Source organism: bacterium (assembly GCA_021371935.1).
In the GTDB taxonomy this organism is placed as follows: Bacteria; Armatimonadota; UBA5829; order UBA5829; family UBA5829; genus UBA5829.
The window spans coordinates 57,672-173,014 of the sequence record JAJFVF010000002.1 but is presented as its reverse complement, the minus strand read 5'-3'; the positions used below and the strand labels follow the sequence as shown (position 1 = coordinate 173,014).

The window sequence follows — 115,343 nt, the reverse complement described above, 5'->3', positions numbered from 1 at the left end:
GTCCGCTTCGACTGCATTCCTGGCAGATGAATCCAACAGAGCGACCTGCAGGATGTAGTCATTGGTCAAGATATCCCTTGAAACGCCGAGCTGCTCCGGCACCATACCCACAGCTGCGATTCCGCCACCCTTGCCGTTGCCGCGATTGTGCATCTGCACGGACGGCTCATATATATGCCTACCGCCGACAGGTATGGAACAGGCAAACCCTGTAACTCCGCATCCGCCTTCTTCCTCGGTGTGCGGCGGTTCGGACGGGCTGTAGCCCTCCATCATCCACTGCCTGCTATTTTTTAACTTGTCCGCAAAGTCGTCCATTATTAAGTCCTTAGGTAACAGGTAACAGGCAACAGGCAATAATCTGAGGCCTGTTACCTATGGCCTGTTTACTCATAATCTTGATGCTTTAGTAAATCAGTCCTGCCGCGAAGTTCGCTTATATCGCTCATGCCGAACCGGCTTAGAATATCCACTATTTGAGTGCGCCATGCGTGAAGCATGTTGATAAGTCTCTGTGTGCCCCACTCGATGTCCATCTTTTTGACCATCTCGGTATCTGTTGTAGCGATACCACGCGCGCAGCCTCTGCCGGACTCGCACCTGCCGCACCTTATGCAGCCAAGCGCAACCATCTCGGGCGTGCCGATAACTACACCGTCCGCGCCGAGGGCAATCGCTTTTGTCACATCATATGCCGTCCGAATGCCGCCGCTTACGATGAGAGTGACCTTGTCCCGAATTCCCTCTTCAACCAAGAACCGCGAGACCTTAGGAATGGCGTATTCAATCGGCATAGCAATGTTCTTCTTGGCGATCTCGGGAGCTGCACCGGTCCCGCCGTAGCTGCCGTCCAGATGGACTATATTGGCTCCAGCGAAATATGACCCCACAGCAACCATATCTACGTCTACAGGAGTGGAAACTTTGGCCGATACCAGTGCATTAGGGTTGACGTGTCTGATCCAGTCGATATGCTTCTTGTGGTCCTCAATTGAGTAGACACTATGGAACGGGAACGGCGAGAATAGCGACGTTCCGGGCACGGCTCCACGCATAGCTGCAACGGCGGGCGTGTTCTTGTCACCCAGCAGATGGCCTCCCAGACCCGGTTTTGCACCCTGCGCATACTTGAACTCGACAATCCGCGCGCGCCTTATGGTCTCTTCGCGCACGCCGAACAGACCCGTCGCGACCTGGGTAATCATATGGTCTTTATATGGAACCAGACGCTCGATATAACCGCCCTCGCCGGTGCAGGAGAAGATGTTCCAAGCAGCAGCAGCGCGAGCCTTGCTCAAAATAGTCACAGGACTGACTGACCCGAATGACATTCCGCCGCCGTATATAGGCAGATCGATGGTGATCTTGGGTCTGCCATCCTCCCTGCGATTGAGTGGAATGGATGTATTGATCTCTTTCGGATCGGTCTGCTTGCCGCCTTCAGGAAATACGAAGTCGATCTTGTCGAACCCGCCGCCCGAGTTTCCTGTTATGTAATTGAGTTCACCATCCGGCACTTCGCCGGTCTCAGCCATATACCAGGTTGAAAGAATCAGGTCCGCCGTCCAACGAAAGTCGCCGAGAGACTCATATAAAGGAAGTGTCTCAATACGCAGTGCCTTCTGGGGACACACGTCGACGCAATAGGTCCCATTTTCTTTACAAATGCCGGCCGTGCACCTGCTGTCGAACGGCCTCTTGAAACCCGCGTAGCCTTCGGGCATCACATGCACCCCACGAGGGCATATCTCTGCGCACTTGCCGCATTTTATGCACAGCTCGTCAAATCTTCTGACCCTGTACTTGCCGAGCGAGTTGCGCCAGCGGTCCGGCGCGGGCTTTACTTCACGAACCGGCCCCGGCAGACCCGTATCGGGTGCCGGTTTAACTTTTCTGTGGGGGTCTATTGTAATCGACATTATTTTACCTCCACTCTCTTGCCGAAAACCGGCGCAAAGCAGTCGCGTTCCAAATCATCAAAGAACATCGCTCTACCGGCCTCACCGCGCAGCCGCCTGGCTTCACGGATCCCCATAGCGCCCATCATCTCCAACATTTGAGAGTGCCACGCGCCCATCAGGTTTACTATCCGGTGGACGGCGTAGTCGTGATCCACATCCGCCAGGCCGATAGGACACTTGATCCCCTGGGTGCAGTTCTTGCACACTCTGCATTCAAGCGCAATCATAAGGGGAACATCTACGCATATAGCGTCCGCGCCACAAAGCAGAGTCTTTATTACATGTTCGGCCAGCGATATCCCGCCGCTGGCGAAAAGGGTTACCTGATCACGGACTCCCGCAGCGATAAGCGCATGATGCAGATCGCGAACGGCGATGGATATGTGCTTGCCGTTACCTGCAGCACCCTCCCAGTCGGCGTAGGCATGCAGCCCGTCTGCCCCGGCCTTAACAAGTTCGACAGCCCTGCCGACAGACTCCAGTGGGAGTCTGACTATAGCGACCAAACTCGGGTTGGAAGACTTAGCTGCCTTGATCTTGTCCATTACACCCGGGCAGTCGTTCCACTGAGCCAGCCGGGAGATTGCAGGCTCGCTCTTGGCATCCTTGGATATATGGGGCATAGCAGCATCGTTTGCCGTCAGCATTGGATCATCTGTAATTACGAATGTTCCGAGTTCATTGGCGGCATCAAGAATAGCCTGCGAGACTTTAGCGCTGGGAGAATGCCACGGCATCATGTTAAATATAACCGGTAGAGGAATCTCGACCTGCGTCGGAAAATCCGTCTTCAGGGTGCCGTCGGCGTTGAACTCCAGCTTCATAGGCTTGCGGCCGACATCGACATGAGTGCTGATATACTCGCGGCCATGGATGCCGTCGCGTGTAGGCCGGACGATCTCGGACATGTCAGTCAATATCGAGTCGAATCCGGGTCCTCTGAACGGTCCGGGATAACCCGCGCCAGAGACTGGTATCTTGCCCGTCTCGGCCTGAAACCAGGTGCTGGATATGATATCCGCCGTCCAGACGTCATCACCCATCGCCAGATATTCGGGATTGACCTGCTGAGTGAGCAGACCCTTGGTGCAGCTCTGCACGCAGCATAGACATCCCTTGCACTCGTAGAGATACTCTACATAGTCCTCGGCGATATGCTGAAGGCGGTCGCGTTCATCGTTGTAAACGCTATAGGCGCACTCGCGTTTCACGCAATTGTGACAAGCTGAACAGTCTTCGCGCCAATCAATAATGCAGTATTTGCCGATAGGTTTGTGTCTGGGCGGCTCGGGATGTGTTTGTATATGGTATTTAGCCGGCATAACATCTAACTCCCGAGCGCGCTTGATTTAATGATATCTGAGATTAGTTCGACGTCGTCGCCCATCAGATTGATACCGCGCACACCGTCTGTTTCCTTGAGGCTCTTAACCGTGTCGACAGCCATCTGCTTGCCCGTATCTGACGTTTGGAGTTTATCTACAATAACATCAGGCAGCGTATATCTCTCGGCAAGTGAAACTGCCTGCGCGCTTGAACTCAGCGGCATAACAGATGCTATGACGGCTGTTTTTTCATGCAAACCACGCTCACGGATAACTTTCATCCAGGCGTTGAACTTATCGATATCAAATACAGGCTGAGTAATAACGAAATCCGCACCGACGCTTACCGCCTTTTGCAGCGCGATCACATTTAGCTCGACAGGTTCGGCAAAAGGATTGGTGTCAGTGCCCAGAATCAGTTCGACCGGAGCATCAATAACCTGGCCATCGGATAGGCTGCCATTTTTGCGCATGGCGTCTGCGATTTGCATGAGTTGAATCGGATCAAGATCAAATACGCCCTTGGCCGAGCCCGTCGAAGTAAGAGTCTGATGCCGACCTGCAGTGAAGAAAACATTGCTGATCCCCATCGAAGCCGCACCCAGGATCATCGACTGCAGGGCAATGCGGTTGTGATCTCTGGTCGTAAGCGTCATTATCGGCTCGATTCCATTATTTGCCAGATGCGCGCAAGCGGCAAGGCTCGAAAGCCGTATGCCATCCTCACACTCCGGTGCGTAAAGCGCACTTACCGAACCCTTGAGAGCGCAGGCGCATACATCAAGTTGCTTTGCGTCTGCGCCCTGCGGAGGATTACATTGAGCCGTCACTATAAACCGGCCATCCTTGACAGCCTGTGCAAAAAGTCCTTCACTCATTTATGCCATCACCTCTTGAGCGGCGCAGCTTTCCTGGCCGACAAATGACGCGATTTTGTCTATCGCCGTCTTGATAGCCTCTTGACTTCGCTCGCTCGGTACGATTATTTCAACAGCGTCCGGCTCGACACCGGCCTCTGCCAGATACTCACGCGCCAGCTCGACCCTGTGCATCGCCCGGATATTGCCCTCCATCAGTCTGCACTCACCGAGAGGACAGGTAAGCACGCAAACACCACTTGCCCCGCATTCAAATGCCTTGAGGAGGTAGCGCGGGTCGATCCTGCCACCGCACGGCACTGATTCGATTATGACATCATCGCGCATCCCCATGTCGGCAAGTTCGGCTGGAACCAAATTCCCCTCGAATAAATTTGAGCAATAATATATGCGAACACTCTTCATCTCATTCGCCTCCGATCTACAGACGCAAAAAGGGCGCCTTCACCACAGGACACGTACATGTCCCCCGGCGAAGACGCCCTCGTCGATTTTGCTCAACACCAAAGCCTGTGCGTATGCCTTCATCGGATACGCTGCAGATAACAAAAGTCCACCCATAGCAATCATCGCCTGGGTGGACTTCAAGTCGTCCGTTGTGCGTGAAACAGCACCGAATCACGCAGTCGACCGCCACTGGCCAACTTATTATGGTAATTATGCCCCATCAGCCTGGGATTGTCAATATCTATGGAGCTATTTGTTTCAGATTTTTTACAAAATCAATTCATGAACGCCGGGCGAGCACTCGTTTTCCTTCACTATTGCCGTTGTTCCATCAGGTACACTGAGCTTAAGATTAATCTTGCCGCCATCTCGTTTGAGATCAATTCCTATCTCACCATTAGGTGTAGGGACGATACCCTTCGCCCACTCCAAGTCACCCAGGAACGGCCGCACCTCAAATTTCTCGAAGCCCGGCTCTAATGGCCGCACGCCCAACACATATGACGGCAGCGCAAAAGCAGGCGCTGCGCTCCATGCATGGCAGTGGCTCCTGGCAGGCCATTCAAAGAAGTAGCCGGGGAATGTCTCCCAGCATGTGGTGGCACCGTCATCGACCATCATCCCCCACCACTTTCGTATCAGCTCTATTGCCGCTGCATCATCGCCCGATTTGTCCAATGCCTCCAGAGTAAACGCCATCATAAACGGGCTGCCTATCCTGACCCATCCATCCGGCACATCTATCAAATATGACTTGAACAGCGCGGCTTTGTCCTCAGGAACCACATCACACAGATAGGCCATGGTCTGAGTCTGCTGGCTTATCACGTCGCTGCGTGTGCCGTCCACATGTATGCAGTCGATGTATGCCTGTTTGTCTTCATCCCAGAGATGTTTGTTGATCGCAGCTTTCAGTTCGTCTGCCCACTTGATATAGAGCTGAGCGTCATCCGGCTTGCCGAGGATTTCGGCGACCTTGGCGCTGCGCCTGTATACCGCACAAAGAAGCATACTCAGGTGAGCCATAGCTCCCTGCCTGGGAGTATCCATCGGTGCCCAGTCGAGCAGATTCCATGCGTCTTCCATCTCATAGAGGCCATCTTTGTTGGTGAACATCTGCCGCATGTTGAAGTTTTGCTGTCGGATTACAGGATAGACCTCTTCAAGAAATGCTTTATCGGCTGTAAAGTGATAGTGTTCTGTGCAGCCCATTGCCCACAGCAGGCTCCACGCCGGCAGTATATCTTCCCAACCGCTGGGGACCTGACTCTCAACTATTGGTGAGCGCCACATGGACTCACCCGCAAGCAGCAGGCAGCGCCGGGCAAGTCTGTAATCACCAAACGCGGTGTAGGCAAAGAGGCTTTCGTTGCGTGCGTCGCCGACCCAGAAGGTCTGCTCATAAGTCGGACAATCGACAAATGTATCCTCGCTGCACAGGCGCACAGTCAGGCGCGAGATGTCCCAGATTTTGTTGAGCTTATAGTCGCTGCACTGGAACCGGCCGTGCTCTACATATGGATAAGTGTGTTCATAGAACTTAATAGTCTGGAATTGAACTGGGGTGTTGCAGCCTTTTGGGAAGCGCAGAGTCAGTGTCGCATATCTGGCGCCTCGCCGCACGACAGACCGCCACGTCTGCCAGCCGCTTCGCGCAATATATCTGAAAGTGTTGTTCAAGGAAAACGTCGGCTGATGTTTGCCGTTTGAGATATACTCGAACCCGTTGAAATCTACTATCAAGCCCTCGGGCGCATCCAAAGCTATCTCCAGAAAGCCGACAGTCATTCTGCCGAAATCCAATAATATCTCTGTATCACCGCTCTTTGACGGTGCTATTGTAGTCACATTGTCATTGTCGACAAGCATCGCATCGGGTTCGGTTATGCAGACTTGCGCGCCCGTGTCGGGTGCATCCGTTGTCAACGCAATTACATTCACTTCATAAAGCTCATCGAGTTTTACAGCGCGTAATTCCGGTATGCTTTGCAGATATTCGGCTTTCTTGGCCTGCCATACATGTAAAAAGCTTGGGTCATCAGTAGAGGACAATCGGCATGTAGCCGCAAATGGCGTGGGTGCATCATTGCCGAGAGGCGACTGGAGCTTAACGCCATCGCCTTCGATTATGAGTGTGAAGTTGGAATCGTGGGTGTAGGGCACGGATATGTCTGTAACAAGCAGGTGTTCACCTGCGGATATATTAACTCCGGCAGAGGCGACTTCTTTATCCAGATCGGCTCCATCAAGCCTGAATGCACGGTATTGCGAATAGAATGGCCTTATCTTGACATTAGTGCCTTTCGAGCAGTTGAGCACGGTCGCAACCAGTCCGGTCATAGATACCGGATTAGCCGTCTTGTCCTGCGGATACTGAATGAGTCTGATATTTATGCCACAGACCGAATCGGGAGGTTTAACTGTGCGGGCGCTGATTGTCCTGACTGGATATACCGGTGTATTCGTTAGAAATGGTATATTCCTTGGCAGCAGGTTTCCCCACGGCTCACAGCCGACTTCGCCTATTACGGCAGGTTGTTCCCACTTGAAGTCGTCAAAGCCGACTTCTTTCCACCCGAAAGGCTCATTCCGTGCGTCGAAGACTTCAGTCCACGCCTGCTGGCAGGCCATACGTGGAGTGCGCCTATCATACGATGGATGGCATAGCGTTTTCCAGGTAGAGTCTGTAGCTGCAGCTACGTGCTCATCAATGTTTACCTGAGCAACCAGTCCTCCGGGAGCATCCAGATACTGGAATGTGTCGACGCCGTAATGCTGCACCAGCACGGCTATTACGTTTTTGCCAGGTTTGATGTATCGAGTGATGTCGTAACTATCATATCGCCAGTTTTGAGTAAATGCGCGCACTGGGCCGAACCCCAGATATTCGCCGTTTATCCAGAGGTTGTATCGCGAATCAGCGCTTATATGAAGATTGATGCATCCGAACTTATCGGGCACATCAAACGTCTTGCGAGCGCACCAGTAAAAATTACGTGGTGAAGGCTCGTTCTTGTCCCATATCCATTTAGCCTGCCATTTCATCTCGGCAAAGCTCCTTTCGCCAAAAAGAATCTTGCACAGTATAGCATCACATCACGCATCCGCATAGACCCTTAAGTTAGGCAGACTGCCGACCGAAAATATGGTGTATCTTTTCCGAGGGGGAATTTACAATGGATTCCTATTGGATGAACGAACTTAATAACGATGATGATACGTTCCTGGGCATGGAAGACGATGATGAAAACGAATTCTACTGCCCGTATACAAACGGTCCAGAGTGCGCGCTGATGACAAAAGGCTGGCAGCCTCAGGAGATCTGCGAAAGCCTGGAATGTGAGCAGCTAAAGCTGATCCGTCGCAACAAACGCAACGAAGCAGCCTGACTAATTTGGTATTGATTATTTTATATTGAGTATTTGTACGAAATTTAGCCCGGCCTGATTGGCATTTCTCCCGTGTGTGAGGCCGGGCTTGAGGTCGCTATTCAGTTTTTCGATATTCAATTGTAGTCAGCGTTAGCCGAACTTTCGCTCACCTCCCCGGTAAAGCTCCCATTTAAGTTACAACACTCATTAAACCCGCCAATTACTACTGACAGTATCCGATTAACCTATAAATGCGGCCATGGAGTCACATCTTAGTCGACAGCGCTTATACTGGTCACCTTGTCCAACCAGATATCCTCGATATCGCCAACAAGGCACCCGCCATACATCGGGACGAACGACACCTCGTGCACATGCAGTGTCTTGGTGTGCAGATCGCCGTGACGATCGCGGAAAGTGACGCTTACATTTCTACCGAGATATTGCTTCGCTTCAGGGATCATCATTTTTTGGCCTCCAAGACCAGCAGCACGAAAAAGCCGAGCTGCCGTTATGAATTGCCGATGATCAAAAACCGCCGCACGCATGAAGCCCACGCTTCAGGGCTCCTGTCCACGCAAATTTCACGTGGGTCTACCGGACGACTTACAACCGCCGGCAGTGCCTGATCATCAGCAACTCCTACTTCGGCAGCTCGGCTGACATGCCGGACGGGCAATTGATCGGACAATTCCGACCCCGCACCGCATACCGGTTTAGTCCCGTTGGCTTTGCGTCCCCACCTTTCAATGGGTTTGCCATTTATCGGTAGTTGCTTACGTATAGGTTATGCCGCATAGGTGATATGCTTTGCGCTGTGAGGAATACCTGTTTAGCCCACATTATTCACTAAACAATTTACGGTCAGTCAATTGCACGATTGTATGTGGTTTACTGGTGTGAACAACTATAGTGGTATGCAAGCGACCAACCGTGATTAACTTAGAAACGTGAATAATGCTCTCGGAGCCCCGGAATATGCGCTTTATGCATAATCCGGGTTAGATAATTTAGTCGTGAGGGTGGGCGAAGCGTGTTGCCTTTTCGGCAATGCGCACTGCTTCGAGGGCATCATCGATTGTAACGCGCATATTGTGGGCAGGGTCATCAATTTTCAAGATCAGATCGGCCATAATCGAGCGGAGGTTTTCGGCATAGACATCCAGCTTTTCTTCATCCAATTCGACTACAGTATTGATCTCATAATCCACGTCATAGAAAAACTCGGACGAGTGCGCCTTCTGAGACTCAATCGGGTCGACCACGACCTGGTCCTCTCCCAGCAGGTCTCCGAGCCTATCCAGCCCGTCATTACCTGTCCAGCCCCAGATGTCGAGCTGCAATGGGATCCAGCCGATCATCTCGATCTCACCTAGATCGTATGCGAAGTGGAATGTGGTGGTCTCCAGTTCCCTTGGTCGGGAGAATGAGTGCCAGTATGTGCCCACGACTCCATTTTCATACTTGACGGCGGCAAACACCCTGTCTTCCATACCGGGTTTGCGTTCGACACCCAGTGAGAAAGTGTCTTTGGCCTTCGAGCCGATCATCCAGCTCGCAAGATCGAAGAAATGCACGCCATGTTCAAGCAGTATTCTGCCGCTGATATCGGGGCTCCAGAACCAATGTCCTTCAGGCACGGTGTCCTGCATGGCATAGTTTCGCAGGTCGACTCTTCTGAGCTTTCCGAAGACCTCACTTTCTGTAATCTCATGCAGCAGTTCAACAATTGGGTTGTATCGAAGCACGAAGTCGACAGTCGCTACACAGCCTGTCTCTTGGGCAGCCTGCTTGATTGCCTCGCCGTCTTCTTCAGAAAGAGCGAGGGGCTTTTCTATAAGCACATGCTTGCCTGACTTCATCGCCTGTATTGCAAGTTCCTTGTGAGTGTATGGTGGGGTTGCAATGGATACTATGTCGACATCAGGGTCGGCAAAGAGGTCATTGTATTTGGTATAGAACTTCGGTCCGGCCTTTGGAGCGCGAGATGAGTCGACATCGCAGAGTGCAGTCGCCTCTGCGTTATCCATCTTATCCCATGCCTTATGAATAAACTCGCCGAACCCGCCGTAGCCTATTATTCCAATCCCTTTTTTCTTTGACATCGTTCTACCTCTACATGTACCGCGCACTCATACAGTTTATACAATCATGATGCAATTGAAACCTGTGGGCTTCATCCGATCGCGCCGCCTCCCGGGTCGAGTGTTGCAAGGCGCATCTTGCGTGCTCCATAATAGATTGAAGTGTAATATGGATCGTCGATGGGAGTAATGCCTACACCAAAGCTGCCGCGTGAGTGGATAAAGCGCCTCATGTCGATCATCATACCGACATGAGAAACGTTCCCATTGGATTTAGCAAAAAAGACGAGGTCGCCTGCCCGAAGGCCATCTTGCTCGACTGGAACGGCACGTGGATCCTTCGCTTGATGGCATGCGTCGCGAAAAAGTGTGACACCATGAACCTTGTAGACAAGCTGCACAAAACCGGAACAGTCTATACCGAAGGGCGATGAACCTCCCCAAAGATATGGGATCCCAACAAAACGACGAGCGGTCTCGACAAGTTTGCGTGGGTCAGGAAGAGGTATTGTCTGAGCCAGGTCTTTATCGATCAGACGAGCTTTGTTTTTGCGTATATAGGCGTGCCGATTGTCCGGCAAAAGCAGTTCGACCCAACTCTCTGTCGAATCGACGACCTCCAGTTCGGCGCTGATTGTAGCCTTTGTGAGAATTTGGGCCCTGGCGGAAGGAGCACAACGCATATCCACGAGCAGTTCGCGTATTATAGCAACAGCCCCCACTGAAGCATAAGGCTCGGAACCCGAAGGTAATATCCGCACAGCACTCGCAGGAAGCCATGCCCGATATGTATCCCATGTTTGAACGTAGAGCCAGCCATGGGAGCCGTCTTCAATCGTGACATTCTGACCGATCAGGGCCTGGGTTACCTGCTCAGATTTTGAGTCGGGTTCCGCCCTGAGGGATACCACATTTTGAACTACTACCCCAATGCGGTCGGAGGGAGGTCTCATTTGCGGTTTGCATACCATTTGTCAGCGAACTCTTTATTGTCCTTGCCCTCTTTGATTGGACGCCACCAGGACTCATTCTTCATATACCAGCGGATAGTCTCGCGCATGCCGTTCTCGAAGTCGTGCGTGCGCGGCCAGCCCATTGCCAGCAGCTTGGCGGAATCGAGAGCATAGCGGCGGTCATGGCCGGGTCGGTCCTGCACATGCTTTATCAGGCTCTCATCCTTACCGGTGACCTCGAGTATGATCTTGATAATCTCTATATTCGGACGCTGATTGTTGCCGCCGATGTTGTATATCTCGCCGGGCTTGCCCTTGAGCATCACAGTTTCAATGCCTGAGCAGTGGTCGAGCACATGCAGCCAGTCGCGAATTTGCATGCCGTCGCCGTAGACAGGCAGAGGCTTGCCTTCCATCGCATTGGACACAAATAGTGGAACCAGCTTTTCAGGCTGCTGATATGGACCATAAGTGTTCGAGCCTCGTGTAACCATCACAGGCAGGTCGTAAGTGCGATAATACGACTTCGCCAACAGTTCTCCACCAGCTTTACCCGCCGAATATGGGCTATTGGGAGACACGGGGTCGGTCTCTTTTGAAAAGCCCTCTTCTATGTCGCCGTAGACTTCGTCCGTGGATATCTGTATAAACTTCTCCACGCCATACTTCTTTGCAGCCTCGCAGAGCGTGAATACACCCATCACGTTTGTGGTCATGGTGTTTTCTGCATCATTGATAGACCTGTCCACATGGCTTTCTGCAGCAAAGTTGAGCACTATATCCGCATCATCCACCAGCTTTGCAACGTCATCGGCATCTCTGATATCGCCCTTCACGAACTTGAACCTTGGGTCGTCCTTCACGTCTTCCAGGTTCTCCAAGTGACCGGCATATGTAAGGGCATCAAACACAGTAATGCTCAGGTCGTCATGCCTGCCGAGAATGTATCTGACGAAATTGCTTCCAATGAATCCGGCTCCGCCGGTGACGAGAAGGTTTTTCATAAATGCTATGTCCTCATGTATTGATTATCTCGATGCTCCAAAGCCAGATAGCACCCAAACGGTCGCGTGCCACAATCCAATGGCCAGCATAACAAGGCCAAGGGTGGCAATCAGCATCAGTAAGTAAGTAATCCCTTTTGCTATCACATAAATGAAATCAAAGGCTCTTTGTTTAATACTTCGTCGTTTGCAAGGCGCTTTGTCGTTCACTTCTCTGTTTTCTCAAGCCTGCATACTCTGTTGATTTCGGACAGTTCCTCAATTTCAACACAGTAAGTTGTTTGGAATTTGGCTCCCCAATAAATATGCCATATTATTTGCCTACGCTAAAGGCTCGGCGGTCATTTATCGGAAAGCAGTGCAGTCATCATACCATATATTATATATTCCGTATTTCCAACAGGTTGATGGGAAACTCGTCAGTTTGAGGACTTGCCCTGCTAGTCCGGCTCCTGGACTGTAAGTGGCTCGGGAGCTTGAGCACCAGCGTTGCCGTCTCCACCGCCCGGCCGCTTGAAGAACTTTTTCCTCAGACCGCTCCAGAGGTAATCGAGTTCGTTGACCTTAAGAATCCTGAGCATCACCAGATACAGGCCGCCGCCTAGAATCATTGCCGCCAATACAGTCAGGAATGAACCCATCCTGCTTTCAACTCTGTCTATTGGACGCTTGACAATAAAACTCGGGTATGCTGCTTCAAGGGCTCTTCTGTTCTGTTCGGGCGAAAGCTTCACATTGTTGGGACGGACGCTGCCGTTCTTGATAACCATGTTTAGATCATGCATCATATCCCGACGGCCGTCGGCAGTGTTTAGATCACGCTTTGCCTCAGATGACAGCCTGGAATACAAATACGCCGACATAGGTGTGCTGCCTTCTTTTAGTGTGCGGGCAAATGCTACCGGCTTGCGTATATCACCCTCCTGAAGCTGCCATGAACCAACAAGCCGAGACATGCCCACGCGCACTCCAAAGCAGACAACTCCCATAAGAGCAGCGGCAATAATAATACGTCCGACTGTCTTCAGAACGCTGCCGCCTTCGATACCGTGGAGCTTCTTGCGAAGAAACCACACCAGAGCAAAGAAATGCAGTGAGACGGCTATTGTGGTAGCCAAGGCAATGCCGCCTGTGCCCATATGGCGCATTAGAATGTAGTTGATCGGAATAAAGATAATTGTGGCAATCGTGCCGGTTACAACTGGTGTGATCGTGTCCTGCAGTGCAAAGAAGCCGCGCGCCACAATCGCTTGACCAGCCCAGGCAAATATCCCGAGTGAGTAGAATATCAAGGGGACAGCCGCTGTGTTGACGCTTTCAGGCCCGAATTTGCCGGACATATACACCGTCCGCACCAATGGGTCAGCCATGATTACCATAAACATCATCGACGGAATGCTCTCGACCATTATCGCGCGCAGTCCATAGGCTATGCCGCTGCGCATGTCATCATAGGCATGTTTTGCGGCATAAGTTGCAAGCAGTGGGAGTATCGCCGTGCCTGCGGCTTGAGCGAAGATTCCGAGTGGAACCTGCATCAGACGATTAGCATTGTACAATGCAGAAGGAGCAGATGCAGAGACAAAACTGGCAAACCATCGGTTGACTATGACATCGATCTGAGGAAGACCAAGTCCAAATACTACAGGCAGGGCAAGTTGCGCAACCTTGATAACACCTGGATGCCGCAGATTCAAGCTGGGATGAAATTCAAAGCCGAGTTTGCGCATCCAGTAATATGTATAAACAATGTTTCCTGCAAATGCGCCGATTAGTGTTCCAATAGCTACACCGGCAATGTTAAACCAGTGGCTAAGCACCAGCGCGCCGAAGATAATGCCTACGTTGTAGATTACCGGCCCTGCAGCAGTAGCGCGAAACTCCTGCCTGGACTGCAGCGAAGCCATCATCAATCCGCCAAGGAAAAAGAAGAGCTGGCATGGCAGGATTATACGTGTCAGGAGAGTTGTCAGCGGTATAAGCTCGGGATGATGCTTTACAAACCCTGGCACAGCCAGCACGCATACAAGCGGCTTAGCAAATATCCAGAAGAGTATAACTGCCCCACCCATGACAATGCCCATGAAACAGGCAATAATGCTATAGACTTCCCATGCCTCTTTTTGCTTGCCGTTGGTGAAGCGCTCGGTAAAGACCGGAATAAACGCCGCCGATAGAGCACCGCTCGAAAGGAAAAAATAGAGTAGATCGGGCAGGTTAAATGCGGAGGTATACGCGCTTGTCACTCCTGTCTGACCGAACTGGTGGGCTATGATCATATCCCGGATCAGACCGAGAAAACGACTCAGCAGCACCGCCACGAGCATAAGTCCGGCGGCTTTTTTGAAAGATTGGTGTGATGCCATAAATACTGGTATAAGAACCTGATTAAAAACCGACCTGCCTGATTGGCACGCCGTATGCAACAGATCCTAATGATTCTCCTTCGAAAGAGTGTGTGGTTACATACCTTGCCCGTCGATATTTCGGCGGGCCACTTTTTTATCCCCTGTAAATACGCATTGGTAACCGGGCTGGTTCCCCATTTAGCCTACTTGCTGATTATCATCCTGAGCGAAACAATCAACAGGAAGACTCCGAATAGTTTCTTGAGCACATTATCTGGAATACCGGTTGCAAACTTAGCACCGAGATATCCACCCAAAAAGAAACCAACTGCTAGAATGGCAGCCACTTTTACATCTACTTGGCCAGCTTTGTAGTAGGCATATGCAGCTAGAAACCCTATAGGCGGAATCATCATTGCCAGCGTAGTGCCCTGGGCCTTGTGCTGCGAAAACTTAAAAAAGTAAACCAATGCAGGGATGACCAAGGTTGCTCCACCGATGCCGATCAACCCGCTGGATATACCTGCCAAAAAACCAATAATGGAAAACCAAAGTGCGCTTACCAATGTATCATACCCCTCATATACCTATGACCGTGAAGACTACTATAGAATACTCCAAAAGTATGTTTATTGGTAGAGTCTTTACGCCACTTGAGTGAAATACTATCAAGTAAAAAGACTGCCTGAATGCAATATTATGTGTTTGGCTCATCAGCATGTTGGGTATTAATTAATTGTAGGCAATTTGAAAACATGTGAGGTGAGATGTGATGGCACGTGAAAAAACGCTCGTCAGAAGAGAGCCGACTGAAGTGGAAACATTTGAGCCATATAACACATTTAGGGATATGGAACGGATGTTCAGGAACTTCTTCGGTGTTCCTATGGTTCGACCACCGAGGCTGTGGCTCAAGGAGTTGGGTGAGTTCACACCGGAGGTCGATATGAAAGAAACGGATAAAGAACTCATACTTTCTGCAACAATCCCTGGAATGACCAAAGACGATATAGATATTGACGTCACCGGCGACTCGATCACAATCTCTGGCGAGAGAAAGACCGAGGAGGAAAAGCCCGGTGAAAGATATCATGTCCGCCAGCAAAGCTATGGCGCATTCCATGTTTGTTACTCGCTGCCGGCTGAAGTCAAACCGGGTGAGGTAAAAGCGAATTATAAGCATGGTGTCCTTGAGGTTGTGATGCCTAAGGCAGAAGAGGCGGCAAAGCATAAAGTCAAGGTCGAAGAAAGTGGATAATTATTTGTTTGTCATTTGATCGCATGGGGGAAACTAAAGCAGGTTGTTAATTGATGTCGGCAGCTGTCGATATCAATAAAACCTATCTTTCTTCTCCTTTCGAGTGCTTTAGATTTCCGCGGGAGCGATTAAGCTTCAAGCGGGCCCACCGGTCCATATGATCGGTGGGTATTTTTTCTGTTCAACCAGGTAGATTTGTCAGTGGATTACCGATATGCATTGTGATATTCTTAATGTATGGAAGCTTTGAAATCACGAATAATTCCAGTCAATGCGGCTATTCTGTTCGTGGGTATGGCGGATCTGATAACAACGCTCTTCTGGTTTGCGACCGGCCGAGCAACGGAAGTCAACCCAATAATGGCAATAGTGTTGCAGGCGGGAATTGTGTTTTTTGTCCTCGTAAAGATTGCCACACTTGGAGCATATGTCATCGTCATGGAGTGGTATCGGCGGCATCGCAATCCAGTGTTTGCAGGTGTGGTCGGCAGGCTCACTCTTTGTGCTTACATCAGCATTTACGCTGTCTCGTTTTACGCAGTCAACCACACGTACTTTATAAGGTAGGCCAAGCTAACCCAGATTATGTGCTTCCCGCATAATGCTGGCTAAGCAGCTTCCTTTTTATAACCTCGTTTTTCAATTGTCTCCACAAACAATTTTACAAGGTCGGGATCAAACTGTGTGCCCGCACAGGTTTTTAGCTCGTTGACTGCCTCATCAACTGTCAGTGCTTTTCTGTATGAACGATTGCTGGTCATGGCGTCAAATGCTTCCGTGATAGCGATAATGCGGGCAAGCAGAGGTATATTCTTGCCGGCGAGCTTTGCAGGATAGCCTTTGCCGTCATAGCGCTCATGGTGATGCTTTACAGCAGGCACTATCGAACTCATCTGCTGCATTCGCTTAAGTATACAAGAGCCCAGCTTCGGCTGGTTTTCGATCTGCTGCCATTCATCGGCTTCAAGCGGTTCTGATTTCTCCAGTATTTTCTCCGGCGTGGCAATTCGACCGATATCGTGCAGCAACGCAGCTATCTTGAGATTGTTTATTTCTTCAGCAGACATGCCGATTGATTCGGCAAGCGTCACAGACAAGCTCATCACAGATAGAGAATGCCCACGGCTGTGACTGTCCTTGGCATCTGCCATCGCAGCCAGTGCTTCGATTGCACTTATATCATCATCGTCCAAGAGCGGCTTCACATGACCGGGATTGGCTCGATATGAGCAGTGAAACTCTTCTCTATACACAAAACAGCGGTTCTTACCCTGCTGTTTGGCATAATACAGCGCAGCATCTGCATTAAGGACAAGCTGATGAGGGGTCTGGCCTTGAGATGGAAAACCTGCAATACCGGCGCTCACGGTCGTTCGCTTATTGTTGCCGAACGTACCCTTGCTGCGCCTAGATACTGTATGCCTGATTCTTTCGGCGACTTCAAGAGCTTCTTGGGCTTCGGTTTCCGGCAAGATTATTACGAACTCTTCGCCGCCGTAGCGGGCAAGTATATCAATGTTTCTAATGCAGCCTGCACAAATATCAGCGAACCACTTTAAGAGCTTATCACCTTCCTGGTGCCCCCAGGTATCGTTGAAAATTTTGAAATTATCGAGGTCGAGCATTATCAGGCACAGCGGTCTGCTATAGCGATTCGCTCTCTCGATCTCATTAGCCAGTCTTTCCTGGAAGTAGCGATGGTTGTATATATCGGTCAGACCGTCTATGTTGGCACGCTGCTCAGCTTTCAGTCTGTGATACACTTCCATATCAAAGAGATGCCCAATAATCCCTGCAATACTTATGCAGATAATTTGCCAGGAGAAAAAAGTGAGATAGTGACTCTGAAAGTTAATCTGCAGGTTGTTAAGTAGGATACGGTAGACTTCTGGATATCCCCAGTCAGCCGATTCAACTCCGTATGCCCAGACACCAAGAATGTAAGAAAGTGTGGCAAACGAAAAACCACATATATAAAATATCAAACGATATTTCAAGCTCAGTGCGTTTCGATTTTCAGTCATCCATTATCCTCACATACGCGGACTAATAGTATTATTGGGCACAAAAGAAGCTCACTATAGGTAATTCATCAATTACTGACGTGGATTTTATGATTCCGCACAAGCATACGATTTCCACGACGGTCAATCAGGAGGAGGCTTGTGTGAGTATGGCAGATGGCATAGTCCACCCTTCGCCCATGGCGTTTTGCTCGCATTGGCTGTCAAAGATGTTCATTTCTGAAATGCTCTTTCAATTACCCATTGAAAGTCGGACACAGAAACTGCAGACAACGCCATGATTTCTTTCTCATTGGGTCTGATATTTGTTTGACTATAATCAGACTCTTGATATATTTCCTTGTTGAAACCCCGGAATTCTCTCTGCCCAAGTCATTTCCACGCATGGAATTAGCGCTGTTATGGTCACTATTTGTCGGGCTATATTGTTGAACAAGTCGAATTAAGTAGGCGAGAAGAGAATAGTTTGCTGAAGCTGAGACAAAATACGCTATTTAGTAATTATGCTATTGACAAATGCGTGACTCAGACTTACAATACAGCAATACTGAGTATGCTTAATATGCCTCAAGACTGGGCAGTTGGGCAATCTCCCCTCCGAAATGATTCGGGTTGGGCAGCATTGGTAATTGTTGTCGACGTAGCGTGTATGAAGTTGCTAATGTAGTCACATATGTCGTCAAGTAGGCAACATCTGCAGTTGATGTGTGGGTAAGGACTAGCGCTTTCGAGTATTTGTGTAATGAATGCCGGTTGCGTCCATGTATTCGCGAACAGGCCATGACAATGCCTCATGATGGGCTTTTATAGCGGATAATGTAGACTTAACGGTTGCGTTAGTGTATAATTAGTTTACAGCCTTGGGCTTGCAGAGCAAGTTATCGACAAAATTAGTCTGAGTTGTCACCAAGGCACGGAAAGCACACATATATCTTACGTCAGATTTTGTCAGTAAGTGCGAAACGGTATATTCTTGTTTCACAACAATGCTGTGCGTGGTATTTACTCCGGGGGGCTGGTCATGAATGCATTGCCGGTACGGCCACAACAAGTGGCGGATGCCGATCAAAAGCTGAAGTATTTCGACGACCTCGATCGGTGGGGATTTGAAATTGCCTATAGCATTTTTGATGCATATCCCTACGACGATGTTGTCGACATCCTCAAGGATTCATATTCAGGATTCGTCACCGAAGCACATAAACGCGGTTATCCTGCATGCGTGCAAATACAATCCACCATCTGCGCTGGAGACAGAGTTGGAATAGATGAAGCCCAATATGACATCGAAAACAACCCCATAAAATGTAAAGATAGCGGCTTTTTTGCTTCATTTGCATCCGATGCTTGGAAGGAATATCTCAAAGAGCTGACGACGTTGTTTGTGAGGCAATATGGTTTTGACTATGTGGTTTTTGACAAGCCAATGTTCAAAGTCGATATTCCCGGTTCCAGCGATCGCTTTTACACTAAATATACTACAGATAATCCTGATGTAAAGTATCCGCTCTCCCGAGAGGAAAGCACTGAATATCTAATGGTTCAAAGTGCGAAAGCGCGAGTTGTCGAAGAGTTTTACACTGATTTGATTGCTCATGCGAAGTCAATAGGCGCAAAAAAAGCGGGAGTGATACCTCAATCCTTTATCCCTGCCGAAAATGATCCCGATGCTGCCCTCAACAACTGTTGCAATATTGGACGCATTACGAAAATTGACGGCCTCGATTTTTTAGTAACTGGAGATCAACCATCTGTTTCAAGCAAGTTCAGCTATATCGAGATACTTGCTCATGCGCTGGGAAAGGACGTAATTGCCCTTAGCGATCCAACAGACCATTGTTCCTCTTCGCGCAATCCAATTACTTTTGAGCAATACAAAGATAAGATAATCTCATCACTGGCTGCGGCACCATGCGGATTCACAGAACCGTGGTGTGGTCAAAGTAATGGCGAAGACGACACCCACAAGGGAGTGCTCGTAGAGGCGGCGAACGCTGCTCGAAGACTCGGACGCCCCCAATCGCCTGTGGCTTTTGTTTTTTCCTACTCAGGCACCAGGCATGTCGAGCCTTTGACGTATGAAAGTGTATTCTCGCATTATTTGGCTCTGGCAAAACAGTTAGCATTTGATGCCCACATTCCAATGCTCACATTCCACGCGGATACCCTTGATAAAGACCTTGAGGAACATCCCGAGGTTCAGGTGCTGATCTTTGAAGAGCATTTTCCAATGAGTGTTGAGCAGATGCTTGTTATTAGGAATTGGTGGCAAAGTTCTGAGAAGCGAGCTGCCATTACATTCGGTTCAGGGAAGGGTTTTAATGCGGATCCAACACTGCCCGGCCCTCAGCCATGCGCTCTCTCACAACCTGGGATACTCGAACTGATAGGACTCAGGCAAGAAGAGGGCATGACCATTACCTTTGAAGAACCGGCTGAACTGAGCGACATTTCACGCGTACGGCGTTCGGCTTTTCTGGGGGATGAGCCTGTTAAAGTGAAGCAGGTTGCAGATGTAAGACGCATTTTTGGTTCGCGTGCAAGCGTTTTGTACGAAGTGGATGTCGAGGATAACAAGGTTCCGGTTGTGGCAGAGTGGCGTGACCGCTCCACACTTGCGGTTTTTTGTGGGTTCGGTCTTTCGGCTGACACCGCTTCTATGGCTGAAAAAGCGATAAAATATGTGCTTCGTGAAGTGAGTGCATCCAATCTGCTCATGGATTTATGCAGCGAAGGAATTCTTTGGACGGTAAATGCTGCCGACTACCTTATAATAAGCAATGTATCGGATACTGAAGGTTACGCCGTAGGCAAACCCGGTCGAGCAAACCTGTGGGACGTTCGGGAAGAGCGCTTGCTTGCCGATGGTGAGGCCGATATAAAAATTGCGCCACATTCGTTCAAACTTTACAGAGTGGTCGGACGAAGGTCCAAATTTTACGACGTGCAGGGCGCCTTGTGCATGCGAAAGCTCATAGACGGATCAGGCAGAGCGGAGATCGAACTGCTTGCAGGACAAAAGACCATGTTCGTATTGCGGAGTTCACCGAAAGAGATTATTGTGGATGGCAAATCATGCACGGTCTCTCAGGAGGTGAAAAACGGCGTGTATTATGTCACGCTGATGCAGTGCCGTCCCGGAGAGCGCAACATAACCTTGAAATGGTAATAAACTAGTCATGCTCAAATGTTTTCGGCGAGTGGATTATCCACTCGCCGTTTTTGTGTATGGTAGTCGTATAGGGGTATACTCAAAACTATGGATGATGACGCATACGACGTTGTGGTAATCGGCGGCGGTCCGGCCGGCCTATCATGTGCTCTATATACGGCGCGTGCCAAGCTCCATACACTGGTGCTCGATCGTGCACCCGGCGCAGGCGCACTGGCATCGACCGCCAAGATCGAGAACTATCCGGGTGTAAAGGGACCTGTGCCCGGTTCGGAGTTGTTGGACACGATTAGGGACCAGGCTATGCACTTTGGTGCCAATTATTCCAAAAGTGCTGTAATGGCGGTCGATCTGATCTCCGAGACCAAAACATTCTATACTCCGGCGGGCACATATCATGGTCGCACGGCTGTTATCGCGACCGGTTCTCTGGGCAGGCATGAAAAAATCCTGGGCGAAGAAAATTTTATCGGTAGAGGTGTCAGCTATTGTGTCACCTGCGATGCTGCATTTTTCAAAGACAAAGTGGCTGCGGTGGTTGGTCACAACGACGTCGTGCTGGAAGAGGCATTGTTCCTTGCTCGATTTGCAAAAATCGTCCATCTTATTACGCCGATGAGCCGCCTCAAGGGCACTTCAGAACTGCTTGAAGAGATCATGTCCACGCCAAATGTCGTAACCCACGTTGGTCTTAGCGTCAAACAAATTGTTGGCGAGCAGACTGTAGCAGGCATCATCGTAAACGACAAGACAGGCATAGAATCAACACTGTCCCTTGAAGGAATATTTATGCTTTTATCGGGAAGTGCTCCTATAACTGATTTTCTTGGAGGCTCATTGAAGCTTCAATCGGAAGGATGCATAGAGGTCGATTGTAATTACGCCACCAGTCTGCCGGGTGTTTATGCAGTTGGCGATGTCACATGCCTGCATCCAAAACAAGCCATAATAGCAGCCGGTGAAGGGGTTGTTGCTGCGCTTGCGGTAGACAAATTTCTTTCAAGCAGAGAGAGGACCAGGGTGGATTACATATAGTTTGTTTGAACCTGTGGTGTGCCGGGTAGTTTTTGCTCAGGCAGGCAGGAATATTGACGTCATTTAACTAATACTTCGGTTGTACTCAATAACCAAACATCGCATATATAAGGAGATAATACAAACACAATGAAAAAAGCCGCCATTTGGGTAGCCGTTGCCGGTGTTGCACTGATTCTCACCGGCTGTGGCAAGAGCTGCAATGTTGCTGATGTCCCCGCAACGGTCGCCACCGTTAACGGCCAGGGTATACCTGCTTCAGCGTATTTGGATATGACCAGCCGGAGGGCGGGTCGGGATGTGCTGACCAGCCTGATTGAACAAGATATTGTTCTGAAATGGGCGAAGGACGAAGGTGTCGCTCCAAAGCAGGATCAGATCAACAAGCAGATCGAAATTCTTAAGCGCGATGGAGTGTATGATCGCCAGGCCAAGCTCCTTGGTGAAGATGCAATCAAGTCTGAACTCACTGCAATGCAGGCGCGGATAAATCTTGCAAAAAAAGTATCAAAGGTAACTGACAGCGAGTTAAAGTCGGCTTACGAGATGATGAAGCAGCGCTATGTTCATGGTCCGCGCAAATATGTGGCGCTGATAATTAACCCCGACAAGAAAATGGTTGAGGATGCCGCCAAAGCAATTAAGGGTGGCAAGAGTTTTGACGAAGCGTCTGCTGAGTATGGTGACAAGAGATTTTCTATGGGCGGCGGTCCTATTGAGATATGGATAGCCGAAGACCAGCAGGGAATGCCCAAAGAACTGACCGACGCTGCCAAGAATACCAAAATCGGCGAAGTAAGCAAGGTATTCTCATTTGGGCAGACCGGCATGCCTACAAACTATGCCATTATGAAGGTGACTCAGTCACAGCCCAAATCAGACCTGAAGCTAAAGGACGTAAAGTCTGAAGTGGAAGATGCTGCGGCGCTGCAGAAGTCTCAGATGGACCCCAAATTCACCCAAGAGCTTAATGATAAGAAGAAGGCAGCCAAGATCACGATCGATATTCCGTATCTTCAAGATGTGGCTGCCACAATAAACAACCCGCCTGAGACATCTCCTCTGGCGATGCCTTCTCCCACACCCAAAAAGGTGACGCCGAAAGCTCAGAAACCTGCAAAGAAATAATTGCCATTAACTATATAAGGTATCGGTTTGCTTGCTGCAGGCCGATACCCTATTTCCTCAGCGAATGTCTACCTGATTCACCTCTAGGAAGGAATCGATCGTATTGCCGATTAAGTACTCTGCGGAGTTGGTAAAACTCATGTTCACGATACCAATGCAGGAGGAAATTGCATGCATAAGATAGCAGTTCTCGGCGGTGACGGCACTGGGCCGGAAGTCGTCAGAGAAGGACTAAAAGTTCTCGAGGCCGCAAGCCATAAGCTTGGTTTCAAGTATGAAACAGTCGAATACGACTGGGGCGGCGACCGATATATACGCACGGGCGAAGTTCTGCCTGCCACTGCGGTAGATGAGATGAAGAAATTCGACGCCATCTATCTGGGCGCAATAGGCCATCCGGATGTCAAACCGGGCATACTCGAAAAGGGCATCCTGCTTGCTCTGCGGTTCGGCCTGGATCAGTATATCAACCTCCGCCCTGTCAAGCTCTATCCCGGTGTCGAGACACCCTTGAAGGATAAAGGTCCTGCGGATATAGACTATGTGGTCGTGCGCGAGAACACTGAGGGTTTGTATGCAGGCGCGGGAGGTGTTCTCAAGAAGGGCACAGCCGATGAAGTGGCGGTGCAGGAGTCGATCAACACTCGCAAGGGCGTCGAAAGATGCATCCGTTATGCGTTTGAATATGCTCGCAAGCGCAACAAGGACAAAAAACTGACCCTATGCGGCAAGACAAACGTCTTGACCTATGCCTTCGACCTTTGGGAGCGGGCATTCCACGAAGTGGGCAAGGAATACACCGACATCACCACAGACTATGCTCATGTGGATGCGACAACCATGTGGATGGTCAAGAACCCGGAGTGGTTCGACGTAATTGTCACGGACAATATGTTCGGTGACATCATCACCGACCTCGGCGCAATGACTCAGGGTGGCATGGGCATAGCAGCGGGCGGCAACATCAACCCCGAGGGTGTGTCTATGTTCGAGCCTATCGGCGGTTCTGCGCCCAAGTATACGGGCATGAACGTCATCAATCCACTTGCTGCAATCGGCGCAGTTCAGATGATGCTGGAAACTCTTGGAGAGCAGAAAGCTGCGGATTTGATAGACAAAGCAATCGCCTATGTCACAGGCAGCAAGCTCAAGAGCATGAGCGCGGGCAAGATGGGCTACTCAACCACAGAAGTGGGAGATTTAGTGGCGCAATTTGTCGCCGACGCCCAATAAATTTTAGTAATTGGTATTTTATATTTGATATTTGCCGGGCGAGTGTCCCGGCTTTTTTCATCTATGTAGTATAATTACGCTTGAATCAATCGTATAAGCACAGAGGCCGAATATGTCTTTTCCAATAAACAGAATGAGAAGACTGCGCGCATCCAATACTCTTCGCAGAATGGTGCGCGAGGTATCCGTCAGCGTAGATGATCTGATATATCCGCTCTTTGTTACGCATGGACTGGACGTGAAGCTGCAGATCCCTTCGATGCCGGGCGTATACCACTTCAGCGTGGATGCCGTGGTAGATGAAGCAAAATCCGTGCGCGACCTCGGCATTCCAGCAGTAATTCTGTTCGGACTGCCTGCCAATAAGGATGAGTTCGCATCAGAAGCATATGCGCAGGACGGGATCGTCCAGCGAGCTGTGTCGACTCTGAAACATGCGGTTCCTGAGCTTGTAATAATCACTGATGTCTGTTTGTGCGAGTACACCTCACATGGCCACTGTGGAATTGTGCATGATGGCGAGGTTCAAAACGACGAAACGCTGGAGCTGATAGCGCGGACGGCTGTCTCTCATGCCGAAGCAGGTGCGGATATGGTCGCTCCGTCGGATATGATGGACGGCAGGGTAATGGCAATCCGTGAATCTTTGGACGACCGTGGTTTTGCCAATACGCCGATTATGGCCTATTCTGCAAAGTTTGCATCAGCGTTCTACGGTCCGTTCAGGGACGCGGCAGGATGTGCGCCCCAGTTCGGAAACCGTGCAAGCTACCAGATGGACCCCCCGAACCGCCGCGAGGCAATCAGAGAAATCGCACTCGATGTCGAAGAGGGAGCGGATATTGTGATGGTCAAACCTGCGCTTCCTTACCTCGATGTCATAAGCGATGCGAGGGCAACGTTTGACGTGCCGGTGGCCGCCTACAATGTCTCGGGCGAATACTGCATGGTCAAAGCTGCCGCGCAGGCTGGATATATAGACGAGCGCCGCATCGTGCCCGAAATCCTTACGTCCATCAAACGCGCGGGAGCAGACCTCATCATCACATATTCAGCCAAAGACTACGCCTCCATGATTTAGTATTTGGTATTTTAATTTAGTATTGGGGCTATCTTTGGGTGCGATTCCATTCACGAAGCCATTTTGTATTGCTGTGGGGAACACAAGATGGGTAATAATCATTCTTAGTAATATAAGACTGTCCTAATGGAGCATAGCAAGTGCTGAGAATATCCAACCTGGTAAAATACTATAAAAAAACACTCGCAGTGGACGGCCTTTCGTTCGATGTGGCCGACGGCGAGATAGTCGGTCTGCTCGGTCCCAACGGTGCGGGCAAGACCACAATTTTGCGCTGCATTACCGGCATCGTCCAGCCGTCCGAGGGCACAATAGAGATCGACGGCCTCGACCTGGAACACAACGAGCAGGAGGTCAAACGGCGCGTCTCGTTTGTGCCGGAGGTTCCCACTCCATACGAAATGCTCACCGTGACCGAGCACCTCAGATTCATAGCAATGGCGTACCAGACGATGGACAACTTCGACATGCGAGCCGAGAGCCTTTTGCGGCGCTTCGATCTATATGAGAAGCGCAATGATTTGGTGTTGAGTCTATCCAAGGGAATGAAACAGAAGCTGGCGATTGCATGCGCGTTTATTCATGATGCCCGCGTCATTCTTCTGGACGAGCCGCTTATAGGGATCGACCCCAAGGGTGTGCATGAACTCAAGCAGATGATCGCCGATGCCAGAAGCGCAGGCAAATCTATACTCATCAGTACCCATATGCTCGATACGGCCGAGCGCCTTTGTGACAGGATCATAATAATCCGCGAGGGCAACATCCTTGCTGAGGGAGACCTCGAAACCCTGCATGAACGAGCCAGAATGGGCAATGACGCAACGCTCGAAGACGTGTTTCTGAGTTTAACCGAGGAGAAGCAATCCCTTGAGACCCCTGCTTTACCTTGAGCTGAGACAATTTGTCAACTCCTTAAAGAATTCGTTCCGCAGTCCTTTGAGGCTGATTCCTTTTCTGGTGATCGCTGCCTACGTTGTGTCGATGATGATTCAGGGAGTGTTTGTGCTCTCGAGCGGAGTCGGGCCAAAACAGCCGGACTTTGGCGCGCTTCAAGTAATCAATCCTGAGGTAGTTGAAGCTATAATTTTCATTGTCCTGAGCGTGGGGTGCATGATAGTAATCTACAATTCATTCAGCTCCGGCGCACTTATATTTTCGATTGCCCATATCGACTTTCTCTTTCCAACCCCTGTCAGCCGCAGACATGTTTTGCTGCTCCAACTCATCAAGGACTATATAAAGAACGTCTTCTATGTTACATTCCTATATTTCATAATTGGAGGACCAATATATCAAGCGCTTGGCGTTCGGATGATGCCCTGGGGCCTGATAAGCATCGCCGGGCTGACGATGCTGCTGCTTGCTCTGGTCAATATAGCGCATACCATCAATATAGTCTTTACTTTCGGTTTCGAGCGGCTCAGACAGGCAGGCCGAATCATAAAGACTATTCTTTTTGTCGGGCCAGTTTCTGCAATCGCGTATGGCTTGTTCCAGTATTTTGAAACCGGCAGCAGTTATGCAAGTGTTTTGTGGGCATCAAATTCACCAGTAATCAGCTTTCTGTTCGCGCCGGTACGCTGGTGCACTGCTCTGGTTTTGGCACCGCTTTCGGGTATGACCTCTAACGAGTGGAGGCTGTTCGCACAGCTTTGTGTGCTTGCGCTAGGCAGCTTCATACTATTGATGTCTCGAAAGGAAAACATATACGAGCCTTCTCTGGGAATCAGCACGAGCTTTGCGCGCAGGAAGCTGGCAATGCGCCAGGGAGACTTTGCAGGTGTCAGGATGGCTCTTCTTCGTGAGAAGGGCACAAAGCGTGTGTCAGGACTCGGCATACCGCCGTTCGGTGCAGGAGCGACTGCGCTGGTGTGGAAGAGCCTGCTGCTTCGCTACAGAGTCTCCAAAAGTCAACTTGGAATAATGCTTGTTGTGCCCGTAATCCTGGTCTATATAATTAGGCAGGTCACCTCTTCCGATCAGCTCAGGGATATTTTGCAATATTTGCCCATTGTGCTCCTCTATGTAGTATGGCTGCTTTCATTGATGGCACCGACCGAGGTCCGCTCCGAGCTAAAGCAGGCAAATATATTGAAGTCGATGCCCATTGCAGCTTGGAAGATAATGCTGGCGCAGGCAGTGAATTCTGTGATTTATCTGACCGCCGGTGTGTTTGTATTTTCTGCGGCGATGTGGGCAATCATTCCTCAAACGCGTAGCGAGACACTATTTGCATGCGCTTTGGGGGCTCCATTTCTGGGATTTGCTAATGTATCGCTTACGAGTATTGCAGGTCTTGCGTACCCCGATGCGCGCGATGTTGCCCAGAACTATATTAGCGGTCTGCTCTCATTCCTGCTGGTGTCAATAGCTATCCTGCCGACAGTAATTCTCGCTCTTGTTTGCATATATGTCTTCAAAACTTCCTACTATACTGCCGCAATTGTCACATCCATCAGCAATCTCGCTTTGGGAGCAGCTGGTGTCACGATCTCAGGACTGATCTTCCGCAGATTCGACCCTACATCCAACTGATTGCTCAAAAAAAGATAACCCCCGGTCCTGGGAGGGCCGGAGGCTGAGAAAAGAGGGTGGGAAGGTTTGCTATTTTATATACGATGCCTGTGCTCCGTTTGTTCCTTAATTTCGACAAAAAGTGTGAAGCAATATTATACAAAAAAATTACCCCGGTCCTGGGAGGACCGGGGTGAGAAAAGAGGGTGGGAAGGTTTGCTATTTTATATACGATATCAATGCTGCATTTGTTCCGTTGCAAAACAGTAATTTGTTGAATCGTCGTCCTAAATAATGGTTGACTTTTCCGGTTTGCTGTGATACTTTACACCCGTATTTGCGAAGCGGTAATGACGCAGTCGTGACGGAAAGCCGTGGTCACGCCCAAAGGAGAGAATATTGTGTCAGCCGAGCTTTGTAGTATAATATGCGCGCTTGAGTTCATGTTGTTCTTTGCCACCGCAGCGTGCTTGACTTCGTTCCTAACAGCCTCAACAATTTCTTCTTCCGAACCCTTGGTTTCCCACTCCATGTTCACAGCTGCTTATCGGAGAGTGCTCAATGAATAGAAAGCGTGTAGCAACTAATGCTTCGGACAAGTTGGTAGTGAATGCAAATGATGGTGTTTCATTTGAAGGTGAGATTGAAAGCCTGACGCCTATTTCCAATGCTAAAAATAGACGGTTTCACTCGGAAATAGAGAAGATGTTCGTCGAGCTTTCCGAACAGCAGAAATCACTGCGCTGCCTGCTAGAAAATCTGCCTGCAGGCGTCATTCTGGTTGATTCGGAGTTCAGAATTCTCGGCGGCAACAGGACATATTTTAGGTTTTACAGCGAAAAGGCCTTGCCTTTGGGTGAAAGACTCGATAAAGCGCTGCCGAATGCAGAAGAATCGGGCTTAATGAGACTGCTACGCCATGCCCGCGAAAATAGCAAATCTATACGAGTCCGAAATTTTCGATATGATGGATTTGCAAAAGGCCCCCGATACTGGAGTGGGAGCATAGTTCATCTGAAGATACCTTCCGAAAACGGTCCCATAAACGCTATGGCAGTACTCGCCCTGGATGTCAGCGAAGATGTCAATGCTCGCAACAGACTAAAGGAACTTGCCGAGTTGGCCGAAAAGAGAGCCGGCGAGATTGAGATGGAAAGGTCTCGACTTATTACGCTGCTTGAGGCAGTCCCTGTTCCTTTGCTCGTTTATGATGCTGATCTAAACGTAGAGCTTTATAACTCGGCGGCAAAACAATTGTACGAATATGATGCGTTCAGCCCGAAATGCACCTGCAGCTTATTTGATGGTAGTGGCAATCGTATAAAACCCAACAACTATCCATTAGTGCGTTCACTCAGGGGAGAAACTTGCAGTGATGAAATTATTCACTGGAGGAGTCCCGAAAGTGGCGTAAGCACTTTTCTGGTAAACAGCGTTCCTCTTCGTGATAGTGATGATAGCATTACCGGTGTTGTGGTTGCGGCTACGGATATAACCGAGCAGGAGTTGGCACGAAAGCGGCTTCAAGAAATTTATCAGAGGGAGCATTACATAGCCGACAAACTGCAGAGGAGTTTCGTGCCCTATGAACTGCCCGAAATAAGTGGTTTTGAAATTGCCCAGCACTATTTACCTGCCTTGGATGAAGAACTTGTGGGAGGAGACTTTTATGACGTCTTCACTTTGGGTGAAGGGCAGTATGGAGTCGTAATGGCGGATGTATCGGGAAAGGGACTCAAAGCGGCCGTGTACACAGCCATGACCAAATACATGCTCAGAGCCTATGCCCTCCGGGAGAGCAAGCCTGCTGGTGTCCTGATGAGACTCAACGCCGCTCTGGCATCCTGCACGCCTCCAGAGGTTTTTGTTACGCTGACATATGCAGTGGTTGATGAAAAGATACATAGGCTCACATATGCGAACGCCGGCCATGAACAACCGATCTTTTATAGCCATATTGCCGGGTTTGCGACAACACTTGATGTTACCGGGCCTGCACTCGGCCTGCTTGGCGAAGCGAATTATCTTGAACATGAGATCAGTCTTTCGGCTGGAGATATAGTGCTTTTTTATACAGATGGAGTAACCGATGCCGGACATGGCTGCGACAGGCTCGGGCATGAAGCCGTTTTGGCCATTATCGAAGATCATGCGAATGAATCGGTTCGGGATATATGCGATCATATACTTGAGCGTGCGGCTAAATTGTCAGGTGGCAAGCTAAGTGACGACGCTGCAATGCTGTTAATTAAGACAAAAGGCAAGGAAAAAATTTGATGGCAAGTGCAATACCGGATCTTAAAGTTGATGTAAGTAAAGAAAACCCGCCTGTCGTAAAGCTTACAGGTCAGGTTGGCTTTCACAACAGAGAACATATGTCCGAAGCGTTTGAACGGTGCTTGTCGGCGGGTCATCGACTTGTTAAGGCTGACCTGGGTGAGGTACACTACATAGATACCAGCGGCATCTCCGCGCTCATTCGGTGCGCGCACAAGGCTATGGACAATGGGGCTGCAATTGAACTAATAGGAGCTAGCGAACAAGTAAGCAGGGTTCTGACTATGTGTGGAGCTGCAGTCTACTTTAACTCAGTAATCAATGATATGCCTGTGTGCGGCTGTGCAGAATCCATTGATGGCGACAGTGGATTCTGGCACATCAGCGACTTCAGTATTCCGGCATCACCGCAGACCGCTGCCATTGCTCGAAGCCGCGTGGAGCATGTTGTCGAATCCATGCCGTTTAGTCGCAGTGAAGCACAGGATATACTCATCGCTGTAGGAGAGGCGATTGCCAATGCCATCAGACATGGTTGTCTGTGCAATTCCGAGCTTAGGATATCAATAAAGTGTATAGCCGGACCGCATAGGCTTTCGATAGATATCACAGACCCCGGAGCAGGTTTTCTTCCTGATGCAGTTCCTGAGCATAAACCGGACTCACTGCTCGAAGGCGGCATGGGTATCTATATGATGCGCCTGCTGGTCGACGAGGTGACATTCAAGTTTGACGGCACCACAACCGTAAGGCTTGTCAAAAATGTGAGCACACCGGCACTGGCACGTTCCTAGCTCACATAATACGGGTCAAGCAATTTACGGTCAGTAAATTGCTCGTTTGTATGTGGTTTTACTGGTGTGAAAAACTACAGTGGTATACAAGCGACCAACCGTGATTTACTTAGTGACAGCACGGACAATTGACAAGTTCAGCTCATCTCCTGTATCCTTAAGAAAATATGTATGCGCCTGCGAGAAGGCGCATCTTTTTGTCTATGAAGCTGATTGTCAACAAGTCAAAGCTGTCGGGATCGGTAGAAATCCCGGGGTCCAAATCGCACACAATACGCGCTGCAGTAATCGCGTCTCTCGCCGAAGGTGAATCGATAATTCGTAAATCCCTTGTGGCGTCGGATACACTTGCAGCAGCAAGTGCCTGCCGACTATTGGGAGCACAAATCAATAAGCCCGATGACTGGATCGTGAATGGTGTCGGCTCCAAGCCCAGAGTGCCGGAGAATGTGATAGATGTGGGCAACTCAGGCACAACGCTTTATATTGCTTTGGGTATGGCGTCCCTTGTTGACGGAGTGAGTGTGTTTACCGGCGATGACCAGATCAGGCGAAGGCCTGCAGGTCCGATTATAGATGCGCTGAATGCTCTCGGAGCGAAAGTCGAGTCGACTCGCAGCAACGGCATGGCACCAATAATCGTGCGCGGTCCGTTGAACGGTGGAAAAGTCGTGCTCGACGGCAGCAAGACCTCGCAATATCTCACCAGCCTGCTGATAAGTTGTCCATTAGCCCAGAGTGATACGACAATTCGCGTTCAAAACCTGATCGAGAAGCCCTACGTAGAGATGACACTGCGCTGGATAAGAGAGCAGGGGATAACGGTTGAAAATCACGATTTCAAAGAGTTTGTTATTCCCGGCAGACAGTGCTATAAGCCATTTGATCGTGCGGTGCCTGCCGATTGGAGTTCGGCTGCGTTTTTTATGTGTGCTGCAGCCATTACAGGCTCGGAGGTAACTCTATTTGGGCTGGATGAGAATGACACGCAGGGCGATAAGGCTATTGTCGACATGCTGCGCCGCATGGGAGTGAAAATTGAGTGGAGAGTGGAAAGTGGGGAGCGAAGAGCTTTAGTGATTTCCGGCAGCGAGCTTCATGGTGCAACGCTTGATTTATCTGATACCCCCGATGCTCTGCCTGCGCTGGCTGTTACTGCATGCTTCGCAGAGGGCGAGACCAGGCTGGTCAATGTCCCACAGGCGCGGCTTAAGGAGACAGACCGCATTGCGGTTATGTGCGAAGAGCTGACCAAAATGGGCGCGGATATTGAGGAACTGCCCGATGGCCTTGTGATACGCGGATCAAAACTAAAGCCTGTTGTAGTGCACGGCCATTACGATCATCGTGTTATAATGGCTCTGGCGGTTGCAGGGCTTTGCCTTGATGGTGAAACCGATATTTATACCGCAGAGGCTCTGAGTGTTACTTTTCCGAACTTTGTGGAACTGATGAACGGCATAGGCGCCGATATTCGCAAAGCGGATTGAAATAATACTTTCGCATCAGGCCGCGGCCGACAGGCTGCGCAAGTGCTGCGAAAAAGGAGGAAATTGAGTGTTAGGCAATACTATCGGTAGATTATTCAGGGTCACCGCCTGCGGTGAATCCTATGGTGACGCATTGGTGGCCATTATAGACGGCTGCCCGGCGGGTCTGGATATTTCGGACGAATACGTTCAGAAAGAACTCGACGCCAGGCGTCCGGGCACATCTCCGCTGGACTCACCCAGAAAGGAGACCGACCAGGTTCACATATTCGCGGGTATGCGTGACGGGTTTACCACCGGTGCTCCAATGGGCTTGATTATCTATAATGTCGACCGGCATGATATTCATGTGAAGCAGTATTTTGATGTAAAGGATCTTGTCCGACCCGGTCATGCCGAGTATACGCATATGATCAAATATGGCAAGTATGCCGACTGGTGCGGCGCGGGCAGAGCCAGCGGACGCGAGACATGTATGCGTGTAGCTGCTGGGGCTGTTGCCAAGAAGATTCTTGAACAGCAGGGTATAAAGGTTCTTGGCTACACTAAAGAATGTATGGGTGTCAAAGCTCGTCCTCTCACGTTTGAGGATATAGAGAATAACTATCGTTCAAACCACATCAACTGCCCGGATGAGAAAGCCGCAAAGCAGATGATCGACCGCGTCCTTGAAATTAAAGAGGAAGGCGATACTGCGGGCGGAGTAGTCGAGGTGATTGCACGTGGTGTGCCTGCCGGTCTTGGCGAGCCTGTCTTCGATAAGCTCAACGCCACAATAGCCCATGGTTTGATGAGTATAGGTGCAGTGAGGGGTGTCGAGTTCGGTGCAGGTTTTGCAGTGTCGAACATGAAAGGCTCCGAGTCTAACGACATCCCATATGTCGGTGACGACGGCAAGGTCCACTTCCGCACAAACAAGGCCGGAGGCATCGAGGGCGGCATTTCAAATGGCGAGGATATTGTCGTCCGTGTTGCAGTAAAGCCTACAGCCACGCTCTCTATCGATCAGGACACGGTAAACATGGCCAAGATGGAAAATACAAAACTGGAGGCCATCACACGCAGAGACCCGACGATTACAGCCAGGCTGGTTGCTGTCGCCGAGGCAATGGTGCGAATTATCCTGCTCGATCATCTGATGATGTGGCGCGGCTACGACGCTTTGCAGACATTCGAGCATCCATGGTCATAATGCAGGTATAGGCAGTAATAAAACAATGAGTCCGCCTCAAATGTGTGTTGAGGCGGACTCTTTTATAATGTCGCTTGAGGTAGCCCGCATTATTCACGAGGAGCGTGAATAATGCTCTCGGAGCCCTGATTATGCGAGAAGCGCATAATCAGGGCTGTATATCATCGACCGGCAAGTTTTGTCCCGAGCGCAGATAGTGCTTCGTTGATATCATCATGCAGAGATATGCCTGGCAGCGTATGAAGGCGGGTAAGAGTTACGATCCTGCGGACATTTTTATCGGTTATGACAAGCGCCAGCCTGCCGCCGGATGGGCACACACGCCGGTATGCGAAGACCAACGCCGATATGCCGGCGCTGTCTATATAACTCACGCCGTTCATGTCGATTACAAAACCGTTTGGGCTCGCCATCGCGGCACTTTCGACAGCACTCCTGAGCTTATCGACATTTGGCAGTTCAACCTCGCCGCTTACGCGAACGATGACCTGCGTATCCTCGACGATTTCGACGCTCATTGTTTGGGCACGGTCGGCATACATACTTCCATCCTACCAACGACATCAGCAAATGAAACGCTTAATCATAAAAATTGGGTGAGCAATATTACCCACCCAATTACTGTGCCGCACAACACCGGATGCTTCAGATGCTAGCCCGCATTATTCACGAGGAACGTGAATAATGCTCTCAGAGACCCGGATTATGCGATAAGCGCATAATCCGGGCTAAGTCTTTGCCTCAGCTTAATACTGCACAGTGTCCCAATCTCTTTTTTAGTTCCTGTTGTTCTTCTATAAACTCTTCCGGCAGATCGTATCCGAACTGATCGAAGAACTTTTGCATACCGCCGAGTTCTTCAACCCAAGCGTCACAATCAACCTCAAGGAGTCTGTCCATAACCTCACGGGAAATGTCCAGCCCATCAAGGTTCAGCGCATCCACAGTCGGAACGTACCCAATAGGTGTTTCCTTTGCATCAGCCTCTCCTTTGCAGCGTTTGATGATCCACTCGATTGCCCGCAGATTCTCGCCAAAGCCGGGCCAGAGAAATTCTCCGTTTTCATCTTTCTTATACCAGTTGACATGGAATATCTTGGGCGGGCACGAAATCTTTTGACCCATATCAAGCCAATGCCTGAAATACCTGGCCATGTTGTATCCGCAAAACGGCAGCATAGCCATCGGATCGCGACGAACAACGCCCACTGTCCCGGTTGCGGCGGCTGTCGTTTCGCTTGCCATTGTCGCGCCGACAAATGTCCCGTGCTGCCAGTTGAACGATTCATATACCAACGGAGCCAATTTGGCGCGCCTGCCGCCAAAGAGAATTGCAGAGAGCGGCACTCCCTGCGGATTTTCCCATTCCGGCGATATAACCGGACACTGCGATGCCGGAGCCGTAAATCGAGAGTTTGGATGCGCGCCCTTGCCGTCGCTTGCAGGCGTCCAAGGCTGACCTCGCCAATCGATACCCTCTTCAGGCGGGTCATCATCCATTCCTTCCCACCATACTGTGTCCTCAGGCGTAAGCAAAACGTTTGTAAATATTGAATTTCTTCTCGCAGTGAGCATAGCGTTCGGATTTGTCTTCATATTTGTTCCCGGTGCCACTCCGAAGAAGCCGGCTTCAGGGTTGACCGCCCATAGGCGTCCGTCTTGACCGACCCTGATCCATGCGATGTCGTCGCCCACCGTCCAAACTTTGTATCCGGGCATGCTCTCCGGCGGGATAAGCATAGCGAGATTTGTCTTGCCGCATGCGCTCGGGAATGCTGCAGCTATATAGTTGACTTCGCCATCCGGGTTTTCGATGCCCACGATAAGCATATGCTCAGCCATCCAGCCTTCATGCAGACCGAGATAGCTTGCGATCCGCAGCGATAGGCACTTTTTGCCGAGGAGTACGTTTCCGCCGTAGCCCGAACCATAACTCCATATGGTGTTGTCCTCCGGGAAGTGGAGTATATAACGTCGGTTTATATCAAGCTCACCCTTGGAGTGCAGGCATTTTGTGAACTCCTCATTTTCGCCCAGATCATCAATAGCGACCTGGCCCATGCGTGTCATGATTCGCATATTGAGCACAACGTAAATGCTGTCGGTCAACTCGATGCCGATCTTGCGAAACGGTGAACCGGCGGTTCCCATAATAAACGGGACGACATACATTGTGCGGCCTTTCATCGAGCCGTCAAACATCTCCCCGACCTTGGAGTAAGCCTCCTTCGGATCCATCCAGTTATTTGTCGGACCTGCATCTTCTTCTTTGCGCGAACAGATGAATGTAAGATGCTCCGTACGTGCGACATCATTCTCGGCTGTGCGATGCAGCACGCATCCAGGCAGCACTTTCTCGTTGAGCTTATAAAGTTCGCCTGTGGCGCATGCTTCCTGTGTTAAGCGTTGCTTTTCTTCTTCAGAGCCGTCGGTCCAGACGACTTTGTCCGGCTTGCATAAAGCAGCCATCTCTTCGACCCATTTCGCAGCCTCTTTGTTGCGGATCATGACTATTACCCTTCCCGCGGCAAATGCAAAAAAAACCGAATGACCACCCAATGCGGGTATCATTCGGCCTCTCTCTCCACAGATTTGGGCATAGAATCGAAGGTATGGTGATGTCCATACTTTCGCCATAAACCCATGGAGGTCAATGTCTGACCAGACTTAATTATTGTCCAGAGAGCCCGTAATCGCCGCGCCAGGCAACCCGTAGGTCGCCACTTTAGTGATTTTGGACTTTGTATGTATTGTATGCTTATCAAGCAGTAAAGTCAATAGTCAAGTTCATCAATAAAGAATTGGCACGGATTGTGCACATTATACATTTGAATGGCGACAACACGTAACAGGAGCAATATTGATGAATAAAAGAATAATTGGATTGTTTTTTGCCGCAGCACTTCTGTTCGCAATTTGCGGCTTGGCGTCGGCATCACAATATGCCCTCGCGGTAAGCTCATCAAAGCTGTATCAGGTGGAAGTAAGCGGCTCAAATATGACATATAGACAGATAAAAGACCTCGGAGAGAGCAGTTGGGCTCGCTCGATTTCAACTTACGGTGACAAAGTGCTGGTGACCGAAGTGACCAGCAGCGGTAGCAAACTGCGTGCGTTTAGGCTGTCCAGCGGTGGTATCACAGAGACGGCATCAATATCACTGAGCGGGATAACATATGCAAATTCGGTCGCGTCAACCTCAAGTGGAGGTATATATGTGACCGATGGGTCCAGCACAAGCTCGTCATATGCATACATGTCTTCTCTGTCCGATTCAGCGCATGTTAGCACAATCGGCACAGGTTATGCGCCTCTTGTGGATGTTGCAACCTCGGATAATAACGCGGTCATCATCAGCAAGCATAAGGATACGGTAACGGATGAGAGCCATATTTCTAAAGTTATTGACGGAGATCTCAAAAACACCAAGTCGCTGGAAAACGGGTCCTATCCAAGATATCCGGTAGCAGTTACGGCAAAGAGTGATTATGCGTATGTTGTCAGCGAAGTATATAACAGTACGAGCACTAACTGTGCCGCTTTGAGCGTATACAATATCTCTGGCAATACTGTTGATCCACCGACCCAACTGAATGCAGGATTCGTTCCAACAGACATCATCACCTACACTAACACTGCGGATTCCGTCGATTACCTGGCAATGATAGGACGGACGACTTCTGGAACGCTGCAGGCTTGGAAGGCGACAATCTCTGGCGGCACTATCGGGACTTGGACCACCAAGAATCTTGGCACAGACGGCGGACTCAACTTCCAGTGTGCTGCCTCAGCCGACGGCAGTCTGCTTTGGTATTCCAGCCCGACAGGACAATATGTTGGCGCCACTTCGTGGAGCGGTAGTGTAACTACGGATCTGGGCGACGGCATCACAGGACTCGTGGCATTCACGGGTGGAATGGACCCCGTCGTTCCCGAACCGTCGAGCCTGCTTGCTCTGGCGAGCTTTGGACTGGGCGCATTTGGGTTCTATAGAAAGAGAAAAAGCAGCTAAGGTAATATCTGCAGTTCTCGACGCAAATGCTCAAGAAACTGTTTTGCGAATGGCCGGCCTTCGTCAGCCATTCGCTTGCCTGCCGGTGTTTTGAACTTTACTTTATGCAAATTGCCAGTGTAGATGTCAATGGTCTGTTCATAGCTCTGTGCTCTGGCCCCGCCGACAGTGAACGCTTTAGCTATGCCCAGCGCTCCAATGACTTCAATGTAGTTGGCGTCATGGACTATGTCTTCTTCTGGAGACTGCGGCGAATGAAGGTGACGCTCCAACGCCGTTAGCCCGTTCTCAACATCAGCATCCGACCAGCCGAGACCTTGCAGAAAGGCAATTGTTTCGGCGCGAAATGAGCTGTCATCTCGAATCTTAGGCCACAACCCATGAAATGCCGCAAGAAAGCATAACCGGTCAGTATTTAGTGGACCGGATAACCCATCGCATAAGGCATTCAGCCGGGAGACTATTCGCTCAATATGGCTATAGTTATGTCCAACATCGCGCTCTACATAATGTGGGCAGACGAAATCCAGGTAGAGCTTTATTCTATCAAGAATGTCCATTTTCATCCTCCACGAGTCGCATTGCCATAAAACAGGTCGTAAACGGCAGGTGATCAAAGTCTCTTTTACTAACCTCTGCAAAGCCGAAGCGCTTATACCAATCTTTGAGGATGGTATGCTTGTCTATCATCCCCAATCCAAGCCTATCAATGTTTCTTGACCTGACTTTCTCAATGACAAACCTTACCAGCATTTCCCCAAATCCATGATGCCGGTACTCCGGCAAAACCGCCAGCTTTCCAAGGTAATATTTTTCTTTATACGTTTCTATAGAGACTGTCCCAACCTGACGCGAATCTACAAACAGTCCGTAAAGCTCCATTCCGGATTCGATCATCTCATCTAGGCGTTCTCTAGTCATAAACGATGGGTGGGTGGGGCAGTTTTCTTTTGTAATATCAAATTCTTGTTCAAGGGTGGCAAAGCTCTCACAAATTATCCGCACACTCTCATTAAGCTGGGCTTTGGTTACCCACTTGATCTCTACATTATCCATAGAATATTGGCCTCCTGCTTAATAGGACAGGCATCGGCAAAGGACGGGATGGCATTTTTTGTGTTTTGACCCGAACAGAATCCGCAAGCTCTTCCAGGCCGAGTATCTTTTGACCGCCGCCGCTGCGTTCTCTAACTGTAAGTATTCCTGACGCCTGCTCTTTTTCACCCAAAACCACCGTGTAAGGGACCCAATCCTGCTCACTGCGTCTTATCTTCTTACCGACTGTCTCACTGTGGTCGTCTATATCCACCCGTATGCACGCTGATGATAGGGTATCGCAAATCTTTTGTGACAGTTCCAGATAGTCATCCGAGACCGGGATAAGCCTGACCTGTGTCGGCGACAGCCACATCGGGAATGCGGGTTTGATTCCCGATTCCGAGTCGATAGCGATGTTTTCGAGGATCGCGCACAGTGTCCGCTCTATGCTGCCGAAGCTCGATGCATGAATAATCACAGGGCACGGGCGCTTTTGACCGTCCTCATCAATAAAGCCTATATCGAACCTCTTTCCATCCTTCACGTCCCACTGCACGGTACTCACCTGGACATTGGACTTATCCTGCGTAATACTCTGGAACTCGTTTTTGATTGCGTAATAATGGCTCATTTGAGGCATCAGCTTAAAAAAAGCGGGCACATTCATTTGCACTCCAAGACCGACTAGCCAGTCTTGATTTTCCTCAAAAAAGTCAATTGTCCCTTCCCATCCGAGGACCCATCGGCCCTGCGCTATGATATGGTTCATCAAATCTGCAAATCGCAGACAGAGGTTCTCAAATTCGGTTTTTGCTTGTTCTGCCGAAGCGCATGCGGCATGCATATCAGTCATCATAAAATTGCGTACGCGCTTGAGGCCGCTTACTTCACCCTCCTGCTCGTTGCGAAAGCATGTGGCCTCTTCGTAGACCTTTAGCGGCGTTTGTTTGTAAGTAAACCGCACGCCCTGCATGAATGGAAAAGCCAACGGATCTGATGCGTAGCGAAGATAGCCGATGCCTCTGCCGCCATCCACTCTATAGTCCCGTTCGTGAAACTCCCCCATCAGCTCACCGACTATGTTCGAATCGCCTCGAATAACAAGCGGGTTTTTCATCTCAAATGCCCCCCAGTCGCGAGCAAGATCGGCTGCATAGTCCAGGATCAATCGCTGCATCAGAAGCCCATTTGGGTACCATTTATAGTGACCTTTCTCTGATACATCGCAGTAGTCCACAAGCTCGTGGCGGCGCATATATTCGATATGTTTTGGAACGCCCTCGGTCTGGGTCTTGTGACCAAGCTCATTTGAAACGAACTGTCTCAGCAATCCATAAACAGGTTCGTGACGGCGAAGCGCCGGGCATTTAGCATAACTATCGGCAGTAACCTCATATTGATTACCTCTGAGGTCAGCAATAACAAACCGTGTGAATTCGCTGGGTTTACGTTTATTTTCCATTCATCCGTCCGCCTTTATCTGCATATTGGTTGACTAAAAAGGCCGCTTCCCTGAAAGAAGCGGCCTTTGAACTTCTGATTATAAGAAATGGGTTATGTATGCCGCTGCTCAGGGGGACGTGCAATACTATTAGTGTGCATGGTAGTGCACACAAAATTAGCGGTGTTATTAGTCAGCGCCATGTTCATTTCACGTCCTCCTTTCACTAGCATACTTAAGGTGAGTATATCAGCGAAAATGAGCAATGTCAAATTTTGCACACTGAAAATTTGACAATCCCCAGGCTAACTGTTAAAATCACGATGGTTGGCCATAATAGGAATATAATGATGCCATTTGATATGACAAAACCGTATACCGGCCTTAAGACAAGCGCAAAGGTTCGCAGACTGCGTGCTCGTCGTACGTACTTGCCGCGGCCGGAGGGGATGCGTCCACTTTAAGATATATCATGCCTTAGATATCGTCAGGCCGCGGGTTATAGTATCCGCGGCCTTTTTGTGTTGTTGACTCAGAGGTGGCGGACAGATACCATGTTGAGTGAGAATTAAGTATCCCTTCAGGTATCTTACCTGGAGGGCGAGAACACAATGGAGTGAGACCATGAACTATACAAGCGAGCAGGCTAATATACTTGTCCAGGCGCTGCCGTATATACAGCACTATGCCGGAAAGATAATAGTCATCAAATACGGCGGCAACGCCATGATCGACGATGATCTGAAGGTCGGCGTGTGCAAGGATGTCGTGCTTATGCATTATGTAGGTATGAAACCGATCCTTGTTCATGGAGGCGGACCTGAGATCAGCGCAGTTATGCAGAAGCTGGGCAAGGAACCCGAATTCGTCGGCGGCAGGCGGGTAACTGACGCCGAGACCATGGAGATAGTCGAAATGGTTCTTGCCGGCAAGACGAACAAGGGCATCGTCTCGATTATTAACAATCTTGGCGGGCGGTCAGTTGGCCTTTCAGGCAAGGATGCAAATCTAATTGTCGCCCAAAAGGCGGACAGTGACGTTGATCTGGGCTTTGTCGGTCAGGTAGCCAAGGTCAATCCGATGATCCTGAACGATCTGCTGGAGCATAACTATATACCTGTAATATCTTCTGTTGCGATCGGTCCGAACGGCGAGAGTTTTAATGTTAATGCCGATCATATCGCGGGTGAGATTGCCGCTGAGGTAGGTGCGACCAAGCTCATGATGATGACCGACGTGCCGGGTATATACTCAGACTTTAGCGATAAGTCAACCTTTATATCCGAACTAAAGGTGGCGGACGCGAAGCAGATGATAAAGACCAAACAGATAGACAAGGGCATGATCCCAAAGGTGGAGGCTTGTATGACGGCGCTTGCGGGCGCCGTCGAGCGTACGCACATCATAGACGGCACCATGCCTCACTCTCTGTTGATGGAGATATTTACGGATACAGGCATCGGGACGATGATTGTGCCTTGATTCAGTGGAAAGTTGAGAGTGGAGAGCTGAGAGTCCAGACCGGCTGCTAACAGTTAACGTTCTATCACTTAGTGAGACTAATAATCGAGTCATTCCGAGCAGATGCGAGGAATCTGCTTTATAAATGAAAGAGGGCACTTTATGCTAACGAAACAATCAGAGACAAACAGCGCCGATGTAATGGCGCTGTACGATCAATACGTAATGAAAACCTACGGCAAGCAGCCGGTAGTGCTCGTTAAGGGTGAGGGATGCTTTGCTTATGACATCGATGGCAAGGAGTATCTGGACCTTGTGGCAGGGATTGCAGTAAATGGGTTGGGGCACTGCCCGCCCAAAGTAGTCGAGGCTATCCGCGAGCAGGCCGGAACTCTTATGCACACCAGCAATCTCTATTACGTGCCCGGCCAGGCAAAACTAGCCAAGATTCTGTGTGAGATTTCGGGGATGAGTAAGGCTTTCTTCTGCAACTCGGGAGCTGAAGCCAATGAAGCAGCAATGAAACTAGCCAAGAAAGCGGCCAAGATATCAGGGCACCCTGAAAAGTGCGAGATAGTGACGGCATTAAAGTCATTTCATGGCCGGACCCTGGCGGCTATTACTGCCACCGGCCAGCCGAAGTATCAGAAGTCGTTTACTCCGCTGGTTCCGGGCTTCAAATATATACCTTATAATGATATCGAAGCTCTCAAGGACGCAGTGGACGAGAAGACCTGCGCCATTATGATGGAGCCTGTGCAGGGTGAGAGCGGGGTGCATCCGGCCAGTGCCGAGTTCTTGCAGGCAGCACGCGACCTGTGCGACAAGTTCGGCGCAACGCTCATCTTCGACGAGGTCCAGACAGGCTTGGGCAGAACGGGTAAGATGTTTGGGTTCCAGAACTTTGGGGTTGTCCCGGATGTTATGACCCTCGCCAAGACTATAGCGGCGGGTTTCCCGATGGGGGCATGTCTAGCGCGTGATAAATGGGCGGATGTCTTTGAGCCGGGCGACCATGCGGCTACATTCGGCGGCAACCCACTAGCATGCGCGGCGGCGATAGCGGCAGTTACTGAGATAAAAGATGGCGGCTGGGTCGAAAACGCGGCTAAGGTTGGGCAGTATTTCCGCGAGCAACTAGCTATACTGCCTGGAGTAAAAGAAGTCCGCGGACTGGGTCTGATGGTTGCAGCAGAGTTTGATAAGCCCATAGCCAAAGATTTGGTATCAAAGGCGCTGGAGGCCGGTCTAATAATCAACGCGACGAGTGAGAATACGCTGCGGTTCGTCCCGCCACTTATCCTGACTAACGAGTTAGTCGACCGTGCGATAAGTATTATTGCGAAGATACTGAGTGATAATTAGTGGTTATCGACTTTACCATACGGAAGTTTCGATTCGGTAGAACCGAAACAATTTATCAACTGACTGATGGATAGCGAGGTCTGGACTTTCCACTCTCCGCTTTCCACTTTCAGCTATTTTTCGAGGGAGATTATCAAATGTGGCAACGATTTACTGACCACGCTAAGAGGGTTATATTTTTCGCTCAAGAAGAAGCGGGCAAGATGGGTGACAACAATGTCTCCATCGAGCACATTCTGCTGGGTTTGACAAGAGACCGAGGATGCGGTGCAGCGCTGGTGTTGACCTCGCTGGGAGTCGACTTAAAGGAGCTGCGAGCCGAACTTGAGGCCAATATGGCCAGGGGCTCGGGCAATCTGGGCGGCGACATGCAGCTTACTCCGCGTGCCAAGCGGGCAATAGATTTCGCATATGAAGAGGGCAATGAGATGCAGGCCGACAGGCTCTGTTCGGAGCATCTGCTGCTTGGCGTTATCCGGCAGCCGGAGGGTCTGGCTGCACGAACACTGGCCAAGTTCGGTGTCAAGTTGGAACCGGCCAGGCAGGCGGTAATTGAGCAGCGCAGCGGCAAGCTGTTAGAAGGAGTGGCTTTCACCAGCGAGAAGAAACCGGAAGCAGCGGTCGAACTGCGGGGCAAGAGCCTGCTCAGCATCTCTCAGCTCAACCGCGCCGAGATAGACACTATCTTTAATATGACCAAGAAGCTGAAGGAGGGGATCATCCCGCCGTCCAGACAGCGCAGGATTTTTGAAGGCAAGACTCTTGCTATGATTTTTGAGAAACCCAGCCTGCGGACTCGGGTCTCTTTCGAGACCGGAATATTCCAGCTCGGGGGGCATGGCATATACCTTGGGCCCAACGATATCGGTCTGGGTAAGCGCGAGAGCATAGGCGATGTGGCGCAGACAATCGGGCGGATGTGCGACATCATCATGGCTCGTGTCTTTGAGCATGAAAAGGTGACCGGGCTTGCTGAGTATGCGGGGATCCCGGTGATAAATGCCTTGTCCGACCTCGAGCACCCATGCCAAGCTCTGGCCGATTTCTATACGATTCTCGAGCACAAAGGCAAGTTCGAAGGACTCAAACTGGCATTTATAGGCGACGGAAACAACGTAGCTCACTCGCTTATGCTGCTGGCCGCCAAGGTAGGCATGAACTTTGCCATCGGCTGCCCCAAGGGTTATGAGCCGGATGAGAATGTGACAGCCAAGGCGAAGGAGTTTGCTAAAGAGACCGGCGCCAAGATTGAGATATTCAACGATGCTGTTGAAGCCGTTAAGGATGCAGATGTGGTCTATACAGACGTATGGGCGAGTATGGGCCAGGAAGCCGAGGCTGCGGAGAGAGCAAAAACTTTCGCGCCTTTCCAGGTAAATGCCGGTTTGATGAAGCATGCAAAACCCGATGCGATCTTCGAGCACTGCCTGCCCGCTCACCGCAACTCTGAGGTCACTGACGAGGTGATCGACAGCAAGCAGAGTGTAGTTTTTGACGAGGCTGAAAACAGGCTGCATGCGCAGAAGGCCGTGATGGTGCTGTTAGCTGGCTAAGAGTGGAGTGTGGAGAGTTAAGAGTAGAGAACTGTGAGTAAGAGGTTAGCCATGTTTCGGTTCGAGAAGCTGGACATTTGGAAGAAAAGCATCGAGTTTGCTAATTTGATATATAAGTCAACAGAGACTTTTCCGATGAAAGAGCAGTTTGGTCTTACTTCACAAATGAGGCGTGCGGCAGTGTCGATAAGCGCCAATATTGCGGAGGGTAGTTCCAGAGTATCCAACAAAGACTTCTCGCGGTTTATCGAAATAGCTTACGGTTCTTTGTGTGAAACTCTTTCACACTTGCATATTGCAACAGCGCAAAGCTTGATTGATGTAAATTGCCTTGAACGAATCGTTTCAGAAGCTGATGAGCTTGCAAGAATGCTAAGCTCTTTTAGGAACAGCCTTGGAAAGTGGAAAACGGACCAAGTGGCGAGCGAGTAGCTCTCCACTCTCCACCCTCCACTCTCCACCAAAAATGGAGGAAAATCATGCCAAAAACAGTCGTCCTAGTCTACTCAGGTGGGCTGGATACATCAGTGTGCATCCCGATGATGCGCGAGGACTATGGGTTCGACCATATCGTTACCGTTACTGTCGATGTGGGTCTGCCCGCAGCGGAGATCAAACAGGCTGAAGAGAAGGCCAAGATGCTCGGCACCGAGCACTACACAATCGACGCCCGGCAGGAGTTTGTAGACGAGTATATTTTTCCTGCGATCAAAGCCAACGGCGATTATCAGGGCTACCCGATCAGCACATCTATTGCAAGGCCGCTAATAGGCCTCAAGGCAGTCGAGATTGCTCAGAAAGTCAAAGGTGATGCCTTCTGCCATGGCTGCACCGGCAAGGGCAATGACCAGTTCAGGATCGAGTTCGTAATGCGCGCTCTGATGCCTGATATGCCGATCATCGCTCCTATGCGCGAGCACACCATGACCCGCACCTGGGAGATCGAATATGCCGAAAAGAAGGGCATCCCGATCGGCCAGAGCAAAGACAAGATATGGTCCATAGATGAGAATTTGTGGGGACGGTCGATAGAGGGCGGTCATCTGGAGGAGCCGGATTACGCTCCGCCGGAAGAAATCTTCCACTGGACAAAGAACCCTGTGGATGCGCCTAACACGCCGACTGAGATCACCATCACGTTCGATAATGGCGTGCCGGTTGCTTTGAACGGCCAGAAGATGAACTCACTCGATCTGGTCCTTAAGGTGCACGAGCTTGCTGGGGCCAATGGTGTAGGCAGGGTCGATATAATGGAAGATAGGATCATCGGCCTCAAGGTCCGCGAGAACTATGAGTGCCCAGCGGCAAAAGTCCTGATTCCGGCTCATAAGGCTCTGGAAGATTTGGTCTGCACAGCCGAAGAGAGAGCTTTCAAGGTGTCGGTCGATCAGCAGTGGGGCAAGCTCGCCTATGAGGGTCTGTGGTATGACCCGTTCAAGGACGACCTGGAAGCGTTTATCAATAAGATTCAGCCCAGAGTCACCGGCGATGTCATCTTGCGCCTCTTTAAGGGAAGCTGTACGGTCATCGGACGCAGGAGCAAGTATGCTCTCTATAACGAAGACCTGGCGTCATTCGATTCCAAGACCTTTGACCAGAGCGAGGCAGTCGGGATCGTGAAGACCCACGGCATGCAGGCGAGAATGTATCGCACGGTGAAGGATAGTTAAGAGTATGAGAGTGGAGAGTTCGTAATGTGCTCCACTCTTCGTTGATGGTATAATGCGGCATATAATACCCTTGAGGTAAATCGCATGATTAGCAGCGACACAATCGAAACGGCGGCACGCAGACTTGCCGAGAGCTTTAATCCGGAGAAGATAATACTCTTCGGCTCGCAGGCGCGCGGCACTGCTGACGAGCACAGTGATATCGACTTTCTGGTGGTTTGTTCATTTTCAGGCAAAAGACGCAGTGTGATGGTTGAGATGGACAGAGCACTTCGTGGGCTTGGCATCGCCCGAGACATAATAGTGCTTACCCCTGAGGAGTACGAGCGAGATCGTCTGATAGCGGGAACCGTAGCGCGACCCGCGTCGATTGAAGGCAGGGTGTTATATGAGCGAACTTAATCCCGATATCATCGAGAAAGTCAGGCAGTGGGCAGATTATGCCGATGAGGATCTGCGGCTTGCCGTTCATGCTTTGCAGATAGAAAACGACTGTCCGTGTCGTCTGATCGCTTATCATGCTCAGCAGTGTGTCGAGAAATATCTTAAGGCATTCCTTGTAATGTGTGGGGTTGATTTTCCATATACACATAACATTGGGCGTCTAGTCGAATTATTGGCAGAGCAGGGTGGACCATCTGCAGAAATCGAGTCTGCAGATGAACTTACTCCATATGCGATAACGACTCGGTATCCTGGTGAGGACGAGGAAGTAGCAAAAGATGAGGCAATTAACGCTGTAGAAATTGCCAAACGGGTGCGTGAGGTAATTCGCAGAGATTTACCGGTGCCATAATAAATAGCTACGTACAAAAGGTGGGGGGCACATTGATCGGGTAAAGTATTCCCGGTCGGAAAGTTGGATTTAGAAATGTCAGTAGAAGAACCTTATCCATCTCTCGAAGAGCTGATGGGCCTCATTGGTGAGGCGGGGCGTCGGTTGGCCGACATCCAGGCAAGCGAAGGAGCTGCGGGAAATATATCAGTGTTTGTGGGCTGGGATGTCGATCCCGGCAAGTTTTTCACAAACGTTAAGGACTATGAGCTGCCCGGAACTTTGCCGGAACTTGCAGGAGGGTCACTAATCGCCACCGGCTCAGGCCGACGGCTGCGTGAAGTGGCTAATGACCCTACAGCAAACCTGGGATTGGTTAAGGTGGCAAAGGATGGCAAGAGTGCAAAGCTCTACACGTCCACTGACTGCCTGTTTGCCCGCCTGACGAGTGAGTTCAACTCGCATCTGGCGGTTCACACAGACCAGATCAGGGTTAAGAAGACGAACTTCCATGCGTTAATCCATGCTCAGCCGTTGCACTTAACATATCTGAGCCATATCTCACGCTATCAGGACGAGAGATATCTCAACCGACACATACTGCGCTGGGAGCCTGAAGGAATAGTGCAGCTTCCCGATGGAATAGGCTATATTCCGTTCAAGGTTCCCGGTTCGGATGAACTGAAGAAGGCGAATGTCGAGATGCTTCGCACACACAGCATCGTCATGTGGGCTAAGCATGGCGTTATGTCCCGATCGGATACTTCAGTCAAGCGTGCATGCGACCTGGTCGAGTATGTCGAAACGGGAGCGCACTATGAGTATATGAACCTGACAAACCACGGTCTTGCCGACGGTCTCTCCGATGAGGAGATACTGAGCGTGTGCAAGTCTCTGGGTATTGAGCAGAAGGTGTTCTGATAGATAATACGGGATGGCGGTTGGTAAACCGCCATCCAAAATATGGAGACTCTTGTATGGTTGGCAAAGAGAAAACGAAATACGGCAGTTTAGGTGCAAGCATCGTTATTATCGTTTTACTATTCCTATTTGTGTGGCCTGGGCCGTTTCGCTACATATACGTACTAAGGAGCCAACCAATCAAGATTGACAGGATATCCAATCGTGTATATGTACTCGGCAAATTAGGATGGAAGCAGATCGCCGTTAATAAAACAGAGGTGCTGAGCGCAAATAACTTGCGTAAGCTCAAGTTGTCTTGCGGAGAGATCAGCCCTGTAACTAACACCTGTTCCTGCATCCTCTTCAACGGTACTGACATAGTAGTTTCTGAGATCACAATCCATCTAGCTAAAACGGACAGAATATTTAAGCTCAAGCCTCAAACAGGTATTGATTCATTATGCTCTGGACATATGTCCGCGGTTGTTGACCAAGACTTTTCCGAGCAATGGTGGGGTAGCTTCAAGGACAAACCTAAAATTATAGGTGCACGTGGCTACCGCGCAGAATGAGGCAATAAAGAGATTGATCCAGTAGCGAATATTGCTTCATTCCTCAAATGCCAACAAAAACATGGGTTCCTAAGGAGCAGCAACCTTGACAAAAAAACTCTGGGGTGGAAGGTTTTCAAAATCAACTGACAAGGCCGTGGAGACATTCACGGAGTCTATCAGCTTCGACTCGCGGCTCATCGAGCACGACATCCGCGGCAGCATTGCGCACGCCAAAATGCTGGGCAAGTGCGGGATCATTCCCGATGATGACGCCAAAAGGATAGTGAGCGGCCTGCAGTTTATACTCGACGATGCCATATCGGGAAGGATCGAGTTCGACCCAAGCGCCGAAGACGTGCACATGAATGTCGAGAGGCTCCTCTTTGAGAAGATCGGCGATGTTGCGGGTAAGCTACACACTGCGCGCAGCCGCAACGACCAGGTCTGCGCAGACATTCGGCTATTCTTGAAGGACGAGATCAAGCATATAACCGGGTTGATCGTCGATTTGCAGAAAGTGGTTGTAGACCAGGCTGAAAAGAACTCGGAAGTGATAATGCCCGGTTACACTCATATGCAGCATGCGCAGCCGGTTATCCTCGGCCATTGCCTCATGGCATGGTTTTGGATGATCCAGCGGGATAAAGAGCGGATGCTTGACTGCCTGAAGCGGGTAGATGTGCTGCCATTGGGTTCGGGTGCACTTGCAGGGACCACTTTCCCGATAGACAGGCAGATAGTGGCCGATGCGCTCGGTTTTGCAGCAGTTTCGGATAACAGCATGGACTCAGTTGCGGACAGAGACTTCATATCCGAGTTTCTGGCCGATGCGTCCATACTGATGATGCACCTATCGCGATTTTCAGAAGAGATTATAATCTGGAACACGTCTGAGTTCGGATTTATCGAGCTGGACGACTCAGTCACCACCGGCTCGTCCATTATGCCTCAAAAGAAGAACCCGGATGTGGCCGAGTTGGTGCGCGGCAAGAGCGCACGGGTTATCGGAGACCTGATGAGCCTGCTCACACTTCAGAAAGGTTTGCCTCTGGCATATAACCGTGATTTGCAGGAAGACAAGGAACCTCTTTTTGACGCAGTTGATACCGTGCAGGGCTCGCTCATATGCTTTGCGCTGATGCTCAAAACTGCGAAATTTGATACTGAGAGGATGCATGCGGCTGCTGGCGAGGCTTATTCTACGGCTACCGACCTTGCCGACCACCTTGTGCGGCAGGGAGTGCCGTTCAGGAGCGCACATGCCCAGGTCGGCTCTCTGGTTGCATACTGTGTGGAAAACAACAAGGAGCTTTTTGATCTTACAATAGATGAGATCAGGCAGTTTGCGCCGGATGCGGCTGAGGATGTGGCGTCAGCTCTAACGGTGAAGGCTAGTGTGGCTGCCAGGAGCGCGACCGGCGGGACAGCGGCCTCAGAAGTAAAGCGGCAGATTGAGAAAGCCCGGTCCGTTCTTGAATAAGTGTGCTTGATAGGCCGAGGAGTGCTCGGCCTATCATTATCAGACGGTTAGCTTTTTACGGAACTGATATCAAAGATAAACGTCCTATTCTCATCAACGTGCATGGATAGAGTCTTTACATCAGTATCTTCAGGGATTGTGAATATGGAGCGAACTGATATCTCCTGCCCAGGCTTAACATCGGATGAAAAAGACCTGTCCTTGCTCTTTTGGAGCATGTCTACGCAACTCCCCACTTCTACACCATCAGTGTCGGTTATTATGGGATCAAATGTATCCCATCGCATAAACAGAGGAGAAGTCCCCACATTTTTGACGCTCAGATACACAATCAGGAAAACGTTGCCTTCCTCGGTCTCTTGTTCGCCCATTTTAGGGTCGTCATTGACCTCGATCTTGTCGAGTTTCACTTCAAGCCCACTCAATGGGTAGTAGACACCCATCTTCGCAGGAATCTTGTCGAGGACAGTAGCGTTGGTCTTATCTGCCGGATCGGCATATTCTGCAGGCAGTCCTTTCACATTGCCCCTGAGGTCATAACGAAGCACAAGATCATCGTCAGACTTGATAATCAACTTTGGCATTTCGCCTTTTGCAGGCACAGGCATCACACCATATACGTCTATTTTTTGTGCGGGCTTGAGGCTCATAGAACAAGACTGCTTGTCCTTTTCCATTCCAAGGGCTGTAAGCCCGTCGTGATTCTGGCTCTGCGGGTCGACCACTGTAAATGAGAAATTGTCCCATCTGACAAAGTATTCGTTCGGCTGCGGGTTGTGATAGGTCATATGGTATACGATCAGTTTCTCTTCCGCGGTCGGCACATATGTTTGATCGCCTACCTTTACCGGATCGATAGTATACTCCGCGCTTTTTAAAGTGATGTTAAAAGGGTTACTCTTACCCAGGGTATATGTCTTGCCGAACTCGGCATATTCACCTTTGAGTTGAGTTGTTCCTTGAACATAATGTGGGGTCTTGGCCGTAGTTTTTTTTGTTGCTGCTGTTACCGTAATTGTTGAAGCAAACACAAATGCAGCCGCCAGAGCCCCGTACCTAGTCAGTCTACTCAATTCTCTCTACTCCTCCTCGTGAAAATGGATAGGCTGACTTAATAATAGGGCTCCGCCGGCTTCAAGTCAATATATGAGATGTGCTACTTCGATGTGATATTCTCCAGAGGCTGAGGAACATGACCGTAGTAGTGTGCGGGTCCACCCGAGCGTTTTGCCCACCTAACTGCATTTTCGATGACCTTAAGCACCTCTTCCTGGTAGTAGACAGGGAAAGTCTCATGGCCGGGTCTGAAATAGAAGACTTTGCCTCGGCCTCTGTGCCAGCAGCACCCGCTGCGGAAGATCTCGCCGCCTTCAAACCAGCTCACCAATACCAGCTCGTCCGGCGCAGGGATATCGAATCTCTCGCCGTACATTTCTTCATGCGGTATCTCGAAATACTCGGGCAGGCCTGCTGCAATCGGGTGAGACGGGTCAATAATCCAGATCCTTTCTTTCTCACCAATCTCGCGCCACTTCAGGTTGCACGTTGTACCCATCAGTTTCTTGAATATCTTTGAGAAATGACTTGAGTGCAGCGCGATCAATCCCATTCCATCCAGGACATGTTGCTGGACTCTATCGACGATCTCATCTTTTACTTCGTTGTGCGCTGCATGCCCCCACCATATAAGCACATCGGTGTTTGCAAGCACTTCATCGGTTAGGCCGTGCTCAGGTTCATCCTGCGTAGCTGTGCGGACCTCAAACCCGGGCTGCTTCTTCAGATAGTCGGCTATGGCATTGTGCATGCCTTTGGGATATACCTTATTAGGCTCTCCACCATCGATCTGTTCATGTCGAAATTCATTCCAGACAGTAACGCGTGTAACATCATTCATGTCGATACCTCTTGCAGATTGTATATATATACCGGCATTTGTTTATAGATTACAATTCGGGAATCCTGCACAAATTTAAAAAAGAAGCACGAAAACAGATTTTGCATTTTCGTGCTTTGTAAACAATATTTATTAAGCCATAATGGACCAGGCTATTCTCTTATCCACTCTATTTCGGTCTGGACCCCTGCGTCATGGAGCAGGTTAAATACTGGACAGCGGTTTTCGACCTGTTCTTTGACCATATCCAGTCTCTCTTGGCTTTCGTTGGTCTTTATGTAGAACTTGCCTCTAAAACTGCAGAAGTGCCTGCAGACTCCGGGCATCCCCGCAAATCCTCTTAGGTCTATATCGCCTTCAGCTTCGAACCTTGCGGTCGAGAAACTGAAGTCCATTTGTTTTGCAACCAGTGAAAGGGTGATCCCCGCACATCCTATCAGTGCTGCAGTGACATATTCCATAGGAGATGCACCTTTGTTTGTGCCTCCCAAGTATGCAGGCTCATCCAAAATGGCGTCAAATTCTCCCATCTTCGCGGTTATGAGCATAGGTGCTGTCCATTCGCCGACAGCTCTAGTGGTCATTATTTTTGGTTTGTCTTCCATTTCTTACTCCTTAGATAAATACTATGTATCTATAGCAGAGCTTACCCACGTTTAGTGAAGAACAAACCGGTATTCTCACTCTATGCCAAATTTATAGCCAACTCCGCGCACCGTGACCACATAGCGTGGATTTGCTGGGTCCGTCTCGATCTTCTCGCGCAGCCTGCGCACATGAACATCGATAGTACCATGGTCGATATATTCGTCCTCACCCCAAACCTTTTCCAGTAGGGAATCCCTGTCAAAGACCCGTCCTTTGCCGGCGAGCAGGATTTCAAGCAGAGCGAACTCTTTGGGACGCAACTCGACGATATTATCGGCCACTCTAACCTCGTGTCTTGCGCGATCGAGGATGACACCACCTCCGCGCAGGATTTCGTCTTTTCGCCTGGTCTCGCCTGACGATCTCCTCAAGGCCGAGCGAACACGCGCCACAAGTTCGATGATGCTGAACGGTTTTGCGATATAATCGTCAGCGCCGACCTCCAGCCCGATCACCTTGTCCACTTCTCCGGACCTGGCGCTGACCATTATAATCGGGAAATCGTAGTCGCGCCGTACTGCTCGGCAGACCTCCTTGCCGTCAACAATGGGCAGCATAACATCCAGCAGCATCAGATTGGGTGGCTCACGCCGCACTGCATCGAGTGCCTGCACTCCATCCTCGCATATTTCGACACTGTAGCCTTCTGCTTCAAGATTGTGCTTCAGCAGCAGGGCAATATCCTCTTCATCTTCAACCACAATCACTCGCGCAGACATAACAATTACCTCAGCTTAGCCCGCATTATTAATGATGAACGTGAATAATGCTCTCGGAGACCCGTATTATGCGCTTCCAGCATAATATAGGTTAGCATATTGATCCAAATGTATATTAAGTCGCAATTGTTAGGTTTGTGTTGTGCCTGAGTTAGATGCATGCGAATTTACAAAGTTAAGGACCGGGAAATTGAGATGTCAGACTGCTGTAAGCATGGGGCTGTAATCTTGTCTCGTTAACCTGATACATAGGAGAAAGGGGAATGAAGTGAAAAAGTTTCTGGCAATAGTGTTGCTTCTGGGCTGTGCTATCTCTGTGACTGCCCAAACTGTGAATGATGTGCCGAACGGCCACTGGGCCTACGAGGCGGTCAACGATCTTGTTGAAAAGGGCTACATAGTCGCATACCCCAATGGTGACTTTTTGGGAGAGCGGACCATGACCCGCTATGAATTTGCGACTGTCATAGCCCGCATCATCGAAGGTATGAATGAGAAACTGGCAGCCGTCAAGTCTCAATCGGGCAAATCCGCCGCTGTTCCCACATCAACCACACTGCCACAGGCTCCTGCCGGCGAGGTAAGCGCTCAAGACCTGGCCACCATCACCAAACTGGTAGACGAGTTCAAGGTGGAGCTTACAGTTATTGGAACCAGGCTCGATACTGTTGAGGCCACCGTGGCTGAGTTGAAAGCGACGATCGCGACTCATGACGCCATGCTAAACGATGAAGAGGGCATTGTTCAGACCACAGCGTCCAACGTTGCCAAACTCAGCAAGATAAAGGTTAGCGGCTATGTTCAGAGCCGCTATCAGACACTTGATTACACCAAGGACACTACCGCAGAAAAGAGTTACTACGACACATTTCTTGTGCGCCGTGCAAGAGTAAAGGTCACCGCAACTCCGACCATCCGCAGCACTGCGGTTTTGCAGCTTGATATGGGTAAAAACTCGACCTCCGTCAAGGACGCCTATTTCAACTATGCTTTTGGTGACGGCTGCATAATAGCCCCGAGTTTCCAGGTCGGCCAGCAGAACTGGTGGTTTGGCTACGAAGTGCCGTATTCATCTTCAAAGCGCGAGACGCCCGAGCGAGCGCTTTTTGTGCGCAGGTTCTTCCCTGGTGAGAGAGACACCGGTGCAATCCTGACAAGCCCGGCCAGTTCGAAAATCCTATGGACAATCGGCGCATACAACGGGACAGGTATCGAAAACGGCTCCACATCGGCAGTCGACAACAACGACGCCAAAGATGTTCTTGCAAACGTGAAGTTCAGGCTCGGCGATCTCGATCTGGGTCTTTCGGGCTACCATGGCTATGGAATATGGTATAAGAACTCCGCAGGCACGGTGCTCTACGACCCATCCAAGAAGATCAGATACGGCGCTGATCTGCAATATTACATGAGCAATCTTACGTTCAAGGGCGAGTATATTCGAGGCAAGGGCTTCGATGACGTCAATCCCAATAACTACGATCAGGATCTGTGGCAGAGCGGCTATTATGCTCAGCTCGGCTACAATCTCGATACTGCAGATACGCTTGTCGCCCGCTATTCAACGATGTCCGAAGACCCCAAAGCTCCCACATATGGCAGGGTAAGTTCATGGGAGGTCGGTGCAATTCGCTGGCTGGATGAAAACAGCAGATTGAAGCTCTTCTACAAGTTCACCGACGAGGAGCACAACAGCATAGACAACAACGGTCTTTTGGCTGAATGGATTGTAACGTTCTAAAGGAGAAATTGCAAATGAAAAGGCTTATATGCGCATTGGTTGCGCTCACAACTATTGTAAGCTCTGCAGCGATGGCTGCATCGAAGAACAACCTGAAAATAGCAGGTTCGACCACCGTTCTTCCACTTGCCCAGATATGGGCCGAGGAATATATGGCCAAGCACCCGGGCAAATCCATATCAGTAAGCGGCGGCGGCAGCGGCACCGGAATCTCAATGCTGCTCAACGGCACTTGTGATATAGCAAACGCTTCTCGTGAAGCCAAGTCCAAGGAGATCGAAACTGCTCGATCGCGAAACTCGAAACTCGTCGCCACAAAGCTGGCAAAAGACGGTCTTGCGATCATTGCGCACCCGTCCAATAACGTAAAGAACCTGACGATTGCTCAGCTCGCAGCCATATATAGCGGCAAGGCCGAGTCATGGAAGTCGGTCGGTGGAGACAGCGGCAGTATAGTGGCTGTCGGACGCGACTCCAGTTCCGGCACCTACGGTTTCTTCCAGGAAGCTGTTTTGGGCGGCAGAGCATATCGCAAGGACATGCTCTCTATGCCTTCCAATGCTGCGGTTGCGCAGGCGGTCTCTCAGTCCAAGGACGCCATAGGTTATGTCGGTATGGCTTATGCCGATGAGTTCGCAAAGTCGGGCAAGGTCAAGATCATCTCCATATCGCGCAAGACCGGCGAGCGCGGCATGGTCCCGACCGATGCGGATGTCAAAAACGGCACATACCCGCTTTTCCGATACCTGTATGCCTACACGATGGGTTCACCCAGAGGACTTGCAAGCGAATTTCTCAAGTTCGGCCTCAGCGATGAAGGCCAGGCTCTGGTGAAGAAGGCTGGTTACGTTCCGGTTAAGTAATATGTTTCTTTCTTATCCCTCCAGGTATCTTACCTGGAGGGATAAGATATTTCCGTTTGGTAGCGATTGATTTAGCCCACATTTGGTATGAAATGCTTGAACTCCTCGCCCTGAAAAACCAACAGACCTTTAGCCCCTTCGGAACACTTGATGTAGTCTGCTTCAGTCACAGAAAACTCGACTTCGTGTCCATTGACATCAAAAGTTACAAAGTAGTTGGTCCCATCCATCAATGTTAATTCAGGAATATTACCGCGAGCCATTTCTCTTGAATATGCTTTACTTGCGGCTTTGTGATCTCCTCCCATCATTCCCAACCTCGCTATAGCCGATGTTGGTGTGCCGCCTACTAGCGAGACATCCCAGTCTTTCTTACGCCTGCGGATGACTCTCGAGGTAACACGGCAGATTCTTGACAGCTTGTTGCTGACCAGCCAATAGATTACATAAATTATAACGCCTGCTGCCGCTGTTCCGACCGTGATGGCGACACCGATCAAGATGTATCCAAACAAGAATGGACTATACAACATCAGACATATCGCTGCAGTAAGCGCAAGCAATATCCAAAATAGCGGCATCAGTGGAGATCCAGAGCGCATATTTTTCTCCATAACCATAGATTAACGACGTTATTGTATCACTAATAGTCATTGATGGTCAGTAAAATCCCTGCCCCTACCTTTTTTATCCCTCCAGGTATCTTACCTGGAGGGACAAAGGCTGTAATTGTCTGGGTTGATGGTATTTACCATTGACCAGTTAATGATAGGGCGTGATGTTGTGATCGTGCCCTATTAGTTTGTTTCTATCAGCCAAACGTAAGAAGCATGTCAGCCTCTTGTAAGAATAGCATTCTATAATCAAACCTGAGAGGACCGATATGAGTATATCACCAACGAGAGACTCGGTTTCAGGCATTGGTATAACCAAAGTGGGCGGCATCAGCCGGTGGAAAGATAGGCTCATTGCGCGTTTCATTATGTTCAACGGCTTTGTCGCAATAATCGCGATAATGCTGATATTCGTATTTCTTGCCAAGGATGCCGTGCCAATGTTCGAGCATGTCACCATCTGGAAATTCTTCTCGGGCAGGGCATGGCAGCCTGAGTTCAATGTATTCGGCATACTGCCTCTGCTGGCGGGTTCGCTGTTTGTCACACTCGGCTCGATTGTGGTTGCTGTGCCGGTGGGCATAGCCTGTGCAATATACCTTGCCGAGGTGGCTCCAAAGTGGATGCGCGAAATATTAAAACCGGTCATAGAGGTTCTGGCGGGGATACCCTCGGTAGTGATCGGTTTTATCGGCCTGACTATCGCGGCTCCGTTTATTCAAAAGATTTTCGATCTGCCCACCGGCCTGACCGCTCTGACAGGCTCAATTATGCTGGGTTTTATGGCGATGCCGACCATAATCTCGATATCCGAAGACGCCATAACAGCCGTGCCGAAGTCATACAGACTCGGCTCGCTCGCGTTGGGAGCATCCAGATGGGAAACCATACGTGGAGTCACGGTCCCTGCGGCAAAGAGCGGGATCATAGCTGCGTGTATGCTTGGAATCGGCAGGGCAATAGGTGAGACGATGACTGTGCTTATGGTGGCAGGCAATGCGTCCAATCTGCCTGCATCACTATTGCCTAAGGGTCTATGGCAGTTTTTCACTTCGCCCGTACGCACGATGACCGCCACAATCGCGATGGAGATGGGCGAGACTGTGCAGAGATCGACTCATTATCATGCGCTGTTTGCGATCGGTCTTGCCCTGTTTGCAATTACTTTTGCGATCAACCTCGCCGCCGACCTGGCGATAAAGAAAGGCAGGCACTAGGGTGACAAGCAAACATAGGGCTGAAAAGGCTGCTTTTGCTGTGCTGGCGCTGTCTGCGATAGTCGTGATAATACCTGTTGCGGCGATACTCTATTTTCTGATCGCAAACGGTGCAAAGGTAATTAGTTGGACATTTTTGACCCAGGCGCCGCGCTCCGGTATGACCGAAGGCGGGGTCTTTCCAGCCATCATAGGCACGCTCTATTTGTTGGTCGGCACTATTGCCTTTGCCGTTCCGGTAGGCATATTCGCCGCCATTTACCTCACTGAGTACGCTCCCAAGAACGCGTTCACCAGGCTCATCAGGCTTGCCATTGTCAATCTGGCCGGTGTGCCGTCGATCGTATACGGCCTCTTCGGTTACGGTTTGTTCGTGCTGTTTTTGCATTTCGGTGTATCGATTTTGGCCGGGTCGCTAACACTGGCGCTGCTGGTGCTGCCGGTAATCATCACTTCTGCGGAGGAGGCACTGCTGACTGTTCCCCAGTCATTCAGAGACGGCAGCCTGGCTCTTGGGGCGACCAAATGGCAGACGATATACCGGGTCGTGCTGCCGAACTCAGCCGCAGGCATAATAACCGGCGTCATATTGGGTGTCGGCAGAGCTGCGGGAGAGACCGCGCCGATTATGTTTACTGCCGCGGCATTTTACTTGCCCAAGCTGCCGCAGTCTGCGATGGACAAATGTATGGCGCTGCCGTATCACTTATATGTGCTGGTCTCTGAGGCATTCGGCGCTTCGGAGGGCATGAAGTGGGGCACTGCGCTGGTGCTGTTGATACTGGTGCTGGGCATGAACCTTATCGCGGCGATCATAAGAGGCCGGTTCAGGAGGTCCAGAACATGGTAGAGATGGGAGCAACTGCTGCATTGAAAAAAAAGCCAATCGATCCGGCTATCCCGCCGATCGAACGCGTCTGCAAAGACATTTGTGGAAGCATATCCGTATCGTCACTCAACCTGCACTATGGCGCTTTTCATGCGCTCAAAGGGATCGGTATAGAAATATCGAGCGCTGCAATCACAGCCCTGATCGGACCGTCAGGCTGTGGCAAATCGACCTTTCTGCGGTGCCTCAACAGAATGAACGATCTGGTCGCCGGTGTCAAAATAGAGGGGACGATATTGCTCGATGGCAAGAATATACATGACGCCGACGTTGATGTGGTAAGCCTTCGCAAGAGAGTGGGAATGGTTTTTCAACAGCCCAACCCCTTTCCGAAGTCGATCTTTGAGAACGTTGCATATGGTCCGAGGGTTCATGGCGTCAGGAGCAAGTCTCAGCTATCAGACATCGTGGAGGAGAGTCTCGTGAGGTCGGCGCTTTGGGACGAAGTAAAGGACGATCTGCACAAATCGGCCATGGCTTTATCTGGCGGCCAGCAGCAGAGATTGTGCATTGCGCGGGTACTGGCCGTCAAGCCCGAAGTATTGCTTATGGACGAACCATGCTCGGCGCTCGACCCGATATCGACTCTCAGGATAGAGGAGCTTATGCAGACGCTCAAGTCCGATTACACGATCGTAATAGTGACTCACAACATGCAGCAGGCTGCGCGTGTATCGGACTATACGGGTTTCTTCCTGATGGGTGAGATGATCGAGTTCGGCGAGTCTTCGGGTATATTTACGCGCCCTACCGATAAGCGCACTGAGGACTATGTGACCGGCAGATTCGGGTAGTCGCGAGATATGTAACTGTCGAGCTGCTGCAAACTATTTCGCCATTATCTTGTTGACTGGTTAATGATGAGCTGATTACGGGTAAAGGTGTATGGAGTGTAATCAGGAGGTACCCGTAATGACTAAGCAGCAGCGAACTATATTGACGATAGTCGTATCTCTAATTGTTGTGGCGGCAGCCGTAGCCGGCGGGATATTGGCCATACAAGGCTCAAAGACTTCCGGGGAGACCCACTTGGCAAAAGCGCCGTGCCCACCGGCGGCTTCGCCTTCAAAGACTCCTCCGGCAAGCCCAGCCCAGCCAGGATCGGGACCCATTCAACAGTCGGCTCCGGCTGTTGAGCCATCGACTCAACCAGGTGCACAGCCTGCAGCCGCAAAAGCCGATACTGCCCCGGCTCCCACTGTAAAGTTTATGGAACTGGGCGCTGAGTGGTGCGGTCCCTGCCAGAGTATGAAGCCGATCATCAAGGCTCTGGAAAAGGAGTATAAGTGCAAGGTTGAGTTTGTGGCCATAGATGTCGATCAGAACAAGGAGGCGGCTGACAAATACAACGTGACGTCGATTCCTGTGCAGTTGATCTTCCAGAATGACAAGCAGGTGTTCAGGCATGTCGGCACGATCTCCAAGGAAGACATAGTGGCTCAGTTCAACAAACTCGGCGTCACTCCAGCATCCAAATAGTCAGTATCGAATCTAAAATACTAAATCTAAAATACTAAATCAGTTGGGGCGGCATATCGCCGCCCCAACTTTTGTTATGTGGGTCGATACATCGGGGTAAAGAACCCTCCATGAGCGGCGAATGAAAGGCTTATCACCGTCCAGCCCGCCACAATCAGGTCGATCCCGACAAACAGTCCAAGCACCCACAAACTTGCCATAGGCCACATGCTCCAGACGATAATACCCAAGATCAGTGTCACGATGCCGTTAAAGAGCATCCATCCCCAGTTTGGCCTATGTCTGAGCTGCAGAGCATTGATAATTTTGACAATACCCGCCACGCTCCAGAAGATGGCAAGCACCAGCGTCAATATCACGGCTCCTGCCAGCGGATATGCCAGCAGAAACACTCCAGCTGCGATATATACCAGCGTTGTAATCAGCTTCAGTATGAAGCCGCCTTCACCCCTGGTCTTAAATGCGTGGATCGCATATGCCACTCCACCGACTATTAAAATGAGCCCCAGTGTGTATGCCACAGCCAGTGTGCTCACGAACGGCACGCCTATTGCCAGGATGCCCAGTGCAATCATCAGGATTCCCAGTGTCAGGAAATACCATCCATCTGCGCCGGACGTCCTGGATTCATGAGTCGTATCCATCGATGATCACTTCACTTTCAATATGGACTCCAATCATAATTTTTTTACCCATTCTGAGCACCAAGATTTTCGTGATTGGTTACTTGCATCAGCGTTTTAACGTCAGTTGCGATGGGAATCCTGCTCATACGCAAAACTATCTTGGAGGTGACCATATGCCGATCGATCCGGTATGCGGTATGGTAGTGGCTGAGGAACATGCTGCAGTCTGCTCTGATTATCGTGGAAAACACTATTGTTTTTGCAGTGAAGAATGCAAGGAAGAGTTCGACACAGACCCCGACATGTATACTGCGGAGTCTGAAATGGCTTATGAAGACGAGGAAACTTTCTGACGGGTTTGGAGACTGTGCCCCGGCAACGTGTGCCGGGGCAGTCCATCAAAGACCCATCACATAGCTTACGCCAAACGAAAACTCGAACTCACCGTCGCCGACAAATCCTGTATCCAGCACAAGACCAGGCACAAGTTCAGGATACATGCGGATACCGACGTCAAATATATATTTGCCCGCGACATCGTTTCTGCCGTATTCTCGATAGTTTATGAAGGGCGAGTCCCACATTCCCTCCGCTATCAAGCTGACACTCGGGGTCAGAGTCAACTCAAAGCCCAGCATTGCAGCCGTGGTCTGCGAGTCGAGCGTCACACCGGCATGCACATCCATAAATCTGCCAAGCTCTTCGCTTTTGAGCAGTTTTTTGCTGGCGAGTATAAAAAGTTTCCTGCCATTGTGCACGCCTTCCAGAGGACCGACCTCGTTCTCACTGTTGCCGATATCGCGGACCCCCACCGCGACTGTCGGAAACCAGTAATGAGAGTCCTCTTGCATAATCCTGTATTTGAAACCGAATGTGGCAAATGATTGGTTGCTCAATTGAGGTTCAACGCCTGGAGGCACCGTAAACAGGTCATTGTAATATGATCCATACACCTCCCAGCAGTCCGACACGCCCCATGTAACGACACCACGTATCTGCCTGTCCACATAGCGGCCGTCCTCCACATTTTCCGCATGTTTTGCCTCATTGAAGCCCATAGCCACCTGTCCGGCTTTGAGGGTGCGTGCGGTCGGTATCATATAAAGACCGGATAGGCCGGGCCATGAGGTTGTAATTATCTGATGCATGTATGGATTTGCCAGTGCCGGTGCTGCAAGAATAATTGTGGCAACAATGCACAATGACCCTCTCTTCACCAGACCAACCCCCCTTTAATTTAGTATTTGGGATTTGATATTTTATATTTGACTTAGGATTTGATTGGATGCGGTCAGGCCGGACCTTACGGCTCCTTCAATCGTGGCCGGCCAACCTGTATCGGTCCAGTCTCCCGCCAAATACAAGTTACTTATGTGCGTTTTGGCTGATGGCCGCAGTGCATCACAGCGCAAAGTCGCAAATGTCGCTCTATGCGCATTGTATATCACGGCTCGCCTCAAAGACTGCCTGCACTTCCTGCCTGCCGCCTTATCGACCGCATTCTGAGCAAGTTCTATCAGCTCACTGCCGCCGATATTCTCCAGTGAGTCTGCCCCACTTGCGACAGCTTGAATATAACCTCTCTCCAGCCCGAAGTCATGCGTCTTGTTGAACACCCACCCAAATGGTTCCCCTGCCATGCATGCCCGCTCGAATCCAAAATCAGCAACCTCATAAAATAGGTGCACACTCTTAATAGAACGCCAGTGCATTTCCTGGCCGGCATCATTGGCGTATCCAATCTCCGCAAGCGACCATGGCGGCACCGCGCAAACATAATAATCCGACCTGATTTGCGTTCCACCCGCCAGGATAACTGATTCGACTTTGCCGCCATGGATATTCAGCTTTTCCACTTTAGCGGATGTCCTGGCTTTGCAGCCTCTTCTCGACAAATATCGCACGGCAGGTCCATCGATTATATGCGAGAGCGGAGCGTTCGGCACACCCAGCCTGTAACCGCATTTGCTTTCCAGAAGCGACTTCTTAAGGACCATGCGCGAATATTGCGCCGATGCATCAGATGCCGGTTCGTTGAGTGCGGCGATCAGTATTGGATCGATCAGGCATGCAATAAGGCCGGCCGAACAGCCCAGAGCTTTGAGATACTCCTGCGCAACTTGTTCGGATCTGGGTTCAGTCCGCAAAACCCTCGCAAAAACCCGGCCAAGCTCGATCTTATTACGACCGGAAAGGCAGCTTGCTTTAAGAATCGACGGCACCAAATGGACGGGTGCGGGCAGAAACGACGACCTCACTTCCAAAACCCTGCCTTTGGCTCCAATAAAACTGATTTCGTCATGAAACTCAACCTGCCCGATCGAGCCGATCTTCGTCAGAAAACCGATGGCGGCATCGCAGCAGCCCAGCAATATATGCTGGCAGTTGTCGATGCTCATTCCAGTCTCTTTGTCGCGAAACGAATGTGCTCTTCCACCCAAGTGCTTTTTTGCTTCAAGCACCGTCACATTCAATCCGGCGTCTGCAAGCTCACATGCGCAGGAAAGTCCTGCGACTCCTCCTCCTATGACTGTAACTGAGGCAGCGATGGCTTTCCTCCGTTCAATCTGGACTTGATGAGCGCCTTTGCCGCGATTGAGAGCTTGCGGGATGTCGGAAGGCAGACCTGACCCGCGAACACATCGCCCGGTCTTTTATCGATCATATCGAGGATGCTAGAATATATTTCTATCATCGCGCAAAGCCCCGGCCTACCCGATCCATGCACCATCGGGACCAAGGGCAGCGCAGCGCTGTAAAAGTCATGTGCCCTGTGCGCTTCAAACCTCATGAGCCTTTGAAACCTGTCATCATGGACGCCATTTATCAGGTCCTGCATGCTGTAATTAAATGCCCACAGGTCCTCTTCCGGGATGTATATGCGCCCTTGCTCTGCATCCTCCTTTACGTCGCGCAGTATATTGGTGAGTTGAAAGGCAATGCCGCAGAATTCGGCATGCCGCCTTGCCTGAGGCGAGTCGAACCCGAATATATGAATGCACACCAACCCGACCACAGATGCCACTTTATAGCAATAGTCATATAACTCGTCAAATGTGCCATATCGATTGACGGACAGGTCCATGGTCGCGCCGTCTATGAGTTGGTGAAAATAGCTGGTGGGTATGTCGAATTTTTTCACTGCGTCCGCAAAAGCAGGCATGATCATGCTCCCACCGTAGTCGCCGTGCATGCTCATTTCGAGCGAGTGTCGCCATTTGCCCAGCAGTGTTTTTTTGTCCCTGCCGAAGTCCGGGTCGTCGGCGATGTCGTCGCAATAGCGCATAAATGCATACACCGCGCACATGGCGTCGCTTTTTTCACGCGGGAGCACCATGAACGAGTAATAAAAATTTCTCGCTCGCCTTTTTGCTACGCTTCTGCAATAGCGATATGACTGCCGAAGCTGCTCGTGCGAGACCGTTTCATCAAGACCCAACAGCAAACCTCCTTGCGCACCAGCCTGCCATCAACAATATCTTTCGCGACTTTGAGACTTTCGCCCGCTTTCTGAAGACATCATAGTTGATCCGTTCGATCGACCGCAGCACCGCCAATCCTCCCTGTGTAAATAGCTCCACATCTGCTGCTCCTGCGCCGGATATGAGGCGCGCGAGCGGTGCTCCGCGTTCAAAAAGTTCCCTTGTCCGGGCTATCTCAAACCGCATCATCCTCACGAAACTCGCGTTAACGATATTGTTTCTCAGTTCGCTCTCACTGTAGCCGAACCGCTCCATATCTTCTTTTGGGATATATATGCGGCCTTTTTTGTAGTCGATGGCTATATCCTGCCAAAAGTTGGCCAGCTGGAGTGCGGTGCAGGTGAAGTCGGCAAGTTCACGCTTCTTATCATCCGTATACCCGAGCAGGTGGAGAAACACCCGGCCAACCGGGTTCGCCGAGCGTTTGCAATAATCCATCACCTGCTCGAACGTCTCATACCGAGTGAGGGTCTGATCCTGCAAAAACGCGCTGATAAGGTCTTCAAACGGTTCCATGGGCAGACTAAACCGGGTGATCGTCTCATATAGAGCCGTAAAGACCGGGTGTCGAGGGCTGCCGTCAAAGCAGGCATGGAGTTCATCTCTCCACCACTCCAGCAGTCGCGCAGACAGTTCCGGGTCATCTATTTCATCCGCAAGGTCATCGCATACCCGGCAGTATGCGTAGACATTGAACACATGACGCCTTATCTCGCGCGGCAGAAAGATGGAGCCTACGCTGAAGTTTTCGTAATGGCTCTTTGCCAGCCTTTCGCATATATGCTCCGGTACATTTACGGCATATGTACTCTCGTTTCTCACCTCTCACCTCTCAACTTCTCCAAATCCTGACCTTATGACCTTGCGGCGGAAATTCTCAAATTGCCTCCGAGCACGTATGGATATTGCCCAGAATGTCCATTAGCTAACCTTGACCCAAAACTCATAACTTACAACACACAACGCTCTCTTCCTTTGTGCGTTTGCCGGTGCTGCAAGACTGGGAACAAAGTCTAATAGCGACTGCATTCGGGGCGGCTGATATGTATAGGTATTGTTGTCTTCCACTCTCCGCCCTCAGCTATATCTAGGCAATTTACGGTCAGAAAGAGTCACATTTCCTCCGGAAATCTGACTTAGTAAATTGCACGATTGTATGCGGTTTTACTGGTGTAAAAAACTATAGTGGTTATGCAAGCGACCAACCGTGATTTACTTAGGAGTTAGATATGACAGGCAGTCTTCTTGGTTCTCTGGATCTGCCCACAGACCTCAGGAGCTTGTCCAATGCTCAATTGGCGAAACTTGCGCAAGAGGTCCGGGCATCAATATTGGAAGTGGTAAGTTCAAATGGCGGCCATCTGGCTCCGTCGCTTGGTGTTGTAGAGTTGACCATCGGGCTGCTGAGCGTAATGGATGTGCCGCATGACAAGCTGATCTGGGATGTGGGGCATCAGTGCTATCCGTACAAGATACTCACGGACCGCCGCGACTCATTCCATACGCTCAGGCAGGCCGGAGGCATATGCGGTTTTCCAAAGCCCTCGGAGAGCGATTACGACTCATTTGGCACGGGTCATGCCAGCACATCCATATCAGCCGCTCTGGGGATAGCTCAGGGCAGGGACCTTGCGGGCGATAAATACCGTGTTGCGGCTGTGGTTGGCGATGGCGCTCTCGGCGGAGGAATGGTATGGGAAGCAATCAACAATGCCGGTGCGTCGGGGACGAATTTGCTTGTCATATTGAACGACAACAAGATGTCAATATGTCCGAGTATAGGCGCTCTGGCGGCTCACATAGCGCATTTGAGGACCATGCCGCTCTACAGGACAGTCGAGAGCGGCGCTCAGGAGATCATTCGCAGGATGCCTTTGGGCGGCGGGTTGATGAGAAAGACGACCCAACTGCTCAAACGCGGACTCACAAGCTGGGTCTCACCAACCAGCGGCACGATCTTCGAGGCTCTGGGTTTTGAATATCTCGGACCCATAGACGGCCACAACATATCCGAACTCAAGCACTTCATTTCTCAGGGGTTTGAGATGAAAGGTCCGGTGCTGTTGCATGTTGTCACAGTCAAGGGCAAAGGTTATTCTCATGCCGAGCACAATGCCAGGCATTTTCATGGCATAGGACCTTTCAACTCCGATAACGGCAAGGTTCCGGCAAAGTCCAAGAGGACGTTCACGGATGTCTTCGGGCGTGCACTGACACAGCTTGCCAGAAAGGATACGAAGATTGCCGCGATCACAGCCGCCATGCCCGACGGCACCGGGCTGAACCGGTTTGCAAAAAAATATCCGAACAGGTTTTTTAATGTGGGCATAGCCGAAAGCCATGCAGTAACATTTGCCGCCGGTCTTGCCAAGGCCGGGATGAAACCTGTGGTGGCGATATATTCGACTTTCCTCCAGCGCAGTTATGACCAGATCGTTCATGATGTCTGCCTGCAGAATCTGCCGGTGATTTTTACGCTGGACAGAGCGGGTATAGTGGGAGAGGACGGTCCGACCCATCATGGCGCATTCGACCTGTCATATTTGCGCCATGTGCCAAACCTGACCGTGATGGCTCCAAAAGACGCTCCGGAACTCGTTGGAATGCTGCATGCGGCGTTCAAAATGGATGGACCCGTGGCAATCCGATATCCGAGGGGATGCGCGGAAGGCCCGAAACGGCTTCGGATTGCCGCCATCGACAAAGGCAAGTCCGAGTTGATGCGGGATGGTGATGATGTCGCGATCATAGCCGTTGGACCCATTGCAAACGAGGCGATGGAGGCAGCAGAGCACCTCGATCTATTAGGGATCGGCGCGCGGGTAATAAATGCACGGTTCGTTAAACCTTTGGATGAGGCAGCGATTATTGCAGCGGCTTCGGAGTGTGGTGGAATGGTGATTGTTGAGGAGAATGCAACATGCGGTGGTTTTGGATCAGCCGTGCTCGAATGCCTTGCAAGCAGAGGCGTTCTTGACGTGCCAGTCGAGATAATTGGACTGCCTGATTCGTTTATCAGTCATGGCAGTGCGTCATGCATACGGGCAGAATACGGCCTGAACCAGCAGGGTATTTTGGATGCTGTAGACGCCGTGCTCACACGCACAGGCAGACTTCGCGAGACCATAGGAGACGATATTGTCATTCGCCAGAGCATATGAGAATATCCAGCGCAAGGCCGATCATATCGAGATTGCGCTGCACCAGGACGTTGAATTTCACGCCAAAACAGCGGGCTTCGAGCGATATTCATTCGTCCATGAAGCGCTGCCGGAGATAGACCGCAGCGATGTTGACACTTCGATTATGCTCTTCGGCAAGCGTTTGGCCATGCCGCTTATGATATCTCCTATGACCGGCGGGGCTCCCGAGACAGCCGAGTATAACCGGATATTTGCTGAGGCGGCTCAGAGGTACGGCCTGGCCATGGGGGTCGGAAGCCAGCGTGTCGGTTTGGAGAGGTCGGATATAGAGTGGACATTTCAGGTTCGCGATATCGCTCCGGATATTTTGCTCTTTGCAAACCTCGGCGCTGTCCAGCTCAACAATGGATGCGATGTGGATTCATGCAGCCGGGTAGTCGAAATGATCGACGCCGATGCGCTCATGCTCCATCTCAACCCCCTGCAGGAGTGCATTCAGGAGAACGGCAATGTCAACTTTCGCATTCTCTCGGCCCACATAGGCGAGGTCTGCGATTCGCTTGATGTGCCCGTAATCGTCAAAGAGGTCGGTCATGGCATATCGGCAAGGACTGCATCTCTGCTGGCCGACGTAGGGGTTGCGGGCATCGATGTTGCCGGTGCAGGGGGGACGTCATGGGCGAAGGTGGAAAGCAAACGGAACATAAGCTCTGCTTTATCCGCTCTTGGCGAGACCATGGGCGAATGGGGAATATCAACGGTCGACAGTCTGCTTGCCGTAAAGAGTGTGGTGCCGAACCTGCCTGTCATAGCCGGCGGCGGCGTGCGCAGTGGTGAAGACATTGCAAAGTCAATTGCTCTTGGCGCATCAGCAGCGGGGATTGCACTTCCGTTTCTAAAATGCGCAGCCATATCGCGCGATGTGCTCTTTGAGGAGATTGAGAGACTGGCCGAAGAGCTTGCAACAGTAATGTTCTGCACCGGATCGAGAACCATACCCGACCTGCATAGTGCCATGCTCATAAAGCAAATGTGAAACCCACACACTTCGCATGTGAATGCTTGAGGTTATGGACCTTATCAGCTCTTGTGTTTGACCATCCTGACTGTGCAGCCGTGGTTGAAGTAGAAGCTGACCTCGTCCATGAGTGCTTTGATGCAGTAGATGCCCCTGCCATGCTCCATAAACAGAGCATCCTCAAAACATGGAATCTCTTGATAATTAAACCCGGGACCATTGTCACTTACGGAGATACAAAATCGCTCTTCGCTGACCAGACAGCTTACCGTGAAAATAGCATTTTCAACATTCTTTGAGCCGTATTTGATGGCGTTTGTTATCGCCTCGCCAACCGCCAGCAGGATATCGTTTACTCCATCTTCACTGAAGCCTGCCGCCATCGCCATTCTACCGACCCTGTGCCTTGCTTCGCGGCAGTTGGATATCACAGAATCCAGCGTAAAAACGTCTATATCCCATGAACTCTCCGCTTGAGTACAGTTTTCCGGTGAACAATCGTGCGCGCAGTCTTTGCATAGGCAGAACATATCCCAGAGGTGGTGTCTATCGAGTATATCTCGGACTGCGGAGCTTGTCGCCGTCAGGTGCAGTTTGCGGTGACGATCCTTAAATTCGCCGACGCTCTTTGCCAGACCCTGAAGCGCCGAAGCATCCATTGCTTCAAGGTCCTCCAGATCGAGTGAAACGCACCTGTCGTTTTGATCAGCCACCTGTTCAAGAACTGCGAGCAGTCGCGATACATTTGATCGATCTGCTCTGCCGCTGAGTTTTACCGATGGCCACTGTCCATCAGCTTCGATTTTAACAGCCAAAGGAGCTGCGCAAATACTTTGGGACATAAAACCTGCTTACCACCAATTCAATACATCTGCTTGTACGGAAGAGGATACCATCGACAGCGCGTTCAGTCAAGGGGTTCGGGCAGGTGTTTTTACCAGTTTTTAGCTAAAATATTTTCCGATGAGCATAGATACATATTTCAGGACCGCGAATGTTCGCAGTAAAACTCTTCGTAGTCCGCAAGCATCTTGTCCAGAAGCGCAGGCGTATCGAGTTCATATGGGCAGCGTGACTTGCATTGTCCGCAATGCATGCAGTTACGGATTTTCTGCATTTCGCTATGCCACTGCTTCGACATAAACTGCTGATACGGCATCCGTCTGAGAAGCAGACCCATACGTGCAGCCATGGGAATCTGGATGCCCGCCGGACACGGCATGCAATACGCGCATGCCCGACAGAAGTCTCCAGCCAACTCTTTACGATCAGTCTCTATTGCCTTCCACACTTCATCGTCCATCACCGGCGGGTTGGAATCGAATTCCAGAACCTCTTCAAGCTCGTTCATACGTTGGAAACCCCATATAGGGACAAGGTTTTCATATTGTCTCAGGAAAGCAAATGCTGTTTTGGCATTAGTGAGCAATCCTCCTGAAAGAGGCTTCATAGCAATCAGCCCTACATTGGCTGCTTTGCATCGCTCAATTACCTCAAGGTCATTACCGTTCGATATATGGCACAGCGGGTATTGCAGTGTGTCGTATAACCCCGACTCGACAGCTGCCAGTGCCCGCTCTCTATGGTGGTTAGTGAACCCGATAAAGACGGTCATGCCCTTTTCGCGCGCTTCAATAAGCCCCGCATAAGACGACTCAGAGTCTTCCGGGTCCGGTAATTCAGTAGGATTGTGGAGCTGGAGCAGATCGACATGGTCGGTGCGCAAGTTTTTGAGGCTTACCTCAATATCCGCCAGCACACCTGTGCGAGTCGTCGAGGCGGTTTTGGTAGCTATGACAATCGAATCGCGTACATCGGAAAGGGCATAGCCGATCTTTTCTTCACTGTCTGTATACGCCCTCGCAGTGTCATAAAAAGTGATGCCTGCATCATATGCTCTTTTCAAGATACGCACGGCCTCTGAAATTTGCGTGCGCTGAAGGGGCAGCACTCCGAATCCAGTGCGCGTTACCACCATATTAGTGCGTCCCAAGATTGTTGTTTCCATCTACTACCGTCCTTTATAACAGGATATCAATATCATTATTGATGGCGCAACTCTGTTGGCAGCTTAGCGTAAAAGACAAGGAAGCCCACAGCATTCGGTTGATCCAACTGTGACCAACACTTTTGTTTTTGTACGCGCCAAAAAGGACGAAAGACTTGACGATTGCGAGGCGATTCCTCGTTTTCTGAACAGCGTGTAATAATGCTTTACGGTGGCTTTGGACTAATGCGAGGTGTGATGAACAAAATCGGTCATGATAGTCCTGCAAAGCAAAAGGACCCGGTTTACCCGAGCCCCTCGCCATTACAAATATTCACTTTTTCAATCTTTAATTGGGCTGACCAAAACGCCGCGCCCAATAAGGAATGAATAAGTAAAAGACTTACTTCTCGCGCCGCATGATCAGTTTACTACAGTGACAGTATACCCGCCTTGTGGCAAGAGGTCTATTACTCGTATGGCCTAATTTTAGTAATACTTTTGTATTAGTTATGCAGTCCTACTGCACTGATATGACTACCAGCCACGACTATAGGTGTTGTATCTATCATAGTTACCGTAACGGGAGCTATTACTGCCATATCCACCGTAGTTTGATCCATAGTTGCCGTATCCGGTGGTTGTCATGCCTCCGAATGTCATGCCGCCAAAATTGTTCATTCCTCCAAAGTTGCCATAGCCTCCGTAACCACCATATCCATTGCCGAATCCGCCATATTCGCGTCCCATGCCGCCCATGGCAGCGAGTATTTCGGAAGCGCTTGAATAGTTGAGCTGGATCTTATCTATGACAACATCCGGTGAAGATGTTGGAGACTCAACTTCGGGAATCGGCGTCGGAGAATAAGGGTTTGGCACATTTTCCGTCTCCGGCCTTTTGCTGATGATATAGATGTTCTGGTCTATTCTGTAGACGAGCCCCATGGACTTGACAAGCGTTTTTAGTGCAGCATCGAAAGAGACATCTTGGAATGATATCACGGGTACTGTTCCTGTAACGTTTGGGTCCAGCGCAAAGTCCTTTCCAGCGTTTTTGAATAATGCATTGAGTGCTGACCTTACATCGACATCCCTCAGTTCCAGGCTTATAGTTTCCGATGATTTTACATTGCTTAAACTCTCCGCCGCTTGTAAACACACGGCCCCGGAAAAAGTTAGAGCGACGACAATAAGCGCAATTTGACGACTAGCAACCATTATTTATTGCCTCCCAAAAAACTCGTATATGCTGCCTTACATAATATTAGACTCCGAAAACCGTAATAAATTACATGTAGATATGAAAAAATTGCTTCATGTTCCACTTATACACAATCTCACTTTACCCTTGTCGAAAGTACCCTAATCTGATGAATAAGGGACATGCTTTCGGTAAAGGAATAAATGCCAAGCGCGTCTAAGTGGGTTTGCAAAGAAAGCGGTTCTGTCTGAACAGATCAGGCAGACAAAACAGGAGTGATTGTATGGCTGATATGCTGGTGAACCTTCTCAATTTGCCCGAAGATACGGGCGTTGCGCAACTTAAACAGGATGGCATTTTGATTCGTCGGGTCAAGCCTTTCGAATTATCTATATTACGTCGGTTCATAATAGAGAATTTCAGCGAACGTTGGGCAGATGAGGCAAGTGTCTCTCTAAAGCATGATCCTGCCACATGTTTTATTGCTACGCATGAGGGACAGATAATTGGATTTGCCGCATATGAGTGCACCACGCGAGACTATTTCGGACCGACTGGAGTAAACGAGAAAGCTCGCGGCAAAGGAGTGGGTAAGGCTCTGCTTTTGGCCTGCATGCATGCCATGCGTGAGATGGGTTATGTGTATGCTATAATTGGCGGAGCCGGACCGACCGGATTCTATTCAAAAGCTTGTGGCGCTGTTCCGATTGCGGAAAACGGGCCGAGTTTTTATGCTGATGTTTTGAAATAGTATATGACCCACACTTGATTGTCCCGAGTCTGTACAAGCGGCACTTCTGCCATTGTAGCGACCACAGGATCGACTATTCCGGATTATGCGCTTACCGCATAATCCGGGTCTCTGAGAGCATTATTCACGTTCCTCGTGAATAATGCGGACTAATTACACAAGAGCCTCTTGTACAGCAATCCTCCACGAGCCCAAAGTAGATTGCAGAGATACAGCTGTGGCTGAAATAGAGTGGATTTCTCACCGACTCCACCGTTCATTTTAGGATTTGATTTGAATCATCAACCCTTGGCAGCACTCGTGGTTTGCTTGTCAGTTTTTTCCTGTGGCTTATTTTCTTTTTGTGTGGAAGAAACTGTTGCTTTCGCGGTGGAACTGGGATAATCATTTACATGGAAGCCAGGACCTTTGAACACTATTCCAACCGGGAAAAGGAGTCTTGCGATTTCTCCATTGCACTTGGGGCATTGTGTAAGAGGCTTATCTTTCATTTTTTGAACTATCTCAAACTGGTGCCCGCACTTTTTGCACCTATATACGTAAGTAGGCATTTATACTTCACCTCTAAATCTATCAAGCTCAATTATACTCGCTTTTTCTCTGTTCTACAATCCAGTATGAGTTCTTGAATCCAGCCCGATCCTCGAAGGAAAATACCACGATTGCGTATAACAGGTTGATGTCTGTGCAATTTACGCAGAGTAAATTGCACATCTCGGTCAGGACTTCATGTATTCAGGACAATAAGTTCAAGGCCATATTTTATATAGACCGCCTCAGATACAATTTGGCTGGAGTGTGATGTGAAGACAATAGCTGTTTTTGTTGTTTTGTTTGTGTTGTCGCCTTGCTATGCGGACCAAGCAAAACAATCGAGTGCCACTCCTGCTCCAAAGAGCACAAGCCAGCCAAAGTCTGCTGCAAAATCCACCAAATCTTCTCTGCGGACCGAAGCTGAGTTAAGTGGGTTTTCGTCTGATGTCTCTGATCAGTTTTACAGTCGTATAAACGTGACCAACGTAGCAGCCCCCAGAAAGTGGTGGATAAAGGCCGGCTATGGGTTCAATCAGTCGCGAACGTACAGTCAAACCAAAATATACAAGACCAATGTCTTCACCTACAATCTCGACACGGAATACCGGCACGATGGAAAGAATGGCTACAAGTTCATTTCAGGTCTGTTGAATATCAAGTATCCCAGTTCATACAAAAACCTCCCGCATGATGTGTCGGGCTACTATATGTTTTCGGTCGGTCGCGGAAAAACACTCTCTCCAGGCATAGAATGTGAGGTGGCTCTTGCACAGGTTACAGTGCATAAGCAGACAGTAGACCGCCATATCGGCATAGTCTATGCGCTCAGATCAAAGACTCCACTAAACCCGTCAACCACTATCGACAGTGATATGCACTTTATCGATCCATTAACAAGTCGAAGTCTCATGGATTCTCGAATAAACATGACATACAAACTCACAAAAACATTAAGCATGAGGCTCACCTACACTGTAAACAACATCGTGGGCACTGCCCTCTACAGATCAGATTGGGACAAGTCTGTTCGTGCCGCGCTTGTCTTTAGTAGGGTGAAATAGAAAAGCCCTATGTGTTCTCATTAGGCGGTAAAATTCTAAAGATGGGTAGTGGGTCAGTTTGAACGTTACAACTAGTAGTGAACAATATTTAACTGAAATATCATGGTTTCAACAGTTAACATAAGCTGAGCAAACGTCTTATAATTATGCAATATTGTCTGAAATAAAACCCAACTGTGCTTTATATCGTCTGGTAAGTAAAAGGCGGGAAGGGAATAACAAATGCGGAAACGCATTCCGCGCAAAGCCCGAATTATAACAGCCAGCATTCTAAAGGCACTTATTGTTGTTCTTGCTCCAGGTCTGGTATGCACATACTACCAGACACAGGTTATGCAGGACTCACTTAAAAATCATTGGCCATGGCTCTATGACTTCGCTACATATTGGAGCAGTGGATTTATGATTGTAGCAGTCTCGATTTCAGCAACATTTGTAGCATGGGGAAATATCGCCGCCTCAATTAGAGACTATGGAAAACTACACAATGATGTATTAGCCACTTTCATAGCCGCAATAGACAATGTTGTGGGAATGAAAGCAAATAGATTTGCTAAGCTTGCAGATGAGTTGTGCACAGATGCGCAACATAGGACTGCTGGGAATATATTTAAAACTATCACAGAACCCGAACTACAGATTAATGCACTACTTCAAGCAACATATGAGATATTTAGAAACCTGTGGCCAGGCGTTAATTTCGAGGTGTCTCTTATTCGTGTGATAGAGAATAACCATTTGGAAAGTCCTTTTGTTAAGTTCCTACCGGAAGACAGAGACCCTAATATAACCGTTGAAGAGCTTGAATCTGATCGTTATTCAGCCGCATCAACTGCATTGCGTGAAAAAATTGTCATCGTATCGGATTTTCAAAAAGAATTAAAGAAAAAGAAAGATCGACACTATACCGCCAGTGCAGATCACCTTGATGACGAAGGGTCTATGCTGGCGTTTCGTGTTGACCATCGGCGATTAGGGAAAGGGATATATATTCTTAGTGTTTGCGCCGATAAAAAACATTGTATAACTGAAGAACATAAGACGACATATCAATGGATAATGCGCGAGGTCGAAAAACGTATTGCGCTTGAGTATAGTTTATTATTGCTCAAAAAACATGCATGACATTAGAGGTGTAAATAATGGGAGCTAGAAAGAAAAAAGCACAGTCTAATGAATCCATAGTGCCTGTATCAACTGAACCTTATCCAATAAAGACGGGCAAAGAGTTAATAAAAGAGATTAAGAGCATACGCCGTATGGCTGATAATTTTGCTCTAGTTGAGCGTCGGAGAGAAGAGGGTTCTCTCCGCACATAGAGTGTACACGTAAAACTTTTTGTGGTATAATAAAATACTATGCATAACCGCTCAAGCAAAAAACAAGGACCGAGTGATCTTAATGAGATTGCATTCCGTATAACTGGCGAAGCTGTAGGCGACCTAGAACCACAGAATGCCAGACAGAAGAATCCCGCTGCCGTAGAATTAGGGCGTGCTGGTGGCTTAGTTGGTGGGAAAATGCGCGCAGCCAAACTAAGTGCTGAACAGCGATCTGAGATAGCAAGAAATGCTGCTCGCAAACGGTGGAATAAATAATATCTTAGTGGAGAAAATGTATATTGGCACGCAAATCCAGCGCTACAAAATCCTGTAAGCAAGAAGCCTGCTCGTTAATAAATGCTGATAAGATTAATCCTCAGCCCGAGAAAACACTTACTCGTTATCATTTAATGATATTGCAGGCAGGAAAAGACGATATCAGCAGTGGATTATTCGACCAAGTGCAAAACCTTTTGGACAGGACGATAGATACTACTCCAAACGAAACAATTATAGATGTTTGGTTAGATTCTCCTGGTGGTATTGCTGATGCTGTATATAAACTAGTGCTGGAATTGAGAAACCGTTGTGTTAAATTGAGAACGGTTATTTCAGATTATGCCAAGAGTGCAGCAACCCTGCTAGCATTAGGAACGGATGAAATATTTATGGCTCCTGCTGCTGAATTGGGCCCACTAGATGTTCAAGTTGGCCACCCTGATAGAGAAGGTGTTCGCATATCCGGGCTAGATGTTCGAGACTCGCTGGCATCGCTTGGGCGCACTGCAATCGACTTGGTTGTGCAGGGCGGAGCGACAATAATTTCATATACAGGTTTACCTAGACACGAGGTGCTTCATGAAACACTTCAGTTTATGGCGCAGTTTTTGCAACCCGTAATGTCTAAGCTAGACCCTCATCTGCTTCATCAAGCAGAGAGTCAAATAAAAATTGCTGAGCATTATGCACTTCGCATGTTGAGAGCGCGTAATATAACCGAAGATAAGTATATAAACGAAGACAGAGCGCGGGCACTGCTTAGGCATCTAGTTCATGACTATCCAGCACATGGATTCGTAATTGGACGTGATGAAGCATTGGAACTAGGGTTACCGATACAAAATGCCGAATGCTATGATAGGTGGCAAGAAGTAAGAGCATTGTATATGATGTTTCGGCAGAAAAACCAAACTATAATTGACGTTTGTCGCGATACAGATTTAGATAAGAATATAACGGAGGAAGAAACTGACAATGGATCAGACACGGCGGAAGAAGCAAACACAGACAATAAAGGATGAAGCAAAAACATCTAACAATACCCGCTTGTATGATGATCTTTTAACTGACATCACTGATTTAATGCGTGGTGCCGTCAGGAGTCCTCTTGGAACCTACCCTGAGCGTGACTCCCAGGTAAAAGCTGTTTGGAGATCAGCAGAATAATTACTACTTCATTTCTTTTCTCAAATATTTTCTATTAAACTGACTAGAATGCTTGACTAAGCTTAAGCGGTCAAGTATAATGTCAGTATGAACAAGCTCAACACACAACAAAGAATCCAAGTAGTAGCCGCATTGGTAGAAGGTAACTCAATACGTTCTACCGTCCGCATGACTGGCGTAGCCAAGAATACAGTTGTCAAACTCCTGGTTGATCTTGGCGAAGTCTGTGGTCAATATCAAGATGAAGTTATGCGAAATCTCCCTTGTAAGCGTCTTCAGTGTGATGAGGTATGGGCATTCTGTTATTCCAAGCAAAAGAATGTTCCTGACGAACACAAAGGCGAGTTTGGCTATGGTGATGTATGGACTTGGACGGCAATAGACGCTGATACCAAACTCATTCCTACTTGGCTTGTTGGTCTTCGTGATGCTGAGTGTGCTAGTGCGTTCATTGAAGACCTTGCGGGAAGGCTTGCTAACCGCGTTCAATTGACCACGGACGGCTTGAAACTCTATCTGGACGCTATAGAGAATAGCTTTGGCGGGGATGTTGACTATGCTATGCTCGTAAAGATGTATGGCAATGAGCGGCCTGGTGAAGCTCGATATAGCCCTGCAGAATGCACCGGGACAAAGAAACTTACCATCCAAGGAATGCCTTACAAGAAAGATGTTTCCACATCGTTTGTTGAGCGTCAGAATCTTACAATGCGGATGTCTATGCGGAGGTTTACCCGCTTAACTAATGGATTCTCTAAGAAAGTCGAGAACCTTGAAGCTGCCGTTGCGTTGCATTTCATGCACTACAACTTCTGTCGAGTGCATCAAACGTTGAAGAAAACTCCCGCAATGGCGGCGGGACTTGCTAAATATCCTTGGACTATTCAGGATATAGTTAGCTTGCTCGAAAATAAAGAGAAATCAAACTGACCCACTACCTAAAGATGACACATTCCCACAAATGCGGTATAATTTACCACGACATAAATAGCGTCATTGATCTGGGATTTCAATATGGAGAGGTGCCAGAGCGGTTTAATGGAACGGTCTTGAAAACCGTCGTGCCTCCGGGTACCGTGGGTTCGAATCCCACCCTCTCCGCCAAAAAGAGCCTGCTTCGGTTATATGAAGCAGGCTTTATCTATTTATGGCTTAACGCAATAGCCAGCTTACTAAGTCCATCCGCCAGCCTTGGACCTGGCCGCACCAATAGATCGTTGTCGATTACAAATACACGCCCATGCTTTGCCGCTGAGGTCTGCTTCCACGCAGGGTCTGTGAGGAAGTAATGTACGTCCTGCTTTTGGCCCGTGATTATTACATCAGGGTTGCGTGAGATGGCAAGCTCTTTTGAAAACGTTACAAACCCAGGGCGCCCGTCATGCGATATGTTCTTTGCATGTGCAAGTCCTATCATCTCATCTACGAAGGTCTTTGGTCCGGCTGCCCAAAGTGGGTTTGCCTGGATTACTACCAGCACATTTTCCGGTTTCTGCTTCGCTCGGCTGGATTTGACTTGCGCAATCTTGCGTTTCATTTTTGCAACAACCGACTCGGCTGTTTTCGGACGACCGGTAATCTTGCCTATCGTGCGGATATCTCGCATTACTTGGTTAAGTGTTTTGGGGTCAACTGCAAAAACCTTGAGGCCGAGCTTTTCAAGCCGTGTGATCACACCGGCATTGATATATGAGTGCGCTATCACCAGATCTGGCTTTAGGGCCAGCACAGTCTCGGCGCTGATGTTCATATCACCAACTATTTTCTTTTTTGCGGCTTTGGGAGGATAATTGCAGTACTTAGTTACTCCGACCACTCGTTTCTCAAGCCCCAATGCATAGAGAATCTCGGTATTGCTGGGCGCGATTGATACAATGCGCATGGGCTTTGCTTTAATGGTAACGACCTTGCCCCTGGCATCTTTCACCTTCATCGGGTAATTGGCATTTGCGGCTGTCGATAGAGCAAGTATGCAGACTAAGGTTACAATGACCAAGCGTAATTTCAATGCTGATATCCCCTTACTTTGGTGTGGCTAGTTTAGTCAGGTCGGATACTTCCCTCTTCGTCAGAAATCTGTATTGGCCTTCGCGCAAGCCCTTCAGGTCGAGTGAACCGAGCCGGACACGTGCCAGCTTGGTTACTTTGTGGCCGACTGCCGCCAGCATACGTCTGACCTGCCGTTTTCTGCCCTCGTGAATAGTGATCTCCACAGTGCTGGTATTTGTTTTTTGTGAGTGCGAGATGAGCACAGCCTTTGCAGGAGCAGTCCTGCCGTCTTCAAGATCAATGCCAGTCCTCAATTGCCTGAGTTCATCGGGTGTCACTTTGCCCCTGACCTCGGCAACATATACTTTATCGACCTCATGCGACGGATGCGTCATAAGGTGAGCGAAATCGCCGTCGTTTGTGAGGATCATCAGTCCGGATGTATCGACATCGAGCCTGCCGACGGGATACAGATATGCATCTATTGCGCTGACAAGTTCGACCACAGTGTTTTTTGCGAACTTATCAAACCGCGTGCTTGTGTAACCGACCGGCTTATTAAGCAGGATATAGAGCTTTTCTTGACTGGGATCAATAAGATTGCCGTCGAGGCTTATCTTGTCTTTATCAGGATCGGCTTTTGCTCCAAGTCGGTCAATGACTCTGCCGTTTACCGAGACTCTACCTGTAACGATCAAAGTCTCGCAGTGACGCCGTGACCCTACGCCTGCGGCGGCGAGTATTTTTTGCAATCGCTGTTCCATATTTTCCACCCACCACCAAACACGCCAGGATCAATCCACTCGTTCCGGCAAAGCCCCAGAACCTGCGCGCCAAGCTGATTTGAATATCGCCAACTGTCTGAAGATCGATGCTTCCCGCAGTATGACCATTGACATATGCGACCATTTTTCCGAGTCTGTCGCCCTGGCTGACTGGAGCCTCTATAGGCTTCAGAGTCATCTTAGTCGTAACCGCTGCCCCTGTTTTGGGAATGATTACTCTGAAATCACTTTTCGTGTGAAGTGCGACAGTCTTCTGCGTGCCGCCATTGACAGGTGCATGTCCACAAACACTGTTTGAACTGGTGACGCTCACAGGCATATAATTTGCAAATGCGTAGTCCATCATCGCGGCTGTGTCGTGTCCTGCGTTGTTGCTCTTCAAAACTGCCGATACAATACGCCAGCCGTCTCTGGTGGCGCTGCCTACATAGCAGTACCCTGCCTGCTTGATATAGCCGGACTTAATTCCGTCCGCGCCATAGTAGTCTTTCATAAACCTGCTTCGACAGAAAACCACCATGTCCTTTTTGTTGATTGTCCGCGATGACAGAACATATTTGCGAGTATTGACGACTTCATTGAAAATCGGGTATTTCATAGCGTATCTTGCCATCAGGCAAAGGTCGTAGGCAGACGAGTAATGCCCTTTGGCGTACAGCCCGTTTGGTGTCACGAAGTGAGTGTCCCTGCAGCCGATCTCACGGGCCTTTTTGTTCATCATCACAGCAAACTTGGACGTGCTGCCTGCAATATGCTCGGCTGCCGCAACCGCCGCATCGTTGGCCGAGCGGATCATCATGCCGTAAAGCAAATCTCGGACAGTGATCTTCTCGCCGGGCTTCAGATGGATTGAGGTGAATTGAGTTTCACTGGCCTTTTTACTGGCGGTCACGATATCGTCCATCTGGCAGTTTTCAATCAGCAGGATCGCCGTCATCATCTTTGTGGTGCTTGCATTCGGTCTGCGCAGATGCGCATTCTTTGAGTAGAGCACGACCCCGGTCTGCGGGTCCATAAGCACTGCGCAGGCAGCATTCACTGCCGGCTTTGCCGACAGAGATGACTTTATCGGCGGAACATTTGCGTTGTGCTGAGACCGGCCGTCATCGAGATGCAGTGTAATTGTCCTGTTTTCCGCGTTCAAGACAGAGGAGCAGACAGATAATACTATTATGAATAAAACCGCCCACACACGGCGGATGGGAACTGTATGCAACATAAATCACCAATAGACGGTTATGCGTTGTTGTCATCACCTGCATCAGAAGTGTCCTGGTTGAAGAGGTCTCTCTGAGCCTCCAGGGACTTCACTTCTTCGACTGCAAGCATATCTATATCCGGCAGTTCGGATATGTCATTTAGCCCGAAATATTCCAAAAACTCAGGCGTGGTCGCATATAATATCGGCCTGCCGGGAGTCTGTTTGCGTCCTGCTTCCTTGACCAGGCCACGCTCCGTCAATGTTTTTATTACCCCATCGACCGCAACTCCACGCACCGCTTCGATCTCGGGCATAGTGCACGGCTGCCGGTACGCCACAACCGCAAGGGTCTCAAGCGCAGCTTTGGAGAGCTTTCGCTTGGCGGGCTGAAGGATCAGTGCGCAGTAGTCGGCATACTCGGGTTTGGTGCAGAGCTGATAGCCGCCAGCGACTCTCATAAGTTGGAGCCCGCGATCCTCAAGGTCCGATTCGAGCAACCTGACAGCTTCTTCGACCTTGGACTCTTCCAATTCGAGCGCGCCGGCCAACTGCTTTGCGCCCAGAGGCTCATTGGCGACAAAGAGCATGCACTCAATTACACCCTTGAGCCTGCCGTTTTTGTGAAGTGGGATGTCTTCTGCTTCGGTCGATTCGCATTGGCTGGAGTCACCGTCGATAAGAGCGGCGGCTGAGTCGATATCTGCTTGAGTCTGCTCAGGCTCTTCACGTTTTTTGGACGGCCTTCGCGAAAATAGCGCAGCCAGGCCGCGCCCCTTCTTCGGCTGCTCGTTATCTTGGACCAACGCGACACCAGTTACGGCATCGGACAGCTCGGCGACAGTCACCTCTGCTGCCGGCTGAGCCGATACGACTTCTCCGATCTCGGATTCAAGCTCTTCAAGTGTTGTGTCTCTATCGTCCATTTGACTCCATCGCAGTGATCTCAATAGGCAAAAAAGCAGATTTCTGCTTTACTTTTACAATATGTGATTTCAATAGCTCCAGCAGCGCAAGAAATGTGATTACCACTTCAATACGGTTTATCGAGTCGTCAAACAGCTCTTCAAACTTGAGCTGACCTGCGGCCTCGATCAGTTTGCGCTGAATCTCGCGCATGCGCATACGTACAGTGATTTTGCGCTTTTGGATGCTTGTGACCTCTTCCTCACCGACATCAGCAAGTATGCGCTGCAAGACCGAAAGCAGATCAACAGCCGTGATGTTCTCCAGATCGAATGTGGGTTTGAGATCAAACGGAAGCTCGGTAGCTCCTCTCACAAACACCCTTGCACGCTGCTCTTCGCGCTCCTTAAAAATTTCAGCAGCACTCTTAAACCGTTCATATTCAATCAGCCGCTCGACAAGTTCAAGCCTCGGGTCAATCTGTTCCTCTTCAAGCTCGGAGGCATCTTTCGGATCCTCCGGCAGCAGCATCCTGGACTTGATCTCAAGCAGAGTGGCCGCCATTACGAGCCATTCGCCCGCCAGTTCAAGATCGAGCGACTCCATTAGGGATAAATACGCCAGATATTGCTCGCATACCTTTGCAATTGGAATGTCGTAGATGTCGATCTGGTTCTCGCGGATCAGGTGCAGCAGCAGATCGAGGGGTCCCTCGAACGCCGGGAGAGTTATGTTATAGTGGTTTTCCTGGGTTTGTGCAATATTCACCACAAGTCTCCCTCACCTGAAAGTCATCACTAATAGGATATCGCATTCTTGAGTTTAGCTCAAGTGGCATCACCCAATAAAATGTGTGAGACGAAGCATGTTGCATCAGACAAAAGCTTGAAGCCGCATAAAAATATGACACTGGGCTTACTGTCAGTTATTGACACTAATACCGAGTTGACATATAATGACAGCGAAGTTCATCATTCCGCCTTGAGAGTGCACGATGCCCCGGCTCAAAGATGACGTTAAATGGTCAGGATTTTCTATTGTTGAACTACTGCTTGTATGCGCAGTGTTGGCAATTCTTGCACAGGTTCTATTCCCCCTCTTTTCACAGGCCAAAAAAATTGCCTTCCGTACGCAATGCGCAAGCAATCTGAGGCAGTTTGCGGGAGCATTCATGGCTTATTCTCAGGACTGGAGCGGTTACTGGCCATGCCCGGGCGGCAAATACGGCAACATCTCTTACTGGGCACAAACAGGCAATGGCGGCCTGCAGAGATATCTGCCGCAGCGTGGAGTCAAATCGGTATGGTGCTGCCCGATGGTGGACGACTGGAACGGCAGTTTTTCTCCACGCAGTTACTCCATGAACTCATATCTGCGCACCCCTGCGGATGTGGAATACAACGACGGCGTCAATGACTGCACCAAAATTGTAAAGGGAGTGGATACATGCAAAATCATGCGTCCCACCAGGACCGTTCTACTCTATGAAGGCAGATACTTAGCCAACGATGCGAACATCAATCTGGACTACATATATCGCTGCGCCAACTGGTATTACGTGAGCGGTTATGCGGAAAAAACCCCTTGGTCCACAAAGTCCGACCGCCCCTGGCATGGCCGCTATAACAACTATTTATACTGCGACGGCCATGTGATTGCGCGCAGACCCGGCCTCTGGACCATACGCAAATACTCCACATATTCCGAGATGTATGAGTGGTATGTAGACAAAGGCGCATACGAATCTTATTTCACAAAAAATATAGAAAAACAGGTTCCGCGTGACTGACGGCTTGTCTTTCACAACTGCTCGTTTTATACTTGATTTGACATGAACACTTCAGGGCTCGTTGATTCTCACATCCATCTGACTGATTTCGACCCCGGCACCGACATCGCCGCACTTGTGGGTAAAGCCGCCGCGCACGGTGTCAGCCATATGGTCTGTAATGCCACGTCGGAGTCTGACTGGTCAGCCGTGCTCAAGGCAGCCAGCGATTGCCCGGGTGTAATCCCCTGTTTCGGGCTGCACCCATGGTTTGTGATGCGCAGGTCCGGCCAGTGGCTTATCAAACTGGAGGAACTGATTAAGAATAACGAGTGCGGCGTTGGCGAGATGGGGCTTGACCGGTGCGCCGACCTGCTGGATAAAGATGCTCAGGAAGAGGCTTTTCGAGCGCAGCTTGACCTTGCATATAGATACTGCCGACCTGCAATGGTCCACTGTGTCAGGAGTTGGGGATGGATGATGGACGTTCTTCGGAGCACGCATCATCTGCCTAAAATGGTGGTGCATGCCTTTGGCGGATCGGTCGATATGATCAAAGCTCTGGCGGATATGGGAGCCTACTTCTCATTCTCGGCAACCGTGTTGAATGACAACTTCAAACGCGCTCGCGCTGCACTGCTATCTGTGCCGCCGGACCGTCTGCTTGTGGAGACTGACGCGCCCAATATGATCCCGCCGGAACCATTCCGCCTTGAAAGGATTACAGGCACAAGCGGCGAGATGAACCACCCGGCGAATCTCGCTGCCATAACGGACGGGATAGCCAGTCTGCTCGGTGAGAGCCCCGATGCGCTCAGAGAAATGTTGTGGAACAATGCCTGTGATTTTTTTGGTGACTTACTAGATAATGACACAGCCGAATGAACGCTTTACAAGAATAGAACTAATGCTTGGAGCCGATGCCTGCACCCGGCTTAGAGACTCGTCCGTGACCGTGGTAGGGCTGGGGGCTGTCGGTGGTTATGCCGTAGAGGGTCTCGCCCGTGCCGGAGTGGGCAGGCTCAGGCTCGTGGATTTCGACAAAATTGCCATAAGCAATGTCAATCGCCAACTGCTTGCCCTCACATCCACGCTGGGACGCAGCAAGTGTGAGGTCGCGCGTGAACGTGTGCTGGATATTAACCCGGAATGCCAAGTTGAAGCTGTCTGCGATTTTCTGGACGGCAACACGGTGCTTAACCTGATAGGCGAATCACCAGACCTCGTGATCGACGCAATAGACGCGCTGAACCCGAAAGTCGAGCTGATATCGACATTGCGAAGTCGTGAAATTCCGCTTATCTCGTGTCTTGGGGCAGCGCTGAGGTCAGATCCAACCATGATACGCACGGATACCCTCGAAAATGTGCATCACTGTCCACTTGGACGCACTGTCCGGCAGCGTTTAAGGAGGCGGGGAGTGCCGATTGACTTTCCATGTGTCTTTTCTGATGAGCCACTGCCCAAACCTCTGCCTATAGCGCCGCCCATACGGGTGATAAATGACGACCGCATCATAGAACGCGGCAGAGCCAGAAACACACTCGGCAGCATGCCGACCATTACCGGCATTTTCGGCCTGGCCGCTGCCAATCTGGCTATACAAATGCTTGTCGCCAAATCGGAATAAGACTATCCGCCCGGACCAATTACTTCCACTCTGGTCCCGATAGGAGCCATGGCATACAGCTCACGAGCGTTATACTCAGTCAAACGGTTACAGCCCGATGACGCCGGTCCGCCTAGATACTCGTACATGTCCGGGCTGGTCGCGTGTATAAAGTGCCCGCCGAGATATCGCATCGCATGCGGCATCGGCACATCGAAGAGCCTTGACCAGTAGTTTGGTATTTTCGCCAGCACTCTAAAGACCCCGGCATGATCATGAGGAATGTTCAAGTGTCTGCTTGGCGGCAGCCACAGGTAATTCCGAGATGAACTGGATATATATGCGTGAGTGATCCTCTGATTTTTCTGCACATATAATCGCTGATTTGTCCGGTCATGCAGATCGAGGTAGATCCCATCGGCAAATCTATAAGCCATGACAGCCGGTCGAAAAGCATATTTGCGTTCATCCGCTGCAGTAATCTCACCTGAGCCGTCATACCCTTCCACTCTGATAATCATCCCTATAGAATCGATCCAGGGTAATCTCCAGTCTACTCTGCTTTCGTTTGCCGGAACATTGTCCGCGATAACTATATCGAAATCTCCTCGATAAGTTTCTCCCAGTGGAGTTCGAGTTCCATAGGCAATGACACTTATACTTTCGAGTCCGTTTGCATGCCAGCTTATCGAGTATGTTCTGCCTTCGATCATTGCTTGGCGGTTCGGGCCGGTTAATACCACCTTTTGTCCAAATCCCGGAGCCGCTGATGCAATGATCCAAAATAAAATAATCACTGCTCTCATCGCCGCACCTCCGATGACAGCCATATGATATTTACCCACAAGAAGACATGATCTGCGAAGCGGGCTAATATGTTAGCCGGGTGAGGTTTTGCCGCTTTGCGAGAGGATCTGGTTCCACAGCTTCCGTCCGAATTGGAGCATGGAGCCGTTTGGAAAGCGTTTTGCCATCTCGTTCAGACAGACCTGTGCATTCTTTTTGTCATTGAACGATGACCAGTAACAGACTGCCGCTCTATAAAGCGCCGCTTCAGCATCGGGACCGGTCGGATATTTCTTGAACAGGTGGTTGTAGATTTGTATAGCCCGCGTATGGTCACCTGATTGGTCGAGAGTGCCTGCCAGATGCAGTAGATGGACAGGCTTATATATATCCGCACCGCCACGAAGATCAGTAAGATAATATCCGACAAGCGCAGGGTCTTTGTCTATCAAAGCCACTCCTGCACCGGTCATAGCAGCGTCGATTGCCGACTGCTGGCCGTTTCGTAGAGCGACCTTAATCAGCGCGCGAATCATTTCCGGGTTACAGTTGTCCTCTTTGGACATCGTCTCCAGAGCATGCAGCGGAAGCATAGAGAGGTCTTTCATTTCCGAATGGATGGCTTTTGCATCGGATAACTCGGATGAGTCTCTTTTTATGCGCATAATTAAGCACAAAATTGCTCCCGCCGCTCCTCCGCCGACATGAGCAAAATTCGCTACTCCACCTTCGACTCCCATACTCCCGAACAGCAGCCCTTCACCCACGTCCATCAAAATATACAGACCTATGATCCAGATGGCCTGGACTTCCCATACACCATGCCATATCCAGCCAAACCAATAGAAGACGCAGACTGTGCTCCATGAAAACAAATACCAATACGCGCCGACCACTCCCATAATGCATCCCGACGCGCCAATTCCAAGCCCGGTATGGCCTATAAACGCCGTATCCAGCATGGCCTGCAATATATCGCCGAATAGTCCTGTAGCGAAGTATAACAAGATATATTTTGGAATCCCGAGTCTATCCTCGACCGGAGGGCCGAACACCCACAAGAACAACATATTGCCGATCAGGTGAAAAGGATCGGCATGTAGAAAGCAGGCGCAGATGAAATTTACTGCCGGAGATGCGCCAAATGCAAAGGCATAACTTGTTACCACTTCTTCCCTAATCTCGATCAAGCTGTTGGTGGTAAAAATATAAACCAAAATGTTTATTGCAATGATGCAGATTGTGGCTACAGGAAATCTTTTGGGTGGGTTTTTGACACGATAAGGCAGCAGCATGTCCCTTCCTCCAGGAAACACCCTCTTTTTGGGGCGTTTTTGCCGCATATTGCCCGGCTGCTTGCTGATTGTAACACAAAGAGAACCGGCCAATCAATTTTATCGCTTCAGAAAAAAATTATATCAGCCTGCTAAAAATGCGAGGTTTGGCACGATTCTTGCCGATATAAAAGATGAGAAAATCATCTTTTCTCCTTCCTTAAAGTGTTGTGGCTTATATCCGCTTTGAGAGCTCCAAGCTCTACAAACGGCCCGTTGGCGATATTGCCGGCGGGATTTCTTTTTGTACGGGCATAGAGGGATTCTTCCGAAACGCATATAATCATTCTATATGCCTGTAAAAACAATCGGCCTTCTAACAAGCGGGGGAGACGCTCCGGGAATGAACGCCTGCATCGCCACCATTGCAGCGCGTGCTGAGAAGCTCGGACTGGAGGTGCGCGGGATATTCCGCGGGCTTCAGGGGCTTGTTAATGCCGATACGATTCCCATAGGCGTCGAACTCGAGGGTCTTGCCAGGCGCGGCGGGAGTTTTTTGGGCACATCACGAAACGGCAGACTCGAATCCAAGCTCATTGATATGGGTATCGAGGAGGCTATGAAGCACTGTGGTGTCGATGGTCTGATCGTCCTGGGCGGGGGCGGCACCCTTGAAGCGCTGGGCAAACTTGCAATAGGCGGCGCACCTATAATCGGAGTGCCCTGCACGATTGACAACGACATTTTCGGCACCGACTATGCCCTGGGTTTCGACTCAGCGGTCAATAAGGCGCTCAGGGCAGCCGACGAGATAATGGACACTGCCGAGAGCCTTTCCGAACGCGTTTTTATGATAGAGACCCTTGGCGGCAGAGCCGGTCATATGGCTCTCGAGACCGCATACTCTGCCGGAGCCGATGCAGTGTTTGTACACGAAGTGGAGCCCGGCATCGATGCGGCAATCAATAAAATAAAAACCAAGATGGACGCCGGAGGCACTCATGGGCTTGTCGTCCTGTGTGAAAACCTCGGCCTTGAAAGCATCGCAAGACAGCTTGAAGAAGGAACCGGCAGGCGCATAAGGATCACCGTCCTCGGCCACACACTGCGCGGCGGAAACCCCACATATTTCGACCGCAACCTTGCCCGCCAGTTTGGTGAGACGGCCTTCGATCTGCTCGTCTCCGGCGAAACAGAAAAGATGGTAGCCTGCGTCGGCAAAGATATTGTTTCAGTCCCTCTGGAGCATATAGCAGGCAAAAAGAGAGACCTCGATATGCATAAATACGATTTCGTCAATCAGCGTTGATCTGTCTCCAGTCGGCCGCATTTCTTCCCGATATAACTATAGATCAGATACTATAGTAACAAGAGGATCGGAAGATGCATGTTGAATGGACAGTTGAGATGTCCGTTGGGATCACTGAGATAGATGACCAGCATAAAGAACTGATAAGAAGATCAAACGACATTCTCAACGCGGTAATCGCCGGGAAAAGCATTGAAGAAGCTGAGCGGACCATTGCCTTTGCGCAAAACTATCTGGCCTGCCATTTTCAGACGGAAGAGAAATATATGATGCGCTACGGCTATCCTCAATATGTCAGCCATAAAGCCCGGCATACACTCTATTTGATGGAGTTTTCCGGCATCAAACACAGTTTCCAGAGCGGTGATCCCGACTCAACCCTGGCTCATGTAAGTGACAAACTAATCGAACCGCTCATCGATCACATCAAACAGGAAGATAAAGCCCTCGGTAATTATATCTATGCCACAAAGCAGAAAATAGCCGCCTGAAGGCTAGAGCCGCCCCAACATATCCGCCGCCGCCAGAATCGCTGCTTTCATGCTTACGGGATTTGCGATACCTTTCCATGCGATATCCAGAGCCGTGCCATGATCGACTGAAGTCCGCAGCACCGGCAGACCCAAAGTAGCGGTAACAGTGCCGTAGAAGTCGCGTGTCTTAGCCGCGATGTGCCCCTGATCGTGATAGAGCGAGATAACGCAGTCGAACTTGCCTTCGAGCGCCATATTAAAGACCGAATCTGCGCCTATAGGTTCGCTGACCCGAATTCCTTCCTCAAGCGCAAGTTGGACAGCCGGGATCAGGTATTTCTCCTCTTCGTCGCCAAACTGTCCTCCGTCGCTTGCATGCGGGTTCAGAGCGGCAAGCCCGATAGTCGGGTTTTTGAACCCGAATCCAGTCATGGCCTCATGAACACGCCTGATGAATTTGTGGACTCTCTCGGTTGTGACATAGTCTATCGCCTGCCTGAGGGACAAATGACGTGAGAGAAAGAATATGCGCATGTTTTCCGTGATGAAAAGTGTGAGCGGATTCGGTGAGTCCAAATAAGCTGCCAGCATCTCAGTATGCCCGATATATTCGACCCCGGCAAGTCTAAGAGACTCTTTATTTATCGGGGTAGTTGCAATTGCATCTATCTCGCCAGCCAGACCAAGCTCACATGCCCGCTTGACGAATGCATTTGCCGCAAGTCCCGCTTCGGCACTGAGTCTGCCCGGCTCGATGTCCTGCATACCGGGTGTCTCTACATGCACCACTTCTATGGTGCCAAGCTCACCTGTCGCATCAGTCGGTGAGTCTATAGTTATGATAGGGGCGCTCTTGCCTACTGCCTGTGCGCAGCGTCTCAAAATGCCGGCATGCCCGATCACGACAGGCACACACTGTTGGTATATCTCCTCATTTTCCAGCGCACCAAGCACAATCTCCGGTCCGATGCCCGCCGGATCACCGAGAGTTATTCCTATGATGGGTTTTCTATCCAAGCCTGCCCTCCTGTAACGATTGCCATATTATACAACGTTATCAGGGCTGTGCAAACATAGAGATCAGGGCGAACACATGTATAAATGTTTTGTGATGGTGTTCAAACAAACCATCGTTGTTCATACTTTCGTTACTCGTGCGTTTGCCCTGACATAGAGGGGGGTCCGTTGCGCACGGACCCCGGTTTGTGGTGTCACTTGCCGCGGCGGAGGAGCCTTGAAGATGCGGCAAAGCCTAGCATAGAGAACAAAGCTATCATAGAAGATGGTTCGGGGACGGCCTGCAGTTCACAGATAAGAGTATGGCTGTTCCACGTCGAATCATAATAACTGCAGCCGACAGCAATCTGGCCTTCAGAGCGGCTGCGAACGAATGTCAGGTAGGGATAATATGTATTATCGGCGCTGAATTCAGCGATGGTGCTTACAGTGCCGTCTTCGAGTATATTTACTGCGGGAGTGGAAGAGTTGTCGGTAATCAGCAAATTGCCGCCCGAATCGAATGCAAAACCATATGCTCCATCGATTTGAGCAACCGCTTCGGCGTCGGCCTCACCAAGCACACCAGCGCCGACTGCAGATGCAACCTGACTGCTTGTCCACTTAAGCACCTCTGTAGGCAGTGAAGAATAATCACTGGCGACATGACCGGGCGCATAATATAGATTGCCCTCGCCGTCAAATGCCAGCGGGCCGGAGTAGCCGTCAGCAGTCGCGATTGTGTCCAGACTGCCGTCTGTCCCCAGTTTATAGATACTGTTGCCTGCAACAACGAACGCATCATTGCCGGCAAAGTCCATATCATAGTTGCCGGAGAGTGTGGTGAGAGTGGTGGCAGACCCACCTGAAAGCGACATAGACATTATCCTGCTGCTCTCTGTACTCGAATCGCTGAAATAGAGTGTGCCGTTGTTCACTCTCACAAATGATCCGTATACGGCCGTCTCGTATGAATAGAATGTCTGTCCTGCCGTGCCGTCCCGCTTCACTTCACGGATCGAACAACCGTCATTAATCACATAATTGCCGTTGGGCAGAATATCGAATCCACCCAAAAACGCTGAAGCAGGCATATCAATTGTAATGTCCGTCACCGAGTAACCGGCGGCAGTCAGCACGCTTGCATTTACGCTCGATGATACAAACATGGCCAGCATGACCAAAATAAGAGTCTTTACAACCCTCTTCATTCTTTTTCTCCTTGTGCTTAATTTGTTTGTGACTGATATAATTCGATGTCAGATTGCGGATCGACTACCCGTATGAGCGTATCACCCTCCTCCCTGTCGCATATACCGGAGACAACCACATAATCATAATCCTCCGGCAGGCTGTAACTTTCGTCTGTCCACACAACGCGCGCATTGGCCGCCCCATCCGAGATTATGCAGTATCCCTGATCGCTGTCCGTCACCTTTCCCCAAGTTCGTATGAGCATCCCATAGGCCATGTCGGACTCCAGAGACTTAAGTGTCATCCCGAGCGGCTTTGGCTGTGAATCCATATCTATGAGAGATGTGCACGAAAACATCGGATCAGGGAGTATGTAATGACCGTCGCTTATAGACACATGCCCTGTAATTGTGAGCTTATCTCCCACTTCCACATATTTTCCGTCGACTGCAGCGGAGGTGTCATAGTCCACTCTAATCGCAGCCGTTCTATCTGGAGACTCTATATAGAACTTGTCTGAGAAGACTGCTGTCACGACCGCTTCAGTAATCAGAGCATAGTCCCCTGAGTCAATATGCTTTGCCTCACCAATGGTAATAGCCGGACGCACTGCCGAGACCGCGTCAATCTCAGCGGATATTTCGCCCAGGCCGGATGCGCTGTCACCGGCAACTGCATCGGTAAGACGCACATATTTGAACTCACTCAGCCCTGCCGGAATCTCATTGCCATTGGTATCCAGCGTGGGCACACCCGGAGACGACTCGACCACTGCGTCTGCAATGTCGAATGCATCACCGCCGCCGGAGACATAGTCAAAACGCAGTGTGTTATAACATTCCGGCACACTCGGACGTTCCGGCACGCTGTAGAGTTCTTCAGCCGTTCGGGTAACGGTGCAAAACGGATCATAAGATGCGCTGGAAGTCGGCAGATGAATCGAAGGCGTATACTCGGCATAACCGCTCAATACCGTTTCGGAAGCACCTGTATCCATCCCGCCGACCAGTTCCGACGGCAGGATATTCGGCCTTATCAAATACCAGTTGACGAGGTCATTGCTGATCTCGACGAATGCAACTTCCTGCCACCTGTAGCCCGGATCATATTCTGGAGCAATTGCGGTAATAAAATAGCAGTTGCTGAAGACAACGAAGTCCAGGCCATACGGGTTCTTAGGATTGTCCTGAACAGGCTCGCTGAAACCGAGTATTATCCAGCCGAGGTCATTGGTTGTGTCTCGGTCACCCAGGGTCGTCACATAACCCACACTTGCGCTGTGTTTTGGCGACCAAGGCTCATCAGCGCCATCGGGCGAGCCTATACATCTTAGAGGGTTGTTATAAAGTGGGTTATTCACAAACTGCCCTGGGCCGGGGCTATACCACAGCGGGTCATTTACTGCTATATCAGCGAACCACGTGTCGCGTGCATAGACCACACTGGGTACACAGAGTGCGCAGATACACATCATTGCCAATATCTTCAGTTTCACCATAATCATGTCCTCACTTATTGTCGAACAGTCTGTTATCTTCCGGGCCGAACCACCCAAGAGCAAACGCTTTGTTATTGCAGCGATAGATGTTTTTACCGGGTGCGGTCCATCTCATTCTCTGCAAACTGATATGCCCATCGCACCAGCCCACATTAGCCATGCCATTGTGTCGAAAATGAATGCTTGGGCTGGTTGTGGCAATACCCGGGCCGTCCGGGCTGACTTTGTATGGTGGTTCGGCGAATGAATATTCGATCACTGATTTTGTGGGACTTGCGGCCATTGCAGTGTCGGCAAACATAATGGTCATGGAAGGATGTGCAATGTCGCTGGTTGCGGATGCGATCTGATCGGCTTCTGGTCCCCAGTTGCGATAATAGGTCCCGCCGACGTAGAACTGATTATAGCCGAACCCTCCGCCGCCTAATTCAAAACCGTTTGCCGTGTTCACAAGTGTTGGGCATTCCTTTAGGCCGCCGGAACGCCCCATATATTTCCACAGGGGTCCCTTTGTGGGGTCGAATGAGGAATTTGCGTTTGTGCTTGTGCGCGTGCCGTGCCATCGGCAAAGATTGCTGCCTGCAATATCACTTGCGGCTGGCACATAGTGCCCATTGTTGTCATCAGCATATGAGATGACAGCCTGGACAAGCTGTTTGAGTTGAAGTGCACAACGAGTTCTTCGCCCCGACTCTTTGGTCGTTGCAAACACGGGGAATAACATAGCCGCCAATATTGCGATAACTGCAATAACCACCAGCAGCTCAACTAGAGTGAATCCATATATACCAAAACGGCCCCTCGGCCTGTTTCGGAAGTTTTCCTGGCCGGGAGCCTGATATGCGCTTTGTGCGCTGCTTGCCGCCGACATCTTTGCCTCCGAAGATGTTCGCCAAATAGCGTGCAGGCAGGTCTTCTGACTTCCGGATCTTTCTACCCCGGCTCCTTCCCAGCGCCAACAGCGCCAGTGGATAAAGCCGGATCGTTCCCGGTCACAGCGGCGGGCCCGTGACGGCATTTCACCGTCTTCCCTTTTCAGCCCCAATGGGGCAACCTTGCTCGCTAAGACTGATATAGATTTGTGTAATGGGAGTATATCATCGCCTGTCGGCTTTGTCAACAAAACCTGCAAATGGCTTACGAGGCAATCGCAATAGGATCAACCCAAATTCTCCTTGCTTCAAACTACCTAATTTTGTGTTGACAGTTGTAACTATGCCTGCTAGACTGCAGAGTGAGGTGAGGAAAGTGGCAAAATCCGCTCTGTTGATAAAGACTATCGAATTAATAAAGCAACAGCCCGGCATCACAATCAACGGGCTTGCGCGTCAACTGGGGCGGTCTGAAAGGACAATCTATAGATGGCTTAGCGAGCTTGCCGTCGAGCTTGCCACACCGGTCTACTGCAGTGATGGCGGCTATTATCTGAACGATTTATGCGGTGATGATACGCTGGATCTTGATGCGGAAGAAATTTTGGCATTAAAACTGAGTCTCAAGTCCTCACCATTCGGGCAAACATCACCTATCGGCAAGTATGCGCAGTCTGCCTGGAAGAAGATACGTAACGCTGTTTCATATGATGGATTGGTAGCCGCGCGAGATATGGCGGAAGCTCATAGTGTTCATGTGAATGCACCGCCATGTGACGTCAGTTCGGACATCCTGGACAAGATCGAGAACGGATTAAACAAACATCATCGTCTGCATGTAATATACTCTTCTCAAAAAAGCAATGCCGACAAAGAATATGTGATCGATCCATACGCAATTGTTTTCAGAAGACACAGTTGGTATGTCATCGCGGCGAGCCGGGAGCATGGCAAGGTCAGACAGTTCAAACTTGCACGTTTTCTCAGGGTAGTAGAAACTAATGAGTGTTTTGAAGTGCCACAAGAATTTGATGTGGACGATTATTTCCGCCTGAGTTGGGAAGCCTGGGCGGGTGGTGAGCCTACTGTCGTCAAGGTCAGATTCTCTCCAAGGGTTGCGAGGATTATAATGGAGTCCAGGCGGCATCCTACCCAGGTCGTCAAGCCTCGGCCTGACGGTTCCGTGATCTTTGAAGTATGCGTTGCGGGAATAGAAGAGATCGCAATCTGGATAATGGGTTACGGCAGAGATGCACAAGTTCTTGAGCCGCACTCATTGAGGAAATACATATACGAGCATGCCAAGGCGATGTGTGCGCTTTATTCAGATGCCGAAAAAAAAGTAGAACAATTTGTTGGCGGACTGACATAGAATGGCAGTTTGATGGGATATAATGCAGAGATACACTATAGTCGGTGAGGTGTGTAATGCAGTATCTTTCAGACGACCTCGTGCAGTATCTGCGTTCCCATAGGCTGGGAAAAAGACAGAAAGCATCGATCCGGGAGCTTGCCGCTCAATGCCGGCAAAGACACATCAGCATTGCTGAATATGCGGGTCAATATGTCAAACGATCCCTTAAAATCTCGGAATCTATCAGTAGTTCAACAAGGACTTCTTAGTTGAATTTACACAGGGCTCGAAGGAGTTACCCTCCGAGCCCTGCATTACTTCTCTGCCCTCCTTGTGATTTATGCGTTACGGTGAATACGGCACCGTCGGCGTTGTAGCCGGATCGGGCTGTCCAAGCGTCCTGTTCGGTATCAGGTATCCATTATCTGTAAATACGTTGAAGTCAACAAACGCATAGTTCGCGTTAATCTGTGACATGACATCCACCAGATCCTGGCAGCTGGTAAGGCCGACACTGGCTGGTGACGCTCCTCCCAGAACCAAGTAAGCATCATTGAGCACATTTCCTACCTTTCTGCCCTTATAAATCCCGCTGGCTATAGTAAATTTTTCCAAATCATAGCCAGGGGTTCTGGGCATCAGTCTGCGGTCGTTGTAGGCAATGTTCATCATCAGCGCAATAGTCTCACCGGCAAGTGAGCCGGCCGGAGTCGAGCTGTAAGGGCTGTCGTAGTTGTGATCCAGCTTACCGCATGCGCCTGTCTGCGGCAGGAACAGACAAAGGCGCGTCAGCGAGCCGGTCAAGCCTGTATAAGTGATGGTCTTACCTTTGCCGGCAACCATGGTGTTGTTGAGAGTTGTGCCGTAATAGCTGAACGTAGCAAAGGCTTGAGAGAATTTATTGTAGATCATTCCACCCGGGATGATTGTATTGTTCGGGTCGCAGAAGTCGTGCCAACCCTGCTGAGTGAATGTCACAGGCAGATAGCAGCGCCTGTTTGTGACCTCCTCTACAACACAAAAATCAACTCGCACATCGCATCCGGGTGGAAGTGTAACCTGTACTGATCCACCCGATGCCAGGATAAACGAGCTTCCGCCACTGCACTCCTCATCGCAATATGTAGTAACCTGCCATGCTTGAGTTGTCGGGTTCGGAAGGACCGGCGGCGTGATTGTATATAAACCTGACCTTAACCCTTCCGGCTCAACACTGATTTCCGGAACCTGGTAGAGGTAATATCCACTCGGCAGCGGATCAGCATTGACTGACGGTGTCGGGTATACATATCCGTCTTTCTCAAGGTCAACAAACGGGCTTGGAACGTACTCGGAAGTGTCAGGACAGAACAGACCCCACAATCTCGAGGGTTGATTGTTCCAGAAGTAATTGCAACCATATACCTGATTGCCTGTAACAGGCGGCGGTATGGTTATATCCAGCTCATGAGGATCGCTGAAATTGATATTCGGGCATGGCCACACGCTTGTGGCGACTGTTCCGAAATATTCTCCCGGCCACGGGTCAAGGTCACCATCAGCAGGTGAAGTATCGCACTCAGGCGGGTCAGCTGCCGGATTGTCCATCTTGATAACAAGGTCGTTCTCCCACTGGAAAGGACCGAATGAGTACGATCCATCGGGGTTCGTGACAGTCGGGTTCACAAATCCTGGTGCCAGGCTCGTAACAAGCGTTATGCCATCGGCTTTGTATAGAGCAACGCTCACGCCGCCGATTCCTTCCTGATCTGGCTGGAACGGGCTGATGCACGCAGAAGGAGGAACAGGCTGCGTGCCGCAATCCGGTGTGGGTTCCCATTCAGGTGGGTTCTGTTGGCCTTCTGGTCCGATATATTCAGGGTCGGTCCAGGGCCATGGGGCCTGATCCAGCAGTTTATAGCCGGTTATAATAACAGGCTGCCAGTTTCCAAATACCACATCATCATTCGTGCCTGGCGAAAGGTCCACCGTAATAGGATTTGTGTCCCCGTCAGGTGCAGTCTTTACCCATCCATCCTGAATGGTCTCCCTAATGTAGTACTGGGTTGTACCATCACAGTCTACTGGAACGGTAATATAGTCTGTGCATCCATCGACAAGCGTGGTTGCCATTTCCACAACATTACCCAAAGGTCTCTCGATAGTATACGACCAACCCGCCAGCCTTGGTTCGCCTGGGTCCTCTATGCCGTTTCCATTGAGGTCATGGAACTTGCATATCCTGAACCGTGCTGATGGAGACACAAGGAATGCAACCCGTGCTTCATCTTCAATCTTACGGGTGAGAGGTGAGCACCAGTCGGAATAGAACCTCAGGCGTCCGTAATAGCACCCGCATGGCTGTCCATCAGGGTTCCATTCATACGAATCCGCAATTGGCGATGCGGCGCACGTATAGTTTTGTGTCACTATCACCGCTTCAGATGGATCGAGGATTTCAAATGTGTAAGGTGAACTGCAGGTTGTCAGGTAGTTTATGGTCCAGTCGAATGTAATGGACTCCGCGCCATTGTTAAGTACCATAGACGGCGGTGCCGGGGTGCGATACAGGCATATTCCCTGTTGTGCCTGCGCAGTCGAGCAGAAAACCAAGAAAACGAGACATAGTGTAATTTTGTTTAAGTATCGCAACTTGATCTCTCCCTTCCGTAGAGTGTGTCGCTGAATTGGCGGTGTGCGCCGCCATATTGTAAATGCGGCAACCGGCCAATCAATCCTGTCTTGGGAGCATATACCCAATGGCAGATAGGCTGTAAACAAACAGTCGCCAATATAATTATATATAGCCCTGGTTGTCGCTATAACATCTTATTTAATGCGAATTATAAGGTGGGTCGCTTTGTTTTCAGGAGGGCAAGGACGTAGCAAGCGTGCATATAGCGAAGAAAGTGTGAAGTTGAATTTATTTCTGGAGAAGCCTCCAGGCAGTTTGCCTGGAGGCTGATCATTTCCTATTTCCTGTTATCGATTACCTGTTTCATTGCACTTATGTGACCCGGTGTGGTCCCACAGCAGCCACCAATCACGTTTGCACCGGCCTTTATCAAATCAGCTACATGCCCGGCCATATCCTCGGGTGTAGCCTTGAAGATTGTCTGGCCATTCTCATAGACAGGTTTTCCGGCATTTGCCTGTATCATAATTGGGGTATGAGGCAGCGCTTCGCGAATCTGCCCGGTAATCTCGATCATATTCTCAATGCCGTTGCCGCAATTCGCACCGACTATATCCGCCCCGGCCTCGACTGCCGTCTTTGCCGCGTCTGCGGGGGTTGCGCCCATCATAGTCCTGAAACCGCGAGCGCCAGGCTCAAATGTGAATGTGCAGATCACAGGCAAGCCGGTATTTTCCTTTGCGGCTCTGATGGCCTGAGAGGCTTCGATTACGGACATCATCGTCTCAATGCAAATTGCATCCGCTCCGCCTTTCGCAAGTGCAATGACCTGTTCTTTGAATGCGTTGTAGAGGTCCTCATTGGAAGCATCGCCGCCTTCGTCGTATGGAATCCGCCCCGTGGGACCGACGGACGCCGCGACATATCCACTTTCGCCCATAGCATCTTTTGCTATCTTTGCTGCAGCAGTGTTAATCTCAGCGACTCTATCTTCCAAGCCGTATTCTTTCTGTTTATAGCTTGTGCCGCCGAAGGAGTTGGTTTCAATGATGTCGCTTCCTGCTGCAATATACGATTCGGCTATGTCCTTCACCACGTCAGGATGCGTAATACACCAAAGTTCAGGTGATTCACCTGGCAGCAGTCCCTTGGCCTGCAAAAATGTGCCCATTGCGCCGTCTGAGACCAATATTTCCCCTGCGGCGAGTCTGTCAAGCATTGCTTTCATGTTGTCCCTCCAAAATAGGTAGAGGCATTATAATATACCCAGTTCCTCAACCGCATCCAGCCATAACCTTGCTATCAAAGCATGCCCGTTTAGTGTTGGATGGACGCCGTCTGCTGCCCAAAACTGAGGTTCGCGGCGGCATGCGGCCTGGGCAAAGAGTCCATCAAGCGGTATCAGGGCCGCTTCAAATTCCCTGGCGAGCTTGCGAACCACATGTATCTTCGGGTCCAGGTCCTCTCGCCATGCAAGCCGGTCATCAGGGTAAGGAAGCACGAACGGCTCCATCATAATAATGAATGCATCCGTGTTTTCGCGCGTGCGAGTCAAAATGTCACGATAGTCCTGCTCATACGCTTCGGCGGAGGTCGGGTCATTGCTGTCATAACGGCGCCAGGTATCATTGATGCCGATCAATATTGAAACCAAATCGGGCTTGATATCTATGCAGTCCGTCTGCCAGCGGGAGCGAAGGTCCCTGACTCTATTACCGCTGATTCCTCGGTTTACAAACTCGACCCTATCTTCAGGATATTTGGATGCATACGTCGCTGCGATCATCATCGGGTAGCCCAAACCAAGGCCATTCGGTTCCTGCAGCCTTGTGCAGTCCGTCACGCTGTCACCTTGAAAGAGTACGACCATGTCATTCATAGCAAAATCCTTCCAATAACAATTTAATGCCGGGCGCTTAAATTGCTAAACGCCCGGCATTATAAAATTAACGGCCTTTGTCGACCTACCTGCCGCCAAAGCCGGACATCTTGATGCCCTCGACAAAATATCTCTGGTTGAATATAAACAACAGGATCACGGGTATGACCGCCATCATCGACACGGCCATCATCTGGGTGTAGTTCGTGAAATTTACGCCGACGAAATAGTTCAAGCCGATTGGGATGGTACGGAGTTGTTCTGATATCGTGACAACCAACGGCCACATGAAACCGCCCCATGACCCCATAAATGTAAAGGTAGTAATAGTGGCGATAGCGGGCTTTGATAGCGGGATAACAACATTGCGAAGAATGCCGATATATCCGCAGCCGTCTATCTTAGCCGCATCTTCAAGTTCACCGGGCAGGCTCATGAAGAACTGCCTGAGCATAAATGTTCCGCCTGCGCTGAACATACCCGGAATAATCAATGCTGAGTAGGTATTGATAAGCCCGAGATGTTTGAATATAACAAAGACCGGGATCATAGTCACCGATCCGGGGATCATCATAGTCGCCAGATATGCAAGGAAGAGTCTGTCTCTGCCCGGGAAGCGAAGCCGTGCAAATGAGAAAGCAGCCATAATACTGGTTGAGACCTGTCCAAGCGTCACACAAACTGCGACATATATACTGTTGAGATAAAGTCTGGGCAAATTGACGGCATTCCAGGCATCCGGATAATTTCCCCACCAGGCTCTAACCAGCTTTCCGTCTACCATAGTGTCATGCCAGAAGAAATGTTCCGGGATCCACTTGATTCCGCCGGTCGTGGAGAAAACTTCACCCGGCTGCTTGATCGAAGTGCTCAACATCCACAAGAACGGGATGACCATAGAAATTGCACCCAAAGTCAGTATGACGTAGAGAAATATTTTCGTTCCCAACCCCAGCTTATTCATAACTCACCAACTGTCCACCTAATTTCCAGGTAATCAAAGTCAACATCAACACCACAATAAATATAAACCAGGATATAGCCGAAGCATATCCCATATTGAAGTTTTCAAAAGCGGTTTTGTAAAGATAGTACTCAAGTGTTGTCGTGCTGCCGACAGGTCCGCCGCCGGTCATAATCTTGGCCTGCATAAATCCACTCTGCATTCCCGCGATAACACCCATTATCATAATATAAAATGTGGTCGGGCTTATCATAGGCCATGTCACCGACCAGAATTTCTTCCAGCCGCTTGCGCCGTCAATTTCTGCTGCTTCATACATAGATCTAGGGACACCCTGCAGTGCCGCCAAATATAGAATTGCATTAAAGCCGCCGATGCTTCCCCAAAAGCCCATAAACATAAGTGAGGGTTTGGCCCAGCTGACCATTCCAAGCCAGTTGGGAGGATCACCCATGAAGTTACTCATTGTTACAAAGAAACTTCTGCCATATGCGGCAATTATAATATAAACTGCTGCGCTTGATAGTATGACAAGGATGCGGTAAAGCCACTCAGGCCAGTAGAATTTTAGCTTCTCGCATATCCACGACAGAAAAGAAAGCACTGAAGCAATAATACCGATTATAATTAAGCCGAAGACAGCCGCGCAGAATATGGTAAAGAGCATGGCGAGCGGTTTGCTCGCATAAATAACTGCGCCGGCGGATCTTATACACTGGTTCAACAGTCCCACTTCTGAGTTGAAGATATACTTCCACAGGATCAGCAGCGCCACACCTGCGGATACGGATGGCAGGAAATATACAGTCCTGAAGAACACCACTCCCTTGATCTTCTGGTTCAGCATCAAGGCGAGGATTAGGCTGCCGGCCATACCAAGCGGGATTCCCATCATCAAGAAAACGGTGTTATAGAGATATTGCCAGAAAAACGGATCATTTGGAACCAGATGACCGCCGTCATGTCGGAACCACAAGAGACTCCTGAAGTTGTCCAGCCCAATCCATATAGGCTTGGAGAAGATGTTCCAATAGGTGAATGCCATAAACAGCGACACAACAACCGGGATCGCAGTGAAGATTGCAAAGCCCAGAAAGTTCGGCAACAAGAAACCATATGCTGCCATGGTTTCGCGAAAAGCATTACTTGATAAGTCTCTCTTGGAGCTTTTCTTTTGTATATTAGTCTTTGACACTGCAGAGCCTCTCATTTCAGGAAATTGGGGTTTGCCAGGTTGCGGCGAATCACTTCGTTTATTTTCCTAGCTATATTGTTACAGGCGTCATCCGGTGACTGTCCCTCAAGCCACATCTTGTCCAGTTCAATATTGGTAATAGCAGCCTGGTCTGCGCCGGAAATATATGGTGACCACTCGATATCGCGGCCGAATTTAAGCTCGTCAATAAACAGTTGGTTCTTGGTTTCGTTGGGGTATTCCGGGTTATATAGATAGTCTTTTATTACTTCAGGTGAGTTGCGGGACGGAAGGCCGTCGGCAAAATCAGATATCAACTTCTGATTTTCCCTGCTCAAAATGTTGCAGAGAAACTTGATTGCGGTCTCTTTATTTTTGCATGCTTTCGGAATCGCATAGCACTTGCTGAGAAATGGCGCAGCTGTATACTTTCCTCGAGGATAAGGCGCCACGTCCCACTCCAAACCTTTTTGTACACGGAATTGAGGCACCATATATCTGCCGGTGATAACCATTGCGGCTTTGCTCTGAGCAAAAAGCAGAAATGCGCCGCCATAGCCACCCATCGAGGCCATACTACTCGTTTCCTCGCCGGTTGGAAGCACATGGTATTTCATCCTCAGATCATACCAATAACGAATGCCTTCCTTACATTCTTTCGAGTCCATCAAGCATTTCTTGCCGTCAGGGCTAAAGAAGCTGCCTCCATATTTCCAGATAAAGATGCATGGTATGTTGTCTACATACAAACCCTTTTGAACCGGCATTTTTCTGCCGTTTACAACTTTGTACACGGTAAGTTTTTTTGCCGCATCAATATAGTCGTCCCAGGTCCAGCCCTCTTTAGGATATGGCACTCCTGCTTGCCTGAAGAGTTTCTTATTATAAAACATATACATGTTTCCGCCGTTTTCAGGTATTCCAACGACCTTGCCTTTGTAGTAGACATAGGATTTCAACTGAGGCCAGAGTTCATCAACGGGAATCTTATACTTTTTGACATATGGTGTAAGATCAAGCAAAAGTCCGGTTTTTGCGAATTTATTGAGCTGATCGAGGGAATAGATGGTCATTATATCAGGGGGAACATTTCCGGCAAGTTGAGTAAGCAGTCTTTGAGATGCAGCATCCGGGTCGTTTATGACATGAATGCCAGGGTTATTTTTCTCAAATAATGCAATGGTAGTCGGTCTTATCGGATGCGGATCTACCACCCAGCGTATATTTTTTACTTTACTTGAAGACGGCTTTGCAGTGGCTGATAGATAAATACCAAAAGCAACGAGGAGAGCCAAACCGATAAACGGCAGCAATCCCTTAAGAAACGTCAGTAATGCCTTATTGATTCTCATACTCACCCTTATCCATTACCTCGGCAAAGAGGTGCTGTCCAGTCGAATGCTAATGCTATATTGCGCCAGTTGGTTGATAAATGCAATAGCATCGATGTAATGATAACACATGACTTTGTAGATATCCAGCAATATGAGATCAGATAAATGCCGAGAGAGGGTGCAACTGCCCATAGTATTGCCACCGATATGCATGCTTGCGAGCACTATTACTTCCCAACAAGAGAATATGGAGAATAGGGAGCAAGAAATAGTTTGCAATCGCCGTATAATCTGCCATAATCTTTGTTAGTATGCATACAATAAGTCGCTACTGCCAATTAATACTAACGCTTTCCTTCCTTGCTGCCATCCTCTGCGGCTGCGGTGGTGGAGGAGGCTCAGCAAGTTCGTCAGCCACAACTGAAGACCTCATCTATACTGAACAGGAAGCCGAGCAGCACGGCACATGGACTGTTCTGGTATATCTCGATGCGGACAACGATCTGGAAAGTGCCGGGATAAACAACTTCAACCAGATGGAAATGGTCGGTTCGACAAAGAATGTGCGTGTAATAGTCCAAATGGACCGGGCGCCGGGCTACGACTCCACAAACGATGACTGGACCGATACCCGTCGTTATCTGATTACCAGAGATACAAATACCTCAAAGATGGCATCGGTGCGGCTTGACGACTCTTTGGGCGAACTCGATATGGCAGACTGGCATACGCTCAAAGATTTTGTGGATTGGGGCACGAGCAAGTTTCCAGCCGATCACTATTGCCTCATCATATGGGACCATGGCTCCGGCTGGACAATCCGTCTTAATAGTGCGATTTCTCAATACAAGTATGTTGTTTCGGACGAAACAAACTCCAGCGGGATGAACGTGACCGATATTCCGCTTGCTCTGGCCGATGCGGATATCGACGTAATAGCATTTGATGCATGTCTGATGCAGCAGCTCGAAGTAGCGTATGAACTCAGAAGCTCGGCGGCATATATGGTCGGCTCACCCGCGCCCGAGCCTTCTCCGGGATATAATTACTCGGCAGTAGTGAGCAGGATGGGAGCTTCAACATCGCCGTTTGGCCTCTGCAATATTATTGTGGAAGAGTATGCCAAGGCTTATCCTTCTCCCAATCAGGGAATAATCCAGTCGGCGCTGGATCTGAGCCGAATTTCATCTGTGGCTGAAGCTGCAAGCAGCTTTGCGGATATATTAAGGTCACAGCAGCCGTCATATGCATACCTGCTTGCCGCTGCTCGTGATAACGCGCTGAACTATTCTTTGTGCAACGGCGGCAGCGACCGTGACAGTCTGGACCTGCTGGATTATGCCAACAGATGTGCCATGATTGTCGGTACATCTGCTGATGATGCATATGATGAGTTGAAACAGGCAGTTAGCGATGCGGTGGTTGCGGAAGCTCATAATTCGGACACTCCAAATGCGCACGGCCTTGCAATATATATGCCTGCCGCTCCGAGATATGATGTCAGATATAATATGCTGGACTTGGCTCAATCGACTTCATGGGATGAATGGATCCGTGCTCAGAGCCAATAGAATGCAACTCCTATGCAGGAAGAATGCCTGCAGCCATATAATGCACAACTGAGCGCTGAATGGTCTGAAGCTCTCAGCTATTCTGAAGGAGGGAACGACAATGCCCGAATGGACTCTCGTTGCAATAGCAATTTGCCAGATTATCACTACTGCATTGGTGCTGCTGACTGCAGCAGCGCTGGTTGTAGGCATTATCTTGATAAGAAACGCCATTAACCGTAAGGTCGACGAAGCCATGGCCAAGGTGCAGCCTATCATCAACCAGGCAAAGGCTGTTTCCGAACAGGTCAGGGAAACGGTCGATGAGGTCAGCGCGAAAGTCGATTCCATCATGGCCAGTGTCCAAAGCACGACAGGTGAGGTCACTTCAAAGATTGACTCGATAGTGGCCAGAGTGGACGATACTGTAGGCAGCGTTACCGGCCAGGTCAACTCCACGGTCGGCTCGATCATGAACAAAGCGGAGTCCACAGTCGATCAGGTGAGCGGCAGCGTCACCGGCGTCACAAAAAAAGTGGAGGATGCCGTCAGCCCTCAGATTGCGAATGCAGCAAATATCGTCGGGACCGCGGCCAGGTGTTATGAGATATTTCGTGATATTACAAAAAGCCGCCGAACAAAACAATCAGAGCCGAATGGAAAGGAAAAAGACAATTTAGATGGATAACACGGATTTAATAGAGTCAATCCCTGAAAACACACCGCGTTATAACGGCACACTGGCTTTATGGTATTCAGGGCATTATCAGTTGGACCCGCGAGACTGGAACAATGTGCGTGAGTTTAATGGCGAGCATCATCCACTGTATGGTTACTATAAAAGCGATGATGCCCAAGTGCTCACAAGACATCTGCATGATATCCGCAGAGCAGGGATCGACGCCATTGTATACGACGTATTTCCCGTGACGCAGTGGACCCCCAAGGACTATGCAAAAGACCGTGCGCTTGCGATGCTGCTGGAAATGCTCGCCCATCAGGAAAATGAGTCGCGCCAACTGCAGCTTTTCATATACCTGGAACACTATGTCTCCGACCCGACTCTGGATGAACTGGAGTTTGCTCTGGACTATATGCGCGAGCATATGTGCGAGAATTCATATTACTATCGATATCACGGCAAGCCGCTAGTGGTCTGTTATTTGAACGGCGATGCTCCTGGGATGGCAGAGATCGAGAAGAACCGAAAGTATACTGATTACTTCGAGTTAAGGCGCATCCGCCCGTTCTATACAGATGACTGGAGCTATATACAGCCTTTCCCACAGACTGCGCGCAAAGACTTTATGTGCGCATCACCGGGCTATGACTCCTACCTCGAGGACGCCTATCTTTCAAAGTATGTTCGCAAAGAGGCGGGCAGAACCCTGGAAGATATCCGCCAGCATTCTGCCCGTGAGGAGAGAGAGGATGGCCAGTATTATCTGAAACAGCTCGATCATGCCAAGCAGACTAACTCTGATATCGTCATGGTCTCGACTTGGAACGATTGGCAGTTCGCAAATCAGATTGAGCCTGCCGAGGAGTATGGTTATCTATATGTAGACCTCACTGCAAGAGCTATGGGACGGTGGCAGGAGACCGCAGAGTATAGAAAGTAATGGTCATTAGTTCATATATTCCAATCTTTTCAAGCATCCCCACTCAAAGCAGCGGGGATGCTTTTGTACTAACCTAATATGGAAGACATTCACTATATCATGCATACCGGTTTCTCAGACCACTCCTCATAGCGCCGCCTGATCTGCCGCACGTGATAGGCAATGTTGGCCGACGCGCATCCCAGCTTCTCACCCGCTTCGCGCCATGTCAGCCCTGCGAGCAAGCAATCGAGCACTTCGCGCTGGGTCGGCTTCAGATCTCCAACAAACTCAGCAACGCAAGCAGATGACATCGCCGTATCACTTTCCGAGGCTAAGGATTCCAGCGGCGCGTCATCAAGCTGAGAACATCTGCGCACCTTGGCGCGCTTCACCGCGTCCAACAGCTTCCATCTTGCGCGGGCGATCAGATACTGCTCAGGAGTTCCAATCCTAAGGTCGATCTCAGGAAGGGCTTCCAACAGACCCAGCCATGCCTCCTGCAGCAGATCATCAGGGTCTTCTGAACAGATGCGACCATAATATGCAGCCATTTTTGCTATTCTAGGGCGCAGGGCTTCAACCAGCTTTCTTTTTGCTGACTGGTCACCCTCGCGTGCCCGTGATATACAGGCGTTCATCTTGGGGTGTCTCCTCCAAACTTAAAACAAGAACAGGGAAATTACAGGTACAACGTTAGTGCCGTCGCCCGGCAGCGTTTGGAAGAGACTCTAGGAGGGGATTTATTTCTTCGGACGATGCCCGAAGAAATACCTTCTTAGAACTTCCACTTGCTGCCGAAACGAGGCCGTAAATTCGTACTGCCGACGACAATCGGGCAGTGCGACATGTTATACATATAGTGAGTAAACATGCGCATCATTGGTTGTGCCTCCTTTCGGTAGATTAAATAGTTCATAGTTAGTTATCCTCAAATGGCGGTAGATTGCCTACCACCACTATCATTATCGCACATTATAGCAGGTTTGCTAAAGATGCAGCGGAAATTTTTTGTAATTTTTTATATCCGCCGTGGTCGTAAGGCTATGGCGGACTCAATCCGCATTATTCACGAGGAGCGTAAATAATGCTCTCAGTCCCCCGGATTATGCGTGAAGCGCATAATCCGGGTTAAGAGCAATTTTCCGGGTAGCCACTACCGGCGCCCTGCTCCAGGGGCGGGTGATAGGCTGTTAATCAATTCACCCACCTCCTTCTCGAGGCATAGTCTGGATCACGCCTCTGATTGCAATTTAGAATCAGACATCGCCTGTGGTAAACAAAAGGTTAACTATCTGAAAATGACGCTGCATAGAGGGCTGTTCAGCCGGCCTTGAGCCGATATGTGATCTTGACAGTGACGGCTTTGCGTCGATATAATTATGAAGTTGAATTGGAGCCCAGATGGCAACGCAAGCACGCACGCAGTCCAGCTCTTTGTCCACGGCACGGTCTCTGGATATGGATGTCCAGTTCGCTAAAGGCGTGGGGCCCCGCTTGGCCGGCATATTAGGGAAGCTGGACATTTTTACTGTACGGGACCTGATCTATCACTTCCCGCGGCGTCATGAAGACCGAACGCACTTTGCGCGGGTTGCAAGTTTGCGCCATGGCGAGTCAGCGACAATACGCGGCACTGTTCTTGCTGCGGATAATGTAAGGACACGCGGGTCATTGGTGCTCACGAAGGTTGCAGTCGATGACGGCACGGGTGTGATCGCGCTCACATGGTTTAACCAAAAGTATCGCAAGGACCAGTTTCTAAAGCTCAAGGGCAGACAGATCGTCGCTTACGGCACTGTGGCGGACGGCCGATGGGGCTTTGAGATAGCAACCCCCGAGTGGGAACCATACAGCGAGGGTGCTGACCCTCTTTCGAGCGGACGGGTTGTGCCGGTATATCCGCTGACGGAGGGGTTGTTTCAGAGCCAGGTCCGCAAGGCGATCAAGAGTGCTGTGGATATATATGCGCCGCTGGTGCCGGAGGTTCTGCCGGAGGATGTGCGGGACCGTCTGGACCTGATGGATATAAGTGAGGCGCTGTGCAATATCCATTTCCCGGAGAGCATGGCGGCTCTGGATGCTGCCAGAAAAAGGCTGGTTTTTGAAGAGCTGTTTTTGCTTCAACTCGCGCTTGCAATCAGGAAGCGTGGAATGGAGATGCCCGGGCATGGCATTCGATTCAAGATGCCCGAAAACTTTAAGCAGGAACTGAAATTAATTCTGCCGTTCGAGCTTACAAAAGCTCAAAAGCGTGTTATAAAAGAGATATCTGCGGATATGGCCAAGCCGGCTTGTATGAACCGGCTTCTTCAGGGCGATGTTGGTTCCGGCAAGACCGCAGTTGCTCTGGCGGCAATGCTGATGGCCGTGCGAAATGGCTATCAGGCTGTGCTTATGGCTCCGACTGAGATTCTGGCCGAGCAGCACTATCTGGGCATCACCCGTATGCTCGAGAACCTGGGTGTGCTGGAGATATCAGTCGATCTGCTCAAGGGGAGCCTGAAAAGCAGACAGCGCCGGCAGGTAATTGAGCGGATCGCATCCGGCCAGACAAAGATTGCGATAGGCACTCATGCCCTCATTCAAGAGGGCGTTGAGTTTCATAAATTGGGACTGGTGATCGTGGACGAACAGCACCGGTTCGGGGTCCTGCAGCGCGCGGCGCTGATGGAGAAGGGCCTAAGCCCGGACATTCTGGTGATGACCGCGACCCCCATCCCTCGCACATTGACATTGACTATATACGGCGACCTGGACGTCTCGATAATAGACGAACTGCCGCCCGGCCGTAAGGCAATCCGCACTCACTGGAAACAGGTCGGTGAGCGCAAAAAGGTATACCAAGCGCTTCGGACCCTGATCGACCAAGGCAGGCAGGCATATGTGGTCTGCCCGCTCATCGAAGAGAGCGACAAGCTCCAGGCACGTGCAGCAAGTGAGCTTGCCGAATTTTTGCAGACAGAGATGTTCCCAGACTACAGGATCGGGCTGCTGCATGGCCAGATGAAGACCGATGAGAAAGACGCGGTTATGAAGGCTTTTCGGGCGGGTGATATCCAGATACTTGTCTCTACGACTGTAATTGAGGTCGGGGTAGACGTGCCGAATGCGACGTGCATGGTAATTGAAGACGCCGACAGATTCGGCCTTGCCCAACTTCATCAGCTCAGGGGACGAGTCGGACGCGGTGATGAGCAGAGTTTTTGTGTACTGATCTGTGAGGGCAATTCACCTGACTCGATCAAGCGTATGCAGGTGATGTCATCCACAAGCGACGGTTTTACCATAGCCGAGGAAGACCTCAAGCTGCGTGGTCCGGGCGAGTTCTACGGCACCCGGCAGTCCGGCATGGCCGGCCTTAAGATAGCCGACATCTTTCGCGATATACCGATTTTAGAGCTTGCCAGAAAAGAAGCGTTCGACCTTATTGACAAAGACCCGGATTTGGGGCATCCTGCTTTCAAGGCTCTGCGAAGAGACCTGGTTAAGAAGTATGACGAACTGCAGTTGGCAGTGGTTAGTTAGCCGAGAGTGGAAAGCTGAAAGCTCAGATAGTGCACGTGTTTGCCCTGAGTTCCATCGAAGAATGCGAAAATCGCCGGTGCTTTATTGGAGGAGTTCAATGAAAAAGAGCTTATTGGTATTACTGCTATTAGCAATTATCTTTGTCGTTGGGTGCAATTCGTCTAAAACGACAGCCGTCAGAAGTTTTCGCGCGGACCAGGAGTCCACATGGAGAGCTACCCTGCGAGCAGTAAAAGATTTTACCGGCCATGAGCCGCAGTCTATTGATGTACAGTCCCGGACAATTGTAGTTAGGGGTGAGCACGTCGAATCAAAATGGCAGGGCAGTAATATAGAAAAGAACACCATGCGTTGGAGCGCTGTGATCAGCGTTAACCCTAAAGACTTGAATGTCTATGTGGGAGACAGCATGGCTAAGCAAAAAGGATTGACCTGGGTCGTTATAAAGACGAACGAGAAAACTGGATTTACTACTTCGTCTGAGAACACGACACCCAAAGACGGGCGCGATGCTTCCACAAGTTTTGGGGTCACAAACGATAGCAGTCTGGTTGATAAGTTTGCGCGGGCCATCCAGAGAGAACTGGACAACGCCGACTTCAAACCCGATGACTTGGCAAAAAAACTGAAAGCTCAAGACTCTGAGCATGCCAAGGGTAAGACGGAAAAGACAGCTTACTAGACGTCACCTGCGACACTATGGGAGGATTGGGTTATGATACGAAGAATAGCCTTGATCTTACTAGCGCTTCTGGTTTCATCAGTAGTGATTTACGGAACGTTCGTAAAAAACGATCTTTGGAATGCATTCCATCATTGCCGTATTTGCGCTTATTGGTGCGCTGTATGTGAAGAGCAAGTTTATGAAGTTGGTGTATTTTGCATGGGCACTTCTATGCTTAACTCAGGCGCTGGAATTGTTGACTAAGGTTGCCTGGCCGGCAGAGATAATCGGCCACGTTGCTGGTATATTGGGCATTGTTATGATAGTCATGCTTTTTCGCAAAAAATGTAGATTGTCAGATTTATAGCAAAGCCCGAAATCAAATAGAAAATAATCAATAATAACTATAAAATGAAAGCAGTTTATCCTGGAAGTTTCGACCCGGTGACCAGCGGTCATCTGGACATAATAGAGCGTGCGGCGAGTATTTTTGATGAACTCGTGGTGGCTGTTGCCGTCAACCCGAAAAAAATTCCACTCTTCGATGTGCCTGAAAGAATGCAATTTTTACGCGAAGCATGTGGACACTTAGCCAATGTTAATGTAGACTATTTCCATGGACTTACGGTAGACTATGTAGTAAGCCAGGGCGCAAGGGCTGTCATAAAGGGACTCAGGGCCATATCGGACTTCGAGGCCGAGTTCCAGCAGGCGCTAATGAACAAGAGCCTGAATGATCAGGTTGAAACACTTTTTATGATGACAAGCCCTGAGCACCTGTTTTTAAGTTCCAGTTTGGTCAAGGAAGTTGTGGAACTCGGTGCCCCGATACAGGGGATGGTGCCGAAAGTCATTGAAGCGAGAGTACTTGAAAGACTGCATCAGAGAGGGCAGGAGGCTTAGAAGATGATAGATCAAGAACAGATGGTTGTGCGCAGACCTTTTCTGAACGGGGGAGGCAATCAGGGAGACATATTAAGATTACTTGATGACCTGGAAGATCTGGCTGAAAGCAGCACATCTTTCTTCGGCAAGGCATGGGGGTTGGATCTGGAAGAGTTTCATATGCTGATCAACAAGATCAGAGCATCGCTGCCCGATGAAGTGCGCAGAGCCAGCCGGGTCGCCAATGACAGCGACAAGATCGTGCTTGCAGCCAAAGAAGAAGCCGAAATGATTAAAGAGCAGGCCATAGAAGAGTCAAACCGGGTTATGGAGGAGGCACGACAGATGGCTTCCAAGCTGGTCGACACCAGCGAGATAAACCGTATGGCCAAAGCCCAGGCTCAGGAAATTATGGCCAGTGCCGAGAATGCAGCAAGGGAGATCAGGCGTGGGTCCGACGAATATGCGCGTGATGTTCTTTCGGCCATTGAGAATCATTTGGCCAAAGTTATGGGTACAATTCAGAAAGGCCGCGAGAAGCTGGATGTGCGCATCAGCGCCGTGCAGACTTCGGAACCGATCATTCCCGTCGGACGCGGAATCAGAAGATAAGTCGAAATGTCTTACGTCTGAACGTCATAATGTCAGTGCGCCACATATCGAGAAAATAGAATTCTGTGGCGTTGTGACCTTATGACGTTTGGCGCTGTACAGTGGAGTTGAAAACAATGCCAAATGTAATGGAAACAGTCTATGCCAGAGCAAAGACTGCCAAGAAAAGAATTGTGCTGCCGGAAGCTGAAGATGTCAGGACAGTCACTGCCGCTCAAAAGATAGTGGAGCAGGGCTTGGCCGAGGTTATCCTGGTCAATCCTGAGGACAAGATCGTATCCGCAGTCGAAAAGTCGGGGGCTAATATTTCTGGATGCAAAGTGATCGATCCGGTCAAGTCACCCAAGTTCGACGAATACGCAAAGCAGTTCTATGAAATGCGCAAGCACAAGGGTATGACCGAAGATAAAGCTCGCACAATGATCGCCGACCCATTGCACTTCGGTTGCATGATGGTCGCCGATAACCAGGCCGACGGACAGGTCTCCGGCGCCACTCACTCGACAGCCGACACAGTCAGACCCGCTCTGCAGATTCTGCGCACCGCACCGGACTGCAAGCTGGTGTCGAGTTTCTTTGTCATGATCGTGCCGGACTGCGAATATGGTGAGGATGGAACTTTTATTTTCTCTGACTGTGGGCTTGTGATTAACCCAGCGGCAGATGAGCTTGCAGAGATTGCGCTGCAGAGCGCGAAGACGATGAAGAACCTGCTTGGCTATGAGCCTCGGGTGGCTATGCTCTCATTCTCCACCAAAGGAAGTGCATCCGACCCACTGGTAGACAAAGTAGTCGAAGCGACGAAGATTGCAAAAGAGAGAATGCCTGACCTCATGCTGGACGGCGAGCTTCAGGCAGACTCTGCTCTGGTCGACTGGATCGGCCAAAAGAAGGCTCCGGGCAGTCCTGTGGCGGGTAAGGCGAACGTGCTTATCTTCCCTGACCTCAACACCGGCAATATCTGCTATAAGATGACCGAGAGACTTGCCAAGGCCGAGGCTTACGGACCCGTTCTGCAGGGTCTCAGAAAGCCTGTAAATGATCTTTCCCGCGGATGCAACGCGGAGGATATAGTAAATGTAGCTGCCATAACAGCAGTGCAAGCCATACAGTAATTCAGAATTTTTAGAACTGGTGTATTGATGAAAATCTTAATATTAAACAGTGGGTCAAGCTCACTAAAATATCAGTTGATCGATTCAGAGAGTGAAGAGGTTCTGGCAAAGGGCTTAGCCGAGCGCATTGGAGCGGCAGGCGGCGGAGGCAGAGTCAAACACGAGTGCGTCGCCAATGGCAAGGCTGAAGTGGATGTGGATATGGCCGATCATGCCGATGCGATAGACCATGTATTCAGCCTGCTCAAGGACCCCAAAGTCGGTGCGGTAAAGAGCATGGACGAGATATCCGCAGTCGGCCACAGAGTGCTCCATGGCGGCGAGCGGTTCGTTCAGCCGACATTGGTGAATGAAGAAGTCGTGCTGGAGATCGAGAAGCTCAGTGACCTCGGTCCTCTGCACAATCCGGCCAACGCCAAAGGCATTCGAGCATGTATGAAGCTGATGCCCGGTGTGCCTCAGGTGGCGGTCTTTGATACGGCTTTTCATGCCACCATGCCCGATTACGCTTATACATATGCCTTGCCATATAAGTATTATCAGGATTACGGGATCAGGCGCTATGGTTTCCACGGCACCTCCCACAGATATGTCACCGGCCAGGCTCTGAAGATGCTCAAGTCGATGAACATCGACCCGGATAAATCGCGTATAATTACTTGTCACTTGGGTAATGGATCGAGTATGGCTGCCGTAGTGGGCGGAAAAGTAATGGATACCTCGATGGGTGTGACACCGGCAGAGGGACTTATGATGGGCACACGATGCGGGGATATCGATCCGGCAATACTGACATATTTGGGCAAGAAACTAAGCGCCACACCTGAAGACCTGGATGATCTGATAAACAAGAAGAGCGGCCTGCTGGGTGTATCCGGCGTATCCGGCGATATGCGCGATGTAGAGAATGCAGCGGATGAAGGCAACAAACGCGCTAAGCTGGCGCTTGATATCTTCTGCTACCGGATCCGCAAATATATCGGCGCTTACATTGCGGCTATGGGCGGACTTGACGCAATTGTCTTTACAGGCGGGATCGGAGAAAACAGCAAGACCATTCGCGCCAGAGTTTGCGACGGCATGGATTTCTTTGGTATCGAGATGGATTCCGACAAGAACGACAAGCTCAAGGGCCCGGCGGACATCAGCAAAGACGGCTCCAACGTGAGAATCCTGCTGATCCCGACCAATGAAGAGCGGGTCATCGCGCGTGAGACCGTGCAGGTTGTTGAAGGCGCTTAGCAAGTCATAGAATACAGGTGCTGACCAATGAAACTCGATCTAAGTGAAATAGCATCGCACCTTGGCAAGCGAATCAAGTATAATATAGATGAGCCGCCTATTGATGACCCGGAGAGCGGGATCAAATGCATCAAGCCGATAAGCGGTGAAGTAACTTTTAGTAATACCGGCAAGCATATAGTGACACGGGGACACTTTGAGACAATCATTGAGCTTGAGTGCACCAGGTGTCTTAAAACGTATACAATCGATCTGAGGCTGCCGATAGAAGAAGAATTGCAAATACCGGGACACACGATCGAGGTGCTGGAAGAGCAGGAGCTTCCCGAGGACGAGAAAGAGCCGCTGTTTGTGGACTATGTTCTCGACCTGACAGAGCTGCTGCGCCAGAATATAGCGGTCGCTGTTCCGATCAAGAATTTGTGCTCAGATGAGTGCAAGGGTCTTTGTCCGCACTGCGGCAAGGACCTCAATCAGGGGCCATGCGGATGCCCGGCGGAGAGTGATGAATCTCCGTTTGGTGCGCTCGCAGAGTTGCTCGAAGAAGACGAGTAATAATTCGTCGTGAATTTCAAGGGTGTAAGTGGACTCTTAGCTCTCCACTTTCCACTCTTCGCTATTGATTAAGGAGAACTAAATGCCTTTACCGAAAAGAAGACATTCAAATCAAAGGACGCGTCTGCGCAGAACGCATTACAAGCTCAACGTGCCGACCGTTTCGGAATGCCCGCGCTGCCATGCTCCATCGCAGCCGCACCATGCCTGCCCGTCGTGTGGCTATTACAACGGCCGGCTGGTGATAGAAATCAAGGAAAAGCAGAAAGCCGAATAAGTTGCAAACTGGCGGCGTTGAAGGGATTCACGCATGATAATTGCCGTCGATGCGATGGGTGGCGATTTTGCTCCCGCTGAGATAGTCAAGGGAGCGGCGCAGGGCAGCAAACTGCACGACGTGGATGTAGTTCTTGTCGGTGATGAGGGGGCAATACGTCATCATCTGCCGGCTGAGTTTGCCGCGTCTGATAGAGTTACGATAAGACACACCTCGGAAGTGATCACGATGGACGACCATGTGGATGCCGTCCGCACGAAGCGTGACGCGTCCATGGTTGTTGCCGCGTCTATGGTCAAAAAAGGTGAGGCCGATGCCATGGTCAGTGTCGGCAATACAGCTGCGGCCATGGCGGTCGCAACACTCAGGCTGGGCAGGATCAAGGGTATTGATCGCCCGGCCATTGCGTGCGTCTGGCCGGGGAAAAATGGCCCGACAATAATGCTTGACGCAGGTGCGGTCGCAGACTGCAGCGCCGATAACTTGAAGCAATTTGCTGTGATGGGCAGTGTATATGCGGAGAAAGTTTTCTCAATTCCGAATCCGCGTGTTGCGCTGCTCTCCATTGGTGAAGAGAAGAGCAAGGGTAACGAGGTCGTCAGAGCCGCATATGAAGAACTGGCAGCAAGTTCACTAAACTTTGTCGGCAATGTCGAAGGCAGACACCTGCTGAGCAACGATGCAGACGTCATCGTCGCGGATGGTTTCGCGGGCAATGTGGCACTCAAAGTGGCCGAAGGCCTGATCGAGCATGTGATGGGGGTCATCAAAGATGACCTTAATGTGCATCCACTCGCCAAGATTCCAATATTATTGCTTGCGCCGATGTTCAAGCGTCTGCAGAAGAAGCTGGAC

110 protein-coding genes, 1 tRNA gene, 1 pseudogene and 2 riboswitches (2 of these 114 cut by a window edge) are annotated in these 115,343 nt (G+C 50.0%); of the genes and pseudogenes, 60 read left to right on the top strand and 52 right to left on the bottom strand.

All coding sequences use genetic code 11. The annotated features are described in order from the left end of the window. The 6 genes from LLG46_00870 to LLG46_00845 all read right to left on the bottom strand — a co-directional run. On the bottom strand, nucleotides 1-318 hold the 5' portion of the coding sequence (locus tag LLG46_00870; GenBank protein ID MCE5321847.1) for a glutamate synthase. Its footprint begins 2,310 nt before the window's first position; only the first 318 of its 2,628 coding nucleotides appear in the window; the start codon lies at nucleotides 316-318; its stop codon lies beyond the left edge, outside the window. Between the two features lie 68 nt (nucleotides 319-386). Continuing rightward, nucleotides 387-1,919, bottom strand: a complete 1,533-nt coding sequence (locus tag LLG46_00865; GenBank protein MCE5321846.1) for an alpha-hydroxy-acid oxidizing protein — start codon at nucleotides 1,917-1,919, stop codon at nucleotides 387-389. After that, entirely contained in the window at nucleotides 1,919-3,283 is a 1,365-nt protein-coding gene (locus LLG46_00860) for a hypothetical protein (protein MCE5321845.1), read from the bottom strand. Before LLG46_00860 ends, LLG46_00865 begins: the two co-directional genes overlap by 1 nt. Nucleotides 3,284-3,288: 5 nt before the next feature. Next, complete coding sequence (locus LLG46_00855) at nucleotides 3,289-4,164, bottom strand: methylenetetrahydrofolate reductase (GenBank protein ID MCE5321844.1); 876 nt, start codon at nucleotides 4,162-4,164, stop codon at nucleotides 3,289-3,291. Continuing rightward, nucleotides 4,165-4,569, bottom strand: a complete 405-nt coding sequence (locus LLG46_00850) for a hydrogenase iron-sulfur subunit (protein MCE5321843.1) — start codon at nucleotides 4,567-4,569, stop codon at nucleotides 4,165-4,167. It lies immediately after the preceding gene. 309 nt (nucleotides 4,570-4,878) lie between these two features. Next, nucleotides 4,879-7,656 carry a glycoside hydrolase family 78 protein gene (locus tag LLG46_00845; GenBank protein MCE5321842.1) on the bottom strand — a complete coding sequence of 926 codons (2,778 nt, stop codon included), beginning with the start codon at nucleotides 7,654-7,656 and terminating at the stop codon, nucleotides 4,879-4,881. A 131-nt stretch (nucleotides 7,657-7,787) separates the two neighbouring features. On the opposite strand from LLG46_00845, the gene LLG46_00840 reads away from it, so the two are divergent. After that, complete coding sequence (locus LLG46_00840; protein MCE5321841.1) at nucleotides 7,788-8,000, top strand: hypothetical protein; 213 nt, start codon at nucleotides 7,788-7,790, stop codon at nucleotides 7,998-8,000. A 254-nt stretch (nucleotides 8,001-8,254) separates the two neighbouring features. On the opposite strand, the gene LLG46_00835 is transcribed toward LLG46_00840, so the two are convergent. The 7 genes from LLG46_00835 to LLG46_00805 all read right to left on the bottom strand — a co-directional run bounded on the left by LLG46_00835 (nucleotide 8,255) and on the right by LLG46_00805 (nucleotide 14,937). Next, a complete protein-coding gene (locus LLG46_00835) occupies nucleotides 8,255-8,449 on the bottom strand; it encodes a hypothetical protein (protein ID MCE5321840.1) in 195 nt (64 codons plus the stop codon). A 44-nt stretch (nucleotides 8,450-8,493) separates the two neighbouring features. Continuing rightward, on the bottom strand, nucleotides 8,494-8,673 hold the full coding sequence (locus LLG46_00830) for a hypothetical protein (protein ID MCE5321839.1): 180 nt from the start codon (nucleotides 8,671-8,673) through the stop codon (nucleotides 8,494-8,496). Further along, nucleotides 8,629-8,752, bottom strand: a riboswitch (cyclic di-GMP riboswitch). It overlaps the preceding gene by 45 nt. Nucleotides 8,753-8,992: 240 nt before the next feature. Then, a complete protein-coding gene (locus tag LLG46_00825; GenBank protein ID MCE5321838.1) occupies nucleotides 8,993-10,087 on the bottom strand; it encodes a Gfo/Idh/MocA family oxidoreductase in 1,095 nt (364 codons plus the stop codon). Between the two features lie 71 nt (nucleotides 10,088-10,158). Further along, nucleotides 10,159-11,019 carry a C40 family peptidase gene (locus LLG46_00820; GenBank protein MCE5321837.1) on the bottom strand — a complete coding sequence of 287 codons (861 nt, stop codon included), beginning with the start codon at nucleotides 11,017-11,019 and terminating at the stop codon, nucleotides 10,159-10,161. Further along, nucleotides 11,016-12,023 carry a dTDP-glucose 4,6-dehydratase gene (gene rfbB, locus LLG46_00815; protein ID MCE5321836.1) on the bottom strand — a complete coding sequence of 336 codons (1,008 nt, stop codon included), beginning with the start codon at nucleotides 12,021-12,023 and terminating at the stop codon, nucleotides 11,016-11,018. Before rfbB ends, LLG46_00820 begins: the two co-directional genes overlap by 4 nt. 440 nt (nucleotides 12,024-12,463) lie before the next feature. Then, nucleotides 12,464-14,389 carry a murein biosynthesis integral membrane protein MurJ gene (murJ, locus tag LLG46_00810; protein MCE5321835.1) on the bottom strand — a complete coding sequence of 642 codons (1,926 nt, stop codon included), beginning with the start codon at nucleotides 14,387-14,389 and terminating at the stop codon, nucleotides 12,464-12,466. A gap of 185 nt (nucleotides 14,390-14,574) precedes the next feature. Next, nucleotides 14,575-14,937 carry a sulfite exporter TauE/SafE family protein gene (locus LLG46_00805; GenBank protein MCE5321834.1) on the bottom strand — a complete coding sequence of 121 codons (363 nt, stop codon included), beginning with the start codon at nucleotides 14,935-14,937 and terminating at the stop codon, nucleotides 14,575-14,577. A gap of 206 nt (nucleotides 14,938-15,143) precedes the next feature. Between LLG46_00805 and LLG46_00800 the strand changes: the two genes are divergently transcribed. Next, nucleotides 15,144-15,629: an Hsp20/alpha crystallin family protein gene (locus LLG46_00800; GenBank protein MCE5321833.1), complete on the top strand. Its 486-nt coding sequence runs from the start codon at nucleotides 15,144-15,146 to the stop codon at nucleotides 15,627-15,629. Between the two features lie 246 nt (nucleotides 15,630-15,875). After that, the gene (locus LLG46_00795; GenBank protein MCE5321832.1) at nucleotides 15,876-16,196 is read left to right on the top strand and encodes a DUF5658 family protein; all 321 of its coding nucleotides are present in this window, start codon (nucleotides 15,876-15,878) and stop codon (nucleotides 16,194-16,196) included. A 41-nt stretch (nucleotides 16,197-16,237) separates the two neighbouring features. On the opposite strand, the gene LLG46_00790 is transcribed toward LLG46_00795, so the two are convergent. Then, complete coding sequence (locus LLG46_00790) at nucleotides 16,238-17,653, bottom strand: diguanylate cyclase (GenBank protein ID MCE5321831.1); 1,416 nt, start codon at nucleotides 17,651-17,653, stop codon at nucleotides 16,238-16,240. A gap of 1,021 nt (nucleotides 17,654-18,674) precedes the next feature. Here LLG46_00790 and LLG46_00785 point away from each other — a divergent pair. The 7 genes from LLG46_00785 to LLG46_00755 all read left to right on the top strand — a co-directional run bounded on the left by LLG46_00785 (nucleotide 18,675) and on the right by LLG46_00755 (nucleotide 27,840). Next, nucleotides 18,675-20,822, top strand: a complete 2,148-nt coding sequence (locus LLG46_00785) for a hypothetical protein (GenBank protein MCE5321830.1) — start codon at nucleotides 18,675-18,677, stop codon at nucleotides 20,820-20,822. Nucleotides 20,823-20,912: 90 nt separating this feature from the next. Then, nucleotides 20,913-21,860, top strand: a complete 948-nt coding sequence (locus LLG46_00780) for an FAD-dependent oxidoreductase (GenBank protein ID MCE5321829.1) — start codon at nucleotides 20,913-20,915, stop codon at nucleotides 21,858-21,860. Between the two features lie 129 nt (nucleotides 21,861-21,989). Further along, entirely contained in the window at nucleotides 21,990-22,988 is a 999-nt protein-coding gene (locus tag LLG46_00775) for a peptidyl-prolyl cis-trans isomerase (protein ID MCE5321828.1), read from the top strand. Between the two features lie 171 nt (nucleotides 22,989-23,159). Continuing rightward, nucleotides 23,160-24,221: a 3-isopropylmalate dehydrogenase gene (locus LLG46_00770; GenBank protein ID MCE5321827.1), complete on the top strand. Its 1,062-nt coding sequence runs from the start codon at nucleotides 23,160-23,162 to the stop codon at nucleotides 24,219-24,221. 112 nt (nucleotides 24,222-24,333) lie between these two features. Beyond that, complete coding sequence (gene hemB / locus LLG46_00765; GenBank protein MCE5321826.1) at nucleotides 24,334-25,302, top strand: porphobilinogen synthase; 969 nt, start codon at nucleotides 24,334-24,336, stop codon at nucleotides 25,300-25,302. Nucleotides 25,303-25,442: 140 nt separating this feature from the next. Further along, the gene (locus tag LLG46_00760) at nucleotides 25,443-26,195 is read left to right on the top strand and encodes an ABC transporter ATP-binding protein (protein MCE5321825.1); all 753 of its coding nucleotides are present in this window, start codon (nucleotides 25,443-25,445) and stop codon (nucleotides 26,193-26,195) included. Further along, nucleotides 26,173-27,840, top strand: a complete 1,668-nt coding sequence (locus tag LLG46_00755; protein MCE5321824.1) for a putative ABC exporter domain-containing protein — start codon at nucleotides 26,173-26,175, stop codon at nucleotides 27,838-27,840. Before LLG46_00760 ends, LLG46_00755 begins: the two co-directional genes overlap by 23 nt. A gap of 304 nt (nucleotides 27,841-28,144) precedes the next feature. Here the strand turns inward: LLG46_00755 and LLG46_00750 are convergent, their stop codons facing one another. Then, complete coding sequence (locus tag LLG46_00750; protein MCE5321823.1) at nucleotides 28,145-28,351, bottom strand: hypothetical protein; 207 nt, start codon at nucleotides 28,349-28,351, stop codon at nucleotides 28,145-28,147. Between the two features lie 29 nt (nucleotides 28,352-28,380). Between LLG46_00750 and LLG46_00745 the strand changes: the two genes are divergently transcribed. The 4 genes from LLG46_00745 to aroC all read left to right on the top strand — a co-directional run bounded on the left by LLG46_00745 (nucleotide 28,381) and on the right by aroC (nucleotide 33,572). Then, entirely contained in the window at nucleotides 28,381-30,096 is a 1,716-nt protein-coding gene (locus LLG46_00745) for a SpoIIE family protein phosphatase (protein MCE5321822.1), read from the top strand. Next, nucleotides 30,096-30,890 (top strand): ATP-binding protein, encoded by a 795-nt coding sequence (locus LLG46_00740; protein ID MCE5321821.1) that lies wholly within the window; start codon nucleotides 30,096-30,098, stop codon nucleotides 30,888-30,890. The genes LLG46_00745 and LLG46_00740 overlap by 1 nt, the downstream gene beginning before the upstream one ends. 203 nt (nucleotides 30,891-31,093) lie before the next feature. Next, nucleotides 31,094-32,380, top strand: coding sequence for a 3-phosphoshikimate 1-carboxyvinyltransferase (aroA, locus tag LLG46_00735; GenBank protein MCE5321820.1), 1,287 nt, complete (start codon nucleotides 31,094-31,096; stop codon nucleotides 32,378-32,380). 67 nt (nucleotides 32,381-32,447) lie between these two features. Beyond that, on the top strand, nucleotides 32,448-33,572 hold the full coding sequence (aroC, locus tag LLG46_00730; GenBank protein ID MCE5321819.1) for a chorismate synthase: 1,125 nt from the start codon (nucleotides 32,448-32,450) through the stop codon (nucleotides 33,570-33,572). 161 nt (nucleotides 33,573-33,733) lie between these two features. On the opposite strand, the gene LLG46_00725 is transcribed toward aroC, so the two are convergent. Beyond that, nucleotides 33,734-34,114, bottom strand: a complete 381-nt coding sequence (locus LLG46_00725) for an STAS domain-containing protein (GenBank protein ID MCE5321818.1) — start codon at nucleotides 34,112-34,114, stop codon at nucleotides 33,734-33,736. A gap of 199 nt (nucleotides 34,115-34,313) precedes the next feature. After that, nucleotides 34,314-36,080, bottom strand: coding sequence for a phosphoenolpyruvate carboxykinase (GTP) (locus LLG46_00720; protein MCE5321817.1), 1,767 nt, complete (start codon nucleotides 36,078-36,080; stop codon nucleotides 34,314-34,316). Between the two features lie 355 nt (nucleotides 36,081-36,435). Here LLG46_00720 and LLG46_00715 point away from each other — a divergent pair, with 355 nt between their 5' ends. Next, complete coding sequence (locus LLG46_00715) at nucleotides 36,436-37,584, top strand: PEP-CTERM sorting domain-containing protein (GenBank protein MCE5321816.1); 1,149 nt, start codon at nucleotides 36,436-36,438, stop codon at nucleotides 37,582-37,584. On the opposite strand, the gene LLG46_00710 is transcribed toward LLG46_00715, so the two are convergent. Genes LLG46_00710 through LLG46_00700 form a run of 3 tightly spaced genes read right to left on the bottom strand, consistent with a single transcriptional unit; the run spans nucleotide 37,581 to nucleotide 40,084 of the window. Continuing rightward, nucleotides 37,581-38,144 (bottom strand): hypothetical protein, encoded by a 564-nt coding sequence (locus LLG46_00710; protein ID MCE5321815.1) that lies wholly within the window; start codon nucleotides 38,142-38,144, stop codon nucleotides 37,581-37,583. The genes LLG46_00715 and LLG46_00710 overlap by 4 nt on opposite strands. Continuing rightward, nucleotides 38,131-38,640 (bottom strand): GNAT family N-acetyltransferase, encoded by a 510-nt coding sequence (locus tag LLG46_00705; GenBank protein ID MCE5321814.1) that lies wholly within the window; start codon nucleotides 38,638-38,640, stop codon nucleotides 38,131-38,133. Before LLG46_00705 ends, LLG46_00710 begins: the two co-directional genes overlap by 14 nt. Next, nucleotides 38,633-40,084, bottom strand: coding sequence for a hypothetical protein (locus LLG46_00700; protein MCE5321813.1), 1,452 nt, complete (start codon nucleotides 40,082-40,084; stop codon nucleotides 38,633-38,635). The genes LLG46_00705 and LLG46_00700 overlap by 8 nt, the downstream gene beginning before the upstream one ends. A gap of 603 nt (nucleotides 40,085-40,687) precedes the next feature. Here LLG46_00700 and argB point away from each other — a divergent pair. The 11 genes and pseudogenes from argB to argH all read left to right on the top strand — a co-directional run bounded on the left by argB (nucleotide 40,688) and on the right by argH (nucleotide 49,824). Then, the gene (gene argB / locus LLG46_00695; GenBank protein MCE5321812.1) at nucleotides 40,688-41,545 is read left to right on the top strand and encodes an acetylglutamate kinase; all 858 of its coding nucleotides are present in this window, start codon (nucleotides 40,688-40,690) and stop codon (nucleotides 41,543-41,545) included. A gap of 141 nt (nucleotides 41,546-41,686) precedes the next feature. Then, nucleotides 41,687-42,889 (top strand): acetylornithine transaminase, encoded by a 1,203-nt coding sequence (locus LLG46_00690; protein MCE5321811.1) that lies wholly within the window; start codon nucleotides 41,687-41,689, stop codon nucleotides 42,887-42,889. Between the two features lie 137 nt (nucleotides 42,890-43,026). Next, a pseudogene (locus LLG46_00685) lies at nucleotides 43,027-43,452 on the top strand (ATP-dependent Clp protease ATP-binding subunit ClpC). A 21-nt stretch (nucleotides 43,453-43,473) separates the two neighbouring features. Beyond that, nucleotides 43,474-44,442: an ornithine carbamoyltransferase gene (gene argF / locus LLG46_00680; GenBank protein ID MCE5321810.1), complete on the top strand. Its 969-nt coding sequence runs from the start codon at nucleotides 43,474-43,476 to the stop codon at nucleotides 44,440-44,442. A gap of 51 nt (nucleotides 44,443-44,493) precedes the next feature. Beyond that, the gene (locus tag LLG46_00675; GenBank protein ID MCE5321809.1) at nucleotides 44,494-44,874 is read left to right on the top strand and encodes a four helix bundle protein; all 381 of its coding nucleotides are present in this window, start codon (nucleotides 44,494-44,496) and stop codon (nucleotides 44,872-44,874) included. Nucleotides 44,875-44,921: 47 nt separating this feature from the next. Then, nucleotides 44,922-46,112, top strand: a complete 1,191-nt coding sequence (locus LLG46_00670; protein MCE5321808.1) for an argininosuccinate synthase — start codon at nucleotides 44,922-44,924, stop codon at nucleotides 46,110-46,112. Nucleotides 46,113-46,196: 84 nt separating this feature from the next. After that, nucleotides 46,197-46,514 (top strand): nucleotidyltransferase domain-containing protein, encoded by a 318-nt coding sequence (locus LLG46_00665; protein ID MCE5321807.1) that lies wholly within the window; start codon nucleotides 46,197-46,199, stop codon nucleotides 46,512-46,514. Further along, nucleotides 46,501-46,908, top strand: coding sequence for a HEPN domain-containing protein (locus LLG46_00660; GenBank protein MCE5321806.1), 408 nt, complete (start codon nucleotides 46,501-46,503; stop codon nucleotides 46,906-46,908). Before LLG46_00665 ends, LLG46_00660 begins: the two co-directional genes overlap by 14 nt. Nucleotides 46,909-46,983: 75 nt before the next feature. Next, nucleotides 46,984-47,808 (top strand): class II aldolase/adducin family protein, encoded by an 825-nt coding sequence (locus tag LLG46_00655; protein MCE5321805.1) that lies wholly within the window; start codon nucleotides 46,984-46,986, stop codon nucleotides 47,806-47,808. Between the two features lie 56 nt (nucleotides 47,809-47,864). Next, nucleotides 47,865-48,362, top strand: coding sequence for a hypothetical protein (locus tag LLG46_00650; protein ID MCE5321804.1), 498 nt, complete (start codon nucleotides 47,865-47,867; stop codon nucleotides 48,360-48,362). 85 nt (nucleotides 48,363-48,447) lie between these two features. After that, nucleotides 48,448-49,824 carry an argininosuccinate lyase gene (gene argH, locus LLG46_00645; GenBank protein MCE5321803.1) on the top strand — a complete coding sequence of 459 codons (1,377 nt, stop codon included), beginning with the start codon at nucleotides 48,448-48,450 and terminating at the stop codon, nucleotides 49,822-49,824. A 47-nt stretch (nucleotides 49,825-49,871) separates the two neighbouring features. Here argH and LLG46_00640 read toward each other — a convergent pair whose 3' ends face one another. The 4 genes from LLG46_00640 to LLG46_00625 form a co-directional block, all read right to left on the bottom strand. Then, a complete protein-coding gene (locus LLG46_00640) occupies nucleotides 49,872-50,897 on the bottom strand; it encodes a DUF4352 domain-containing protein (GenBank protein MCE5321802.1) in 1,026 nt (341 codons plus the stop codon). 83 nt (nucleotides 50,898-50,980) lie between these two features. Continuing rightward, entirely contained in the window at nucleotides 50,981-51,721 is a 741-nt protein-coding gene (locus LLG46_00635) for a ThuA domain-containing protein (protein ID MCE5321801.1), read from the bottom strand. A gap of 152 nt (nucleotides 51,722-51,873) precedes the next feature. After that, the gene (locus LLG46_00630; protein ID MCE5321800.1) at nucleotides 51,874-52,326 is read right to left on the bottom strand and encodes an OsmC family protein; all 453 of its coding nucleotides are present in this window, start codon (nucleotides 52,324-52,326) and stop codon (nucleotides 51,874-51,876) included. Between the two features lie 75 nt (nucleotides 52,327-52,401). Then, nucleotides 52,402-53,088 (bottom strand): response regulator transcription factor, encoded by a 687-nt coding sequence (locus LLG46_00625; GenBank protein ID MCE5321799.1) that lies wholly within the window; start codon nucleotides 53,086-53,088, stop codon nucleotides 52,402-52,404. 268 nt (nucleotides 53,089-53,356) lie between these two features. Between LLG46_00625 and LLG46_00620 the strand changes: the two genes are divergently transcribed. Together LLG46_00620 and LLG46_00615 are read left to right on the top strand one after the other, a co-directional pair. Further along, nucleotides 53,357-54,829: an S-layer homology domain-containing protein gene (locus LLG46_00620; GenBank protein MCE5321798.1), complete on the top strand. Its 1,473-nt coding sequence runs from the start codon at nucleotides 53,357-53,359 to the stop codon at nucleotides 54,827-54,829. Between the two features lie 14 nt (nucleotides 54,830-54,843). Next, nucleotides 54,844-55,692, top strand: coding sequence for a phosphate ABC transporter substrate-binding protein (locus LLG46_00615; GenBank protein ID MCE5321797.1), 849 nt, complete (start codon nucleotides 54,844-54,846; stop codon nucleotides 55,690-55,692). Nucleotides 55,693-55,763: 71 nt separating this feature from the next. Here LLG46_00615 and LLG46_00610 read toward each other — a convergent pair whose 3' ends face one another. Further along, nucleotides 55,764-56,294, bottom strand: a complete 531-nt coding sequence (locus tag LLG46_00610) for a DUF2500 domain-containing protein (GenBank protein ID MCE5321796.1) — start codon at nucleotides 56,292-56,294, stop codon at nucleotides 55,764-55,766. Nucleotides 56,295-56,575: 281 nt separating this feature from the next. Between LLG46_00610 and pstC the strand changes: the two genes are divergently transcribed. From pstC to traF, 4 genes are all read left to right on the top strand, one after another. Then, nucleotides 56,576-57,523 (top strand): phosphate ABC transporter permease subunit PstC, encoded by a 948-nt coding sequence (pstC, locus tag LLG46_00605; protein ID MCE5321795.1) that lies wholly within the window; start codon nucleotides 56,576-56,578, stop codon nucleotides 57,521-57,523. A gap of 1 nt (nucleotide 57,524) precedes the next feature. After that, nucleotides 57,525-58,373: a phosphate ABC transporter permease PstA gene (pstA, locus tag LLG46_00600; GenBank protein ID MCE5321794.1), complete on the top strand. Its 849-nt coding sequence runs from the start codon at nucleotides 57,525-57,527 to the stop codon at nucleotides 58,371-58,373. 2 nt (nucleotides 58,374-58,375) lie between these two features. Beyond that, nucleotides 58,376-59,206, top strand: a complete 831-nt coding sequence (gene pstB / locus LLG46_00595) for a phosphate ABC transporter ATP-binding protein PstB (GenBank protein ID MCE5321793.1) — start codon at nucleotides 58,376-58,378, stop codon at nucleotides 59,204-59,206. Between the two features lie 118 nt (nucleotides 59,207-59,324). Then, entirely contained in the window at nucleotides 59,325-59,891 is a 567-nt protein-coding gene (gene traF / locus LLG46_00590) for a conjugal transfer protein TraF (GenBank protein MCE5321792.1), read from the top strand. Nucleotides 59,892-59,965: 74 nt separating this feature from the next. On the opposite strand, the gene LLG46_00585 is transcribed toward traF, so the two are convergent. Continuing rightward, the gene (locus LLG46_00585; protein MCE5321791.1) at nucleotides 59,966-60,535 is read right to left on the bottom strand and encodes an HdeD family acid-resistance protein; all 570 of its coding nucleotides are present in this window, start codon (nucleotides 60,533-60,535) and stop codon (nucleotides 59,966-59,968) included. Between the two features lie 155 nt (nucleotides 60,536-60,690). Here LLG46_00585 and LLG46_00580 point away from each other — a divergent pair, with 155 nt between their 5' ends. Continuing rightward, nucleotides 60,691-60,870: a YHS domain-containing protein gene (locus LLG46_00580; protein MCE5321790.1), complete on the top strand. Its 180-nt coding sequence runs from the start codon at nucleotides 60,691-60,693 to the stop codon at nucleotides 60,868-60,870. A gap of 45 nt (nucleotides 60,871-60,915) precedes the next feature. Here LLG46_00580 and LLG46_00575 read toward each other — a convergent pair whose 3' ends face one another. Genes LLG46_00575 through hpnC form a run of 4 tightly spaced genes read right to left on the bottom strand, consistent with a single transcriptional unit; the run spans nucleotide 60,916 to nucleotide 64,821 of the window. Continuing rightward, nucleotides 60,916-61,734 carry a YjbH domain-containing protein gene (locus LLG46_00575; protein ID MCE5321789.1) on the bottom strand — a complete coding sequence of 273 codons (819 nt, stop codon included), beginning with the start codon at nucleotides 61,732-61,734 and terminating at the stop codon, nucleotides 60,916-60,918. A 42-nt stretch (nucleotides 61,735-61,776) separates the two neighbouring features. After that, entirely contained in the window at nucleotides 61,777-63,084 is a 1,308-nt protein-coding gene (gene hpnE / locus LLG46_00570; GenBank protein ID MCE5321788.1) for a hydroxysqualene dehydroxylase HpnE, read from the bottom strand. Continuing rightward, nucleotides 63,042-63,956: a phytoene/squalene synthase family protein gene (locus tag LLG46_00565; GenBank protein ID MCE5321787.1), complete on the bottom strand. Its 915-nt coding sequence runs from the start codon at nucleotides 63,954-63,956 to the stop codon at nucleotides 63,042-63,044. The genes hpnE and LLG46_00565 overlap by 43 nt, the downstream gene beginning before the upstream one ends. Further along, nucleotides 63,946-64,821, bottom strand: a complete 876-nt coding sequence (hpnC, locus tag LLG46_00560) for a squalene synthase HpnC (GenBank protein ID MCE5321786.1) — start codon at nucleotides 64,819-64,821, stop codon at nucleotides 63,946-63,948. Before hpnC ends, LLG46_00565 begins: the two co-directional genes overlap by 11 nt. Nucleotides 64,822-65,228: 407 nt before the next feature. On the opposite strand from hpnC, the gene dxs reads away from it, so the two are divergent. Together dxs and fni are read left to right on the top strand one after the other, a co-directional pair. Then, nucleotides 65,229-67,160: a 1-deoxy-D-xylulose-5-phosphate synthase gene (gene dxs / locus LLG46_00555; GenBank protein MCE5321785.1), complete on the top strand. Its 1,932-nt coding sequence runs from the start codon at nucleotides 65,229-65,231 to the stop codon at nucleotides 67,158-67,160. Next, complete coding sequence (gene fni, locus LLG46_00550) at nucleotides 67,138-68,178, top strand: type 2 isopentenyl-diphosphate Delta-isomerase (GenBank protein MCE5321784.1); 1,041 nt, start codon at nucleotides 67,138-67,140, stop codon at nucleotides 68,176-68,178. The genes dxs and fni overlap by 23 nt, the downstream gene beginning before the upstream one ends. A gap of 44 nt (nucleotides 68,179-68,222) precedes the next feature. On the opposite strand, the gene LLG46_00545 is transcribed toward fni, so the two are convergent. The 3 genes from LLG46_00545 to LLG46_00535 form a co-directional block, all read right to left on the bottom strand. Continuing rightward, nucleotides 68,223-69,002, bottom strand: a complete 780-nt coding sequence (locus LLG46_00545; protein ID MCE5321783.1) for an ATP-binding protein — start codon at nucleotides 69,000-69,002, stop codon at nucleotides 68,223-68,225. A gap of 140 nt (nucleotides 69,003-69,142) precedes the next feature. Further along, complete coding sequence (locus LLG46_00540; protein ID MCE5321782.1) at nucleotides 69,143-70,168, bottom strand: aldo/keto reductase; 1,026 nt, start codon at nucleotides 70,166-70,168, stop codon at nucleotides 69,143-69,145. A 516-nt stretch (nucleotides 70,169-70,684) separates the two neighbouring features. After that, nucleotides 70,685-71,365, bottom strand: a complete 681-nt coding sequence (locus tag LLG46_00535; GenBank protein ID MCE5321781.1) for a hypothetical protein — start codon at nucleotides 71,363-71,365, stop codon at nucleotides 70,685-70,687. 266 nt (nucleotides 71,366-71,631) lie between these two features. On the opposite strand from LLG46_00535, the gene LLG46_00530 reads away from it, so the two are divergent. Continuing rightward, on the top strand, nucleotides 71,632-72,099 hold the full coding sequence (locus tag LLG46_00530) for a GNAT family N-acetyltransferase (GenBank protein MCE5321780.1): 468 nt from the start codon (nucleotides 71,632-71,634) through the stop codon (nucleotides 72,097-72,099). 281 nt (nucleotides 72,100-72,380) lie between these two features. Here the strand turns inward: LLG46_00530 and LLG46_00525 are convergent, their stop codons facing one another. Continuing rightward, entirely contained in the window at nucleotides 72,381-72,650 is a 270-nt protein-coding gene (locus LLG46_00525) for a hypothetical protein (GenBank protein MCE5321779.1), read from the bottom strand. A 252-nt stretch (nucleotides 72,651-72,902) separates the two neighbouring features. On the opposite strand from LLG46_00525, the gene LLG46_00520 reads away from it, so the two are divergent. The 6 genes from LLG46_00520 to LLG46_00495 all read left to right on the top strand — a co-directional run bounded on the left by LLG46_00520 (nucleotide 72,903) and on the right by LLG46_00495 (nucleotide 77,566). Further along, nucleotides 72,903-73,694, top strand: coding sequence for a hypothetical protein (locus LLG46_00520; GenBank protein ID MCE5321778.1), 792 nt, complete (start codon nucleotides 72,903-72,905; stop codon nucleotides 73,692-73,694). A gap of 402 nt (nucleotides 73,695-74,096) precedes the next feature. Further along, on the top strand, nucleotides 74,097-74,819 hold the full coding sequence (locus LLG46_00515; protein MCE5321777.1) for a hypothetical protein: 723 nt from the start codon (nucleotides 74,097-74,099) through the stop codon (nucleotides 74,817-74,819). 17 nt (nucleotides 74,820-74,836) lie between these two features. Next, complete coding sequence (locus LLG46_00510; GenBank protein ID MCE5321776.1) at nucleotides 74,837-75,013, top strand: hypothetical protein; 177 nt, start codon at nucleotides 74,837-74,839, stop codon at nucleotides 75,011-75,013. A gap of 302 nt (nucleotides 75,014-75,315) precedes the next feature. Next, a complete protein-coding gene (locus LLG46_00505) occupies nucleotides 75,316-76,317 on the top strand; it encodes a hypothetical protein (GenBank protein ID MCE5321775.1) in 1,002 nt (333 codons plus the stop codon). A gap of 232 nt (nucleotides 76,318-76,549) precedes the next feature. Further along, nucleotides 76,550-77,392, top strand: coding sequence for an IS1 family transposase (locus LLG46_00500; GenBank protein MCE5321774.1), 843 nt, complete (start codon nucleotides 76,550-76,552; stop codon nucleotides 77,390-77,392). An 86-nt stretch (nucleotides 77,393-77,478) separates the two neighbouring features. Beyond that, nucleotides 77,479-77,566 (top strand) — tRNA-Ser (locus tag LLG46_00495). A gap of 37 nt (nucleotides 77,567-77,603) precedes the next feature. Here the strand turns inward: LLG46_00495 and LLG46_00490 are convergent. The 5 genes from LLG46_00490 to LLG46_00470 form a co-directional block, all read right to left on the bottom strand. Next, nucleotides 77,604-78,470, bottom strand: a complete 867-nt coding sequence (locus LLG46_00490; protein ID MCE5321773.1) for a cobalamin-binding protein — start codon at nucleotides 78,468-78,470, stop codon at nucleotides 77,604-77,606. 13 nt (nucleotides 78,471-78,483) lie between these two features. Then, a complete protein-coding gene (locus LLG46_00485; protein ID MCE5321772.1) occupies nucleotides 78,484-79,215 on the bottom strand; it encodes an rRNA pseudouridine synthase in 732 nt (243 codons plus the stop codon). Continuing rightward, complete coding sequence (locus LLG46_00480; protein MCE5321771.1) at nucleotides 79,133-80,380, bottom strand: D-alanyl-D-alanine carboxypeptidase; 1,248 nt, start codon at nucleotides 80,378-80,380, stop codon at nucleotides 79,133-79,135. Before LLG46_00480 ends, LLG46_00485 begins: the two co-directional genes overlap by 83 nt. Nucleotides 80,381-80,472: 92 nt before the next feature. Beyond that, on the bottom strand, nucleotides 80,473-81,360 hold the full coding sequence (gene scpB / locus LLG46_00475; protein ID MCE5321770.1) for an SMC-Scp complex subunit ScpB: 888 nt from the start codon (nucleotides 81,358-81,360) through the stop codon (nucleotides 80,473-80,475). Next, a complete protein-coding gene (locus tag LLG46_00470; GenBank protein MCE5321769.1) occupies nucleotides 81,350-82,108 on the bottom strand; it encodes a segregation/condensation protein A in 759 nt (252 codons plus the stop codon). Before LLG46_00470 ends, scpB begins: the two co-directional genes overlap by 11 nt. A 403-nt stretch (nucleotides 82,109-82,511) precedes the next feature. Between LLG46_00470 and LLG46_00465 the strand changes: the two genes are divergently transcribed. Genes LLG46_00465 through LLG46_00455 form a run of 3 tightly spaced genes read left to right on the top strand, consistent with a single transcriptional unit; the run spans nucleotide 82,512 to nucleotide 84,738 of the window. Continuing rightward, on the top strand, nucleotides 82,512-83,129 hold the full coding sequence (locus LLG46_00465; protein ID MCE5321768.1) for a hypothetical protein: 618 nt from the start codon (nucleotides 82,512-82,514) through the stop codon (nucleotides 83,127-83,129). Between the two features lie 42 nt (nucleotides 83,130-83,171). Further along, entirely contained in the window at nucleotides 83,172-83,993 is an 822-nt protein-coding gene (locus LLG46_00460; GenBank protein MCE5321767.1) for a TatD family hydrolase, read from the top strand. Then, the gene (locus LLG46_00455) at nucleotides 83,977-84,738 is read left to right on the top strand and encodes a tRNA threonylcarbamoyladenosine dehydratase (GenBank protein MCE5321766.1); all 762 of its coding nucleotides are present in this window, start codon (nucleotides 83,977-83,979) and stop codon (nucleotides 84,736-84,738) included. The genes LLG46_00460 and LLG46_00455 overlap by 17 nt, the downstream gene beginning before the upstream one ends. Nucleotides 84,739-84,740: 2 nt before the next feature. Here the strand turns inward: LLG46_00455 and LLG46_00450 are convergent, their stop codons facing one another. Beyond that, entirely contained in the window at nucleotides 84,741-85,523 is a 783-nt protein-coding gene (locus tag LLG46_00450) for a L,D-transpeptidase (protein ID MCE5321765.1), read from the bottom strand. 72 nt (nucleotides 85,524-85,595) lie between these two features. Next, nucleotides 85,596-86,846 (bottom strand): rhomboid family intramembrane serine protease, encoded by a 1,251-nt coding sequence (locus LLG46_00445; GenBank protein ID MCE5321764.1) that lies wholly within the window; start codon nucleotides 86,844-86,846, stop codon nucleotides 85,596-85,598. A 283-nt stretch (nucleotides 86,847-87,129) separates the two neighbouring features. Between LLG46_00445 and LLG46_00440 the strand changes: the two genes are divergently transcribed. Both LLG46_00440 and LLG46_00435 read left to right on the top strand, forming a co-directional pair. Beyond that, on the top strand, nucleotides 87,130-88,086 hold the full coding sequence (locus LLG46_00440) for an ATP-dependent 6-phosphofructokinase (GenBank protein MCE5321763.1): 957 nt from the start codon (nucleotides 87,130-87,132) through the stop codon (nucleotides 88,084-88,086). 74 nt (nucleotides 88,087-88,160) lie between these two features. Next, nucleotides 88,161-88,577 carry a bacteriohemerythrin gene (locus tag LLG46_00435; GenBank protein MCE5321762.1) on the top strand — a complete coding sequence of 139 codons (417 nt, stop codon included), beginning with the start codon at nucleotides 88,161-88,163 and terminating at the stop codon, nucleotides 88,575-88,577. Between the two features lie 3 nt (nucleotides 88,578-88,580). Here the strand turns inward: LLG46_00435 and pdxA are convergent, their stop codons facing one another. From pdxA to LLG46_00415, 4 genes are all read right to left on the bottom strand, one after another. Next, on the bottom strand, nucleotides 88,581-89,576 hold the full coding sequence (gene pdxA, locus LLG46_00430) for a 4-hydroxythreonine-4-phosphate dehydrogenase PdxA (GenBank protein ID MCE5321761.1): 996 nt from the start codon (nucleotides 89,574-89,576) through the stop codon (nucleotides 88,581-88,583). A gap of 194 nt (nucleotides 89,577-89,770) precedes the next feature. Continuing rightward, on the bottom strand, nucleotides 89,771-90,766 hold the full coding sequence (locus LLG46_00425; protein ID MCE5321760.1) for a PEP-CTERM sorting domain-containing protein: 996 nt from the start codon (nucleotides 90,764-90,766) through the stop codon (nucleotides 89,771-89,773). Between the two features lie 17 nt (nucleotides 90,767-90,783). Beyond that, the gene (locus LLG46_00420) at nucleotides 90,784-92,247 is read right to left on the bottom strand and encodes a hypothetical protein (protein ID MCE5321759.1); all 1,464 of its coding nucleotides are present in this window, start codon (nucleotides 92,245-92,247) and stop codon (nucleotides 90,784-90,786) included. A 10-nt stretch (nucleotides 92,248-92,257) separates the two neighbouring features. Further along, nucleotides 92,258-93,118, bottom strand: a complete 861-nt coding sequence (locus LLG46_00415) for a prepilin-type N-terminal cleavage/methylation domain-containing protein (protein MCE5321758.1) — start codon at nucleotides 93,116-93,118, stop codon at nucleotides 92,258-92,260. 17 nt (nucleotides 93,119-93,135) lie between these two features. After that, nucleotides 93,136-93,320: riboswitch (cobalamin riboswitch) on the bottom strand. A gap of 175 nt (nucleotides 93,321-93,495) precedes the next feature. On the opposite strand from LLG46_00415, the gene LLG46_00410 reads away from it, so the two are divergent. After that, complete coding sequence (locus tag LLG46_00410; protein MCE5321757.1) at nucleotides 93,496-94,491, top strand: transcriptional regulator; 996 nt, start codon at nucleotides 93,496-93,498, stop codon at nucleotides 94,489-94,491. A 327-nt stretch (nucleotides 94,492-94,818) separates the two neighbouring features. Here LLG46_00410 and LLG46_00405 read toward each other — a convergent pair whose 3' ends face one another. From LLG46_00405 to LLG46_00380, 6 genes are all read right to left on the bottom strand, one after another. Beyond that, a complete protein-coding gene (locus tag LLG46_00405; GenBank protein ID MCE5321756.1) occupies nucleotides 94,819-97,104 on the bottom strand; it encodes a hypothetical protein in 2,286 nt (761 codons plus the stop codon). A 320-nt stretch (nucleotides 97,105-97,424) separates the two neighbouring features. Beyond that, a complete protein-coding gene (locus LLG46_00400) occupies nucleotides 97,425-98,315 on the bottom strand; it encodes a homocysteine S-methyltransferase family protein (GenBank protein MCE5321755.1) in 891 nt (296 codons plus the stop codon). 27 nt (nucleotides 98,316-98,342) lie between these two features. Then, entirely contained in the window at nucleotides 98,343-98,966 is a 624-nt protein-coding gene (locus tag LLG46_00395) for an SGNH/GDSL hydrolase family protein (GenBank protein ID MCE5321754.1), read from the bottom strand. A gap of 85 nt (nucleotides 98,967-99,051) precedes the next feature. Continuing rightward, nucleotides 99,052-99,930: a carbohydrate ABC transporter permease gene (locus LLG46_00390; protein MCE5321753.1), complete on the bottom strand. Its 879-nt coding sequence runs from the start codon at nucleotides 99,928-99,930 to the stop codon at nucleotides 99,052-99,054. Further along, complete coding sequence (locus LLG46_00385) at nucleotides 99,923-101,125, bottom strand: sugar ABC transporter permease (GenBank protein ID MCE5321752.1); 1,203 nt, start codon at nucleotides 101,123-101,125, stop codon at nucleotides 99,923-99,925. Before LLG46_00385 ends, LLG46_00390 begins: the two co-directional genes overlap by 8 nt. 11 nt (nucleotides 101,126-101,136) lie before the next feature. After that, entirely contained in the window at nucleotides 101,137-102,477 is a 1,341-nt protein-coding gene (locus LLG46_00380; protein ID MCE5321751.1) for a sugar ABC transporter substrate-binding protein, read from the bottom strand. 293 nt (nucleotides 102,478-102,770) lie between these two features. Between LLG46_00380 and LLG46_00375 the strand changes: the two genes are divergently transcribed. The 3 genes from LLG46_00375 (at nucleotide 102,771) to LLG46_00365 (ending at nucleotide 105,631) form a co-directional block, all read left to right on the top strand. After that, nucleotides 102,771-104,030, top strand: a complete 1,260-nt coding sequence (locus LLG46_00375) for a clostripain-related cysteine peptidase (GenBank protein MCE5321750.1) — start codon at nucleotides 102,771-102,773, stop codon at nucleotides 104,028-104,030. A 100-nt stretch (nucleotides 104,031-104,130) separates the two neighbouring features. Next, nucleotides 104,131-104,697, top strand: a complete 567-nt coding sequence (locus LLG46_00370; protein ID MCE5321749.1) for a hypothetical protein — start codon at nucleotides 104,131-104,133, stop codon at nucleotides 104,695-104,697. After that, complete coding sequence (locus tag LLG46_00365) at nucleotides 104,690-105,631, top strand: hypothetical protein (protein ID MCE5321748.1); 942 nt, start codon at nucleotides 104,690-104,692, stop codon at nucleotides 105,629-105,631. Before LLG46_00370 ends, LLG46_00365 begins: the two co-directional genes overlap by 8 nt. A gap of 92 nt (nucleotides 105,632-105,723) precedes the next feature. Here the strand turns inward: LLG46_00365 and LLG46_00360 are convergent, their stop codons facing one another. Next, nucleotides 105,724-106,251, bottom strand: coding sequence for a sigma-70 family RNA polymerase sigma factor (locus LLG46_00360; protein ID MCE5321747.1), 528 nt, complete (start codon nucleotides 106,249-106,251; stop codon nucleotides 105,724-105,726). A gap of 763 nt (nucleotides 106,252-107,014) precedes the next feature. Here LLG46_00360 and recG point away from each other — a divergent pair. The 9 genes from recG to plsX all read left to right on the top strand — a co-directional run. Then, nucleotides 107,015-109,138: an ATP-dependent DNA helicase RecG gene (gene recG, locus LLG46_00355; GenBank protein ID MCE5321746.1), complete on the top strand. Its 2,124-nt coding sequence runs from the start codon at nucleotides 107,015-107,017 to the stop codon at nucleotides 109,136-109,138. A gap of 97 nt (nucleotides 109,139-109,235) precedes the next feature. After that, entirely contained in the window at nucleotides 109,236-109,820 is a 585-nt protein-coding gene (locus LLG46_00350) for a hypothetical protein (protein MCE5321745.1), read from the top strand. Nucleotides 109,821-110,213: 393 nt separating this feature from the next. After that, nucleotides 110,214-110,705: a pantetheine-phosphate adenylyltransferase gene (gene coaD, locus LLG46_00345; protein ID MCE5321744.1), complete on the top strand. Its 492-nt coding sequence runs from the start codon at nucleotides 110,214-110,216 to the stop codon at nucleotides 110,703-110,705. A gap of 3 nt (nucleotides 110,706-110,708) precedes the next feature. Then, nucleotides 110,709-111,299, top strand: coding sequence for a hypothetical protein (locus tag LLG46_00340; protein ID MCE5321743.1), 591 nt, complete (start codon nucleotides 110,709-110,711; stop codon nucleotides 111,297-111,299). A gap of 116 nt (nucleotides 111,300-111,415) precedes the next feature. Next, entirely contained in the window at nucleotides 111,416-112,414 is a 999-nt protein-coding gene (pta, locus tag LLG46_00335) for a phosphate acetyltransferase (GenBank protein MCE5321742.1), read from the top strand. A 27-nt stretch (nucleotides 112,415-112,441) separates the two neighbouring features. Further along, on the top strand, nucleotides 112,442-113,656 hold the full coding sequence (locus tag LLG46_00330; GenBank protein ID MCE5321741.1) for an acetate kinase: 1,215 nt from the start codon (nucleotides 112,442-112,444) through the stop codon (nucleotides 113,654-113,656). Nucleotides 113,657-113,683: 27 nt separating this feature from the next. Beyond that, complete coding sequence (locus LLG46_00325; GenBank protein MCE5321740.1) at nucleotides 113,684-114,211, top strand: DUF177 domain-containing protein; 528 nt, start codon at nucleotides 113,684-113,686, stop codon at nucleotides 114,209-114,211. Between the two features lie 82 nt (nucleotides 114,212-114,293). Continuing rightward, a complete protein-coding gene (gene rpmF / locus LLG46_00320) occupies nucleotides 114,294-114,488 on the top strand; it encodes a 50S ribosomal protein L32 (protein ID MCE5321739.1) in 195 nt (64 codons plus the stop codon). Nucleotides 114,489-114,521: 33 nt separating this feature from the next. Beyond that, nucleotides 114,522-115,343 carry the 5' portion of a phosphate acyltransferase PlsX gene (gene plsX, locus LLG46_00315; protein MCE5321738.1) on the top strand. 198 nt of this gene lie beyond the right edge of the window, so only the first 822 of its 1,020 coding nucleotides appear in the window; the start codon lies at nucleotides 114,522-114,524; its stop codon lies off the right edge, out of view.

Excerpts from the sequence above, each read along its gene's own strand:
- LLG46_00705 (MCE5321814.1), bottom strand. The coding sequence starts at position 38,640 with ATGGATAATGTAGAGATCAAGTGGGTAACCAAAGCCCAGCTTAATGAG.
- LLG46_00770 (MCE5321827.1), top strand. The coding sequence starts at position 23,160 with ATGCATAAGATAGCAGTTCTCGGCGGTGACGGCACTGGGCCGGAAGTC.
- LLG46_00440 (MCE5321763.1), top strand. The coding sequence starts at position 87,130 with ATGCCTGTAAAAACAATCGGCCTTCTAACAAGCGGGGGAGACGCTCCG.
- LLG46_00660 (MCE5321806.1), top strand. The coding sequence starts at position 46,501 with ATGAGCGAACTTAATCCCGATATCATCGAGAAAGTCAGGCAGTGGGCA.
- LLG46_00710 (MCE5321815.1), bottom strand. The coding sequence starts at position 38,144 with ATGGACATTCTTGATAGAATAAAGCTCTACCTGGATTTCGTCTGCCCA.
- LLG46_00370 (MCE5321749.1), top strand. The coding sequence starts at position 104,131 with ATGCCCGAATGGACTCTCGTTGCAATAGCAATTTGCCAGATTATCACT.
- dxs (MCE5321785.1), top strand. The coding sequence starts at position 65,229 with ATGACAGGCAGTCTTCTTGGTTCTCTGGATCTGCCCACAGACCTCAGG.
- LLG46_00530 (MCE5321780.1), top strand. The coding sequence starts at position 71,632 with ATGGCTGATATGCTGGTGAACCTTCTCAATTTGCCCGAAGATACGGGC.
- LLG46_00610 (MCE5321796.1), bottom strand. The coding sequence starts at position 56,294 with ATGCGCTCTGGATCTCCACTGATGCCGCTATTTTGGATATTGCTTGCG.
- LLG46_00540 (MCE5321782.1), bottom strand. The coding sequence starts at position 70,168 with ATGGAAACAACAATCTTGGGACGCACTAATATGGTGGTAACGCGCACT.
- LLG46_00425 (MCE5321760.1), bottom strand. The coding sequence starts at position 90,766 with ATGAAGAGGGTTGTAAAGACTCTTATTTTGGTCATGCTGGCCATGTTT.
- LLG46_00420 (MCE5321759.1), bottom strand. The coding sequence starts at position 92,247 with ATGGTGAAACTGAAGATATTGGCAATGATGTGTATCTGCGCACTCTGT.
- LLG46_00775 (MCE5321828.1), top strand. The coding sequence starts at position 21,990 with ATGAAAAAAGCCGCCATTTGGGTAGCCGTTGCCGGTGTTGCACTGATT.
- LLG46_00450 (MCE5321765.1), bottom strand. The coding sequence starts at position 85,523 with ATGAGAGCAGTGATTATTTTATTTTGGATCATTGCATCAGCGGCTCCG.
- LLG46_00745 (MCE5321822.1), top strand. The coding sequence starts at position 28,381 with ATGAATAGAAAGCGTGTAGCAACTAATGCTTCGGACAAGTTGGTAGTG.
- LLG46_00460 (MCE5321767.1), top strand. The coding sequence starts at position 83,172 with ATGAACACTTCAGGGCTCGTTGATTCTCACATCCATCTGACTGATTTC.
- LLG46_00330 (MCE5321741.1), top strand. The coding sequence starts at position 112,442 with ATGAAAATCTTAATATTAAACAGTGGGTCAAGCTCACTAAAATATCAG.
- LLG46_00835 (MCE5321840.1), bottom strand. The coding sequence starts at position 8,449 with ATGATGATCCCTGAAGCGAAGCAATATCTCGGTAGAAATGTAAGCGTC.
- LLG46_00655 (MCE5321805.1), top strand. The coding sequence starts at position 46,984 with ATGTCAGTAGAAGAACCTTATCCATCTCTCGAAGAGCTGATGGGCCTC.
- LLG46_00390 (MCE5321753.1), bottom strand. The coding sequence starts at position 99,930 with ATGAATAAGCTGGGGTTGGGAACGAAAATATTTCTCTACGTCATACTG.
- LLG46_00720 (MCE5321817.1), bottom strand. The coding sequence starts at position 36,080 with ATGATCCGCAACAAAGAGGCTGCGAAATGGGTCGAAGAGATGGCTGCT.
- LLG46_00535 (MCE5321781.1), bottom strand. The coding sequence starts at position 71,365 with ATGGTTGCTAGTCGTCAAATTGCGCTTATTGTCGTCGCTCTAACTTTT.
- coaD (MCE5321744.1), top strand. The coding sequence starts at position 110,214 with ATGAAAGCAGTTTATCCTGGAAGTTTCGACCCGGTGACCAGCGGTCAT.
- LLG46_00635 (MCE5321801.1), bottom strand. The coding sequence starts at position 51,721 with ATGAATGATGTTACACGCGTTACTGTCTGGAATGAATTTCGACATGAA.
- LLG46_00615 (MCE5321797.1), top strand. The coding sequence starts at position 54,844 with ATGAAAAGGCTTATATGCGCATTGGTTGCGCTCACAACTATTGTAAGC.
- rfbB (MCE5321836.1), bottom strand. The coding sequence starts at position 12,023 with ATGAAAAACCTTCTCGTCACCGGCGGAGCCGGATTCATTGGAAGCAAT.
- murJ (MCE5321835.1), bottom strand. The coding sequence starts at position 14,389 with ATGGCATCACACCAATCTTTCAAAAAAGCCGCCGGACTTATGCTCGTG.
- LLG46_00360 (MCE5321747.1), bottom strand. The coding sequence starts at position 106,251 with ATGAACGCCTGTATATCACGGGCACGCGAGGGTGACCAGTCAGCAAAA.
- LLG46_00865 (MCE5321846.1), bottom strand. The coding sequence starts at position 1,919 with ATGTCGATTACAATAGACCCCCACAGAAAAGTTAAACCGGCACCCGAT.
- LLG46_00825 (MCE5321838.1), bottom strand. The coding sequence starts at position 10,087 with ATGTCAAAGAAAAAAGGGATTGGAATAATAGGCTACGGCGGGTTCGGC.
- LLG46_00340 (MCE5321743.1), top strand. The coding sequence starts at position 110,709 with ATGATAGATCAAGAACAGATGGTTGTGCGCAGACCTTTTCTGAACGGG.
- LLG46_00715 (MCE5321816.1), top strand. The coding sequence starts at position 36,436 with ATGAATAAAAGAATAATTGGATTGTTTTTTGCCGCAGCACTTCTGTTC.
- LLG46_00725 (MCE5321818.1), bottom strand. The coding sequence starts at position 34,114 with ATGTATGCCGACCGTGCCCAAACAATGAGCGTCGAAATCGTCGAGGAT.
- recG (MCE5321746.1), top strand. The coding sequence starts at position 107,015 with ATGGCAACGCAAGCACGCACGCAGTCCAGCTCTTTGTCCACGGCACGG.
- LLG46_00515 (MCE5321777.1), top strand. The coding sequence starts at position 74,097 with ATGATTGTAGCAGTCTCGATTTCAGCAACATTTGTAGCATGGGGAAAT.
- LLG46_00750 (MCE5321823.1), bottom strand. The coding sequence starts at position 28,351 with ATGGAGTGGGAAACCAAGGGTTCGGAAGAAGAAATTGTTGAGGCTGTT.
- LLG46_00400 (MCE5321755.1), bottom strand. The coding sequence starts at position 98,315 with ATGAAAGCAATGCTTGACAGACTCGCCGCAGGGGAAATATTGGTCTCA.
- hemB (MCE5321826.1), top strand. The coding sequence starts at position 24,334 with ATGTCTTTTCCAATAAACAGAATGAGAAGACTGCGCGCATCCAATACT.
- LLG46_00415 (MCE5321758.1), bottom strand. The coding sequence starts at position 93,118 with ATGTCGGCGGCAAGCAGCGCACAAAGCGCATATCAGGCTCCCGGCCAG.
- LLG46_00860 (MCE5321845.1), bottom strand. The coding sequence starts at position 3,283 with ATGCCGGCTAAATACCATATACAAACACATCCCGAGCCGCCCAGACAC.
- LLG46_00395 (MCE5321754.1), bottom strand. The coding sequence starts at position 98,966 with ATGAATGACATGGTCGTACTCTTTCAAGGTGACAGCGTGACGGACTGC.
- LLG46_00545 (MCE5321783.1), bottom strand. The coding sequence starts at position 69,002 with ATGTCCCAAAGTATTTGCGCAGCTCCTTTGGCTGTTAAAATCGAAGCT.
- LLG46_00625 (MCE5321799.1), bottom strand. The coding sequence starts at position 53,088 with ATGTCTGCGCGAGTGATTGTGGTTGAAGATGAAGAGGATATTGCCCTG.
- scpB (MCE5321770.1), bottom strand. The coding sequence starts at position 81,360 with ATGGACGATAGAGACACAACACTTGAAGAGCTTGAATCCGAGATCGGA.
- LLG46_00650 (MCE5321804.1), top strand. The coding sequence starts at position 47,865 with ATGGTTGGCAAAGAGAAAACGAAATACGGCAGTTTAGGTGCAAGCATC.
- LLG46_00740 (MCE5321821.1), top strand. The coding sequence starts at position 30,096 with ATGGCAAGTGCAATACCGGATCTTAAAGTTGATGTAAGTAAAGAAAAC.
- LLG46_00365 (MCE5321748.1), top strand. The coding sequence starts at position 104,690 with ATGGATAACACGGATTTAATAGAGTCAATCCCTGAAAACACACCGCGT.
- LLG46_00665 (MCE5321807.1), top strand. The coding sequence starts at position 46,197 with ATGATTAGCAGCGACACAATCGAAACGGCGGCACGCAGACTTGCCGAG.
- traF (MCE5321792.1), top strand. The coding sequence starts at position 59,325 with ATGACTAAGCAGCAGCGAACTATATTGACGATAGTCGTATCTCTAATT.
- LLG46_00850 (MCE5321843.1), bottom strand. The coding sequence starts at position 4,569 with ATGAAGAGTGTTCGCATATATTATTGCTCAAATTTATTCGAGGGGAAT.
- LLG46_00500 (MCE5321774.1), top strand. The coding sequence starts at position 76,550 with ATGAACAAGCTCAACACACAACAAAGAATCCAAGTAGTAGCCGCATTG.
- LLG46_00690 (MCE5321811.1), top strand. The coding sequence starts at position 41,687 with ATGCTAACGAAACAATCAGAGACAAACAGCGCCGATGTAATGGCGCTG.
- LLG46_00435 (MCE5321762.1), top strand. The coding sequence starts at position 88,161 with ATGCATGTTGAATGGACAGTTGAGATGTCCGTTGGGATCACTGAGATA.
- LLG46_00780 (MCE5321829.1), top strand. The coding sequence starts at position 20,913 with ATGGATGATGACGCATACGACGTTGTGGTAATCGGCGGCGGTCCGGCC.
- LLG46_00375 (MCE5321750.1), top strand. The coding sequence starts at position 102,771 with ATGCATACAATAAGTCGCTACTGCCAATTAATACTAACGCTTTCCTTC.
- LLG46_00855 (MCE5321844.1), bottom strand. The coding sequence starts at position 4,164 with ATGAGTGAAGGACTTTTTGCACAGGCTGTCAAGGATGGCCGGTTTATA.
- LLG46_00485 (MCE5321772.1), bottom strand. The coding sequence starts at position 79,215 with ATGGAACAGCGATTGCAAAAAATACTCGCCGCCGCAGGCGTAGGGTCA.
- LLG46_00790 (MCE5321831.1), bottom strand. The coding sequence starts at position 17,653 with ATGACTGAAAATCGAAACGCACTGAGCTTGAAATATCGTTTGATATTT.
- LLG46_00350 (MCE5321745.1), top strand. The coding sequence starts at position 109,236 with ATGAAAAAGAGCTTATTGGTATTACTGCTATTAGCAATTATCTTTGTC.
- LLG46_00580 (MCE5321790.1), top strand. The coding sequence starts at position 60,691 with ATGCCGATCGATCCGGTATGCGGTATGGTAGTGGCTGAGGAACATGCT.
- LLG46_00670 (MCE5321808.1), top strand. The coding sequence starts at position 44,922 with ATGCCAAAAACAGTCGTCCTAGTCTACTCAGGTGGGCTGGATACATCA.
- LLG46_00585 (MCE5321791.1), bottom strand. The coding sequence starts at position 60,535 with ATGGATACGACTCATGAATCCAGGACGTCCGGCGCAGATGGATGGTAT.
- LLG46_00525 (MCE5321779.1), bottom strand. The coding sequence starts at position 72,650 with ATGCCTACTTACGTATATAGGTGCAAAAAGTGCGGGCACCAGTTTGAG.
- LLG46_00700 (MCE5321813.1), bottom strand. The coding sequence starts at position 40,084 with ATGGAAAATAAACGTAAACCCAGCGAATTCACACGGTTTGTTATTGCT.
- LLG46_00380 (MCE5321751.1), bottom strand. The coding sequence starts at position 102,477 with ATGAGAATCAATAAGGCATTACTGACGTTTCTTAAGGGATTGCTGCCG.
- LLG46_00325 (MCE5321740.1), top strand. The coding sequence starts at position 113,684 with ATGAAACTCGATCTAAGTGAAATAGCATCGCACCTTGGCAAGCGAATC.
- pstB (MCE5321793.1), top strand. The coding sequence starts at position 58,376 with ATGGGAGCAACTGCTGCATTGAAAAAAAAGCCAATCGATCCGGCTATC.
- rpmF (MCE5321739.1), top strand. The coding sequence starts at position 114,294 with ATGCCTTTACCGAAAAGAAGACATTCAAATCAAAGGACGCGTCTGCGC.
- LLG46_00800 (MCE5321833.1), top strand. The coding sequence starts at position 15,144 with ATGGCACGTGAAAAAACGCTCGTCAGAAGAGAGCCGACTGAAGTGGAA.
- LLG46_00845 (MCE5321842.1), bottom strand. The coding sequence starts at position 7,656 with ATGAAATGGCAGGCTAAATGGATATGGGACAAGAACGAGCCTTCACCA.
- LLG46_00820 (MCE5321837.1), bottom strand. The coding sequence starts at position 11,019 with ATGAGACCTCCCTCCGACCGCATTGGGGTAGTAGTTCAAAATGTGGTA.
- pstC (MCE5321795.1), top strand. The coding sequence starts at position 56,576 with ATGAGTATATCACCAACGAGAGACTCGGTTTCAGGCATTGGTATAACC.
- LLG46_00455 (MCE5321766.1), top strand. The coding sequence starts at position 83,977 with ATGACACAGCCGAATGAACGCTTTACAAGAATAGAACTAATGCTTGGA.
- LLG46_00785 (MCE5321830.1), top strand. The coding sequence starts at position 18,675 with ATGAATGCATTGCCGGTACGGCCACAACAAGTGGCGGATGCCGATCAA.
- LLG46_00445 (MCE5321764.1), bottom strand. The coding sequence starts at position 86,846 with ATGCGGCAAAAACGCCCCAAAAAGAGGGTGTTTCCTGGAGGAAGGGAC.
- LLG46_00630 (MCE5321800.1), bottom strand. The coding sequence starts at position 52,326 with ATGGAAGACAAACCAAAAATAATGACCACTAGAGCTGTCGGCGAATGG.
- aroA (MCE5321820.1), top strand. The coding sequence starts at position 31,094 with ATGAAGCTGATTGTCAACAAGTCAAAGCTGTCGGGATCGGTAGAAATC.
- LLG46_00840 (MCE5321841.1), top strand. The coding sequence starts at position 7,788 with ATGGATTCCTATTGGATGAACGAACTTAATAACGATGATGATACGTTC.
- LLG46_00465 (MCE5321768.1), top strand. The coding sequence starts at position 82,512 with ATGGCTTATTCTCAGGACTGGAGCGGTTACTGGCCATGCCCGGGCGGC.
- argB (MCE5321812.1), top strand. The coding sequence starts at position 40,688 with ATGAACTATACAAGCGAGCAGGCTAATATACTTGTCCAGGCGCTGCCG.
- LLG46_00675 (MCE5321809.1), top strand. The coding sequence starts at position 44,494 with ATGTTTCGGTTCGAGAAGCTGGACATTTGGAAGAAAAGCATCGAGTTT.
- pta (MCE5321742.1), top strand. The coding sequence starts at position 111,416 with ATGCCAAATGTAATGGAAACAGTCTATGCCAGAGCAAAGACTGCCAAG.
- LLG46_00510 (MCE5321776.1), top strand. The coding sequence starts at position 74,837 with ATGGGAGCTAGAAAGAAAAAAGCACAGTCTAATGAATCCATAGTGCCT.